Raw genomic sequence first — 95,284 nt, forward strand, 5'->3', positions numbered from 1 at the left:
AAGCCGTAAATAACCTTTGCGAGCCGTAACAGACCAAAGGCTATTATCAGGATTGTGGTTCCATTGCCAAACAAGCGGTAACGCAGGCTCCCCTCTTTTACGCGTAAACTCGTCAGGAGAAACCAAGCTGGGGATAAGGCCTTTAGATGCCGGCAAATCAAGCGTATCTGGCACTTTGCCATTTATGCCTATTACCGGCCATCCATCTTCCCATTTAACAGGCACTAAATAAGGCACGCGGCCGACAGCACCAAAGTCGCGAAAAAGGTATGAATACCAGGTACCGTCAGGCATGTCGATTAATCCGCCTTGTGCTACACCCTTATCCTGGAGGCCTACCCGCCCTTCGTAGGGGCCGGTAATTTTATCTGCACGATGTATCACTACGGTACGCATACCACCACGTGGCCAGGTAATATTGAACAGATAATATTTTCCGTTTACCTTGAATAATTGCGAACCTTCCGCAATCAGCCCTCCGTTATCGCCGGAAGGCAGGCTGGCATTCTCTATCAAGGTTTGGTCGAGGCCGCCGGGTTTAATGTCCGATGCATCCGGGTTTAACTCCACTATCCTCAATTTTCCAGCGCCGGTTATCATATATACTTTTCCATCATCATCAAAAAACAGGGAGTGGTCGTGCAGGTCGGGTTTAAACGAAACCGATTTCCAGGGCCCTTTTTCGATATCTTTTGTAGTATATACATGGGTTTTACCTGTAGTTTGGGCAAAAGTGGTCACATAGAAAGTACCTTGATGATAACGTAGGCTGCTGGCCCATGAGCCGCGGCCATAAGTACTTTTTCCGTTGGATAGCGTAAGCGCATCTACCGTTGAAAGCGTATCATAGGCGTAACCGATCAATTTCCAATTGACGAGGTCTTTCGATTTCATGATAGGCACGCCGGGGCTCATGTGCATGGTTGTGCTGCTCATATAATAGGTATCGCCCACACGGATCAAGCTGATATCGGGCACATCGGCATATATAATCGGGTTAACCGCTTTCTTTTGCCCCTCAACAAAAAAAGGGACAAAAAGCAAGGTCGCTGCGATACTAAGCCGGGCAAAAAAATGTCTCATACTAGTGGTAATTATTCCTTAAAACCTTTATCAACTACTTAACCGTATTAATTTGAAGCACACTTACAGAATACGGATCGAACGTTCTGGTGAACTTCTTGCTGAGCCCTTTTACAACCGATGTAACAGGAACTATTTTGTCCGGGTTATCAATCGTATTGGTATCCTCCGGTTTATCGCCTTTTATCACCACCAGCGTACCTTCCGCAGACAATTTAACCATCCCATTCAATTCAATATCTACCTGTTGCGGCTTGCCGGTAGCGTTTACCACCTTTAAAAATATCTTGCCTGTTTTTGTATCTTTTGTTGCTACATAAAACATGGCGGGTATAGGCTGTGGCATTTTATTAGCAGCGCTGTCTCTTTTAGTTGCAGGCCTGGTTTGGGTTGGTATGTTAATGCCCGTTAAAGGGACAACCTTGTTGCCTATATAATTGCTGAATAATTTCTGAACGTGATAAGATGGGGAACCAAAGCTTGTTAAAGCATTATAGCCAATCAGGTCCGAGTCCCATTGCCAGGCCTTTGGCGCGGTGGCAGTGGCTGTGTTTACATTTACGAACAGCGGTGCGTAGCACGACAGGATAACCAAGTCTGAATTACGTTCCATGCCCGTCATCCATGCGGCATCGCCAAGGGCTGCATTCAGGTTAGTAGTCGGCGCGCCTTCCCTTGTTGCCCATTCGCCAACAAATACTTTAAAGCCCTTACGGTCGTAATTATCATAATGGGCGGCATCCTCCTCCATTTCCCAGGCATTACGGTAATAGTGCTCATCAACAATCTCCGGTTTACGTATGGTTAATTTACCTAATGTGCCCAGGTAATCCCTGCCGCCGATTGTTGCGATACACTTTAAGGCAGGATATTTGGCTTTGATAGCATCATTAAACTGCGCGAAACGCCCATCGTAGCTTCCTGATCTGTCGAAGCCATCTTCGTTGCCAATTTCCACGTATCGTAATTTAAACGGAGCAGGGTGGCCATCGGCAGCGCGCTTTGCTCCCCAATAAGTATGGATGTCACCGGTAATATACTCAATTTCGTTTAAGGCATCCTCAATATATGGTTTCAATAAGGGGCCGGCATCTACATGGTCGCCATCGAGCGAGTAACCTGCAAATACAGCAAGCAAGGGTTCCATCTTTATATCTTCGCACCATTCTAAAAACTCAAGTAATCCCATACCGTCGGTTGCGCGGTACCCCCACGAGCCTTTATGACCGGGCCGGCTTTCCAGCGGCCCCAGCGTGGTCTTCCAGGGAAAAGCATCGGTCAGCTTTGGCCCTTCGAGGAAATTACCGCCCGGAAACCTCAGAAAAGCCGGTTTCATATCGGCCATCAATTTCATAATATCAATCCTGTTGCCGTTAGCACGGTTGTTATACGTTGGCGGAAACAAGGATACGAGGTTAAAATAATAAACGCCTTTCCTGTTGGTTGAGATTACAAAACGGGCATCTGCAGTAGGCTTTATATCAGATGCAGTGGTTAATTGCAATTCATATTTTTTCCAAAAATCACTTTTAACCAGGGTAATAACGCCCGAAGCGTACACGGTTTTGCCATCGCGGCTTTCTATAGTTACCGTTATTGGGCCGGCTGTATTGTTGTCGATAACAGGTGTGGTGGAGGTTGAGCCATTCTGGCGGCGTGGAGGCGCACTGCCCAGGCCTTTTATATAAAAAGAGGCTTTGTAAGTAGTATTAGGCTTTACGGGGATACCCCAATAACCCTCGTTGGCAATCCCCGCCCTGCCCCCATCGGTTTCAACAACCAGTTTTAAGCAGGTGGTAAGCGAACTATTGATGGCATGCCCCCGTTGATCCATGGCAACCTTATCCGGATCCGGCGCAACCAATTGAATTGACGGTTTACCGTCGCCCTCCTGCACAAGGCTCCATGCCTCAGGCGTATTCGGGTTATCTTTAAACACCCGGTTCCTGATCAATTCGCCGTATAAGCCTCCGTCGTAAGAATGGTTAATTTCTTCAGTCATTAGCCCATACAGCTGCTGGCTAACAGTTACCCCGGGTTTGGTTAAATCGAGCGTTAATTTAGGGTTTTGTGCTACCAAATTGGTGGTAACAAACAAAAATACGCACAAGCTTAAAATGGTGCATGGCTTCATCATAATTGGTTTTTTTGGTTTATTAAATGTGTTTTATACACTTAAATTGATTAGCAAACTTAACAGGATTTTTCAAATAAAAAACCGATTGTTAGAAATAATATAAAATATTGCTCATAAAACGATTATACGCTCAAAGCCTACGCAGTTATTTCTTACGCTCAGGACAATAAAGGGGGTTTTTTATATTCAAATCACGCTAATATATTCAGCTATACCGAACACATTGCACGATAAATTCAAAACGATTTAAGTGCTAAAACGAAAGATTCAGAACGTAGTTACCACGTATGTAACAAAACGATTACAAGCCGGAAACAGATTCAATAATTAATTGTTATTTATACAATTAATTATTGAAATTAAATCTCCGGTCGAGGTTCTTCAAAAATAAAAAGCCCTGCAGACGTGCAGGGCTTTGCCCCTGAGGCCGGGCAGAATTCGAAACATTTGATGAAGCAATTGAAAGTCTTAAGCTACTTTGAAGTAGTCTAAGCGGGTTTCGATTCTTCCATGGGCTTGCGAGAGCCCGTAAGCCTAAATTTGCAGACGTTAGCCTGTCTAAAAAACGGGCTCGCCTGTTACCATTGCCTAAAAATTCATCTTCCTAACATTTCCTTTATCATCGGTTATGGCAATTTCCCTTACGGCACTATCTACCGAAATAAACCTCGCAGATTGTGACAGGAAGGAATTTCCATTGTAAAACTCCTGGCGGGTGATGCGCCCGTTCTTATCTGTTATCACGGCGCTTTTATCCTGCGGCAAAACATTTATAAGCCTGTTTTTCTTGTTCAATTTAAACAACCGCAATGGCCCGGTATGTTCGCTTGCCGCCAGTAAATAGCTATCGTTGTTACCGCGAAGTTTTACAAGCGCCTTACCATCGCCCGGGAGGTAGATACCGCTCTGTAATATGCTTAGCGGACGAAAACCGCCCTTGCCGTCGCCTTTCAGGAACAATCCGTTCAAGGCATCCGATTGCCCGATAGAAACATCTGTTGAAAAATCATTTCCGTTAAGTACCAAATCGATATTCCCATCTCCGTCCAAATCATCGGCAACCATACCGTTCAATACTGATGCCTGTGCTTCTTCGGGCAAAGGGATTACCGTAAACTTTCCATTGCCGTCGTTCCTGAAATAGGATGACCGCAGTTCTGTTGCTTTAAGTCGCAAAGCTCCCTTCAACTGCTCGTCGGTAAACAATCCTTGCAATGTTGCTTCGGCATAGCTGTGATAATTGGTGAATTTGGTTCTTAGGCTAATCATTTGCTTAAAAGCATCATCGCGCACGTTTGCCGGGTACTCGCGCATAACGCCATCCTTCCCCGGAAGGTAAAGAGAAGTGAAGGCATCAAACCTATCGCGTTTATCAAAGTCTTTAGCGGTGATGTAAACGGGCTGCTCGGTGTTTGCCTGGTAAAGGCTGTTGAGGCCGCTATTGCCTACAATGTAATCCATCCGACCGGTATGCCTGAAATCGCCGGCCACGATGGAATTCCACCAGCCGGGAATGCCCGATACACCCGTTGTTGAAGTGGCGTTTATAAACTTACCGTTGCTATATTTCAAGAAAGTAAGCGGCATCCACTCGCCTGCCAGCAAAAGGTCGGTATTGCCATCGCCATCAAAATCTGTAAACATCGCATCGCAAACCAAACCAATATCCTTTAATGATGGCGCAACTTCTGCCGTAACGTCGGTAAATTTCACTTTACCGTTGCCGCTGTCATTCCTTAATATAAAGCTGCTCACGGGTTTAGGATATCGCCAGGGTTCTACACGGCCCGACACAAAAAGGTCCGGCTTGCCATCGTGGTTATAATCAAAAGCCCTTACGCAAAGCTTGCTGGTAAAATTCACAGGCAATGCATCCTGTTGCAACGTAAATTCGCCTTTCCCATTGTTGATATAGAACTTGTCCTGGTAATTGCCCGAATTTGGCTTTGCGGTATATCCGCCACGGGCAATATAAATATCCGGCGCGTTATCTCCGTTGGCATCAAATAAAAGCACGCCGCCATCCTGATAGAAGCCACCGTTCGGGCTATTGGTTGCTAATGGCCTTTGAATGAATTTTCCGTTTTTTTGCTGAAGCAGAATTTGTGCAGGTTCGGCAGAATTACCGCCGATAACGATATCATCGGTACCATCGCCGTTGAGGTCACCGGCTGCTAAAGCCGGGCTATAGCCGGATAGTTTATGCGGCAAAAGCTTTTGGATGTTGAAATCAACCTTGTCTGAATCTTTTTGCACATAGCTTATACCGCTTGCACTGGTTATATTGGTAAATATCGGCTTTGCTGCGTTAGGCTGCGCATTTGACTTTACCGCACCCCGGGCATCTTGAATGCTTACCGTTAAAGTTTGGTTTGCTTTAATTTTGGTGATGGTTTGTTTGGCACCATTAGGCCACAACACTACAGCAGAATCAATTACGGTTGTGTTGCCGAGCCCGAATTGCGCCATAGGTTCTACGCTGGATAAATACCCCCGGTATGGGTTGTTCTCATAAACCTGCGTAGCCCCTTTACCGTAGTAAATGCGCACCATCGTGCCAATGCCATTCAGGTTGTGCTCATCTCCTTTAAATTTTACGTTAAAAAAGTTCGCCGGGGAGTCATTCGAGGCTGTGTTTTGATATATAAAGGCTTCATCATTGATGTTATTGGTAATCAAATCCAGCTTCCCGTCGTTATTCAAATCGCAGTAAATGGCGCCATTTGAAAACGAAGGCGCGGTAAGCCCCCAATTGTTGCTTTCATCTGAAAACCGCAGGCCTTTGCCATTTTTGAAAGCATAATTATGGATTTTAACCTCGGGTATCTGTTTGAGGATTTCTTGCTTGGAGGCGCTGAGATAAGGCTGAGACCGGTACACCATAAAGTCGTGATCCGTTACATCCCTGGGATAGCCATTCGTTACGATAATATCTTTATAGCCATCGTTGTCGAAATCGGCTATCAAAGGTGTCCAGCTCCAATCTGTTTGGGCAATACCGCTCATAAAGCCAATCTCGCTGAACGCAGGGGCACCAACAGAATCCTGCTCACCAATCCTGGGCCCCTGGTTTAGCTGCAGCGTATTGCGGGCATATTGCAATTGGTAACCATAATGATTAAAATTTTGGATGGTTTGATAACTGTTTGGCATCATCATCATCTTCTTGCGGTAATTATCTGCCGGGTTCATGTCAAGCTCAAATACATCGGCCAGGCCATCGTTGTTAATGTCCTGGATATCCTGCCCCATAGCGTTAAACGACGTATGTTTAAAGTACTCCTTCGATTTGTCTGTAAAGGTGCCGTTGTGGTTGTTGATGTAAAGGATATTGCTCGAAAGGAAATCGTTGGTTACATAAATATCTTTCCATCCATCCAAATTTATATCCGCAATAGTAGCACCGTGCCCGTAGCCTTCTATGCTTATGCCTGCCGACTGAGAAACATCCGTGTACACTGCATGCTTAAGTGCCGCGTCCCAATCGTTCCTAAATAAGTGGCCCATGCTCCGGCCTGTGCCATCGCGGCTTACCGGCCTGAAACTATTGGGGTATTCTGAGGGTTCGGGCCTGTTCACCGTTAAGTACATGTCCAAATCGCCATCGTTATCATAATCAAAAAAACTTGCCATAGTTGAATGTAACTGCACATCCAGGCCATACGCTTTTGCTTCCTCCTTAAAAACAGGGATGCCGGCTTTATCAAGCCCCTGATTTACATACAGCAAATTTTGCCTTTTTTGCGGGTCGCCGGATAGCGAATTGCAAACATAGATATCTGCCAGCCCATCGTTATTAATATCAATCACCGCAACGCCCCTGCCCCAACGGCCGGCCCCGGCAACCCCTGCCGGAATGGTAACATCCTCGAACTCAAAATCTCCTTTGTTGAGATAAAGTTTATTGGAAACCATGTTTCCGGTGAAATACAAATCGGGCAAGCCATCGTTGTTAAAGTCGCCTACCCCAACTCCACCTCCGTTGTATATATAGGCGTTGTCTATCGGGTTGATAGAATCATTCTCGGTTATCAGATTATTGAAATGAATACCCGACTGTGAGGAGGGAACCAGCGTGAACATAGCCGCCTTTTTGCAGCCAACAAACACATAACAGCAAAGGAGGCAGAAGTAGATTTTTTTCATAAAAATGCGCTGATAACAAAAAAGCCGGAGGCCGTTTTGGCCCCCGGCTGTAATTTAATAAAACCAATTAATACCCCGGGTTCTGATGCCCGTTTATCTCCGGATTATTATCCAATTCTGCTGTAGGGATCGGTAATAACTCGTCTCTGTTTGCTTTGAAATACGATAATGGATCGGTAGTGAAATAACCTTTTTTCCTCCACCTTACTATATCAACGTTCCTAACCTGCTCATCGGCCATTTCAACCATTTTTTCGTGCATGATGGCTTTTGTTACCTCTGCCTTAGAAGTAACAGGGAACTGTACGGTTGGATAAAGCGGCATTGCAACGCTTGGCCTGGCCCTTATCTGGTTTAGGTAGGCTATGGCAGCAGCGGTGTTACCCAATTCGTTTTCGCACTCAGCAAGGTTTATCAATACTTCGGCATAACGTAAGATGCGCTGATTATTGCCACCCGGGTGGAACGATGCCGCAGGCAAACCCTCTTTGTAAATAATCATAAATTTGCGGAACCCTACTTTTTTGGTTACACCGTTCACCACAGACGTATTGTTATTTTGATCTGCTGCGGTTAACACGGATGCACCGTTGTTGTATGAATCGCCGGTTTCATAAAACGAAAACTTATACCTCGGATCTGTTTTAGCAGCACCGGTAGCAGTGTTTTCAAATTCATTCAAAAGCCTATCCGACGGGATTAAATTCCTCCAGGCAATTGGGTTGTATTCCTGGTTCCTTACAGTCGATTGTGCTTCGGTAGGGCTATCGCCGCCCCAGTTAAAGCCGTTGTCGCCCTTGTCTACATACACCATTTCAAATATCGATTCTGAGTTGAACTCTGTTTCTTCTTCGAAATTATCCAGGAAACGACTGGTTAAAGTATAACCATCGGCACCTGCAGTAGGTATTTTTAGCAGCGCAGCTTTCGCGCCGGCGTAGTCGCCATTTTGCATCAGCACCCGGCCAAGTAATGCATTGGCGGCGGCATTAGTAGCCCTGCCTTTATCAGTACCCGATTTGCCAGGCAACACAGCTGCAGCATCCTGCAAGTCTTTGATGATTAATGCGTACACATCCGCCTCAGAAGACCTCGGCACAAAGCCGGTTGGGCTTTTAACGGTAGTAGTATAGATTGGCACACCACCCCATTGGCTTACCAAATCGAAATAGGCCCAGGCACGCATGAATTTTGCTTCGCCAACCCTCCTATCCCTTATTGCCAAATCGTCTGTTACGCTCCCGGCGTTATCTAAAACAATATTCGCCCTGAAAACAACCTGGAACCAGCCGTTCCACACAGAGTTTAACACGCTGTTCGTAGGGTCGAAAGTGCCGGCTAACATTTGCGCTCTTGGCACCTCCAGCTGGCTTCCACCCGATGATACCTCATCGCTGCGAAGATCATGTATAAAGAACCACTCCCTGGATACCAGGTTAAGGCCCTGCGCAGCTTTGTACACTGCGTTTACGCCTTTAGTAAGTTCGCCCGCGTTTTTATAGTATTGATCGGTAGTTACCGCGTTAACGTTACTCGTATCGAGGTCGCTTTTTTTGCAGGAGTAAGTGGTAGCCATCACCAAAAGTATGGTAGATGCAGACCAGATATAAAATTTTTTATTTTTCATAATTTATAAAATTATTAGTGAATACTGATTAAAAAGTTGCCTGAATACCGAACTGGAATGATCTTGGCTGTGGGTATTGCCCATAATCTATCCCGTTAGTCAGTGTTCCGTTTTTAGACCCCACTTCCGGATCAAGGCCCGAATATTTGGTAAAGGTCAACAGGTTCTGCGATGACACGTACAACCGCAATCTGCTTAAGCTGTTGTTTGTTTTAGCTTTGAGCCAGCTTGATGGCACGTTGTAACCGATTATGGCATTCTTTAGGCGCAGGTACGACCCATCTTCAATCCAACGGGTAGATGGCCTTACGTTACCATTCGGATCGCCCTTGGCAGCTCTTGGGATATCGGTACTTGTATTTGTTGGCGTCCATGCGTTCAAAACATTTACGCCTGAGTTGAACAAACGTGGCATACCTTCAAGGATAATCCTTTCGGCATTGAATATTTTATTCCCCTGTACGCCCTGGAAAAAGATACTCAGGTCGAAGTTTTTGTAACTGGCCGAATAGTTTAAAGAGTAGGTGAATTTAGGAAGGTAGCTGCCGATAAAAGTACGGTCGCCATCGTTTATGATATGGTCGCCATTGATATCTTTAAATTTGATATCGCCGGGTTTGGCGCCTGGTTGCGTAGCATGCGCGGTTACTTCGCCAGCGTTTTGGAAGATACCTTCTACCACATAGCCATAGAATGATTGAATAGACTGACCAGCGATAGTATTGGTAATAGGGCCACCGCCACCAAAGTCTGCATCGCCACCGGCAGTAATAGATGCATTCGGGCTGTTAAGCTCAAGCACCTTATTCCTCACCAAACTAAATAAACCGGTAACATCCCATTTAAAGTCGCCTTGATTTTGATGATACCCAACGGTAAGCTCAAAACCTTTGTTTTCTAAAGATGCCACGTTTGCAACCGTTCCGGCACCGCCAAAACCAAAGCTTAATGGTGTTGGTACGTTGATGATCAAGCGGTCCATTTTCCTTTTATATAACTCAGCAGATACTGTTAGCTTGTTATTAAAAAGCCCCAGGTCTACACCGATGTTTGTTTGCTTGGTAGTTTCCCAGGCGAGCGAAAGATTGGTTAAGCCGTTGTAGAAAGAAGCGTTACCCAAATCAGAGAGCGAGCCGCCAAAAGGATAAGTTGCCTGGTTGCTTGATACAGGCTGCAGGTACGGATATGGGCCTAATGCGGTACCGTTTACGCCGGTAACGCCATAACCACCACGTAACTTCAATTCTGTTATAGCGGTAACATCTTTAAGGAAGCTTTCCCTATCAACTTTCCAGCCGGCAGAAACAGCGGGGAAATTTTGGTACTTGTGGCCTGGAGCCCAAACAGACAAACCATCACGACGTATCGAACCGGAAATGAAGTACTTACTGTCAAAATCGTAAGCAAGCCTGCCAACCATCGAAACGAGCAAGGTTTTATCGGTGGTGTAGTTTGTAAACAAATTGGTTGCGCCATTCAATGATTTAACCGCATTGGTTGACTGGTTACCACTTGAAGACTGGTTGGTGTTATTTGTACCCTGGCTTTCATATACAGCAACGCCTGACAAGTGATGCTTATCGAAAGTTTTATCGAAAGCAAGTTGTTGCGAATACAGTGTTGTTGTGCCCGCTCCCCGGTTTTTGTTAATCGTAGCGGTTGGAGAACTCAGTGTTCCGCCGTCATTATATATTGGGGTGTACTGTTCGTTAAGGTTTGTGCCGTAGTCCAGGCCGTATGTGGAAGTAAATTTCAACCAATCGGTGAATTTCAACGTCATGAACGCATTACCACGGATGTTGAAGCCGTTGTTATAGTTTTGATTGATCAGTGCCGCCTCAACCGGGTTGGTAGGGTCAGAACCGTCGAAACTATTTAACGGACCCTGGAAACCACCTGCGTTATTTGGATTATAAACCGGGATATATGGTAACATCCTGATCACATTGGTTAACGCGGTACGGTTTCCGGCTGGTATATCAAAGCGCTGATGCGTAACCGAAGCGTTGAATGTTTCTCCAAAGGTTAAAAATGAACGGATTTTATGGTCGGAGTTCATCCGGAAGTTTTTCCGGTTAAAATCTAATCCCTGTGCAATACCTTTTTGCGCAAAATAACCGGCAGATGTGTAAAAATGAGAGTTGTCATTACCACCGCTTATCGCAACAGAATGTTGCTGCAGCAATTGGTTGTTCCTGAAATACGCGTCTTGCCAATCGGTATTAGTTTGAGCAAACGTTTGAGAGGCGCCTGCATAAATCGGCTGATTGAAATTCGCCGGTTCCAATCTTGGCGGTACTGCCGATGGGGCATTCAGAGCGCGCTCATACTGAAGGTACTGGTCTGTATTTAACAGATCGAATCGTTTGGTTATGCTTTGCACGCCTACATACGAATCAAAATCTATTTGCACCTTTCCGCTGATACCCTTCTTAGTAGTCACGATAACTACACCGTTGGTAGCTCTCGAACCATAAATTGCTGCAGCACTCGCATCCTTCAATACTTCGAGCGACTGGATGTCTTTAGGGTCGATACCGCCAATACTACCAGGAAATCCGTCGACGATATAGAGTGGGTCTGAGCCGAAACTGATTGAGCTGTTACCGCGGATAGACACAATTGGCGCACTACCCGGCGAGCCATTATTGGTAACCGTAAGGCCAGCCACCCTGCCTTGTAAAGCCTGGTCGATACCTGCCACCGGAAGTTGTGCAAGGGTTTTTCCACTCACAGAAGATATGGCACCTGTTACGGCCGCACGTTTCTGCGTTCCGTAACCAACCACTACCACTTCGTTAAGCGATTTGGTATCGGCTTTTAACTGAACGTTAATTACGGTTTGCCCGTTTATTGCAACCTCTGCTGAAACATACCCGAGGAAACTAAAAACCAGGGTGCCGTTTCCGTCGGGAACTGTTATTTTGTAGTTTCCGTTAAAGTCGGCAGCGGCCGCAATGGATGTGCCTTTTACCATTACGGTAGCACCCGGTACGCCAACCCCGGCTTCATCGGTAACCTTACCTGTGATGGTAACCGCGCCGTAGGGGTTTACCACCCCACCGGCCAGTGTATTTTTGAAGTTAGCTGCTGATGCCGAAGCAAAAGCACCCTGTAGTGTAACAATACCAAACAATGTTATTAATAACGTTGCTCGTATGCAGTGATTAAGTAAAAATTTTCTTTTCATAATTTGGTTAAAATTTAAAATTGGATTTAGTGGAGAATGTTGGTTGTGCTTATTCATGCACTTCCGTTTCCGCGAATGATCTCCCCCGATCATTTCATTAATTCTAGTCAGTCCTTTTTTTCATTTTTCTAGGTGTTGTTTATGGTTAATTGGTTGAGATTGGTTTAGTATGCAATAGTAATAAGGTGGTAGTAGTTAAAGCTTGCTAAGCCAAATAACTACAGTTTACCTAACCTCGCCCGATGTCGATTTGAAGGCCAACATGAAATGCAATCGATTGCATTTTTATTGCCAAAAAAAACGGCAGCAAGTCCGGCTTTACGTTTTATTGATATTTGTTTAGTAATTGGTTAAATACTCTTTGCGGTGCTGTTGAACCTCGTTAGAGTAACAGTAAAATTACATCACGGTAAAAAAAACGGGTGCAATTTTTTGCCACATTTAAACAACGTTTGTTTAATTTTTGAGCAAAATGAACGTGATATGGCTATCGGAACACGCTGAAACCCAATGCTCCGTTTCCAGATACCGGCAATTTTCGCAATGTTGTAATGGAGCTTAAGTTTTGGGGTGCTGCTGGATCTTTTTTGCGCTTGCACGGCATCGGAGCGGCACTTTATACCAGGATTACCGCTACGCTAAAGCACACACGACGCTATAACTTGTCGGTAAATGCAGGAAAAACGCCATCGTTTGTTAGTTATTGAAGACCACGAAGAATGGCGCGATTACCTTGTTGGTTGTTTGCAGGATACTTATGAGGTAATTGAGGCAGCCGACGGGCAGGAAGGCTGGGAAAAAGTGCTTTCCGTCCGTCCGGATTTGATCATCACTGACGTTAAGCTTCCGCTGATAGACGGGATAAAATTAAGCGAGAAAATAAAGACTGATAAACGCACAAGGCACCTGCCCGTTATTTTATTAACCGCGCTAAGTAGCCACGATGACCAGTTAAGGGGCCTCAGTTCGGGTGCCAACGACTACCTCACTAAGCCTTTCAATTTCGATATATTGATTGTTAAGATAAAAAATCTGCTGGCCGTTCATAATCTGCTCAAACAAACCTATAGTAAGCGCTTTACCGTACTCCCTGCGGCGGTTGAGGTTAAAGCAACTCATGAGCTATTTATGAGCAGCGTAATGCGTTTTTTGGAGGAGAATATCGCCAGCGGTAACCTTAACGTAGCTAACTTGAGCGCCCACCTCGGCACCAGCCGCGTATCGCTTTATAACAGAGTACTTGAACTTACAGGGCAATCTCCTATAGAACTCATCACATCATTTAAGCTGGATAAGGCAGCAGGCGAGCTCACCAATACCAACAAAGCCCTGGCGCAGGTAGCGCGCGAAACAGGATTCGCCACCCCTCATTATTTTTCGAAGATCTTTAAAGATAAGTTCGGGCTTCTGCCTTCAGAATACCGACATGCACATCAATGTCGTTTACTTAGGAGTTGGCCCGGCGTATAGCCTCACCTAAATCCTCTCCAAAGGAGAGGACTTTAAGCCCCTCTCCTTTGGAGAGGGGGTTGCGGTGAGGCTACTAAGTAGCTTAAGTAAACGATATTGGCATGCGCATCAGAAATCATGAACATCAAATCCGGATATCAGCTATTTGTCTGCTTATACATCCTATAAGCCTGTAGCTGGCTTAATAAACAGCCTTATAGCCTAAAAGAGAAAGCATCTGCTCCCCGTAACGCCGGCCAATAATTCGGTATCCTTCCGCAGTGAAATGCAGCTTATCCGAATTTGCAGGGCAGCCGCTTGAAGAAATCACATACGAATGTGGTACCAAAGCAGGTAGCCCGGCAATAAACACATTCATACCCGCGCACTTGCCGCCCTGATCTGCATTAACCAATTCGCCTGCCAGCAAGGGTACCCGTTTACTTTTCAAATGCAGATCGTGTAGTAAATTGGTATATATCCCTTTAACTTTCTGCGTCCACAGGCTATCGTTCGGGTTCGACTCGCCCTGGTGCAACAAAACGCCTTTAATCACCCCATATTTCTGCGCCAGCTTCGCCATTTCTACTAAATGTGCATACGGGTTGCCACCGTATTCATTAATCATGTTCAGCATCCAGGGCGGCGCTTTGGCTACATAAGTCTGGTAACTGTCTTTTTCGAATAATTCTATCCTGCAGCCCGCCACAGAAACATTGATGATACCAATTCTTATTTTGGGGGGCAAATTAGCAACCAACGTCCTGCCGAAATAGTCCGCAGGCGTAAGGCCTGTATTGCAGCGCGCAAGAGGCGGCGCTGCAGGGTACCAATTACCTTTTGTTCGCCCTAAATTGGGGCAGTCAACCGTTTCAAACATCTGAAAACGCTGGTCAACAATGGTGTCCTGTGGCTCAATCCTTGCGTTACCTTCCATATTAGATTGCCCGAAGCACAAAAAGATATAAAAGTTCTTATCCTGAGAAAAACTCTCCGATGCAATAAAAAGGAATATACCCGTGACAAAAAACCGAAGTTTAGCTTTCATCTACCACCTGTTTATTTATTATCCGGGTAAACGTATTTAGCGAAGTTGGCTACATCAACGGGTTTAAAAATTGACTGTGAAAACATATACAAGCCATTTTTCCAAACCTTAAAATCGTGCACACCGGGCTCTATGTAATAAACATGCGGAACGCCCTTTTCCACCAGGTAATCGTGCGTGCGCTTGCTGAATGCAAGCAATCCATCGCTTGCGCCACAGGATATCCATAGCAGTTTAAGCTGCTTTTTTGCAACTTCGGGGTTTGGCACCAAATCTTCGGGTTTCTTTGTGTTCGGCGCAGCCGAGAAAGCACCCACCCAGGCAAATTTATCCAGGTTGCCTAAACCAAAATTCAGCGATTGCCCTCCGCCCATGGATAGGCCCGCTATGGCGCGGTGTTCCCTGTCGTTAATTACCGGGTATTTGCTTTCGATAAAAGGTATCAGGTCTGTAAGCAGGTCTTGCTCAAATGCCGCAAATGCGGCTACCTTATCGGGGGCCATTATATTGCCGGTCGCACGGTCGTCTTTCATTGCGCGGCCATTTGGCAATACCACTATCATAGGTGTTAGCTTGCCTTCTTTGTACAGGTTATCAAGGATAACTTGCGGAGTACCGCCGTTGAGCCATTCCTTCTCATCGCCTCCTATACCATGTAACAGGTACAGTACCGGGTATTTGACTTTTTTCGAGAAGCCCGGCGGCGTATAAACCAGGGCTTTGCGGGTACTGCCAACTGTTTTTGAATCATAGGTGATGGTGTCGATTTTCCCGTGAGGGATATCTGCCTGCGCAACATCGAAACCTGCCTGTGCCTGGTGGGCAATATCTTGCGCAAACACGCAAGTAGTAAACAGCAATGCTGCTATGGTGCAAAGCAACTGCTTAATTGGTAATGACTTCTTCATTTCGGTTTATAATTTTTGTGGTGGATGAATTTAGTTATGTTGTGGGGTTATCAACTGGTATTTCCCGCTCAGGTGCATCAGGCTAAAGAGATATAGCAGGCCATCGTAATACGGGTCGAAGTACCCATCGTCGTAAGGTTCCAGTTTGGCATTCCATAATGCGCGTACAAAATCGAGGCTCGCGGTATCCTTGCTCATAATAGATGCGGAAGCAGAAGTAGCTACCAGGCCGAGGGAGTGCCTCAGCTTTTCAACGCTGCCGGCCTTTAAAATAAAACCCGGGCGCGAACCGTCCAGGTTAAACTGGTCCTCAAAAGAATCGATGCCTTTGGAGCGCAGGAAATTTTGAAGACGTACGGCATACTGCTGTTGCCAGGCCTTGTCTTTACCGAACCATACGTAATCCATGGTGATGTTCATAGGTACCCGCCAGGAGTCGTACCTGAAGCCGGGCGGCATCCAGGGCGTTGGATGGGGTTTGCCGCTAAATTCTGTATAGTCGGAATTCAGCGCGGTTACCGAATCGCAGGCACGGTGGAGGAAAACGCGGGAAGTATCGGCACAATCCCTGTAAAATTGCTCATGCCCGTCTTTTGCGTACAAGGCCCATGCTTCATAAAAAGCAGGGAGATGGTACGATGGGTCGGTCCAGTTGTAATTACGGCCTTCCGGTACAAAGGTTATCTGTTTATGCTCGGTATTAATTAAGTTATAAATATTACCGGTACCATCCTTTTTCCACATAGCGTCCAATATGCGGCGTGCTTCGTGGTAATAGTCGATACCTGTATTATTCCCCCATTTGTTCGATGCGAATAAAAGGCTGGTGATGTAATACAATTCCCCGTCAGACGCGGAGCCTTCCGAATTACGTTTCATGGTACCTGTGTTTATACTCCAGGCAAAGTATGCCTCCCTTGGCCCATCCTGGTGCTGGAGGTACTTTTTAGACCATCGCCATATCCGGTCGAACACATCCTTCTTGTTCAACTGTACGGCTATCATCATTCCGTAGGAAAGGCCCTCTGTGCGGGCATCGTGGTTTTTAATATCGCTCACATAACCAAGCGTATCGCCCACTGTAAAAAAAACGCGGTTAGGGCCTTCAAATACGTCGTAATAAGCCTTGGCAACTTTCTTATCGATATCTGCCTGGCTGTAGCCCGCCTTGCGGAAAAGGTTGACATAAACGCCCTTTTTAACCGCAGCGCTATTTTTCTTATTTATCTGTTTTTTGTTTTGAGCGAAAACAGATGCAGGCATCAGCCCAATGAGTAACAATAAAACAATTACTTTCTTCATGTTATAGCTTCTATTTAGTTAGGAACCGGATACTTTTAACAAATGTTACCTTGGGCGTTCCGGCCGGGAATTTTATGAACAAATCATGTTGGCCGACGACCTTTCTTATGGCTTTGGTGAGTACGCTCCACTTACCCGGTGCCGTGGGTGTAAAGGGCACTTTTGCAAGCAGTGTGCCGCTTTGCAAATCATCCAGCCAAACCTCCAGGTAGCCTTTGGTCGCTGAATTGACTGTTAATGCAATTGCCGATGGAGATACTTCGCCCAGTTCTACGCCCGAAATCATGAACCATCCCCCAAGGGCAGATGTATTTGTGACGGCCTTACACCCTTGGATATCTGCTACTGACGCGCCGAAATAATTGCTATATCCCACGGCAGGCAGTGCAGACAATCCGTCTTTACAAATAAAGAAGTCGAAATCGGCTGGCTTTCCTTCGGCAAACAAGCCTACACTGGTGCCTACCCACGAATTATAATTGGGCTGCACCTTATCAAGGCCCTCAGCACTTATGGGCTGGCCAAGCTTAGTCCACTTTTTACCATCAGCACTGTAAAAGGCTGTTAGGAGATGCTGTTCGCGCTGCAGCTTTAACCATACTACATCCCCGGCCAAATTGGCAACGGAACGTGTTGCGCTATCTAAGCTGAACACGATTTTTTTTCCATTATCGTACCCGGAGTATAGCCGCGCGATAACTTTTTGATTGCCATTGGTTAAATACAGCCCTCCTTTGCTATTCGGCTCGAGCGCATTCAAAGAAACTTTTGTTACCGCAGTATAAAAGTGGTCGGTTTCCTTTTGCACCAAATGCGTGCGCACGGTATCCGGCGTAAGCCTTACCCAACCTTTTCTCGCGGTTAAAGAATACCTGCCGGATGCTTTTTTTGTTAAAAAATGCCACCAGGGCCCCAGTGTGTCCTTGTTGAAATAATCTGTCTTAACACTTCGCCACGGAATGCGTGATTTTGGCAAACTTGGGTTTACAATAGGTTGCGTTGTTGGTGCCATGCCCCAGGGGCGGTCACCTTCCCATAAAACCGGGAACAGCGATGTTTGGCGGCCCATGCCCGACCAATCATCTCCCTGGTATTTCTCGTAACTCTGCCCTATCGTCCACCAGGAGCCATCGGCAAGTTGAAATGGTGCCGCGATGTGGTTGGGCCGACGGAAGCCTGCTTTGGGATCGGTAACGGGCTTAAAAAACTCGCCGAGCCGTTCCCATTTGGTAGAATCTGCCGTTAACGCAGTGCCCCGCAATACATATTGCCCGCCCGATACGTCGCCGGCGGGAAAGTAGTAATAATAGCCATTACGTTTACTCATTACAGGGCCTTCTGCCCAGCTATATTGTAGCTTGGCGTTCACCCAGTCCATATTAATTACGGTATCGGCTAACTGGCCGTCTTTGCCGAGGGCTTGTATGCGGTTTACCTTCTGCCCGTCCTTTATCAGCATATAAGGCTTACCGTCATCGTCTACAAAAATTGAATTATCATAACCCAGATTACCTGTCTGGGGGTTAGATTTTACCTGAACCGGGGCCGACCAGGGGCTTGCCGGCGACGCGGCTTTACAAAACCATTGCCCCCCTGCGGAAAAATAAATCCAATAAGAGCCATAGAAATACGTAATAGCCCCCTGCCATATCCCGCCAGACGGCCGGTCGTTAACCCAGCCGGCCTTTGCTGCCGGCAAAACGCGCGCAATCACTTCCCAGTGCACCAAATCGGTAGAGTGATAAATAGGCAGGTACGGGTTAAAGTGAAATGTTGAGCCGCAATAATAAAAATCGTTGCCCACCTTAAGTAGCGTAGGATCAGGATGGTCTCCCGGCAAAACAGGATTGACATAGGTTTTAACCGATGAATAAAAAGATGAAGAATCTATAGCCGCGTTATGTTGCGCCAGCAATGCAGGGATGCCAATTATTTGCAAAATCATGCAGAAACAAACCGAGTACAGATACCTCATATCCAAAAGTTTAATATTAACAGTTAGGGCCAATAAAAAATTGCGCAAAACAGCACAGCCTGAACGCCGAATATTCTTTCAATCTATTACTGCATTATCAGAAATACTGCATAGCGCAAAAGCAGAACCGAGAAAATTACAAATAGCTGAACGGTTATAAATTAGCTTCGTAAGCCGGTTAAGATGACTTTGACCGCTTCAAAAGTATTTATACAGGGAAGGTTTGAATAACACTTTTTAACATGTTACTGCAAGAAATGTATAATCGACATTAAAATATAGAAATATCCGCCTGCCGTATTCCAAATAGCTTGATTAAATGACTAAACGCGCACAGTTGAAGCATCGGATAAAGCGTCTTCTTTAAATACCATTTTACGGTATTCTGAAGGGAGTACATCGAACTTGTTTTTAAACGACTTTGAAAAATAATGGGGCGTACCAAAACCCGCTTCATATGCAATTTGCGATACGGTCATGTCGCTCTTTAACAGTAAAAAAGCTGCCCGATCGAGCTTGTAGGACCTGATGAATTCCACAGGCGGCTGGCCGGTAAGTGCAAATATCTTATTGTAAAGCGCCCCTCTGCTCATGCCGAGATGTTCGCTTAGATCCACTATCGAGAACTTGGGGTTCGTAAGGTTTTTTTCGATATAGTTGATTGCATTACTCAGGAATTTCTCGCCGCTCGATTCTACTTCCACGCTCTCCGGAGTAACCTTAAGTTGTTTGCTATACGTATTTTTTAATATGCTATTTTGAGACAATAAGTTTTTGATCTTCAGGTTCAATATCTCGAAATTAAACGGCTTGGTAAGGTAATCGTTTGCGCCCGTTTCCAGCCCCAATAGCTGCTGCCTGTCGCCGGTAAGGGCAGTGAGCAAAATAACGGGGATTTGGCAGGTGCGCTTATCTGCCTTGATTTTACTGGTCAAGGTGATGCCATCCATATGGGGCATGCTTATATCACTTACAACCAGGTCCGGATGGAACGAAAGCACTTTCTCCCACCCTTCTTTGCCGTCTGCAGCTTCGTCTACCTTAAAGCTCCTTTTTAAATTATCTTTAATATAGCTTCGCAATTCGGCGTTATCTTCTATAATAAGTACCCGCAGCTTAGAGGTGGCATTGGCTTTAGTTTCTTCAATTGTTTCGTCGTCTTGCCCGTTAGCCATTGCCAATTCCTCCGCTGTGGCGACTGGCTCAGGCGCAGCGAGCTGATGATCAAACAATTTCAGATCAATCATTACTGTAAAAACAGTACCATTACCCGGTTTACTATCTACCAGTATCCTGCCGCCGTGCATTTCAGCGAATTCCTTAGCGATAGAAAGCCCTATACCGCTTCCTTGATTTAAGCTTCCCGACAGATTCTCCCCCTGGAAAAAACGGTTGAATATCTTAGTTAAATTCTCTTTTTCAATACCGATACCATTGTCAGTTACCTTTATCGCAAGGGAGGCTGTGGATTTCGCAACTTCTCGGGATATTTCCAATATTTCTACCCTTACTTTCCCTCCCGCTGGGGTAAACTTAAAGGCGTTTGAAAGCAAATTAAGTAGTATCCGTTCAATTTTATCTGCATCGAATTTTACAAACATAGGATGTTGTAATCCCTCGTAGTGAAGCTGTATGTCTTTTGATTCGGAAAGGTCATAAAACGAATCCACCACCTCTTTGATAAAGGACGATATCTCTCCATCGGCAAGATTCAGTTTCATTTCATGTTCTTCTATTTTCCTGAGATCCAGCATCTCATCCACCAGGTTGAGCAACCTGTGGCTATTGCGCTTAATAACGGCAAGCTGTTTGGTGGTTTGGCGATCATTATGATGGGCCAGCAATTTATCGGTTGGTGCGAGGATAAGCGAAATGGGTGTCCTGAATTCGTGGCTCAGATTGGTTACGAATTTTACTTTCATCATATCAACCCGGTGCATCTCCTCTGCCATTTTCCTTTCCTGCTCAACGGCCAATTTCATTTTTACCTTTTTAATGCCTAAATGCCTTATGAACAACAACGAGCCAAGGACAACTAAAAAATAGGTTATGTAAGCGTACCAGGTCATCCATACCGGGGCCAGTATGCTAACGTGTATGCTGGCCACTCCTTTGCTCCAAATACCATTGTTATTAGCGGCCTTCACCATAAAGGTGTACTCCCCCGGGTTTAAATTGGTGAAGTAGGCTGTAGTTGCCGGCCCAACGTAATTCCAATCGGTATTAAAGCCCACCAGTTTGTAAGCATAACTATTTTGCTCGGGGATGGTAAAATTAACGGCATTGTAACTTAAAGAGAAATCTTGCTTGTAACGGAGCGTGAGCTTGTTGGCAACGGAAATATCGGACGCTATAGGAGCATCCTTACCCGGCGTTACGACTTTATTATCAGCCTGCAGACCCGTTAAAAAAACGGGCGGCGGATTTCTATTGAATTTAACGTCTTTTGCGGGGTCGATATAGTTAAGGCCGCCACCGCCACCAAAAAACAACGAGCCATTTGAATGTTTTAAACCTGCCCCGTCAGAAAATGCGGCATTCTGCAACCCGTTATATTTTGAGTAATTGGTGATTTGCTTTAGGCCTGCGTTAAAATTTGATATCCCTTTATTGGTACTTACCCAGATATTGCCATGGCTATCTTCTAAAATTTTATGGATAACGCCGCTTGCGAGGCCATTAGCAGTGGAATATGACTTTAATTTACCGGTAGCTATGTTGTAGCAAAACAAGCCATCGCCGCTGGTACCTATCCACATATTGCCAAGGTGATCTTCTAATAAACTAAAAACCCTGTCAATAGCCATACCTGTATTGGCAAAGCTGAGTGATTTGAATTTTTGCGTTTTTGGGTTGAGTACCGCAATTCCGGTCCCAACCGAGCCGATCCAAATATTTCCCTCCCTGTCCTCTTCAATTGCCCTTATATATCCATTTAAAGGAAGGCTTTTTTGATCTAAGGACCCGAAAGTGCCCTCGTATTTGCTAAAGGTTCCGGTCGCGGGATCGTACTTGTTCAACCCGTTGCCGTTAGTACCCACCCACATTTGGCCTTTGCTATCGTATTTCAAACAAAATATTTCGTTACTGCTGATATCGCTGGCTCCGCTACCGGCCTTCAGTTGCTTGTAGCTGCCGTTATTGGTGTTATAAACAAACAGTCCGTTTTGGAAAGTACCGAGCCAAAGCTGCTCGTTACCATCGAGCGCCATACATAAAATTGGCAGGCCTGCCGAGTTTATTTTTTCTTTTGGCCTGATATCCACATGGCTGAACAATCGTGTTTTTGTATCAAAAACGTTAAGCCCGCCACCATCGGTTCCCACGTAAATTTTGTCTTGTTTGCCCTCTACAAGCGATGTTACCACCGGGTTGCTTAAGCTTTTGGCATCGTAGCCATTATTTTGTTTCAGATCGAATAAGGTAAGGCTCCTGTCGTATTTGTTCACGCCCCCCTCGTAGGTACCCAGCCAGTAAATACCACAAGGGTCCAGGTACAGGCAGCGGATAGATTTGCTGTTTATGCTAAACACCTCGCGGTCATCGTGCTTAAAGCGCTGAACTAAACCCGTGCGCATATCCATAATGTCCAGCCCGCCTTCTGTACCAATCCATAATTGGTTTGCATTTGCCGCGGCAATACTATATATCAGGTTGCCGCTTAAAGTCCTGTTGTCAGAAGGGCTGTAGTTGAAATTCTTACACGCTTTTAGGTCTGCTGAAAAACAGGTTACGCCCTTAAACGTGCCCACCCAAATCCTGCCGTCGGCAGATTGTGTCACCGTGTTGACCCTATCCGATCCGATACTGTTTACATTGTTTTTGTCGTGTGTAAAAGTTGTGAAACTTCCCGTAGCGGGGTTAAACAAGTGAAGCCCGGTTGACGTTCCTATCCACATTCTGTGCTGACGGTCTTCAAACAAACACATTATATTCTCCGGCGTCTGCTGGCCGCCGTGTCGTTCTGCGGGGAAAAACCTGCGGGTTGTTTTTGCCGCAGTATCCAATATAGTGATACCATCAATTTTGCCAAGCCATAACTTCCCGCTATAGTCGCCGCAAATTGTCCTGATGTATTGATTTGGATTGGTAACGCCGCCTTGCCTGCCCAGTCCCGGGTAGGAGGCAAACCGATCGTTCGCTTTGTCATAAAAATAAAGTCCGCCGCCTACGGTACCAACCCAGATCCTACCCTGCCGGTCTTTATACATAGAGGCAGCTTCGTTTGCCTGCACACTTGCCTGGCCTCCGTTATGAAAACCATAAACCTTTATGTCTTTGCCGTTATATCTGTCTACGCCTTCGGGTGTTGCAAACCACATGTACCCGTCATCATCTTTTAGTATTGCGTTTACGGTGTTTGATGATAGCCCATCGCGCGATGTTATTGCCGTAAATTTTATATCCTGAGCATGGGTACTCCCTGGGCAGGCAAATACAATAATCACTACAACACATAGCTGAAATAGCAGCAACGGGTTGGCCTTCCGGCTCGAAAACAGCTGAAAATAATGCATTTCTCTCTCAAATTTATCAGGCCTATGTATAAGCAGCAACATCAAAGTGCATGTGCAAGATGCCGTTTAAGCGTAACACAAAAAAGCTTTTGATGAAGCTGTTACCAAAACATCAATTAGGAAAACGAGTGGTTTATAATTGTTGAAATTACAATAATTTTATAAAAAATATAAATAAATCTCCGTAAGCCGAACCAGCAAAAAACAGTTCTAACTGGTGTGTAATTCATGCTATTTAACACAAGCATATACAAATGTACCTTACAATATACCTCTTGCATTAGGCACTACCTTATGTCGGCTGTTACGCTTTCGGCCGGTCATAAAGGGTCTGGCTAATTGCCTTCCGAATGCCCTGCACAAGCAACGATATCGCAAGTATTTCACAGGCTTAATGGCAGCATGCTAACTTTTCCGCACTCAAAATTTCACCCAGTCAATTTCAGCTGAATTGGCCCCCGTAAGTACAACAAACAAATCGCGCTTACCTGCAATTGCTTTCAACAGAGCTGATTTTATGGCCGTCCATTGGTTATTTTTAGTAATATTTATACGGGCAATCGGCTTTGCTTCCAGCTTATCCAGCCGTATTTCTATTACGCTTCCTACGGCAGACCTTGCCATGATGGATAGATTCTTCGATTTCTTATCAAAATGAACTGCGTTATAACGAACCCAGGCACCTTTTTGGCTTAAAACCGTTTTCCAGCCGTTGAACCGCTTTGCTGTATCAATAAAATCAACTGCGGCCCCCGTGCTGCTTATGTTAGAGTACCTGTCTATTTCTATCTTTTGTGTAGCAGAGGAAACCCCAATGCCCCGCAAAGTAGGGATCACTTTACGGATGGTTCCGTCTTCGTTAAAAAACAAGCTGTCGGCACGGATGGCCCTGGCCTTATCGAAATTGGGCGACAACTGGTTATCGTGGTAAAACAGGTACCATTGATCTTTAAACGAAACAATAGATTGATGATTTGTCCAACACCCGGAAGCCGACTCATCCATAATTACACCGGTGAATTTAAAAGGGCCCGTGGGGCTATCGCTTGTGGCGTATTCCAGGCGCTCTGTTTTATTCTCCACATGCGGATAGGTAAGGTAATAAATCCCCTTGCGTTCGAACAGGAAGGGCCCTTCCTTAAGCCCCTTATCCGGCAGATTGGCTATTATTTGCGGGGCGGAGTCCAGCTCAACCATGTTGTCTTTTAATTTAGCCACATATATATTACCCTGAGCCCAATACAAATAGGCCTGACCGCTTTTATCGATAAAAACATTCGGGTCGATGCCGTTCACACCTGCAATCGGATCGGGCAGCGGCGTAAACGGACCATAAGGCGTGTTTGACGTAGCTACGCCTATCTTAAAACCTCTGCTGTTTGCTTTTGCCGCCGGCGGGGCCGGAAAATAAAAGTAATATTTCCCGTTCCTGAATATACAATCCGGTGCCCACATGCTATAGGCCGTCGAATCTGCCCAGGGCACGGTTTTCTGGGAAAGGATTTTACCATGATCGGTCCAATCAACGAGGTTCGACGAGGAAAACACATGATAATCCTCCATGCAAAACCAAGCCAGGCGGCCGTGGCCGGGTGTAGCCAAAATATCATGCGATGGGTATATATATACTTTCCCTTCAAACACCCGTGCTGTAGGGTCGGCACTGTACTGATTTCTAATCAACGGGTTTTGCGCAGCAGCGTAACTGATCAAAACAGTTAATAAACTGAGCAGCAAACCGCTTTTCGTATAAAACTTCATCACTTATATTTTTATTGATCCTTGAATTTAATATACCCCTAATTGTTGCTCCGGCACGCCCTATTGAAACAATAAGGGTGCAAAATGATACAGGTTGTTGCGCCACACGGGCCAGATGTGGCCGCCGGGATATTCATAATAGGTATAGTTTATATTCAGCTCTTTAAATTTGGCGAGCATTAACTGGCAATTGTTATAGGCGATATCCTGCTTGCCGCCCATCGCTATCCAAAAAGCTTTTAGATTCTTATTAATCGTTGGCTGATTCTTTTTCATGAAGTCGTACTGCGCGCCGGCAATATCATTTTGCATGGGCAATATCCAGCCCGAACTGAATACGCCCAGGTAAGCGAACATGTCATTATTTTTGATGCCTGTGTATAAGGTGTTCAGGCCGCCCATAGAAAGGCCTGCAAGTGCCCTACTCCCAGGGTCAGTTTTTGTACGGTAGTTTTTTTCGATAAACGGGATAACCGATCCTTTTATCTCCTGCTCAACCGTAAGCAGGTAATCTTCAGAAAAACCGGAAGCACTGAAGTTAGCATCAGGCATTACCACCAACATGGGTTTTGCACGCTTATCGGCTATTAAATTATCCAATATCACATCTGTTTTACCCTGGTTTGCCCAGCCGCGTTCGTCCTCTCCGCCCCCATGCAGAATATAAAGTACAGGGAACTTTTCCTTTGTATTTGCATCGTAGCCAGGGGGCGTATAAATAAAGACCCGTCGCCAGGCCTTTGCCATTGCCGAGTAGTATTTGCGGATACGCATGTCGCCATGCGGCACGTCTCTGTCTTCATAGTAACCGCCTTGCGCAAAAGGAATTTCGATACCGCTGGCCATGCGCCCCATGCCATAAAAAGATTCACTCGCCGGGTCGGCAACGGCCACGCCATCAATTAACAAAGAATAATAATGAAAGCCTTCACTTATCGAGTCTGTGGTTGCAGTCCATACGCCGCTACTGTCTTTCTGCATATCGTACTTTTTGCCCAGATCCACTTGCAACTTCCAGGCATCTGGCGCTTTTACGCGGAATACCACCCGATGATCGGGCAATATCAAGGGGTACTTTGCCTGCCTGATATTTGTGCTTGCGGGTGTGCCGTTCTGCGCGCAGGCCGTATAGCCGGCCAAAACCAGTAAGCAAACGAAATAGAATATCTTCATGATTGTGGGTTTATGGTGTTGATGTAATTGTATGCGTGAAGTGGGTATTTGTGTTATTTATTTAATGTCTGCATCCATTTAAAAATGGGAGCTGTCCAGCTTTCGATGGGTTGGCCCAGTACAAACCCATGCCCTCCTTTAGGGAACAGGTGCAACTCTGCGGCGACTTTATGCAGCCTTAGTTTTTGGTAGAATACGATGCTATTATCAACGCTCACCAAATTATCGTCTCCTGCATGGGTGATATAAGTTGGTGGCGTATCATCAGCAACCTGCAATTCGTTCGAAAAGGCATCGACGGTTGCCCTGGATGGGGCTTTCCCCAGTAAATTGCGCCTGCTATCCAAATGGGTGAGGCTATCCTGCATGCTAATTACCGGGTAAACGAGGATCAGAAAATCCGGCCGGAGGCTTATATTTTCCGGATTTTTTATTAGCGCATGATGAAAATGCGTTGCCAGCGTGGCTGCTAAATGCCCGCCTGCCGAAAAACCCATTATCCCAATACGGTTAGGATCAATCCCCCATGTTTTCGCCCGCTGGCGTACAAATTTGATGGCTTGTTGGGCATCCTGAAGCGGGCCGATCGTTTTATCCACCATCACCGAATCATCGGGCAGCCGGTATTTGAGCACGAATGCCGTGGTACCGTTTTCGGCAAAAGCCCGCGCGGCCCTCACACCCTCCCCCTGATAAACCAATACTTTGTAACTCCCCCCGGGGCAAATAATAACAGCAGATCCGTTGGATTTCCCTTCTGCCGGCGAGAACATTTCAATTTCGGGTTTTGGCACGCTGTATATAAGGCCGGGGTTTAATTTCTGCGGCAATACCACCTGCCCATTCCTTGTGTTGGGGATGGTATCGGGGTAAATAGTCATTAAAGTTTGGGCTACAACCTTTATTGGTGCCATAGCGATGAGCAGGCACATCAATTTTGCCGACAGCAATCCTTTCAAATGATTTGATTTTGTAAAATACATGATGACTCTTTCATAACCCGGCAACCCTTTTAGCTGTAGCTTTAATGCCAGCTTAGCGGTTCGCCCCCTTACGGGCAATGGCCCGCCTTGTTTATTAGTAATTGGTTTACAGCGCTAAAATCCACAATGCATAAGCTTTCTGATAACAGTATTTGACACGTCTTTAACATAAATGTCAAGGCCTGCAAAATAGGCAACCAGCTTTAGCGCAGAATAATTAATTTAGTGGGATTAAATAACCTAAAGCCGGTTTTAACGGCGAAAATCATTTACAGTTTAAAACAACTGCCCTTAATCCTGACCCAATGCCCAAATTTATAATGACCAGTAACTATTTTAAATTAGCTACGGTATGTATTCTGCAATGCTGCAGCATTGCGGTTTTTGCACAACGCAAAAACATTTTATGGTACAACAAGCCCGCCGCCAACTGGAACGAAGCACTGCCAATTGGCAACGGGCACATCGGCGCAATGGTATTTGGCGATGCGCAGGTTGAACGCCTGCAGCTAAATGAATCGACAATTTGGGCCGGAGGCCCCAACAATAACATCGATTCGGCAGCAAGACCCTATATTGATGAAGTGCGCGCATTGCTGGCGCAAAAAAAATACGTGGAAGCCCAGTTGGTTGCGAATAAACAATTGGGCCCAAAAGGCAATAGTGGCATGCCTTACCAACTGGCGGGCAACTTGTATATCAATTTTCCGGGGCATCAAAATACAGTTGAATATAAAAGAGACCTTAACATCGAAAACGCTACCGCTTCGGTAACCTATGTTTATAATGGTGTAAAGTATAAGCGCGAATATTTCACGTCGTTTACCGATAACGTATTAATGGTTAGGCTTACTGCCGATAAACCTAAGATGATCACCTGCAACATTGCCTTTCAAAGTCCGCTAAGCACAAACAAAGAAGTTGTCAACGGCGACCTGATCCTCTCCGGCCTGAGCAGCGATCACGAAAATCAAAAAGGCAGGGTTAAGTTCAATGTCATCACCAGGGTAAAATTGGCCGCAGGCTCGCTTACTGCCGATACTTCGGGCATCAAGGTAATGCATGCGGATACTGCTATCATCTACCTATCAATCGCCACAAACTTTGTCAACTACCATGATATCAGCGCCAATCCGCTAAGTCGTGCGCGGGCAATCATCAATAAAGCTTACAAAAACAGCTATGCAACGTTACTTGCAAAGCACATTACTTTCTATCAAAAATATTATAACCGCGTTAAATTAAACTTGGGTACTACTGCGGCGGCGGAAGCGACAACTGATCTTCGAATAAAGAATTTCGCACAAGGAAACGACCCGCAACTAGCCGAGCTTTACTTTCAATTCGGGCGGTACCTGCTGATATCCTCCTCTCAACCCGGCTCACAACCTGCCAATCTGCAGGGTATTTGGAACGGCGATTTGAAAGGTGCCTGGGATAGTAAGTACACCATTAATATAAATACCGAAATGAACTACTGGCCGAGCGAGGTTACCCAATTACCGGAACTAAGCACGCCGCTGTTCAATATGATTAAAGATTTGGCTGTTACCGGCAAAGAAACTGCGCGGGTTATGTATGGCGCGCGTGGATGGTCTATGCACCACAATACCGATATATGGCGAATGACGGGGGTGGTCGACGGGGCATTTTGGGGGCTTTGGCCAACCGGAAATGCCTGGCTTTGCCAACACGTTTGGGAACACTATTTATATACCGGCGATAAGGATTTCCTTAAAAAATACTACCCGGTAATGAAGGATGCCGCTGTGTATTTTATCGACGTTTTGCAGGAAGACAAGGAGCACAACTGGCTGGTGGTATCGCCATCTGTTTCCCCGGAGCACGAATATATCAACGGTAAAACACAGGTATCGGTAACGGCAGGCGCAACTATGGATAACCAACTGGTTTATGGCTTGTTTACCCTGGTTGCAAACGCTGCTGCTGATTTAAAAGTTGACAAGGCTTTTCGCGATAGCGTATTAAGTTACCGGAAGAGGCTACCGCCAATGCAGGTTGGCCAGTATGGGCAATTGCAGGAATGGCTGGAAGATTTAGATTCACCTACCGATAATCACCGCCACGTATCGCACCTGTATGGGCTGTTCCCGGGCAGCCAGATTTCACCGTTCCGCAATCCTGCACTGTTTGCCGCGGCAAAAAATTCTATGCTGTATCGCGGCGACGTGTCCACGGGCTGGTCGATGGCCTGGAAAATTAACCTATGGGCACGGCTGCTCGATGGTAATCACGCTTACAAATTAATAACAGACCAAATTGCGCCTGTTACCGGCAGAGGTGGAGGCACCTACCCCAACCTGTTTGACGCACATCCACCCTTCCAGATTGATGGTAACTTCGGATGCACATCGGGCATAGCCGAAATGTTGCTGCAAAGCCATGATGGTTTTATTTACTTACTACCTGCTTTACCCGATGTATGGAAGAAAGGCAGTGTAAAAGGCCTGGTTGCCCGGGGCGGTTTTGTGGTGGATATGGACTGGGACCAAGGCAAACTAACGCGCCTGGTTGTTCATTCAAAAGTCGGTGGGAACTTACGCCTGCGGCTGAATCAACCGGCAACCGGCAGCCTGCTTAAAAAAGCGAGTGGCAAAAATTCAAATCCATTTTATAATATTACAACTATACCCGATCCTATAATCAAACCTTCGGGTAAAGACCTAAGCGTTAATTTGGCACCGAGCACACTTTACGATATTAAAACTGTAACAGGTAAAACCTACACGCTGATTGGGAAATGATCGGGCGATTTGCTGAACATTTGTATTTCCGGCTATTTTTAAAAATGGATAATTAACATGAAACTTTTAAACCTATTATCATCGGGCTTCTGGCCATAGCTTGTCTCCCGGGAGTCCTGTACAGCCAGAAGATTACGTTGCAGTCGCCAAATAAAAAAACTATTGGGCTGTTCAATCAGCAACACAGGCGAATGGTACCTGAAAGTGTTATATACCCAGGATGCAACAACAACAGAATCCATATCACGCATAGATTTAGGTCTCATCAGGCCCGATCAGGCGTTTTCCAAAGAGCTAACTTTGGTTAAAGCTAGCCGGTCACAGCGATGGTGACACGATTTTGACACCATTCACAAAATTACAAGTAGTTGATTTGCAATTATTTGAGAACGTTCACGGTGTTCACGCGCGCGCACGTGAACACCGTGAACATCGGCCAGGCACTTTGCAGGCTTTATAACACAACAAGAGGCTGTATTAAAATCAATTAACACAACCTCTTCCTTTTTTATACCTTATTCAGGAATCCTGAGAATGCCTATGAATTTGTTTGTTAAAAATCTACTACCGCGTAATAGGCTTTCTTGCGCTGCAAATGCTCGTCGAACAACAAAGGATAGGCTTTACGGATGGTGGGCCTGGTGCCGTCGCTGGCTGCGGCGCCCCCGGCAAGCCCGCCGTTCCTTGCATCGAGCCAGCTATGGCGGTCTGATACATTCCAGAAGGTTAAGTTGGTAATTACCTTCCGGTACGCCCTGAATATCCCGAAGATTTCTTTGTAGCGCTGTTCCTGCTGCCGGGCCAGGTCGGGCGTATAGCCCGAATCAACCGGCATGGTTGGCTGCGCACCGTTTACCATACTGGTATCACGTTTAAAGGGTTTTCGCACAGTAATGTCAAGCTCCGTAATCTGGATTTTTAATCCCAGGGATGCGTACCGTTCAATTGCCTTCCTTATCAGTTCTGGTGTGGGGTTATCCAGTTTCCAATGCCCCTGCAAACCTACTCCCGTTATGGGTATTTTTGCATCTATCAGGCTTTTCAGCAGCCGGTAAATCTTCTCCCGTTTGGGTTCTTCTTCGCTATTGTAGTCGTTATAGTAAAGCGCAACGGATGGGTCGGCTGCGTGGGCATATTCGAAAGCTTTGGGTATAAAATCTTCGCCGCATATCTTGTACCATAGCGAGTTACGCAAATAACTATCCGGCTTGTCGTCAATGGCCTCGTTTACCACATCCCAGGCATATATCCGGCCCTTGAAATGATTTACTACGGTTGTAATGTGGTCTTTTAAGCGCTGCAGCAACACCTCTTTGCTTACCTGTTTGCCCGTACTATCCTTAAACATCCATGCAGGTGCCTGCGCATGCCACAGCAAGTTGTGCCCCCTAACCTTTATGTTATGTTTTATGGCAAAATTCACAATAGAATCTGCATTACGCCAGTTGTAGGTATTTTCCCGGGGGTGAATTGGCCCCATCTTCATGTCGTTTTCTGCCGTAACGCTGTTAAATTCGCGGCTTATCAAATCTGCTTCGTCGCCCGATAGTGCCGCAATATTTACCGCTACTCCGATAGAAAAATATTTCTTGTAATAGTCTTTCAGCCCTTTCTCGTCGTTGTTATCCTGCTGCCGGCGAATTATTGCAGGGGCTTTGTGGTAAGGCTTATAAGACCAATTGATGCCTGCGACAAAACAAATTGCCAGGCAAATTACCAACGATACCTTTGTTGGCTTTGTACCGATTTTAGGATAGCTCATATATTTAATTAATGCTATTAAAACGACACCAATAAATACGGGTGTATTTATGACTAAGGTGGCCATTTTATCCTGAGCAGGATACAACATTTCGTTTTATATAGCCTCCAAATGTTCAGTCGCTATGTTCATAGCAGCTCCCGAGACACGGCCTATACCATTTTCCAATTACCCTTTTTTAACAGCTTCTTAGATCCGGGGCGGCTATACCCGAAGGTACACTAAAATAAAACGAGCTGCCGATACCTGCCTTACTTTCAAACCATCATCGCCGTAAACAGTTTCGGGCCCGGTAAGCTCCGCCCCTGTTACCAATACTTTCTTTTCTGCAGCCCGCTCTTTCAGCAGGATGACATTTTGTTCAATCACCTTTTGCACATCAAAACAAGTGGGATTAGCCTGGATGCCATCCATCTGGCTTTTTGCCCAATACAGCAGATTTTCGACCAAATGCGCGGTTATTGTAAGTGTACCAGATATTTTCTCAACCCAAAACTTACTTTCTTCTTCAGATAAATCATCGCCTTTTATCATATCCATCATATGGCTGATGGTATGGATCGGCCCCCGCAAATCGTGTCCTATAATTGAAAATAGCCTGTCTTTTACATGTACCAGTTCTTCCAGCTGCAGGTTTTGCGCCGATATGTCTTTATTTTGTGAGGCCAGTTGCTCGCTAAGCTTTCGTTTCTGTACATAATTTCTGAAGAGCACAAAAGCAAATATGAGTAATGAGATGGCCCCTGCGGTTAATAAATCACGCCGTATCCTTACCCGTTCCAGTTCTTTTTGCCCTATAACCTTATCTTTATTCAGCAAATCAATTTGTCGTTCCTTTTGCTCCAGTACATAGCCCGATTGTATATTCCGTATAACTTTTTCTTTTTCGTCAGTTTTCAGGCTGTCATTTAAGGCAATTTCAAGGTTGCGATAAAGCAGCGCTTTCTTATAACTGCCATTTTTTTGATTAGTTAAGTAAAGCACGTTGTAAGCCATTGAAATCAGTTCAACTATACCCGATTTTTTGCTTTCGGCCAGGCATTGTTGCGCGTAAAGCATACTTGCTTTATTGTTGCCCGTATAAAAGCTGGTAAGCGCCAGGCCGCCATGGCAATAAGCAACGCCTTCATCATCGCCGCTTTTTTGTGAAATAGCAAGCGATTTGTAAAAATAAACCTGTGCCAGCCGGTAATTCTTTTTGGCAACATAGTTTTCGCCAATGTTATACAATGCAACAGCCGTAATAAACGCGTTTTTTGTTCGTTCCGCGATGATCAGCGCCTGGTTATTATAAGCTATGGACGAGTCTGGCTGCCCTTTTTTCTTAAATATTTCGCCGAAGTTTATCAACAAGTTCATTGTACCCTGCTGTGTGGGGTCATTTTGTTTCAGGGCTATCCTGTAAGCTTGCCGGTTATAGTAAAGTGCTTTTTGATAATCAGCTATACTGATGTACATGCCACTGATATTACCATATTCATTGCCGCTCAACCCTTCCATCCCCAACTTTTCGCTGATGCGCAGGCACTCAAAATGACAAGCCAGGGCCTCGGGCCATTTCCCTTTGTAACCAAGGGCAACGCCTTTTACAAGGTATGCCAGTGCGATGCCTTTTTCGAAATGAATCTTTTGTGCAAGCACGAGCGATTTTTGCGCCATCAAAAGGGCACTGTCGGCATTTTTACCCCAATATTGCCTGGAAATAGAATAATAGATATTTACCCGGTCGGTATCGTGTTTGGCCGAATTGAGTTTTCCGGCAAGCACCTTTATTTGATCAGTCTGGGCCAGACAGTTGGGCACGCTCGCTATACTTAACACGCTACATATAATAACGCTACGCATATAAAAATACAGCTTATGCATAATACGTAAATTACCCATACAATAAAATTAATTGCACATGGCAATATAGAGTTAAGTGGGCATATTAATTAAAGTGCATATAAATAATATATAGTGTTTTCCTTTACAAAACTCCAAAAGAGTGTTTTGGCTAAAAAATGTATTGTTTCTGTTTTTTAAGCAGGTTGTGTTGATGAAATCACGAAAAAATAAGGGAGCGTATTTTACCCATAAAAGATGCGTTTTTAGGGGCTAAATAGGTGCCTGATAATTAGGCTTTGGAGAATATGGAATAACCCGATGGCTCCCGTATGCAAAAAAGAGGCCGTTCGTTACCGAACGGCCTCTTTATATTTCACATCGACAGTAAAATCATACTATCAACAAGGTTAATACCCGGGGTTTTGCGGCATTTTAGGCCCTTCTATAACCAAATCAATTTCGTTTTGCGGGATAGCCCTCAGCATAAACTCATCTTTTACGTACGGAGCGGCTTCGTTATTCCAGGCTTTCACCCTGGTGGTCAACGATCGGGTACGTACCAGATCGAGCCATCTCTGGCATTCTGCAAAGAACTCGCGGCTACGTTCGTCGAGTATAAAGTCGAGCGTAACATCACCGGGTTGAATAGTCATTGCTGCCACGGCGGCCAAATTCTGAGCCGACGTATTTGTTTTGCGATAAGCAGCCCGCTGCCTAACCACATTGATCAGGTTAGCTGCGTTGGTTAAATCGCCGAGTTTAAAAGCAGCCTCTGCGGCCAACAGATAAACATCAGAAAAACGCCAGATGACAACGGGCCTGGTTGAGGGGTCGTTGAAGTTGGCTGCGGCACGGCTTGGATCCATAAACTTCTTTACCGAAGGAAAGATGTTATTATTCCAGTATTTAGGTGGTATCACGATGCCTTTAAATGGCCTTGTTCCTACAAATTGCGGGGCACCCACTACATCGAAAGGCGGCATATAGATGCCGGTATCTAAGCCAGGTACCATGGTGTAAGAAATTCCGCGTTTATTATTTGCAGCGCCGGCTGTATTGGCTGTAGCTACGTTAGATATCCAAGCGGTATAGAAAGTGTTCTCGTAGCGGGAATCCACATCACGATTAACAAATGCCTGATCTAACACGTAGCGCTTGCCGGCATTGGCACCTGTTTTAACGGGGTCTGTGTTTGGCCTTGTCCTGGTGTATGGCCGGCCATATTGCACATCGCGTACCATTGCGCCTGCGCCGGTAGTAACCAAACCGCCCGAGGTGTTTTCATATGAATTTATACCACTTAAATTTGGGTAATTAAAATTGGTAAACCAGGGCAACAGATTGTACGGCCCCCCGCCTTGTGCCTGGCCAAGCGGGTAAATGCCGTACTTAGTGTCGATGTTATGATCGCTCACAAAAATGGTTTCCTTTCCGTTATCATTCGCAGGGTTAAACGCGTCGCCGTAATCTTGCCATAAATCCCAACCATAGGTTCCTTTATTGGTAATAAGGCCCGTAAGGAGCGTATATGCCTGCTGGAAATCTGGCTGGCTGTTGGTTAACCATCCTCTGGTAAGATATGCCTTTGCCAATAAAAACTGAGCAACCGGCTTGCATGCTGCCTTACCCGTAAAAGGCGCTGTTGGAACATTCGGCAAATCTGCTGCTGCGTCGGTCAAATCCTGTATAATTACCTTATAAACATCAGCAACAGGGGCCCTTGTATCTGCTTTTGTAGGCACCGTAATAAATTCGGTATGCAATGGCACATCGCCATATTTCTGCACTAATAAAAAATACCAAAATGCCCTTAAAAACTTAGCCTGGGCGAGATATTGCTTACGGGTTGCGGCATCCAAATCGATGCTCTGCCCATATTGCAATACGCCGTTCACAGTATTTATAGCCCGGTAAGCGTCACCAAAACCGGCACCACCTACGCTGGAATTTATGCCGTTATAGGTGTATAATTGTATGCCGCTTGCGCTACCGCCAGCCAAATGATCATCGGTACCGGCATCCATTTCGGCGGTAAAACCTTCGGTGCCATATGTAGCCTCGCGTATTGCTGCGTAGCCGCCGGCTATTCCGCCCAGCACGCCCGAAGGGGTGTTGAAAAAGGATGGAACTATGCTCGATTGCGGATGTTCCTCCAATATTTTCTTGCAGCCATTGCCTAAAAGTGCCGTAAAAATTAAAAAAGCACAAGCAAATTTTCTATTTGTTTTCATATCAGTATCTCTTTAATTTTAAAATTTAGCATTCACACCAATGGTAAACTGCCTGTAAGAAGGGTTGTTAAGGTTCACGCTTACAGCACGACCAGCTACAGCTGCGTTACCGCCGTTGTTATTTACCGAGCCGCCATATCCATTACCTTCCGGATCGAGCGCCAAATGATCTCTCACTATCGGCGAGTAAACGATGAACGGATTAGTTGCATTTGCGTAAACACGTAAATTGCTAAAACCTATTTTCTTGATCAACCCGGTTGGCAGCGTATATCCTAGATTGATACTACGGCATTTGATGAACGAACCATCATAATACCCCAGCGTTGAGCCAAACAATAAACGATCTGTGCTGGCATCAGGCGCAGGGAAATCATTGGTTGGGTTGGTAGTGGTCCAGTAATTGGTTTTGATTTGATTAACGCGGCCCTGGTTAAAGAAGGCGAAACCTGCAGCGCCGCCATCGGCGGTGAAATAGGGCAGCAATACCTTCATACCCATACGGGCATAAAAAATTGCAGAAAGGTCGAAGTTTTTGTAAGCAAAACGAGTAGTAAAGCCACCAACCCATTTTGGTTGGAAATTGCCTAAAACCTGGCGGTCATTGGCGTTAATTACGTTGTCGCCATTCACATCCTGTATCCTGATTTGACCCGGGAACTGAACAGGAGAAGTTTGTTTCGCCAGGGTCCCGTCGGTTTTGTCAGAAGTTTGCCATATACCTATCTTCTTCACGTCGTAAATAACGTTCAATGGCTGGCCCACAAACCACCCATTTCCCGGATCGCTCAACTGGCCCGGATTTGTTAATTGCGTAATTTTTTCTCTATTCATTGCAAAACTAAAGTCGGTGCTCCAGGTGAAGCCGCCTTTGGTTTGAACGTTTATAGTAGACAAGTTGATTTCTAAACCCTTACTTTCGGTTTTACCAAGGTTTTGGAAGGTACTGCCGGTACCGCTGCTTGGCGGCAGGCTAACTTGCAGGAGGATATCCTTGGTCTTCTGCTGATAAACATCAATATTGGCCGTTATACGGTTATTCAATATGGTGATATCTAAACCTATATCGGTTTGCGCTGTAGACTGCCAACTCAAATTAGGGTTTGGCAAACTGGTAACCGTATAGGCCAGTTGCCCCGAGCTGCCGAAATTATAAGCCGTTGAGGTTAAGCCTCCCAATGTGGCATATGCACCTACGTTACGATTGCCCGAGACACCGAAGCCCCCTCTCAGTTTTAAGTTATTGACAAAAGTGGCGTTCTTCATGAAGGCTTCGTTACTGATATTCCAACCCAGGCCAATAGCAGGGTAAGTAAACCACTGATGGCCAGGAGCCAGAGAAGATGCCCCGTCTCGCCTGCCTGTAATGGTTAAAAGGTAACGATCGTCGTAACTGTAAGCCAACCGCGCCATATACGATAAAAGCCCCTGCTCGCTAAAACTGCCGCCGCCGCTAATGGTTCCGCTTGCAAGGTTAAAGTTAGAGTTGCGTATATAATCTGTTGGCACACCAGTAGTGTTGAAATTGCTGTTCTTGTTATGATCTTTTGTTATCTCATAAAGTGCAGTAAAATCGATTCGATGTTTTTTAAACGCCTTATTGTAATAAAGCAAATTCTGGATATTGTAATTCCATTGCTCGTTATTGTTAAGGGCAGCGTTGTTTAGTGATGCGTTGCCGTTTATATAGGTTAAAGTGCCGTTGTAAGAGTTGCCATTTTCCTGTATAAAATTCAAACCAACATTTACCCGGTACCTAAGGCCCTCTAAAATATTCACTTCACCATAAAGGCTATTAAAAGTGGAGTAACGGCGGGTACGATCGTAAATTGAACTTGCCTTTGTAATAAGCGTATATGGGCTTACTGCAGCAGCATCAATACTTCCGATTTGAGGGAAAAGATTTACTGTACCGTCATCATTTTTGAGTGGGGCCAGCGGCGTAGTCCTAACCAAACCGCCAGGTACGCCACCGCCGCCCGGCAGTGCGGTAATACGGTAGGTATTTATACTGTTAAGCCCAATTTTAACGTGGCTGCTGATACGGTGATCTATTGTTGTGCGCACATCGGCACGATCAAAACGTTGATTAACGATGATACCATCCTGACGGTAGAAACCAGCCGCGATATTGAATTGGGTGGCATCGTTACCGCCCGAAACGGCTAATTGATGACTTTGAGTTGGCGCATTCCTGTAAATGAGTCCTTGCCAATCGGTGGACACCCCGGCGGTTAGTGCAGCCTGTTCGGCCGGTGTTATTGGGTATGCGCTGGTGCCCGGAGATGCCGTATTATAAGTCGCGGCATCAAGCTTCAACTGTGCGTAACCGGCACCATCATATACGTTATACTTCCCGAGCACGCTGGCTGTTGCGTAGTATGCATCGTAAGATATAACCGCTTTGCCGGCACGCCCTCTTTTGGTAGTAACCAGGATAACGCCGCCGGCACCACGCGAACCATAAATAGCAGTGGCTGATGCATCTTTCAATATATCTATGGATGCTATATCTTCCGGGGCAAAATCATTAATACTGCCGGGATAGGGTATCCCGTCTAAAACTACCAAAGGGCCGTCCTGACCATCGTTGTTGCCTGTAGTAATAGTTCGGTTACCACGGATACGGATTTGACCACCCGTTCCTGGTGTTGCGCCATTGCTTACTATATCAACGCCGGCTGTACGGCCTTTTAGTTGATCTATCAGGTTTGGTGCGGGTACTTCACTTAAGGTTTTTGCGGAAACCGATACCACCGCGCCGGTTACATCTTTCCTGCGTTGCGTGCCGTACCCAACCACGATAACTTCATTCAGGTTTTTGGAACTGGGTGTCAAGCGAACGGTGAGGCTAGTTTGAGTGCCTATTGCTATATCCTGATCTAAATACCCTATAAATTGTACGACCAGCGACTTCTCGTCATTAGACACTTCAATCGTAAATTTACCGTTTACGTCGGTAGAGGTAGTAACTTTTCCGGCTGGGGCCTTAATAGTCGCCCCGGGCAGTGGTTGATTATTTTCATCAAACACAATACCCGTTATTTTTTTGCTTTGTGCCAAAGCTGTGGCGCAAGTCAAAATACTGAAAAGCAGTAAGAGCGCCGCTTTGTTATAAATGTTTAGTATTGATTTTTTCATAATTTATTTACTAAGGATTTGATGATTAAAGCCGACAGATAGCATGGGAAGCAGACTTGCTAAGCATCGTTACCACCGTCATTTTCAAAATTCATTTTTGGGCTGCTTTAATCTTTCACATTAATATTGGTTAGTTACTTATCGAGGGCTTACATGTCCTTGACATTTTACCCTCTGCTTTTTATGTCGTGCTCATAGGCTCATAACTTAGGTTTGTTTATGCGTATAATTGGTTATCAGGTGTATAGTTAATGGAATCACCCTCTTTACAAATGCAATCGATTGCATTTGTGGACGTAAACAGAGAGGTTATAATTCTGTCAGAAAAAAATAATTGGTATTGGTTAAAAAATTGGTTGAAGCCCGGCGTTTTTCAACCTCGACTTTCTGCTAAGTTCTGTGGTTTCGGAGGATTGGTATATCACATATCGCAAAAATCATATTGCAAATGTGCAAAAGACGTGTTTATGCGAAGTTTGTTGGCTGGCGGAACAATATGTACCACTAATAAGGGTATAGTGGCGGGCCAAACTGTTTATTTGTGAAAGTGATTTGTGAAATAATGCTGTGAAATGCATTCCGTCGGTGGCCATGCAAATTCCACAACTGACATATGTAGTATAAAAATGGCGAAAACAGCTATTCGCGCATTTTATTAATCAGCAATTTTAATTGTTGAACATACAACCAGCCCTTGAGGCTCCTGCCTCTGTTTGGTTAGTCAATTGGTTAAGGGACAGCGCGAGGCTGTCCTTTTTTTATTTGGGCAGATCCGTACGGAATGGAGAAGCCGGTAAGCCCTCACGGTTGTACAAATTCGCACCCTCCGGATTATCTGACCAGGCATAACGTACATATAAGGGATGTTGGACAAGGGGCGACGATACGACAACCTTATCGCCCGCTATAGTAGCGCTAGCCCATACAAATTGCTTATCCTCCCCTGCTATTGCAAATTGAGAAAGCGGCTCTCCGTTGTTGGATACCAGGCCGGTTCCAATATCAGTGAAGGCAAGTGTGATTTTGTTATCATCAATAACAGCAGATTTAAAAGTGGGGCCGGATGCAACTATTTGCCGGTCGCCATATGCCAGCCTTTCTGCAGCGCGAGCTAGGCGTTCTCCAACGTCTTTCTTGTTTAGGGGATGAATATCATTCCACTCGCCGGCATCTATAGCAACTGCCAGTGCCGTGTTCGGCAAAGCAAGTGCCTTTAGCTGCGCTTCCCTTATCTCGGCCCAGGCACTTTCGGCCGGCGAATACTGCACTTCCCCAAAATTCGGCAACTGTACCATCAAAAAAGGCAAGGAGTCATCTTTCCAGGCACTACGCCAATTATTAATAAGTGCTGTTAAAAGTTCCCCGTAGTTTTTTGTCCCAACATTGGTTTCGCCCTGATACCAAAGGAAGCCTTTTACGGCATAGTTCACTGCCGGTGCTATCATGGCATTATACAGGCCGGTTGGCTCGTCCTGGGCCGAAAATGGCGCGCCACCTCTGCCTCCGTTCCTGCGCGGCTGATAGGCCAGGCCAACCTGGTAAAGCCAGTCGCCCCGCAAATCGATAACTGTAGTACCGTCTGTTAATTCATAGCGCTTATCGGGCACAAACCCGCCCTTTCCCATCGAATTGGTCACACGAACCGTAATTATATTTTTCCCGGCTTTTAACAAGCCTGCCGGTACCTCGTATCTGCGGGGTGGATACTGATAGGTGATTTTCCCCACCAATTGGCCGTTCACATAGGTTTCATCCGCATCAATTATGCGGCCAACGAAAAGCTTCGCTGCCTTACCCGCCATCTCAACAGGAACGTTTATTTCTTTCCTGAACCAAACGATGCCGTTCAGCCCCTTAACCCCCTGGTCGGCCCAATAGCCCGGCAGCCAGAACTTATGCCAGTTAGTGGGAATATAGCTCTGATCGTACCATTTAACGGCGCCGGAACTCCCCTTGTCCTCCCCCTGAATGGCCGGATCAAAGGGGATAGCCCGTTGTTTGGCCCGGGCTACGCCGGCCATAAACGAGGTATCCTTAAATTGTGCAAGCCGCTGGCCATAAGTGGCGATATCTTTTATGCCGCTTTCTCCTATCCATGCTTGTATAGGAGTACCGCCTACACTCGAATTAATGATGCCAATAGGTATATGGTACCGGCCATAAAGCTGCTTTGCAAAAAAATAGGCAACCGCACCTATTTCCAGTATGTTTTGCTTTGTAGTTGCCACCCAATGGCCGGGAGGGTAATCGCTGTGAATGTTTGCCACATCGGCGGTGGTAGCAACAAAAAAATACCTGATAAACGGATAATCAACATTAGCTATCTCTTCGGGATATTTCTCTTTCACACGCTCCATTTTTATGGTCATGTTAGATTGTCCCGAACAAAACCAAACGTCGCCTATAAGCACATCCTTTAACAAAATATGGTTGCTGCCATCTATCTGCATTTGATATGGCCCCCCTGCTTTCATTTTTGGAAGGGTTACGCTCCATTGGCCATCATCCCCTACAAGAGATTTGAACTTTTTTCCATTGAAAGCTATTTTTACCCGCTCACCGGGGCTTCCCCAGCCCCATATCTTAATATTGGTATTGCGCTGTAGTACCATGCCATCGCTAACGAGTTGCGGAAGCCTTAATGTTGCGTTGGCATACTGGCCGGTGTATAATATTACCACCATACCGATAAATACGGCAAAAAATGTTCTCATAAACCTATTGTATGTTTAGTAAACCGCATGGGTCGGAAATCAAAAACTAAAATTTAAAATCGAGTTTATATTGGCAATCGATTGTAAATTTAGCATCTATTTTGAAATCTCACATGATATTTTAGCAATAATTCATAAAGCCGTAAAATCTACTTTTATCGCTTCATCCTATACTTGCCGTTCGATAGCGCAAGCATTTATTCCGGATAACTCCATATCAAAAACAATCAAATACATTTCGAATTGATCATTTAAAACCAATTTCAGTATCCCCTCCTATCAAAGGGCCGGGTTTAAAACGCGATGGAGTATCAAGATTCAGATGGAAAACAAACGGCCACCAATAAATCATTCAATCGATTGTTATTTAAAATACTTTTATTGTATGTTTTCGTAAATAAATTGAGTGAGAATAATATATTTGTTATAACCAATTATCTTTTACTAACCCATTCTAAGATCGTACCTGTTGCAAAACAGATATCGTCGGGCAGGGCCAAACATATACTCATATACTATGATGTGGAATTTGATAAAACGCAACCTTGCGGTATGCCTGATTTTGATGAGTACCCCACTGATTGTTGTCGGCCAGAATAACCTGAACTTCACATCTATCACCGTGAAAGAAGGATTATCAGCAAACACCGTCACGGCTATTATTAAGGATCAGAATGGATTGATGTGGTTTGGCACAACTAATGGCTTAAGTAAATACGACGGTAATAATTTCACGGTTTACAGGCATCATCAGGGCGATAAAACCAGCCTCCCATCTAACGAGGTATTGTCGTTATTTGCCGATCATACCGGAAGGCTTTGGGTTGGTACCGCCTCCGGCGGACTTTGCTATTACGATACTAAATTCGACAGCTTTAAAACATATACCGGCGATGGCACCTGGAAAGAACTCCCTACCATATCTGCCAGAACGATATTGGAAGATCATAGCGGCAACCTGTGGGTTGGAACTTATGGCGATTTACGTATTATAAATCTCAAAACAGGCCACCCTACCCGTTTGCCGATTACCTATCCAAAAACAACCGAAGCAGGAAGCTTTGTTGCTATCTCCTTGTTTGAAGACAGTAACCAAAACATGTGGGTAGGTACCAATAATGGCGCCTATTTTTATAACCACACCACCCGCAAAATAAGCAGGTATGCACACAACACAGCAGATGCAACAAGCCTGAGTAATAATGTCATCAAATCGATAACGGAAGACGCGAAGGGGAACATTTGGCTGGGCACTTTTGATGGCCTTAACAAACAAGTATCTCCCGGGAAATTCACCGTATATAAATGTATTAAGGGGGCTACTAATTCGCTAAGCAACAATGCGGTGTTCGCCTTAACCGCAACCAAAGACGGTGACCTTTGGATAGGTACCGAGGACGGCGTAACGGTACTGAATTTATCAACCCGGGAGTTTAAGCAGCTGCGGCCGGATTCGCGCAATATGTTCAGCTTAAAAAGCAAATCTATCAGGAGTATATTTATAGATCCGGACGGCATTTACTGGATAGGCACTTTTGGTGGTGGTGTAAGTAAATATAACAAGCATTTGGCACTTTTCAACCTCAAGCAAAGCAACCCTTTCGACCCAAGAGGCCTGACAGCACCTTTCGTAACTGCTTTTGCCGAATATCAGCCCGGAAAAATCTTCGTAAGCACAGATGGTGGCGGACTGGAACTTTTTGACCGCGCCACCGGGCTGTTTACACCTTATAAGCTAACAAGCAGGCTCGACGGATCGGTAAAGCCGACAATTCTGTCACTCCATATGGACCGAAACGGGAAGCTATGGGCCGGCACTTACCATCATGGCGTTTTTTGTATCGATCCGCAAAGCGGAACATTTAAGCAATTTACCTCTAACGCCGGCCTTAAGGGGCTCAGTTCTAATGACGTCACTGCGATTATTGAAGACAAAAATGGCAGATTGTGGTTCGGCACTATTGGCCATGGGATCGACGTATATGATAAAACCACCAACGCGTTCTCTAATTTGAACCGACGGGCGAGTGCCGGTTTTCCTCACGATTTGCCGCTGAACGATTTTATACAGTCGTTAACCATGGCACCCAATGGTAATATATGGATAGGCTCTGCCGGTACAGGCATTGCCGTTTACAGCCCCGCCCATGGCAGCCTTACCCATTACACAAAAGCCAACAACGGATTAGCCGATGACGTAATCTCGGCTACCCTGATCGCTAAAGATGGCACCCTATGGGTAGGCACCAATGATGGCGTCAGCTTTTTCAACGCAAAAACCAACCGCTTCCATTCGTTTAAAGAGCCCGAAGGATTGACCAATGGCTTTATTAAAAGCATTGTTGAAGATAACGCAGGCATGCTTTGGTTCAGTACCGACAGGGGGATCGTCTCCTTCGATCGCGCCAAAAGTACCTTCAGGAATTTCACAGCGGAAAACGGCATTCAACAAGGTGCATTCTTAATTGGTTCCGCCATAAAAGCCAGTAGCGGCGAGTTGTTTTTTGGAGGAGAAGATGGCTTTAATTACTTCAATCCCGAAAAACTCCCACCATCGTCTGTGCCCGGCAAAGTGATATTCAGCGGGCTTAAGGTAAATAATCTACCCATAGCGCCTTCAGCAAACTCCCCTATCAACCAGCAGTTGAGTGATGCCAAAGAAATTATACTTAAATATGGCGAAAACTTCTCCATCAACTATGTAGCGGTCGACTATACCTCACCCAGGCAGAACCTTTATGCTTACAGGCTTTCGGGATTCGACAAAGGCTGGAACTATGTTAACAAAGCCCGGACTGCAAACTATACTAATCTCGACCCAGGGAACTATGTATTCCAGGTGATGTCGAGCAAGAACGAAAACGGTTGGAATAATACGCCAAGCCAAATAAATATAGTGGTATTGCCGCCATTTTGGCGTACTATATACGCATACCTGTTTTATCTGCTGGCTGCGACGGCAATTTTATTGCTAATCCGCAGGCAAGGTATCCGGAAATTGCGGAACGAGTTTGAAGTAGCGCAGGAAAAATCAAGGGCAAAGGAATTAATTGAACGGGAACGCCTCGAGGCGGAACGATTGCATGAACTCGATCGTGTTAAAATCAAAATACTCACCGACCTGAGCCACGAGTTCAGGACGCCCATTTCACTTATCCTGGCCCCGGTAGACAGATTAATGAACCGGGGATTTGAGGCGGAAGATTTTGGTCATTTAAAGATGATCAACCGGAATGCCAAACGGTTGCTTAACCTGGTTAACGAATTGCTGGATTTTCGTAAAATGGAGGAGCAGGAGCTACAACTGAATTTGGTGCCCGGCGATATTGTCAGCTTTATTGTAGAGTGTACCGAATCGTTTCGCGACATAGCCGAAAACAAGCATATAATGCTTAAAATAGATAGCAATCAAAAATCATGGGCTACGCAGCTCGATTGCGACAAAATGGAGCGCGTAATATTTAATCTGCTATCCAATGCGTTTAAGTTTACGCCCGGCGGAGGCTGCGTAACCATTGGCATAAACATTTCCGGCGTAGATACCACGCAGCCGGTATTGAATTTAACCGTTTCGGACACCGGCATCGGCATAGCTGAAAATGATACCACTAAAATATTCGATCGCTTTTATCAGTCGGTCCGAAAAGGTTCAATAATGAACCAGGGGTCGGGTATTGGCCTCGCTATCACAAAAGAATTTATAGAGCTGCACGGGGGCAATATCTGCGCCAAGAGCGCCGGCGGCAAAGGCAGCGACTTCATTATCACGCTACCCCTGCTACCGGCCCTTTCTGTGGCAGATGAACCGGAAACAAACTTACCGCAATCGTCCATCCTGGGCAGCGAAGCCCTTGAATTTTCGCATGCAGATAACGAGGCCGAACGAAGCACTAATATGGCGACCGTGCTGTTAGTGGAAGACAACGATGAATTCCGTTATTACCTTGCTCAGCACTTAAAGCAATATTTCCACATTTTAGAAGCGCCCGATGGCAAACAGGGCTGGCAAAAAGCATTGAGCCTTCACCCGGATCTGGTGGTAAGCGACGTTGGCATGCCCCATGTAAATGGCATTGAGCTGAGCCAGAAAATAAAATCAGATAAACGCACCTGCCATATACCGGTTATATTGCTTACCGCAATGGCAAAGGAGAAAGAACAATTGGACGGGCTACGCTCCGGGGCGAACGACTACCTCACCAAACCGTTCAACTTCCAAATTTTGTACACCAAAATTTGCAACCTGCTTATCATGAGCAGCAGCCTGAAAGAAACATACTCCAAACACATCCAATTCAAAGTCAATCAAATCGAATCAGAATCGGCCGATGTAAAGTTGATGAATAAAGTGATGGAATGTATTGAAAACGGCCTGAACGACCCGGAACTGTCTGTTGAGAAACTAAGCAAACATGTGGGCATGAGCAGGGGATCGTTGTACTATAAATTGCTGGAACTCTCAGGATGTACACCAGTAGAATATATCCGCCAGGTGAAATTAGAAAAGGCAGCGGCGCTGTTGGAAACGAGCGACTATAACGTAGCCCAGATAGCCTACATGACGGGTTTCGGAACGCCAAGCTATTTCTCCAGGACGTTTAAAAGCAAGTTCGGCATCCTTCCCTCAGAATACCAAACGAATAAAAGGGTGCAACGCCCTAAAACTTCATCTTCTTTTGCGATGAATGAATGAGGGATTTTGGCATACGCCGAAGTTGAGAGATTTGAGAAGTGAGATATGAGATTTGAGATTTGAGACAGGAAACCAGCGTCGAAGCTAATCTCATATCTCAAATCTCACGTCTCATATCTATATTACAAAAGCGCTTTCGCTTTCTTCACTACATTATCTACCGTAAAGCCGAAGTGTTTGTACAGGTCTTCTGCCGGGGCCGATTCGCCGAAGGTGGTCATGCACAGCGTGTCGCCTTCGTCGGTAGTGTATTTGTGCCAGCCCATTGGGGATGCCATTTCTACAGCTAAACGTTTGCGACTTGCTTTAGGCAATACCGATTCTTTGTAAGCTGCATCCTGCGCTTCGAATAACTCCCATGATGGCATGCTTACCACGCGGGTTGAGATGCCTTCTGCTTCCAGTTTGGCTTGCGCATCCATAATCAACGCTACTTCAGAACCGGTTGCCAACAGTATCAGGTCAATGCCTTTGCTGGCTTCTGATAATACGTATGCGCCTTTTTCTACACCTGATGCTTTGCCATACTTATCCTGATCCAGGATAGGTAATCCCTGGCGGGTGAATATCAATACAGTCGGGCCGCCTTTTTTCTCTATGGCTACCTTCCAGGCGAATGAACTTTCGTTGGCATCTGCAGGGCGGATAACGGTAACATTAGGGATAGCGCGCAATGTTGCCAAATGTTCTATTGGCTGGTGGGTAGTGCCATCCTCGCCAAGGCCGATACTATCGTGGGTGTAAACGAATATCGGACTGATCTTCATAATGGCTGCCAAACGTATCGGCGGGCGCATATAATCTGCAAATTGCAGGAAGGTAGCGCCGAATGGCAGCACGCCTTTTGTAAGCGACATACCGTTAAGGGCCGAACCCATGGCATGCTCGCGGATACCGAAGTGGAAGTTGCGGCCTGCGCGGTTCTCTGAGGTGAATGAATCGTATTCTTTCAGGTTAGTTTCGGTAGATGGGGCTAAATCTGCTGCGCCGCCAATTAAGTTTGGCAGGCCTGCAGCGATAGCATTCAGCACTTTGCCCGATGCCTGGCGGGTAGCCATCTTAGGGTCGGATGCTTTGAATACGGGCAGTTTATCGGCCCAGCCTGCAGGCAGCTCGCCAGATGCTGCGGTTTCGTATTCGGCGGCCAGTTCGGGGAATTTCGCTTTGTATTTAGCAAACAGTTCATTCCATTTGGCTTCGGTTTTTTCGCCCCTTGCGCCTTTGGCATGGTAGTATTCCAACACTTCGGCTGGAACATTGAATGATTTCTCCGGATCGAAACCGAAGAATTCTTTTACCAGCTTTATCTCATCGGCACCCAGTGGCGAACCGTGCGAGCCTGCAGTACCAGATTTATTAGGGCTACCGTAAGCGATCAGCGAACGTACGCGGATCAGCGATGGTTTTTGAGACTCGGATTTTGCGTTGATCAAAGCCAGCTCTAAAGCATGGGTATCGTTCACATCCGCAATTTCCTGTACATGCCAGCCGTAAGAGCGGAAGCGTGCGCTTACATCTTCGTTGAAGGCGATATCGGTGCTGCCTTCTATCGAGATGTGGTTATCATCATATAAATAGATCAGGTTGCCCAACTGTAGGTGACCAGCTAAAGAAGCAGCTTCTGAGGTTACGCCTTCCATCATATCGCCATCGCTTACGATAGCATAAACATTATAGTTGAAGAGGTCGAAACCCGGCTTGTTGTAACGGGCTGCTAAGTGTTTTTGCGCGATGGCAAAACCTACGCCGTTGGCGAAACCCTGGCCAAGTGGGCCGGTAGTAACATCTACGCCGGGTGCCAAACCATATTCGGGGTGACCGGCGGTTTTGCTGTTCATCTGGCGGAAAGCCTTGATGTCGTCTAAACTCAAATCGTAACCTGTTAAGTACAGGAAATTATATTGCAATATACAAGCATGGCCTGCAGAAAGGATAAACCTGTCGCGGTTGGCGAAATCGGGGTTCTTGGGGTTATAGTTTAAAAACTTGGTCCACAATACGTGGCCCATTGGTGCCAGTGCCATTGCGGTGCCGGGGTGGCCTGAGTTTGCTTTTTGTACGGCATCTGCAGAAAGTATCCTTACGGTATCTATTGCTAATGTCTCGAGTGCTTGATTTGGTTTTTCCATTATTGTATTAAAATTCATCTATTTTATAAAAGGGTCAATCAGTTTTATTGAACCGTCGGCCTCATGTTCAAGTGTGGTTACTTTTACGTTCCTTAAATGTGTCTTGCCGGATATTTCAGTATCGTGGTAAAAAATGTACCATTTGCCTTTAACTTCTATGATAGAGTGGTGCGTGGTCCATCCTTGTACAGGCTTCATAAATACACCTTTGTAGGTAAACGGCCCAACCGGGCTATCGCCAATGGCATAGCAAAGCAGGTGCGTGTCGCCGGTAGAATAGGTAAAGTAGTACTTGCCGTTATATTTATGCATCCACGATCCCTCAAAAAACCTCCGGTTGTGGTCTTTACCTAACAAAGGCTTGCCAAGGCTATCGAGGATAACGACATCTTTTACATCCCCATCAAACTCCGTCATATTCCCTTTAAGTTTGGCTACCCTGCAGCTTATTGCCGGTTTATCATCTTGCTGCAAATCGGTTTTAGAGCCATTGCTTTCGTATTTACCTGTGGCCCAGCGCTGCAGCTGCCCACCCCAAATACCGCCGAAATACATATATGAAGTACCATCTGTATCCGTAAAAACGGCAGGGTCTATACTGAAACTGCCGGCTATGGGCTCGGGCATTGCTTTAAATGGGCCTTGAGGTTGCTTTGAAGTAGCCACCCCGATTTTAAAGACATCCTGCTTGTCCTTCACCGGGAAATATAGGTAGTAAGTACCGTCTTTATACGCCGCATCCGGTGCCCAAAGCTGCCGGCCGGCCCATGGTATATCTTTAATATCTAATCCTACGCCTTCATCAGTAACCTTGCCGCCGATACTATCCATCGACAAGATGTGGTAATCTTTCATGGCGAAGTGATCGCCGTTATCGTTTTCTTTTATCCCTGCATCAATATCATGCGAAGGATAAATATAAATTTTCCCGTTAAACACGTGCGCAGACGGATCCGCAGTGTATATGCTACTAATAAGCGGTTCGGTAAGGAATTTCACTTTCGTAGTATCGGTAGCTGCGGTACTTGCTTTCTGCTCCGGTGAATGGCACGCTAAGAGCGAACATAAAACAATTGGCAGCATTAAAAACGGCTTTGCTTTGGTTGATAATTGGTTCATGACTTTATAATTTATAGCTTGGTTTAATTATTATTGATTTCCGCCGATACCGGGTGCGAGCAAAAACTTCCTGTCCCTATAAAAGTTCAAGGGTTTATCCGGCTTTGGGTATCCGGCTGGTATTGGCCTTTTGGAAAATGTTTGGAAGTATAACACGCAGGAATTGCGCCAGGAAGTAGCTTCATCGTATTGGATAGCTAACAACTGCTTAACCGATTCATAGCGTTCCTTATCTACATAGCCCCCCATTTTACCCCAGGTGAGCTCCATTTGCTTAACAGCATCTGCCCCCAGGTAATAACGATGCACCAATTCGTCCCACAAAGTAGCCCCCGAACGCATCTTATAGTCCCATTTTACATGATGGAACCATAACAGATATTCATCCGGACAAGTAGCCAGGTTTTCAAAAAGCTCCCTTACCTGCGGTTGATATTGTGCTACCGCGTTACTGCCTGTACTGCTGCGGTTGAAACCAATACCTGCCGAATCTGCCTTGTGGTAATAAGTAGCGTTCCAATCTGCACGCCCTGCGTTATCCACCCATGGCCCTGGGCCATAATGCGTGTTGACACCCATGATGTGGTGAAGTCCGAGCGGCGTCATATAGTTTACCGCTGTCTCCCTCGATTGCAGCATTATCGTTTTCATCGGCGAAATAAACGCCGGGTTATTCGTAAAAGTCATCCTCAACCAATCGGACGCTACATCGGCCGATGATAAATCCGGGTTCCAGGCAAGCCTGCCAAAGGCGTACCAGTTTGCCTGGGCAAAAGGATGCCCACACCAATTGATGTCTGAGCCTATATTAGCCACGCCTGCCATCCCGGTGATGAGTTTTGCATTATACTTTCCCCTAATTACCTTAGCCACTGTAGAGCCTTTCCCCATTGCATAGGTATCAGATTCCAAACATTCTTTAAACAGCGGCGCTTCGTAAACCAGGTTGGTAGAAAACCCCAGGTATTCTTGCGTCAACTGAAACTCCATCATCAGCGGGGTATTGGGCATAGCGCCAAATAAGGGGTGGAACGGCTCGCGGGGCTGAAAATCTATCGGTCCGTTCTTCACCTGTATAATTACATTTTTTTTGAACTGCCCGTCGAGCGGCTTAAACTCGTTATAAGCCTGTTTCGCCCGATCATCAGGCACATTGTTGTCATACACAAATGCACGCCACATTACAATCCCATTGTGGGGCAGCAATGCATCAGCAAGCATGTTAGCACCATCCGCATGGCTGCGCCCGTATGCTTGTGGGCCGGGCTGCCCTTCTGAATTAGCCTTCACCAGGAAGCCGCCAAAATCGGGGATGCTGCGGTATATTTCGTCCGCCTTATCTTTCCACCATTGAATTACCTGCGCATTGAGCGGATCGGCGGTTTTAAGCCCGCCTATATCAATCGGGCTGCTAAATTTAACCGACAAATACACTTTTATGCCATAGGGCCTGAAGGTGTTTGCCAGTGCTTTTACCTTTTCTAAGTATTCCGGTGTCAGCATCAGCGCGTTGGCGTTTACATTATTCACTACCGAGCCATTTATCCCAACCGAAGCGCTGGCCCGGGCGTAGTCGATATAGCGCTGGTCGATATAGCCTGGCAGCTTATGCCAGTTCCAAATAGATGCCCCTGCATAGCCGCGTTCTACGGTGCGGTTAAGGTTGTCCCAATGATCAAGCACCCGGTACATGATACGCGGGTACTCCAATATGTTTAAAGCATCAATGCTTTGCTGCGTTTGCAGCAATTTTAGAAAGCCAAAAACGCCGTGCAAAACCCCAACATCGGTTTGAGCCGTAATAACGATACACTTTTTACTGTTGATGATTACTGTTTTGATAAGATACCCTTCGCTGCCGGTTTTATCCAGTTCGCTCGCGGAACAAACGCTTTCGGGCAGTTTTAATGATGAGGCAATACCCACAAGCAACGCGGGATATTCTATTTTTTCACTAATTTGAGGCTTAAGAGCAAGGGTACCTTTTAGCCCGGTTAGCAGTTCCTCGCGAGCGGCGTTAAGCGAAGGTGTAGCGCCTGTAAATTTCACATGAGCCAGCTGAGCTTTATATTGAGCGGCCAGTTTTTTATCGGCCACGGCGTTATAGCTAAGCCAAAGTTTATATCCATCGTCTGCATAACCATTGCCGGCAATGTGCAAAATTGCGAATAATAGCACCAATCGCTTAATCAGCAGGTTCTTTGTCATCATTTAAATACTGGGTGCCCGCAGGCGTCTATACGCAGATAAAAAAATTAATGGAAATATTCTTTCCGATAGTCTATTCCGAATAATTGATTTAAAAAGAGCAATGATTGCTTTACGCCCATTTCCAGGCCCCGCAATTCTGCCAATCCCTTTAATCGCCCAATTATTGAATACCCTGGATAAGTGTTGTAATTAAAGTCGTCCAGTATTTTATGTCCATGATCCGGCCGCATGGGTATTTCAACATCATATCGTCCGGCCTCCTGGCGCCTGCCCTGTTCTGTTACCACTGCTTTCATCACCTCAAACATATCCGTACTGCCCCCCAAATGGTCAGCTTCGTAAAAACTTCCGTCTGCTTCGCGCTGCACATTCCGTAAATGCAGAAAATGTATGTGACTTCCTAAACGCTTTATAATGCCCGGAATATCATTATCCTCACGTGCACCAAGCGAGCCGGTGCAAAGGGTGATGCCATTATTGGCCGAAGGATACGCGTCAATTACGTCTTTCAGGTCTTTTTCAGTAGATACCACTCTCGGCAAGCCCAATATCGGGAACGGTGGATCGTCGGGATGGATACACATTTTTATGCCGTATTCTTCCGCATAAGGTATAATGGCGCGTAAAAAATAAGCCAGGTTCTCTTTCAGCTTCGTGGCATCAACATCGCTGAATCTTTTCAAGTGCTCCTTAAATTCCTCAATGGTAAACACCTCGTCGGTTCCGGGCAAACCCGCCAATATGGTATTCGTTAGCTGGCTTATCTCATTGCTTGTTAACTTGTCCAGGTAACGCTTTGCGGCCAGTTGCTGATCGGCATTGAATTCGGCATATGCTCCCTCCCGTTCCAGAATATAAAGGTCGAATGCTGCCAGCGCATCTGCTTCATACCTTAAAGCAGATGCGTTATTGGCCAACCGGTAATCGAGATGGGTGCGTGTCCAATCGAGCACCGGCATGAAGTTATAGCACACCGTATCAATGCCGGCATTACTGAGATTGGCCAGCGTTTGCCGATAGTTGTCAATATACCAATCGCGTCCGGATGCACCTGTTTTGATCGACTCGTGTATATTTACACTTTCAACAACGGTCCAATCAAAACCGGCTGTCTCAATAATGGTTTGGTGGGCACGTATTTCATCCATACCCCAAACCACGCCACAGGGAATGTGATGCAGGGCCGAAACAATGCCGGTTGCGCCAGTTTGCCTGATGGCCTGTAACGTTACCGGGTCATTAGGGCCGAACCAGCGGAATGTTTGTTTTAGATTTGGTATCATATCTTTCAAAATAAGGGGTGTATATAGCGCCGTTCAATTTTCAGCCGCGCGAAGCCGATGCATTATCAGGCCGCTTCATTACCAAAATATTGTATATAAGGCCACCAGTATGCCGCAAACCAGCATGGCACCAACCGCGAAAGCGTTCGATGTTTTGAACATTTTGGCATCTATCTCCAGGCCGTTGGTTTCTTTGCCTTTGGCTGCATCTATCAAACTGATGATAACCATACCTGCCACGCAAATGGCGAATACGAAGCCCATCCTGTCCAGGAATGGTATCTCGTACAGGCCGCTTTCAGCATTTTTATAAGAGAAGCCGCTTGCTGCAAGTGAGGTCAAATCGACCATCTTGGGCAGGAATTTGAACAATACCGAGAACGCGAAGCCGCCGATAGTGGCAAACAATGCCGCATTGGATGATGCTTTCTTCCAGAAGAAGCCCAGGATAAACATGGCGAAGATACCCGGCGATACGAAGCCGGTGTACTCCTGTATGAACTGGAAGCCGCCTTTTTTGTCGATGCCCAGGAAGGGCGATATCGCTACGCCCAGTATCATGGCTACCACTACGGTAATCTTGCCTACTACCACCAACTGATGGTCGGTAGCGTCCTTGCGGATCTTCTTCTTGTAAATATCCAACGTAAAGATGGTGGCGATGCTATTGGCCTTGCCGGCCAGCGAAGCTACTACTGCGGCCGTTAAAGCTGCGAAAGCCAAACCTTTTACGCCCGTAGGCAGCAGGTTCAACAATACCGGGTAGGCATTATCGTGGTTGGCGGTTATGCTGCCCGTCATATCTGCATTGAATACGTTCTCTTTATAAAGGATATAGGCCGCGATGCCTGGCAATACCACAATCAGCGGCATCAGCAGTTTCAGGAAAGCAGCGAACAGGATACCGCTACGTGCTGTATTGAGGTTAGCACCCAGGGCTCTTTGCGTAATGTACTGGTTACAGCCCCAGTAGTTGAGGTTCACTATCCACATACCACCTATCAGCACCGTCAAGCCGGGGAGGTCGCCATAGCTTTTGTTGTCTTTCTTCAATATCATCTGGAAGTGGTCGTTGGCGTGGCTGTACATATCCGACATGCCGTTCAGCAAGCCCGGGTGGCCATAGTACTCGCCTACTTTTGTAACGGCAATATAGGTGGTTACTAAACCGCCCAATATCAGGAAAAACACCTGGATAACGTCGGTATAGCCTATTACCTTCATGCCGCCCAGCGTAATGATGATGGCGAAAATGGCCAAACCGGCTATGCATAATTTGAAATCGATGCCGGAGATGCCGTTGATGGCGATTGCGCCGAGGTACAGTATCGAGGTTAGGTTAACGATTACGTACAGCAGCAGCCAGAACACTGCCATAATCATGGCAACAGTGCTGTTGTAACGCTGGTGCAGGAATTGCGGCATGGTGAATATCTTGTTCTTGAGATACACCGGTATAAAGAATACCGCTACGATGATCAGCGTAAGGGCAGCCATCCACTCATAGGTTGATATAGCCAGGCCCATGGTAAAGCCGTTGCCGCTCATGGCCACGAACTGCTCGGCAGAGATGTTCGATGCAATTAAGGATGCACCGATGGCCCACCAGGTGAGGGAGCCTTCCGCTAAAAAGTAATCTTTGGAGGTAGCGTCGGCATTATGCTTACGGCGGTATATCCAGTAACCGTAACAGGCTACAATAAGGAAATAGACTAAAAATACGATGTAATCGCCGGTCGAAAGAGACTTCATTTATTACTCAATTTAGTATTAGGTTTCAGCGGGCCTCGCTGTAAATTATAACGGTTAACCAGGCCCCGAAAAATCCTCGAATATTGCGGGTGCCGGGTACTGGCTTTATTTTAAAACGAAAATAGTTTAAATTTTATCAATTGCAATCGATTGCATGATTTATTTTTTATATTCTCCGGATGCTAAAGCCGCTATGGCCTAATACAGTCATGCATCGGGATATTTATCCGTCGGTGCAGTACTTCCTGGCAATTCAATAAACTTGCGGGTTCAGTTACTTGTACACATACAGCCTGTTATGTCTTTTGCAAGCCATGTCTATATTGTTCAAAGCGCAATCTGTTTAAGTTTGGGCACCATAAAATGCATGATGAGCCAGGCCAGGATATAGGCGCTACCGCAAACGCCGAACATGATGTAATAGGCGGTCTCTATCTGCCCGATTGCACGGTAATGGATAAACATTGATTTCTGCACGAACAACGATAGCAAAACGCTGCCCACCGAACCAAACATGCCACCTATCCCGGTAACCGAACCCACGGTGTCCTTTGGAAACATGTCTGACACCGTGGTGAAAATATTGGCGCTCCAGGCCTGATGCGCGGCTGCCGCCAGACCTATAATAAATACCGCCAGCCACATATTTACACTACCCAATACCTGGGCGAAAATTATGGGGACAACCGCCAGCGCATAAAAAAACATGGATACCTTGCGTGCCTTAAATACCGGCCAGTTCTTTTCTATCAATACTTTTGGCAGGTAGCCACCAAAAACGCTACCGAATGCGGAAAACGTGTACACCAGCGCCACCGGCAATGCCATTGCCGTGCCCGCTACTTTATACTGGCTTTGCAAAAAATCGGGTAACCAAAAAAGGTAAAACCACCAAATGGGGTCGGTAAGGAATTTACCGATAGAAAAAGCCCAGGTCTGCCTGAAGCTGAGCAATTTAAACCAGCTTACGCTAATCAAAGAGGATTGGCTTTCGGCTTGATTATCAGTGGAATTTATGAGTTTGAATTCAATTACTCCTAACCTTTTCTGCCTCGATGGTATCTCATAATAGATTATCCAGAGCACTATCCAAATAAAGCCGACAGCCCCTGTTATGATAAATGCCCATCGCCAGCCCCATACCAGGGCAATAAATGGCACGGTGAGCGGCGCGATGATGGCACCTATATTTGCACCCGAATTAAATATTCCTGTTGCCAGCGCCCGCTCTTTTTTAGGGAACCACTCGGCCACTGTTTTGATGGCGGCAGGGAAATTACCCGACTCGCTTAACCCCAAGGCAGCGCGCACTACGCCAAAACCAAACGTGCTGCTCACAAAGCCATGGCAAACCGCCGCAATGCTCCAGAACAGGGTTGAAAGCAAGTACCCCTTTTTGGTGCCCAAGTAGTCTATCATCCGCCCGGCAGCCAGTAAGCCAACGGAGTATGCAACCTTAAATGCAATCTCGATATTGGCATAATCGCCGTCGTCCCATTTAAACTCAGCGGTAAGGTCTGATTTAAGCAGGCTAATTACGGACCTATCGAGGTAATTAACGGTGGTTGCGAAAAACACCAGCGCACATACGGTCCATCGATAGTTTGTAGCTTTATTTTCAATCATTTTGGGGGAGTGTTTTTCTAATAAGATATAACGTATTTTAGCGTGATCGTTCTACTTCCTGGTGCTTCTAGACCCCACTATTCACCGCGAAACCGCCGTCGACATTAATCACTGTACCGGTAACAAATCTCGAGGCATCGCTTAAAAGCCATATCAATGCGCCTACCAATTCTTCAGGCACGCCAAAACGTTTGAAGGGCGTTTGGTTAATAACCAGGTTGCCACGGCTGGTAAAACCACCATCGGGCGTGGTAAGCAGCGTACGGTTTTGTTCGGTCAGGAAAAAACCCGGCGCTATGGCGTTCATGCGTACTTTGTCTCCGTAGCGGTTGGCTGTTTCCACTGCAAACCATTTGGTATAAGCGTCTACTGCCGTTTTGGCGAGCGTGTAGCCCAGCACCTTAGTTATAGCCCGCTGAGATGCCATACTGGAAATATTCACGATGCTGCCTGTTGCATTTTTGGCTATCTCCTTGCCAAAATACTGTGTTGGAAGCAAGGTACCCCATAAATTGAGCTCCATCACCTGGCGCAGGCCGTCCATATCCAGGTCGAAAACATCGGCTTCCGGCTGAACGATTCCCCCCGGCATATTGCCCCCGGCAGCGTTAACCAGGCCGTCAATTTTCCCAAATTCAGCCAGTACCTTATCCCTTGCGGCAATAATTTCGTCCTTTTTTAATACATCTGCCTGTATGGCCAGTGCGCGGCCACCCGCATCGATAATTTTTTTTGCGCGAAGCTGTGCTACTTCCATCTTACGACCTAAAATAACGGCCGTTCCTCCCGCACCGGCAATACCGTTTACAAAGGCTTCGCCCAGGATACCTGTGCCGCCGGTAACTACGATTACCTTATCTTTTAATGAAAACTGATCCATTTATGGTATTTTACTTATGAAGCGCTAATGATTTAATAGTTGTAAAGCCGGGCATGCTGGATACCATAATCATTTACAGCCACCCGTATATGCCGCCCTTGATGGTCCTGATCGCCGTTCATGCGCCGACCTTCTACCCATTTGCCGTTCCGGAAAACGCCCTCGTCTACACTGATAAAACCTGCCACCTTATTTGGTGCCATCGATTCGAAAGTGAGCACGATTCCGGTACCAGCAACATAGAACTCGCCGGGCGATGTCATGATCAGGATGCCGCCCGTTAGCGGCCATTGGTCTTTTTTCGCTTCCGGCGACCACCCCAAAGTGTATTCATGCTTAACGTGAACGATATATTCCCCCATCCTTACCGTAGTTTCGGATGAATCTTTGCTCAGCAGGAACCCTTTTACGCCACCTGCCGCGTTGTATTTGGTAATTAATGGCGTTAACTGACCCAGCAAATCGTAGGCTTTCGCTATAGGTTCGTTGCCTGGGTTAGTAGTTGATTCTATTGAAAACGGCGAGAACGAGAGGCAGTTGTAATTACCGAAAGCAAAAAAAGCCTTAGCATCAATGCCCTCTTCGAATTTTATTTCTGGGATAAATAAGGGGTTGCCCCTCCTGGTAAATAAATCGCACCAGTGCTTAAAGTCGGGATTATAAAAGTCTGGCGCCAGGATATCGATGGCAGGCGCAGCGGCTTTCCAAACATCTGTAACCTGCGGCAAAGGCCCCGCACTCGGATACTCGCCCGGTTTTTTGCCAGGTCGATTAAGCGCAGCGTTCACATACATCGGCAAATTATAAGCTGCCTTGCCAGCCATTGCAAGTTCGTTGGTAAAAACTGCGTAATGCCAGGCCATGAACAGCTCATCGGTAGCAAGGCTGCGCCCAAAAACATCCTCCCAGTTACCCTTTGTCTTAAATCCCCTGTCGCCCCATGCCTTTATTGTCTCGGGCAAAAGCACATTTTTATTGGCTTGCAGGTAGCTCAGCAGCGTGGTAGGAACGGGTGCTTCAAAGGCTGCATTTGCCGCTGCTTCGTAGCAACGGGCATCGGGCAGCATTCCTATCTCATTTTCTACCTGCACCATTATCACGGTGCTTGTTTTGCTATCAACTGCCTTAATATGGCTCATCAGCCCCGCGAAGGCCCGCTTGTCTGCCTCCAGGTTATTCCGGCTGAATGGGCTCAATATCTCCTCGGGCCTACCGTTTTTGTTCAAAATGCGGGGGAATCGTGCAGTATTGGTTTTAACCCACTCAGGCGCGTAGCAAGACATGCTGTTCTTCCAGGCACCAAACCACAAAATCACCAACTTCAGTTTATTGACCCGGGCATTATTTATCAATTCATCAACCAGCCGGAAATCAAACAAACCCTCTTTGGGCTCAGTCAGTTCCCAGTAAACAGGCGCGATAACGGTATTCAAATTCATGGCCTTTAACCGCGACCATAAGGGCTTCATATAAGCGCTGTTCGAGGTACTCGAATTGCCTAATTCTCCTCCCAATATCAGGAACGGTTTTCCATCCACAATCAATTGGGTGCTGGTTCCTTGTTTATGCAGGTGCGGCACCGAATTCGGCACTTGTTTACGTTGCGCGGCGGCTGCCACCCAGCAGAACAAACACATTAATAAAGTAAATATTCTCATTCGTTAAGGCCTGTAATGTTGATGCAATTAACGACCAGCGGCGTTATGGCCGATGAACTTATCGGCCCAGCCAATAAAGTACTTAATGTTTGGCCCATCGGTGTGTCCGCCGTCGTGCTGCCGCCAGGCAAGCTGCCCATCTAAAATACTTATGTTAACCGCCGGCATTTTCTCCGTTTTGTAATCGTTTGAAAATCCAAGGTCTTTAACGCCTAATAGTTTAAAGACCGCCCCAGACGCGATAGTTGCCATATAGCTGCCCTGATGGTCGAGCCAGTTGGCGTCGCCTTGCGATGGGATGCCATGGCTTATAAAAGTAAGCCTTGGTGCACACAGGGCTATCAACTCGTGCGAGTCTACGGGCAGGTCATTGGCTGTTCTACTCCCAAAACCGGCGTTGCTTGCTGCGTATTTTATAAAATTGCCCGCCATCCAATGGTATTCGCCACCAGCAAGATTTTCTACCGCTTCGCCAAAATTGCGACGATGGGGTTTGGTACCGCCTTCGCCGGATGAAGCGATGAGGCCCATGGCAAACCGCTGGTCGAAAGCCATGGTTACCAGCGCTGCCTTCCCGTAACGGGATACGCCTTCAATGCCAACATGCTTTATGTCTACCATTGGCTCGGTCGCCAGGTAGTCCAACGCCCTTGAGGCACCCCATGCCCAGGCGCGCAGCGCACCCCAGTCTTCTGGTTTGCGCGGCTGCCCCTTATTTGTGAGCCCTATAATTCCTTTTGTAAGGCCCGCGCCGTTATCTACCTGAATACTTGCCGGGTCGATAAGTACATAGCCCCAGCCATCGGCTATCAGTTGCTGGGCAGCAGGCAAATCACCTGCGGGCCTCGGTGCGAAGGGGTTAAAGCCGTAATTTTGTGCGGCAATCATATTGTAGGCAGGATACTTGTCAAAAATGGACTTCAAGTCGGGCCGGGCATTCAACAGCAAGTCTTTCAGGGCATCGTTGATTTTTTGCAACTCGTCCTTTGAAGGTTGCGCCGGTGCGGGAAGCGCGCTTGGAGCAAACATGATCAGCACAGGCACAGGCCCTTTTGCGTTGGCGGGCAGCACCAGGGTCATAGCAATATTGACATCGATGAGCGGGTAGGCCGAATTATCGGCATGGCCCACCAATTGTTTGGCAATAACAGGGGTAAAACCCATAAATTCGCGGTCGGTTATTTTAACCTCCCAGGTAATTTTAGGTACGTCTTTGGGTATGCGCCCGTAAACCTCTCGCTCAAAATCTTCAACTATCTCCGGACGGCGCAGTTTCCACCATTGCTCGGCAGTGGTTACTTTCTTCCCATTCTTCAAGGTTAATATCTCCGGGTAATCCGGATAGGGATTTGCAAGGGCTTCATCATAGTTGGCGTGGTTCGGCGCTTTCTCGTCGCCGCTTGGCCCGGGCCGTAAGGATATGATGTCCAATTGCTTCATCATATTGTCCTTATCCTGGTCGGCGGTAAAATTTACCAGCGGCGGATAGGCCGGCGCATTTTGAGCAGCCGTCCGCAGGGAAATAAAAAACAACAGGTACACAATCCTTTTCATTGAGTTATAAATTGGCTTCATTGGTAAGCGACTAAATAATAAGCCGACGGTTTATTGGTGTACAGTTATAGCTGGTAAATTTACTGCGGGTTAAATTTATACATCCTGTGCCTTTCACAATACCACATTTGTTCACAATCACACACCAAATGTATTCTTTGCAGTAAAGTAGCTACCAAAGCTCGCGGCAGCATCTTAACCTTGCTCAATTATGCAAACTTTCAGGCGGCCCCAGATAACTGGATTTAACTGCTCCGGCGGTTTGTATAACCAGCTTTTCTAAAACAATTGCGGGGCTATCCATCCAAAATTTAATAACGTGGGTACCGGCCTTGCTTACCCGGTGTTTGGTGGTGACTATATTGATACTGTTGCTCACGGCCTGGCTCCATAGCCGGGGGTTTTTATCGGCATCAAAGGATTGTACCTGCGGCTGCTCGTCGTCTATCGCTACCGCATATTTAAGGGATTTATCTGCTGTAAAATCGATGGTGGGTGCCAGGTAGGCGTTCAATTCTATCATTCCGGTATCGCGCAACGTTACGATGTATTCCAGGCAGGGTTTCGCATTATGGGTGCTTTTGCCGCTGCCCTTTTTCAAAGGTAATACCGTCATGGCAGAGCGGGTGCGCCCATAGTCGGGTATTTCTACCCATGCATAGCTACTACCTGGAATAGATTTCTGATAGTGCGCCGCCTCTATGGAGACATAAGCATCTGTCTGCAGGAATCCTTTGGGCAGCGGTAATGGTATCCTTTGCAGTTTCAAATTAACATCTACTCTGGTGCCATCAGATGCAGTGATGCTGATTACGGATTGATTTGTACCCGCCGGCACACTCTGCCAATCAATGTCGACCGATATGCGCGTTTGTTTATTTATGGCCCCCTTATAAGAACTCAGCCTGACGAATTTATCAGCAGTGATCGTATAATCGACAGGGCTAAGACCTTTGTTGAACAATTCGAAGAAGTGGCTTTGGTTTACACGATCATTAAATTCCGGCAGCGATGGAGTAACTGAACTACCCGCCCGCGGCCATGAATCAGCTAAACCTTCCATAGCAACGCCCATGCTGCCAATTTGGGGAACATCGATAAGGGAAGCTTTTGGCATTGCATTAACCGGCGGCTGTTGCCAATAGGTATAACCTATATGCGTTTGGTCCATCATGTGGCTCCATTTGCCACCCGCCAAACGATTGTTATAATAATCGGAAATTTGCGCATCGCGTTCAAAAAGCGCCTTTACTTCTGCCGCCATTTGATTGGTAGCCGAACGCCCTTGAGCAGCATACAGGTGATTTAGCGCAGTGGCGTAATACATGGCATTCAAATTTGCCGATGCCTCAACCGGATGCAGCACCAACTGGTAATAGGCATCTTTGAATTCCGGCGGCATCAGGCGATATAATGAATCCGCCTGGTTATTTAAACGCTTATAATCGTTAACCACATCCTCAAACTCGTTATAATTAACCAGGCTGTAGGTGTTCTCGTTCAATAACTCGGGTTTGCACCTGCCATTGTACTTACTGTAGGCAGAAAGGATGTCCGCTATTTCGCTGGCGTGCCGGCTGCCGAATTGGGCTGTGGCCCACTTGCGCGTATAGGAAAGCAAATCGCGGGGGCCGATTTTATCGGGGTTCCAGGCATAGTCCAGAAAAAAGGAAATCGGGAATTCCATGGGTTTCAAGTCGCCAACGTTAACTATCCACACGCGGTCAACCTTGTGCTGGTATGCAAGATGCATCTGCTCCCATACTTTTGTTATGGGGTTGGTATTGATCCATTTATAATTGCGCGGACCACCCACATAGTCGAAATGATAGTAAATACCATAGCCCCCCTCGCGCAGGGGGGCATCCAGTGCCGGCAATTTCCTGATGTTTCCCCAGTTGTCGTCGCATAATAACAACGTAACATCGTTTGGCACCTGCATTCCTTTGTCATAATAATCCTGCACTTCTTTATACAGGGCCCATACCTGCGGCGTTTTCCGCGCAGGTTTTTTGGTGACCGAGGCAATAATATCGCGCTGGTCGGCCACTATCTTTTCTAATAAGGCAATATTCGTTCCCTGCTGCATGGCCATGTCGCCATCGCCGCGCATGCCTACAGTTACGAGGGTTTCAGCATCGCCCATGTTTTCGATGCCCTTTCGCCAAAAGCTACGGAGTACTTCGCCGTTTTTTTCATAGTTCCATTCGCCGCTACCGTACCGCTTCCACTCTGTTTGTGCGCGATCCATAGGTTCATGGTGCGATGTACCCATTACAATACCGTAGTCGTCGGCAGTTTTGCGGTTAAGCGTATCGTCATCATTAAAAGCACTGCCCCACATGGCAGGCCAAAGGTAATTGCCCTTTAGCCGCAGTATCAGCTCAAACATTTTTGCATAAACCAGGTGGTTTATGCCGCCGAATTTTTGCTTTGCCCAGCCGGAAAAGGCTGGTGCTTCGTCGTTTATGAAAATACCTCGGTATTTAACGGCCGGCTCCCCGTTTGTGAATTTGCCGGCGGTAATGTAGAGGGCTGGATGGTGCACAACCGGTACATCTGCCCACCAGTACCAGGGGGATACCCCTATCTTTTCCGAAAGATCGTAAATACCATATATAGTACCCCGTTTATCGCTGCCTGCTATCACCAACGCCTTGTCGACTCCAGGCAGGGGCTTATCCACCACCTGCAAAACAAACGACTCCCATTTACCCAGAATGCCAGAAACGTTTAGTTTCTTCGATTTTATCAAACCATCTATTACCTGGCTTTTACCTATAGTACCAACGAGCACGATGTTCTTCCCACGGGGAGCGCCTGTGGAAGCTTCGGGTTTCGCGCTGGTGACGGCACTGATATCATTTTGCAGATCGGCGGCAGCACGAAGCACGCCAACGAAATCGGTTTTACTGGTAAAGATGGGGACTGAAAATCCATTAGCCGACAACTTGAAGGAACCCTTCGTTGCCGAATTGCGCACATAAGTACTGTCAGTTACGGCAGCAGCCGATGGCTTGTACCCCAGAATTAATATTGCTGCACAACAAATAACAAATTTGCCGACGGTTGGATAGATGTACTTCATAAATGGAGGATGCATTGGGTTTCGGCATGGTTTACCTGCGGCCCAATATCTTCACATTAGCCAACTATCGATGGCAGTTTTCGCCAAAAAGATGCAAGGAATGTTTTTTATTCACAAATAAGCGAGGTGATAACAACGATCATTCAGCTGTTGGTTGATTGTGATTAATGTAATTTCATTTTAATTATTAAATGTATTTTAGACACTTAATAAAAAGTTGATTTTATAAAACTTGCAATCGATTGTTTATATGACTTAAAATTCCTGGCTTCGGAAATAATTAAGCCTCCCTGGATGCAAAATAATCATCGATCAAAAAAAAGCTGCAACAGATAGATTTCAATGTAATATCTTCATTACAATCGATTTCTTATACTAAAAAACGGTAAATATTTTTAGCTTTTGGCCCGGATTACAAGGGTTATTCTGATGAATTAATCTTAAAAAGGAAACCAAATTCCGGCATTGCCGCCCCTCGCCACAAAAAACACTATTACTCAAAAAAAAAGCTAATAATTAATTGTTATTTATACAATTAATCGTTAAACTTGAGCATCGTGACCGAAACCAATGCGCTCACGAGGGTAATAAACCCAAACCACCATTTTATAAACTTAATTTATCAAACCATGAACTTGAAATGTTTAGCTATCATTTTAGCTGCCACATTAGCAACGGGTATTTGCAATGGGCAAACTAATCAACCAGCAGTACTGGACGATTTTAAACCATCTACCGTTAATCAGCCGGGACAGGAATACCCACAGGTAAACTCCCAGGGCTATGCCCGCTTCCGCATCATGGTTCCGCAGGCCGATAGTGTAAAGGTTAGCCTGGGCCTTGGCGGCCGGGGCGGCACAAGGCTTACCAAAGGGGCGGACGGATTTTTCACCGGCACCACCGAAGGGCCGATGGACCAGGGCTTCCATTACTATCACCTTACCATTGACGGCGGCGTTTTCAACGATCCGGGCGCATTAAATTTTTATGGCTCTACACGTTGGGAAAGCGGCATCGAGATCCCTGCGCACGACCAGGATTTTTACGCACTTAAGGATGTGCCCCACGGTAATGTGCAGCAGATACTTTTCCCGTCTAAAAGTACCGGCACCTCGCGCAGGGCATTTGTTTACACCCCGCCCGGTTACGGGAAAGATAAATCTAAACGATACCCCGTGCTTTACCTGCAACATGGCTGGGGCGAAGATGAAACCGCATGGAGCAACCAGGGGCATGCCAACTTGATTATGGACAACCTGATTGCCGAAGGAAAGACAAAACCCTTCATTATTGTAATGACCTACGGCATGACCAACGAAATCAAATTCGGGGGGATGAGGAATTTTAAAATAGACGCATTTCAAACGGTGTTGACTGATGAACTGATACCTTTTGTAGATGCAAACTTCCGCACGCTTGCCGATAAGGGACATCGTGCTATGGGCGGCTTATCAATGGGCGGGATGGAAACACATACTATTACGCTTAACAAACCCGAAGTTTTTGATTACTATGCCCTGCTTAGCGGCGGTGTTTACAAGCCTGAAGAGTTTACCGGCAAAGCAAAGCCTAAGCTAATATTCATTAGCTGCGGCAGCAAGGAAAACCCAACCGGCGTAAAAAAAGCAACTGATGCACTAAAGGGGGCCGGCTATAACGCCGTTTCCTTTGTTTCTGAAAACACCGCACATGAGTTTTTGACCTGGCGCCGAAGCCTACATGAACTTGCGCCGATGTTATTCAATCAATAACAGCAACGCTTTATACAAAAGCCTTTCGGTAAACCGCAATTAAATCACAAAAATAAAAACCGTGAAAAAAGTTCCATTCTTTTATAAAATAACCATCCTGCTGATCGCTGCCGCCCTGCGCGGCAGCATCGGTATGGCGCAATCGGATAAAGCTACGCTTATTGAAGATTTTAAACCCGCCACCAGCAACCAGCCGGGCAAACAATACCCCCAGGTAAACAGCCAGGCCAGGGTACGGGCAAGTATCTCCGCCCCGCAGGCAACAAAAGTACAGTTAGATCTGGGGGGCAAAAAGTACGACCTGGTTAAGGATGACAAGGGCGTTTGGACGGGCGAGTCGCTACCCCAGGATGAAGGTTTTCATTATTATCAGCTCAATATTGACGGTGCCTCTGTTCCGGATCCGGGCAGCCTTTACTATTACGGAGCCGGCCGCATGGGAAGCGGCATTGAAATACCGGCTAACGACCGCGATTTCTACGCACTAAAAGATGTTCAGCACGGCCTGGTGAGCGAAAATATTTACTTCTCTAAACTAACCAATGCATGGAGGCGCTGTTTTGTTTATACACCCGCCGGTTATAACGAAAGCACTAAAACCCGTTACCCGGTCTTGTACCTGCAACACGGAAGCTTTGAGGATGAAACCGGCTGGGCCGTACAGGGAAAAGCAAACCTGATACTCGATAACCTGATTGCCGATAAAAAAGCCGTGCCGATGATTGTTGTGATGGATAACGGATACGCAAATAAACCCGTAACAGGAACGGCTGATAACACCGCCCGCCCTGTTTCGATATTTGAAGACGTGGTGGTGAATGAAATTATCCCGATGATCGATACAAAATTCCGCACCGTTGCCAACCGGCAGCACAGGGCAATAGCCGGCCTATCGATGGGTGCCAACCAAACCATGCGCATCATCATGAACAACCTGGATAAATTCTCGGCCATCGGTGGGTTTAGCGGTACCCCAAATTATCCAAGCGCAGATGTACTCGACCCCAACACTTTCCTGGATGGCAAGTTTAAAGACGGTGCAGCTATCAACAAACAACTCAATGTACTTTGGCTGAGTTGGGGCAGTAAAGAGCCTAACCCCTTCCCGGGTTCTATCGGCGCGTTCCGCAATATGCTAGATAAACAAGGCATTAAGTATTCGCAGTATGAGTCGCCGGGAACAGCGCACGAATGGCAAACCTGGCGCCGCAGCCTTAAGGGTTATGCATCGCTGCTTTTCAAAAACTAATACTCAGCGTAATAAACCCGGGGATTCGCCTTGGCGCTTAACCTTTTAAATACTTAAAATGAAAAACAAGTTAATACAACTGCGATGCGCAGCTATTGGCGGCGGCTTTTTAACGTGGCTGATGCTATTGGGGGCACAAAATGGCCAGGCTCAAACCGTATCGACAAGTGAACGGCCAGCCTATTTAAATTTAAAAATCGGCAAAAAAAACAGCACAAAAAAGCAGTCCGGTGTATTCAGGTACACTAATCCCATTATCAGCGATACATCCTTAAGTATGCGCGATCATTGTATTTTAAAAGTGGGCAGCAAATGGTATTGTACAGGCACCTCGCTCCCGGTTTGGACGGGGCACACGCCTGGGGTAAGGTTGCTTGTATCTGACGATCTAATCCATTGGAAACAAGAGGCCTGGCTTATTGATGCCAGTAAATTGCCTGCCGATTGCCCGTATAACGGCCGGTTTTGGGCACCCGAAATCCATTTCATCAAAAACCAATACTGGCTAACGGTAAATAGTGGGAAAGTAACTGCCGACGACCCGAAGGGTATGAAGACGCATAGCGTTTGGCTTTTCAAAGCCAATAATATTAAAGGCCCCTACACCCTGGTAAACGGCCCGTTAACGCCACAGTACAACAATGATGCTACGTTATTTGAAGATGAAGACGGCCAAACCTATTTATATTGCAGCGGGAACGGCCTGTTCCAGGCCAAAATACATCTGCCTACAGGAAAACTTATTGGCGAAATTCAAAAGTTCCGCTCTGCAAAGGACCCCGAAAACCCCAAATGGATGTGGGGAGGCATAGAAGGCCCGTTTGTATTAAAGCGAGCTGGCATCTATTACATGTTCTTTTCTACCTGGACACGCGGTTACGAGGTTGGCCTTTTACGTGCTAAAACGCCGCTTGGCCCATGGGAATTAGCCTCGCCCGAACCTATATTCGGCACACGAAAAGCCAATTACCGTGGTGCTTCCGCACAGGTTGCAACACCGTTCGACGACACTTATGACCCCTATGCCGAAACCGGCCATAATGCTATTTTTGAAGGACCCGACGGCAAACTATGGAGCTCGTGCCATTATACGTTTTATAATGGCCGAACCTTCACACCGATCGACGAGAAGTATTCGCCAATGCCACAGTTAGGCATTGAGCCGGTATTTTTCAGGAACGGCATATTCACCATTGGTGGCCCCACCTGGACGGAACAGGTAGTCAAATACTAAATGGGTAAATAATCCTTGTTAACGGAACAGACATCAGATTATAGATTGCCATGTAATAAACCTAAAGCTCAACCGGATAAGCTCATAAAAATCTACGATTGAGCTTTTTTATATCCCTTTCGTTTTACTGTAAAGCAACAATAACCCTTTGGCATGATGTTGTTGTTTATCACTTCTCCCCTCTCGTTGCCATTACCCTCGACCAAAAAAAAACAACAATTTGTTTTAAGGAATGCTTAGTCAAAAGCCCCTGGTAAGCAATACAATCACTTGGCTTTCGTTAAGCAAAGCACTACTCTTCCATAAAAAAGCCCCGAAGCCAAGCGGCTCCGGGGCGTAGAGAGAACAGTAATAAGGGGTGAGATTATCGTTATTTATCCCAAAAAACAGGAGTGTCCAAATCGTCAGCGCCCATACTGGCTACTGCCGCTTGATAATTCTCGGCGTTGATACCTGCTTCGGTTTGTGGGTAGCTGTACCTGCGTACAAAGCTGCCTTTTATTTGCTTGCCTGGATAGGTATTTGGCGCCAGTGCAGGGAAACCGCTCCGCCTGAAATTGGCCCACGACTCGGCACCGTTACCGAAAGAGTTTATCCAGTACTGGGTATTGATGAGCTTCAGCGCATTGGCATCTGAGTAAACAATGGGCGCGCTGTTGAGGTAAGCGTCCTGAGTTGAAGCGCTGATAACCGCCGAGGCATCGTAGGTTGCAAACTGATCCATTGCTGCCTTTACACCTGCATTGTAAAAAGTGCTGGTTGTGCCCGAAATATAACCCCTGAAGACGGCTTCGGCCAGCAGCAACTGAGTTTGGGCATAAGTAACAAAAAACTGTGGTGCGGTTACTTTACCAAACACGCTGTAGTTTACCTGCGAATATTTGAAACCCGAGCCGCTACTGCCGCGAAAACCGGGCGCTGAAGGCAAGGTGCCGCTGTCATACCCTATCGGCAAGCCGAATTGATTAGCTGATGTGGTATCCGGAGCAAGGCTTAGCGCTTTTCCCGGGTCGGCATACATGGCAGAGATATACTTTAACCTGGGGTCGCCGGTTGATTTTAATTGGGTAACAAAAGGCTCGGCCAGGTAGTAGGTATTGGTCAATTGCTGAATTTGCTGGGTAACCGGGTTAGGGTAAGCAGTGTTATATTTCAGGTAACAGTTATCGGCATTAGATTGCATAACACCGCCGGCAAATGCAGCCTGCACTATGGTTTTAGCTTTGGCAGCATCGGTCTTGGAATAGCGCATACCAATACGCAGCAATAGCGAATAGCCCAGGCGTTTCCATTGCGGAATGTTACCGCCATAAAACACATCGCCTTTTACTATGTCTTTCGAGGGGTCCAGCGCTGCGGTCGCTGTGGTAAGCTCATTCACCAGGTCGGCATAAACTTCCTGCTGCTTATCGTATTTGGGCAAAAACACGGTATTGAGGTAGGCCTGGCCTGCCTGGCTGTATGGGACATCGCCATAAGTATCTACCAGCATCATATAGTTATACGCACGCCATATCCTCGCCTCGTTATATAGGTTAGACTTAGTTGCATCGCCTTTTGTGTTAGCCAAAACGCTCTCCAGCAGTTTGATGCTGTTTGGGTAAGCATTGTTCCACCGTATTACGGTGTACGTTTGGTTTAGCACGTTGAAGTTGAATGCCGAGGTAATACCACCGAAAGGATCGATGAATTGCTGAACAATGGTTGCCTCCGTTTCCATCAAAGAGGAAAAGGTTAATACTTCTGCGTTAGAAAACAGGAACGTGGGGTCGAGGCTTGTCGGGTTGTTCGGGTTGACGTTTAAGTCCCTGAACCCCTTATCGCAACTTACCACAGAACAGAGGCACGCAGCGGATAAAATGATCTTTATATAATTTTTCATAATGGTACGCTTTTAAAATTTAACGTTAAGATTGAATCCGTAGGTCCTTGTTGTAGGTACGGAGCTTTGCTCATAACCTGCCAGGACATCATTGCTCGATTGGATCGCTTCCGGATCGAGGTTATCAATATACTTTTTGATGATGAGCACGTTGTGGCATACTGCCGACACTACAAGACCTTTTATAAATTTAGCCTTCACCATTTTAGAAAAATCGTAGCTTAACGATACGTTTCTCAGCTTAATGAAATCTGATTTATAAATAAACGGGTCGAGGATGCCCTGCGAACGGTAGTTGGCATAAAAATCCTCGGCATTAACGGCTACGGTGTTTGCTGAACCATCAGCATTTACGCCATCGAATTTCACACCACCTTCCCTGCCTATCAGCGACGGTTTAGATAAGCCCTCTCTCAGGAAATTAAGGTTAGAACTTGAAACTACTTTTCCGCCGGCCTTATAATCAATGTGCGCCATCAGCGTAAATTTCTTATAGGTAAAGGTATTTACCCAGCCACCGGTTGCCCTAGGCAATGCGCTGCCGAAAAGCGCGGGCGACGTACTTGCTATGGGCTTACCACCCGAAAGAATGATCTTACCATTCGCGTCGCGGCGGTAGGTAGCGCCCTGTATCTGGTTAAGCGGCAGGCCCACCTGGTTAACAATAGCACCGAAAAATTCGCCTGTCCCCAGGGTAAATTGCTTTTGACCATTCGCCAAAGTAATAACTTTAGTAGTATTTAAAGCGGTATTAAAAGCGGAGCGCCAGGTGAAGTTTTCATTTTTCACAGGAATCAGTTCCAGTTGGAACTCCATACCACGGTTTTGCAGTTCGCCAATGTTGATAATGGTGGATGTATAACCTGATGAATTAGATAGGGATACCAGTAGCGGTTGATTTGTTGTTTTCTTATGGTACGCGGCAATATCCAAATTAACGCGGCTATTAAACATCCGTAGTTCCAAACCTATTTCCTTTTCTTTTACACTGTAAGGCATAATATTCTGATTTGGCGTGGTTGTATTATTGATGGTGCCTACCGGAATGCCGTTGAAGGTGTTTTGCGAAATAGAATAGGTTAATGAATTACTGTAAGGCGCCACGCCGGAAGCGCTACCTACATTGGCGTAAGTGGCCCTTAACTTACCGAATGACAACCACGACGGGAGCGTCTTAAACATTTCAGAGAATACAAAGCTACCGCTTACCGAAGGATAAAAGTAATGGTTATGATCCGGGCTTAACACCGAGAACCAATCATTACGGCCGGTTACATTTATAAACAAATAAGATTTATAACCAAACTCGGCAGTTCCATAAAGCGAATTTACGGTTGATTTGGAAAGTCCATAGTTTGAAGTGCTGGTTACACCATTACCCAATGTGTAAAAATCGCGAACGTAGAAATTTGTAGTACTTACGTTATACCCGCTTGATGACGAAGGGAAGGTGTTACCGCCCAAAGTTGCATCAAAAGAAAAATCGCCCCATTTGTGGCCACCCCCCAACAGGAAATCAGCGTTTAGCGCGCGGTAGGAGTTATCGTTGGAGTTGTAGCCACCGTTATACAAACCCGCAGCGGCAGCGGCATTGGCAAGGGTACCCGTAGGCACGTTTTGTTCGTAGAAGGAGGTGCTGTACTCCATGTTCACGCGGCCCTGCAGGTAAAGCCAGTCGAAAAACTGGTAACGCAATGTTGCAGTACCCAGCAGGTGATCGCGGGTTTGCCTGGTAAACTGCTTGGCCATTATCCAGTAAGGATTGGTAAGCGTGGTAAAACGTGAAGTTGGGGTTTCGTTGCCATTAGCATCAACTGCGGCATCCTTAAGCACATCCAGGCTAACCGAGTTGGAATAACGGTACATGTAGTTAGTAACCGAAGTAGCCTGAACACCGATAACCGGCGGGTTTTTGTTGAACTCGTGATCGTAATTCATGTAAACCTGCGCCGATAATTTAGGAGTGAAATTATAGTTGAGCCCCAGGTTGAATATCTTCTTCTTGTAATTGTTATTGGGCACAATACCCTGGGCATCCTGGTTAGAGTAAGCAAACCTGAAACTGCCTTTGTCGTTACCGCCGGAGAAAGCTAAAGTATTGGTCCAGGCGTTGGCAAGGCGGAAGAATTTGCCTATACGATTGTATTCGGGCGCGTACGGCCTTTGCACGCCATCAAACTGGTAGGTAGGCGCATTATCAAATTTCTCCCCAAAGCTCCATGCGCCTGAACTTTGCGCCTGGCCCTGCGTTTTGGGGCGTACGTTGTTCTCGCCCTGGCCGTATTCGTATTGAAAATTGGTAAAATCCAGCGCCTGGCTTTGGGTGAAGTTCGATGTATATTCAATACCTATGCCCTGGTTTTTGTTCCCGCTTTTGGTGGTGATGATGATGGCACCGTTGCTGGCACGCGAGCCGTAAAGCGCCGCAGCTGTAGCACCTTTCAATACGGTCATCGACTCGATATCATCCGGGTTTATCTGCTGCATGTTATCACCCAAATCTACCGACTGGGTGTAGCTATTGGTGCCTGAAGGGCTTTGCGATAGCGGCAGGCCATTCAACACGATCAGTGGCGCATTATCACTCCCGAACGAAGTTTGGCCGCGCAGCCTGATCTTGGTGCTACCGCCTGGCCCACTCGATGGTGGCGTAATATCAAGCCCAGCTACCTTACCTTCCAGCGCATTCACAAAGTTGGTGCTGCGGTTGGTGGTAATCTCGCCTACGCGCACATTCTCGGCAGCATAACCTAATTTCTTGGATTCGCGCTTGATACCCAGCGCGGTTACCACTATTTCATTAAGAGCGTTTGCTTTTGGCTCCAGGCTTACGTTTACTACGCTGCGGCCATTCAGTTGTTCTGTTTTGGGATTATAGCCAATGTAGCTAAACAATAACACGGCATTATCGCCAGATACCTGCAATTTGTAGTTACCGTTCACATCGGTCATTACGCCATTGCTGGTGCCTTTTTCGCTTACGCTTACACCTACAAGGGGTGCTCCTTTTTCGTCGAGCACTTTACCCGTAACGGTTTGGGCGCTTATCTCGCCATACATACGAGGATTACCGGTCTCCCTCGCTTTTACGTCCATTGTAAAAATGAGTGTCGAAAGAACACTTATTAAAACGGACAGCATCATACCGGATGCCTGAATCTTTTTTTTCATAATTTTTGGTTAGTTAAATTGGTATATCCTGTGTTTCAACCCCTTCACAAAATTGGCAATTGTGAAAACGGTGTTCCATGGCGGCCATTTGCTGCCTCTTTTTTGATTTTATAGTATTTTTCTCTTCATAATTTAGGTAGGGGTTTTATGATTTAAATTGTTTGCATTCATTTTATAACAGGCAGTTTAGTGATAATACGCCGACCAGGCCAATTACGGATACCAGGCTTTCCATAACCGTCCACGAGCGCAATGTTTCTTTTACCGTTAGGCCAAAATATTCTTTGCACAGCCAAAAAGCGGTATCGTTTACGTGCGAGCCAAACAAACTGCCTGCACCAATGGCCAGCACCAGTAAATTGGTATCAAGGCCGGCGTGCTGCGCAATTGGGAACAATACCCCTGCCGCCGTTACGCCGGCAACCGTTGCCGAACCCAGGCAAAGGCGCAGGCAGGCGGTTGCCAGCCAGGCAAGCAATAAGGGCGGCATCGCGCTTTTTACCAGCATTACCGCCAGCGCATTGCTCAACTGGCTATCAATAAATATTTGCTTTAGCGCCCCGGCACTCCCAATAATGAGCAATACCATCGCTATATCTTTTACGGCGCCTGCGTAGCCCTCCATAATTTTGGCCAGTGGCCTTCCCTTTTGCAAGCCGAGGGTATAGGTGCTTATGATTACCGTGAGTAGCATGGCAATAATTGGTTCGCCCAGCCATTGGGCTAAAGTTTTTACAATTGGTGCCGCCCCAAAAAGCACCGGCAGCAAATAGGCCAGGCAAATGAGGATCACAGGCAAAAGCGAAGACAAGATGCTATTGACGATACCGGGTAATTCATGATCGGGCAAAGCGACGGTGCGGTGGGCAAACTGCGACCCGTTTGGCCCGATTTTTTTTAATGTGTTGGCAAATATTGGCCCGGCTATAAGGATGGCAGGAATAGCAATGACCAACCCGTAGCCAAATGTTTTAACGATATCTGCATGAAAAACGCTGATGAGCGTCATGGGCGATGGATGCGGGGGCAAAAAGCCATGCATTACCGACAAGGCGGTGAGCATGGGCATACCTACATACAGCAAAGGCAAACGATAGCTGGAAGCCACTGAAAAAATTATAGGCACCAACAGTATAAACCCAACATTGTAATAAAGCGGGATACCCACTATAAAGCCGGTTAATGCCATGGCGTAGGTAACGTACTTAGCGCCAAACAAATCATGCATGAAATGAGCTATGCGCTGGGCGGCGCCGCTTTCGGCAACCAGTTTGCCCAGCATGGCACCTAATACGATGATGATGGCAACCGACCCCAGGGTATCGCCAAGCCCTTTATTTATCGAGGCGATAACAGTTGAGAACGGCATCCCGAATAAGCAGCCGGCCAGCAACGCCACGATAATAAAGGCAAGGAAAGCATTAACCTTTGCCCATGTTATCAGCGCTACCAGTAGCAGTATACAGAAGATTAGTACGAATATCATCATCGTTGGTCAGCTATCTTTATTAATGAGAATCGCGCGTCACAACCGAACCCGAGTTCCCTACCAGGAAATCAAGGTCGGCTCCTTTATCGGCTTGCTGTACGTGGCGCTGGTACATCGATACATACCCCCTATCGGTATGGTAGGCTGGCTTTTTCCATAATAGCCGGCGTTCTTCCAGCACGGCATCATCAACCAGCAGATCGATCCTTCGTGCGGGTACATCCAGGCTTATCATATCTCCGTTTTCTACCAGGGCCAGGTTGCCGCCAATGGCCGATTCGGGAGACACATGTAGAACGACAGTACCGTATGCCGTGCCGCTCATGCGCCCGTCGGATATCCTCACCATATCTGTTACGCCCTTATCCAGGAGTTTTTTTGGCAGCACCATGTTACCTACTTCGGGCATGCCGGGGTAGCCTACCGGACCCACGCTTTTCAATACCATTACGCAGGTTTCGTCGATATCCAGGTCCGGGTCGTCAACCCTGGCGTGATAATCTTCTATAGTTTCAAAAACTACGGCCCTGCCGGTGTGCTGCATTAGTGCAGGGGTGGCTGCAGAGGGTTTGATAACGGCGCCGTTAATGGCCAGGTTCCCTTTCAATACAGCTATGCCCGCCTCCGGAATGATAGGATCCGAGTAGTCTGCGATAACTTCTTTATTGTAACAGATACTATTGCTGGTGATGTTCTCTGCATGCGATTTACCGGTAACGGTTACCGTGCTCATATCCAATTCACTGCTAAGCTCCTTTAGAATTACGGGTAAGCCTCCTGCGTAAAAAAAGTCTTCCATCAGGTACTTGCCCGATGGCATCAGGTTAAGCAGCAAGGGGATTCTGCTGCCAAGCTTGTCGAAATCGTCGATGTTCAGTTCTACGCCAACCCGCCCTGCTATGGCTGTTAAATGAATAAGGAAATTGGTTGAACCGCCGATTGCGGCGTTTACTTTTATGGCGTTTTCGAAAGCAGACCTGGTCAGTATTTTTGATATGGTAAGATCTTCCTTCACCATTTCTACAATGCGCCTGCCCGATAATTGCGCCAGTACTTTTTTCCGCGAGTCTACAGCGGGGGTAGCCGCCGCGCCGGATAAACACATGCCCAGCGACTCCACCATACAGGCCATGGTAGATGCTGTCCCCATGGTCATGCAATGGCCCGCGCTGCGCGACATGCAGCTTTCTGCTGCCAGGTAATCATCGTTGGTTATTTTGCCGGTCTTCAGGTCGTCCGTCAGTTTCCAAACTGCCGTGCCCGATCCTATATCGGTTCCCCGGAATTTTCCGTTCAGCATAGGCCCGCCGGGTACTACGATGGTTGGCAGGCCAACGCTGGCCGCCCCCATCATGGTGGATGGCGTAGTTTTATCGCAACCCGTAAGCAAAACCACCCCGTCGATAGGGTTTCCGCGTATCGATTCTTCGGCATCCATACTGGCCAGGTTCCTGAAGAGCATGGCGGTTGGTTTAAGCAAAGTTTCGCCTAATGACATGATGGGGAATTCTACCGGGAAACCGCCCGCCTCATAGACACCGCGTTTAACAGATTCCGCCAAATCGCGTAAATGGGCGTTGCAAGGCGTTAGCTCCGACCAGGTGTTGCAGATACCGATAACCGGCCTCCCATCGAACAAGTCGGCAGGCATTCCCTGGTTTTTCATCCAGCTACGGTATAAAAAGCCCATTTTACCCGACTTACCAAACCAATCCGAACTTCTGAATTGTGACATTATATATTCGTTTTATAATTTATATGGAAGCATTGCTAAAATTGCCGTCGACAAGACGCCAAATTTCAAGCTCGTTAGTATCCTTTAATTCTTTTGGTAATAAAGCCTGCGGCATACCCTGGTAACAAACCGGCCTGGTAAAGCGGTAGATAGCCCCGGTGCCAACAGATGTACTGCGGGCATCGGTTGTAGCCGGGTAAGGGCCGCCATGCACCATAGGTGCTACTACCTCTACGCCGGTTGGATAACCATTGATAATAAGCCTCCCTACCTTGGTTTCGAGCACATCCAGCAAGTCTTTATATGCCGGTAATTCCTCATCTGTAGCGTGTACCGTAGCTGTCAGATGGCCCGACAGGTTCTTGGCAAAAGCGAGCATTTCTGCTTGCGACGACGCGGTGATTACGATTCCGGAAGGCCCGAACAATTCCTCCTCCAGGTGATTGTGTTGGTTATATGCTGTCAGGCTAGTTTTAAAAAGTACGGGCGCATGTTGCCGGGCATTATCCGTTTCCCGGCCTTCGGCCAATATTTGCAGCCCCTTAAGGCCCCGCCTGGCCGATACGCCCGAACGATAAGTCTCTTCTATAGCAGGTGTTAGCATAATGCCACCTGTGGCGGCATTTAAATTATCCGCTATGCCCTGATGAAACAGCCCATCTTCACTGCCCGATTCATGTATCAACAAACCGGGGTTCGTGCAAAACTGCCCCACGCCCAGCGTAAGTGCGCCTACATAACCGGCGGCAATCGCGTCCCTACGCTGCTGTAAAGCCTGCGGCAATACAAACACGGGGTTGGTGCTGCCCATTTCGGCAAAAACCGGTATAGGCTCGGGCCTGGCGGCGGCGGCATTGTATAATAAGCGCCCAACTCGGTAAGAACCCGTAAACCCAATCGCTTTAATTGCAGGGTGAACGGCAAGCGCGGCACCAACCTGCGGCCCATCGCCATGCAGCAAGGAAAAATAACCCATGGGCATATCACTGGCAGCACACGCGGCAAGTATAGCTTTACCCGCAATTTCGCAAGTAGCCGGATGGCCCGGGTGCGCTTTAAATACAACGGGGCAACCAGCGGCTATCGCGCTTACGGTATCGCCACCGGCGGCGGAAAAAGCAAGCGGAAAATTGCTGGCCCCAAATATGGCAACCGGTCCAATTGGCCGTTGCATAGACCGGATATCCGGCCTTGGTGCGGGCTTACGTTGCGCATCGCCGGTATCTATTTTGGCATCTACCCAATGGCCATCACGCAATAGCTTAGCAAATAATTTAGCCTGATTGATGGTGCGGGCCAGTTCACCTTCTATCCGAATGGTGGTTAGTGCGGTTTCCAGGCAGGCCATTTCAATAAGCTGCGGGCCGGCTTTCTCCAGTTCAAGTGCAATGGCTTCCAAAAAGAGGGCCTTTTCGATACCGGTTTTATTGCGGGTTATCGCGAAATCTCTTTGTGCGGTAGCAACAGCTATTTCGATATCTTGTGCCGAGGCATTGAAAAAACGCCATTCCAGATTTTCTCCCAACGCCCGGTTCACCGCGTAGAAATATTCGGTGCCCCAAGCGATGCTTTGGCCGTTTATCAATTGCTTTCCTTCCAGGTTCATCATCATTTATTCCCCTACCTGGTTTGTAAGCGTGCCTATATTGCCGATGGTGATGTTGATTACGTCGCCATAATTAAGCGTGAACGAATCGGGTGGTACGATGCCTGTACCGGTCATGAGGTATGCCCCCGCCGGGAACGACATTTCCATAAAAAGATATTTGGCAAGTTCCTGGTGCGTGCGTTTCATCCTGCTGATCAAAATCTCATCAGCAAACATCAGCTCGTCGCCCCTCAGTATTTCCAGTTGGATTTTGGTGTCGGGAGAAATTGGCGCTGCTGGTACATATAAGCAAGGCCCAACAGCTGCTGCGCCATCGTATGATTTTGCCTGCGGCAGGTATAGCGGGTTTTCGCCCTCAATATCCCTCGATGACATATCATTGCCGATCATGTATCCTTCGATAGTACCCGCACTGCAGATAAACAAAACCAGCTCCGGCTCGGGCACGTTCCATTTAGAATCCTTACGGATGCGTACGGTACCACCCGTTCCAACCGCGCGGTGTGCGGGCGATTTGAAGAATATTTCGGGGCGCTCGGCACTGTAAACCTTTGCGTAAAAATCACCGCCGCCTGCATCTTTAGATTCCTCCATGCGGGCATCCATGCTGCGCAAATAGGTTACGCCCGATGCCCATATTTCCTGATTGGCGATAGGCGCGCTCAGCTTTTCCAAATCGGATGATAGCGCCTCGTTAGCCGTGAGATTTGAGATATCCTTAAGCGCCGCGTTATGCAGCCCTTCCCGGTTTATGAAACCGTCCCAGGTCCACTCGGCAGAGCTGTAAAGCTGGCCCGAGTATTTGACGATAACTTTATCAGTAGTCTTAAAAATATGCATAGCTGTTTATATTATGCCGCTTACCTGCGGTATTAATTATGGTCAAAAAAAAATGCGTTCGTTCGGTTACAATTGGTTACAATACAAAGAATGGTAAAGCAAATCGCTTTATCTTCTAAAAAACCACAGCGATGATTTTTACACAAAAAAATCGCTGCTGCAAGCTCCGGGCCTTGAGTGTTCGAAACATGCGGTCATGTCCGCATCGCAAGTTAACTCACCCCGACGGCACTATCGTGCGTCGACCCTCTCTGCTTCGCAAAGAGGGTAAAAGCTTTTTCCTACACCCTCTTTCCGCTTGCGGAGAGAGGGTCGGGCAGCGATAGCGTACCCGGGGTGAGTCAATATTCGAGCGATAAGAAACGATTTCAAGGTTTCGAACACTCAAGGCTCCGTGTTATGAATTAACTTCCTTTAAATCAACACTTTCATTATTTAAGAGGATTGGTTTTTTATGCCAGTAGGAGGCTAATAAAGAGCCGGTGATATTCATCAACGTTGAAAATATAACCGGTGCCAGGCCAAGCGTACTTATTTTACCCATGCCTTTTGCCAGCCCTGCTGCCATGCCGCCATTTTGCATCCCAACTTCTATGGCTATGGTGCGGCAGTCCCGCTCTTCCATCCCCAATAATTTTGCCGACCAGAAGCCAAGCAAATAGCCGCCGATATTGTGCACCAACACCAGCACAGCCAATAATAAGCCCACCTTAAGCAGGCTATCGCGCCCGGCTGCCGTAATGATGATAATGATGCCAATGATACCTGCCATTGACACCAACGGCATTATTTTTTTGAGCCAGTTTGCACGCCCCTTGGCTACAGACGAAAAAAGCAAGCCCAGGGCTATGGGTATCATCACCATTTTAAAAATATCCGCAACCATTAGCCAGGGGTTTATTTTGATGAGCGGGCCGGCAAGTAAATTCATCAAAAAAGGGGTTACCACCGGCGAAAGCAACGTGGATATACTGGTAATGGTAACCGACAGGGCCAGGTTTGCCTTAGCCAGGTACGATACCACGTTAGATGCCATACCGTTGGGGCAGCAACCAATAAGTATGATGCCCGCCGCTACTTCGGGCGGCATGCCGGCAAACTTTACGCTCAATGTGGCTATGCTAAAGCCGAGTAAAGGCATGATGATAAAATGGCTCACCACGCCTATCAAGATGCCTTTAGGGGCCTTTAAAACGCCCAGGAAATCCTTGTAATGCATAGAGGTGCCCATGCCAAACATAATTAGCTGGATTAGCGGGATAATCAGCGTAGCGTATTTAAAACTGCCATAGCTTACAAATAGCGTGGGGTAATAAAGCGCCATTGCCGCCGCCCCAAAAATAACTACCGTGTAAGCAAAGCTTTTGGTTTTTGGAAATGCACGTGCGCTGATGGCCAGCAGCAAAAAAAACGCAAGCAAGTAGGGGCCCGCATAGGCCAGCCCCCTAAAAGCAATGGTTAATAAAAGCGTGACAAATGCAGCTATAGCCAAAGCGGCAGTTGCTTTGTAAAAAGCACTCATCCTCCAAACCATCAGGCAAAGAAAGGCACGCCCGGCACGGCGTATTTTTTAAGGCCCTCTTCGTTTATCTCCACGCCTACACCCGGCTTATCAGATAAAACCAGGAAGCCTTTTTCGATAAAGGGTTTATCGTAGGTTACGATCTCTTTCCATTTAGGTTCGGTGTCGCTCAGTGTCTGCCATTCCAGAATGTGAAAGTTGGGTACCGATGCGCAAACATGTGCCGTAGCCATAGCGCCCAGGAACGAACCCACCATATGCGGCGAAAACGGCACATAGTATAGGTTGGCCAGGTTGGCTATCCGCTGCCCCTCGCCTAAGCCACCACATTTCTGCAGATCGGGCATTACAATATCTATCCCGGCTTCCGATAGTAGCCTGGTATAGCCATACGCCAGGTAAAAATTCTCCCCGGCACAAATAGGCGTGGTTGTTTCCTGGGTTACGGTTTTATATACATCAATGTTATCTGCGGGTATAGGCTCTTCCAGCCACATCAGGTTTAGAGGTTCCATCATCTTGGCAACCCTTCGGCCGGTAGTTGCATCATAGCGGCCATGCATATCTACACAAATATCAATATGCGGCCCCACCTCCTTTCTTACCGCAGCAATGGCATTGTACATCCGTTCAAGCTCGGCGTTGCTGGCGGTCCAGTTATATCGGTCGAACTTATTCGGGTCGCGCCCATCGTCAATATCAAATTTTACAGCGGTGTATCCGCGGTCGATGGCGCCCCGGGCAGCTTTAGCATAATCCTCCGGGACAGGGTGCGTAGCGGTATATAATTCGGTATCACAATACACCCTGCATTTATCGCGGTATTTACCGCCCAACAGCTGGTAAACCGGTACACCCAAAGCCTTGCCGGTAAGATCCCAAAGCGCGGCCTCGATAGCGGTGAGTACAGCAACGAACATACCCGACTGTGCCCCGCCAAAAAAGTTTGCCTTACGTATTTCTTCGGCTATACGGTTAGGGTTTAGCGGGCTGCGTCCTTTCAGAAAAAATTCCAGTCGTTTAACCAGGTAATAGGTGCCTGCAATGGCATCAACCCCTTCCCCAGAGCCCCAAATGCCCTGATTGGTATATATTTTCACAAAAAGCCCGCCCCCTGCGTAGGCGCATTTCACCTCGGTTATTTTAAGGTCGGTTGGTGCCGATGCCTGCGATGTTCGCTCTTTGGCATCTATTAACCCCTGCCCAAATGTTTTGCTCAGCGGTGCTGCCAGCGCAGCCGCGCCGGCTATGGAAGCCTTCGTAAGAAAGCTGCGCCTGTTTTGATTGTTTGACATAATTTTTTATCGTTATAGGTAGATTGTTTTACCAGGTTCGGTTTTTCAGGATGTTTTGTATTTGCTCTTTAGGTACGGGCAACTCGTTGATATGCGCATTTAGCCAGGCCGAAAAATCCTTTTCGATATCGTCGCTCCAGCGGGCATCTATCTGCCCGGCGGTATATTTCCCTTCTTTTAACCGCAGGTGGCCAAACATATCTCTCAGCCTTACTATTTCAGAGGTGGTTACCACTTTTTCGGCCAGGTGCGGCGGTATAAATATTACTACGCCGTTTTCGCCGAGCACTACATCCCCGGGCATTACAGTAGCCTGTTTAATGCGGGTGGGCTGGTTGATGCCAATGATCATGGTATTGAGGTCGCCCGGCGGGTTATGATACGATGGATCGTAGCTTTCTACGAATGAGGTAAAACCGCCAATCTCTTTGAGTCCGCGGATATCCCTTACGGCACCATTGTAGACTATACCGTTGCCTGTTTTAGCGTATATGGCGTTACCCACGTTATCGCCAATGGTTGGCCCGTTCTTATGCGCACCAAATTGGTCTGCTACGTACACATCGCCTTTTACCAATAAATCTACCGGCCAGGTATTCTGGCCTTTTTTGCCTTGTGCTTTACCCCGGTCGTCTATTGCCTTCCACACATCGGGCCGTGCCGGCATAAATGTTGCCGTTACCGCGCGCCCTACCAAAACGCTATCGGGGTTTATTACTAACCAATTTTCGGTTATTTGGTAGGCGTAACCGGCATTCTTTAATACGGCCCAGGCTTCTTCTATGCTCACTTTTTTCATCCTTGCCAAAATAGCATCAGGCACTTTGGGGCGGCCATCGGCAAAGCGCTCGCCTTTCCACTCGGGTGTGAGGAATATCAGTTCATCTTTGGTGATTTGCTGCGCCGAAGCAGTTTGACAAAAGATACAGCAATACAATAATGCAGCACCTAAAATGCCGGGGAGTAAACGCCATTTTCTCATAATACAATTTGATGCGCATACTGATCAGCGGGGCGGCCCCGGGGCAACAGCAGCTTGATTTAATTTGGGACTGGTTATAATTGTTTACAAATAATGGCAATATAAAACCCGCAAAATACCATTAAAAAACAGCGATGGTTTTTATACAAATGTTGGTTTGATAATGCGTAAACTTGCTTTTTATGGGTGCCGGTTTATGGTTCCCAAATACCTGTTGCGGTACTGTGAGTACCGCAGCAGCATACCAATTATATATTCTGAATGAATCAATTGATACTTCAGCAAGGGGCATCTAAAGAACTCGTGCATTTTCCGCACATTCTGGAATTTGCCCACAAAAAGAATAATACTATACAACTTAACTCCTTTAACAGCAACGTTACAGACTGCATTTGCCTGTATTATATTTTGGAAGGGAAGCATACCTGGATAATTGATTCACAGGAACACACCTTATACCCGGGAGATTTTGCGATAGTATTGCCGGGCCAGCGCATTGGCGGGCAAAGCGGCATATTAAATATCGGTGCGCTTTTTTGGATAAAGGTAGTCGCCGAAGACCACGGCAAGCTTCTACTGGGTAAATGGAGCGGGCTGACTAAAAAAGAAAAAATATCTGTTAACCAAATTTTGCTGGTAAATAAAGAGCAGCACGTTTTGAAACTAAAAGAGGCGCATGTACTGATGCATAATTTGCAAGCCGAGCTGCAAAACGAAGAAGTAGGTTTTTACACCCGCGCAAACCAGTTACTGGATGAGCTTTTTGTTTTGATAAGCCGGCAGCTCATCAGGCAAAATAATTCGAGGCGAGATTTCCCGCAAACTTTCTTAAAATTAGAACAAGCCTTAAGGCAAGACCTGGCCCACCAATGGACGGTTGAAGAAATGGCCACGCTAATTGGTATGGGAACAACCGCGTTCACCGAAAAGGCGAAAAATTACTCCGGGTTTTCGCCGCTGAACTACTTAATCAACATCAGGATAGCCGAAGCCACCAAGCTTTTAAAAAGGAACGAGGTAAACATTACGGATATAGCGCTTAACACCGGCTTTTATTCGTCGCAGCATTTCTCCACAACGTTTAAGAAACTTACCGGTTACACACCAACCGAATTCAGGAAAAATAAAACAACAGATCAATAGCATACATTATGAACTGTATCATCATCATAGAAATGGGCACGGCCGCAGTAAAGGTTTTTGCCTTCGACCTTTCGGGCAATTTAATCAGTTCCTCTAAGGGGCATTACCCTACTTTTCATGAACAAAACGACCATAGCGAACAAGACCCGGAGCAGATGTTTATCACGATGTTATATATCTTAAAAAACCTGCTTATAGAGAAGATATACCCTAAAAAATATACGGTAAGCTGCATCTGCTTCGGTTCATCTATGCATAGCTTGCTGGCGGTAGATAAAGACGGCATCCCCCTGGGCAACGCCATTACCTGGGCCGATAACAGGGGCAAAAAAGAAGCGGCCGAATTAAAAGCGAGCGCACTTGGCGAAGAGATTTATAAAGCCACCGGTACGCCTATACACCCCATGTCGTCGTTAATAAAAATTGCCTGGATGAAGAATAACGATCCGGCAAAGTTCGGGTTGGCGAAAAAATTCATGCCGATGAAGAGCTATATCATACAGCAGCTTACGGGAGCATGTGTGATAGACTACAGTATAGCATCTGCGACGGGGCTGATGAATATCCACAAACTGACGTGGGATGAGGCGGCTCTGAATTTTGCAGGCATCACTCCCGAAGAGTTACCCGCTTTGCACCCTGTTTTCTACTCGGGCGTAACACTAAAAAAAGAATATCAAAGGGTTTTAAAATTGCTGCCTACAGTAAAAATCCTCATCGGATCGAGCGATGGCTGCCTGGCAACCCTGGGTGCAGGCGTTTGGGGCAATAACATGGCTACCATAACTATCGAAGATAGCGGTGCGTTCCGCATCATCGGCGACAAAATAATAGAGGACCCAAAACAGCAGATTTTCAACTACCTGCTCACCGAAAAGCACATCATTACCGGCGGGCCAACCAGTAATGGCGGCGTGATATTCAATTGGTTTACCAAACAATTCGGCGATTTTCAGAAAGCTTTTGATATCGATCAATCAATGGAAATGCTGATACAGGAAGCGGCAACAGTTGAAGTTGGCTCGGGCGGCTTACTCTTCCTCCCCTTCTTACATGGCGAACGTGCCCCTATCTGGAACCCCAATGCCCGTGGCTGCTATTTTGGGGTAAACATAAGGCACGAGCGCAAGCATTTCATCAGGGCTACCATTGAGGGCATACTATACGAAATGTACAGCATCGGCCGCACGCTGGAAAAGCATCGCCATATTGAAGGACTCTCCATAAATGGCAACTTCGCTTCGATACCGCTTTGCACCCAAATCATTGCAGATATATTTAATAAGCCCGTAAGCACGCTCAGTCATGGCGATAGCATCGGCAGGGGGGCCTTCCTGTTAAGCGCCACCGAGATGGGTATTTATCCTTCACTGGAAGAAGCCTCTAAAACAGTTGCCATGCAACAAACCTACTATCCTAAGCCCGAAAACCACCAGGTTTATGCCCAATACTTTAAAGTGTTCGAAAGCCTGATAACCAAGGTGGCAGATGAGTTTGATATCATCTCCGATCTGCAACAGCGTTACAGCTAATAGCAAGATGGAGGCTTTGAAGAGTAATAGCCCATCATAAAACACATTTCATAAGACGTTCCTCTGGAACGTTTTCTTTTTTTTCATCCCTTCGGGATGTTCTATGGGTAGAAAATCTTCCCATAAGACGTTCCTATGCAACGTTTTCTTTTTTTCATCCCTTCGGGATGTTTTATGGGTAGAAAATCGGACGAACATCCTTACGTTCCATAGGAACGTCTTATGCATTATCCGTCTGTCAAGTCATGGGCTATTACTCTTTGAAGCCCCTTGTGCGGAGCAAAGGACGGCTTGCCGGTAACCTTAGTTCAAGTAAACCTCTGCCTGCAAGGCGTTGTCTTTTGAATTTGGGCCTATTAATATTTTATATTTCCCGGGGCGCAAGGTTAACTTCCCGGCCTGTTCGTTCCATTTTTTAAGGCTGCTAAGCGGTATAGACACTGCAACATTTTTAGAAGCACCCGGGCTGAGGCTTATCCTGTTAAATTGCCTTAATTCTTTTAATGGCAACAATTCATTAACACCATTCGGATACTGTATATATACCTGCACAACCTCATCACCGGCTTTCGCTCCCTGGTTTTTAACATTAACCATTCCGGTTATTTTCCCCGCGCTAACTTTCATTTTTTGTTTTCCAAACCTATAGCCAAATTTGCTATAGCTAAGCCCGAAGCCAAAGGGGTAAGCTACCTCACCTTTAAAATACCGGTAGGTACGGCCGGCCATGGCGTAACTTTCAAATGGCGGCAAATCGCGGTCGCTTTTATAAAAGGTTACGGGCAACCTGCCGGACGGGTTGTAATCGCCAAAAAGCACATCGGCAATTGCGTCGCCCGCGGCCTGGCCGCCGTACCAGCCATTCACTATTGCCGGTATATGTTTATTTTCCCAATCCATGGCAATTGCGCTTCCGGTCATCAGCACAAGCACCACTGGTTTTCCGGTAGCATACAAGGCCTTCAAAGTTTCGGTTTGGATAGCCGGGAGCGCAATTGACGTACGATCGCCACCCGAGAAACCGGGCTGGCTAACAGGCATTTCTTCACCTTCCAGTTCGGGCGATATGCCGCCTACAAACACAATAACATCAGCGTCGCTAACCCGCGCAGCAATATCTTCGGGCTTGTTTTCTTTTACCCTGCCGGGTATCATTTTTATAGCAGCAATCCGGCCGGGGGCACTGCCCTGGTAAAATTCAAGTACAATTTGATATTGCTTCCCTGCCGTGTATTGCTGTACAAAATCAATAGTAGTTGAGCCGTGCAGCCTCCAGTCGGCGGCTTTCTCTACACCATCAACCAATAAGCGGTAGCCATCCCTCCCGGTAATTTTAAAACTGTATAGCCCCGTGCTATCCGGAACAAAAACCGTGGACCAACGGGCCGAAAACCCATTCGCTTTTATGCCGCCTGCCACGTCGCCATTTTCGGGCCAGCGGTGCGTTATGGTTTCCTCATAATTGGTAAATACCGGCTCGCCGCTCAATTCGGTATTTTTAAAATACGTTACCTTGAAACCCCGATGCCCATCGATTGAAAAAACGGCGGGATTGTTTATGGCAGAGGCTACACGGTTATCGGTATAGCTCGTTGCCCTTTCATAATAAACATCAGTGCCTGCACCAAACTTCGCCCTGATGGCCTTTAACGGTGTGGTAATTACCGAAGGGAACCCGTTATAGTTGCCCAAAACCGAAGTTTCATTATCAGCGTTGGGGCCAATAACCGCGATTTTTTTGTACGTTCTTTTTAAGGGAAGCAATTGCCCTTCATTTTTTAGTAACACGATAGACTGCCGGGCCATTTTAAGGGCAAGTTGCTGGTGCGGCTTTGCCTCTAATACTTCTTTACCTATCAGGTTATATTTACAATCCTTATCAAACAGCCCCAACCTAAAACGGATAGTGAATAACCGCCTTACCGAAACATTGATCTGCTCCTCATCTATCAGTTTATCTTTAACGGCCTGCACCAGGGCCTTATAAGCATCCGTGCCACATTCCAGATCGGTACCATGGAACACGGCATCTGCTGCGGCGCTCGCCGGCCCGGTATGGGTTTTATGATTTTTAAAGAAATCGTCGATGGCCCAGCAATCCGAAGTAACGTAGCCTTTGAACTTCCATTGGTTGCGCAGGATATCCGTCATCAGCAAATCGTTGCCGCAGCAGGGTTGCCCGCCCAGCGCGTTGTAGGCGCACATAACGCCTGCTACTTTAGCATTTACAATAAGCTCTTTAAAGGCGGGCAGATAGGTATCCCACAGGTCGTAATTGCTAACGGTAGTGTTAAATGTATGCCTTGATGGTTCGGGGCCGCTGTGTACCGCAAAATGCTTGGCACATGCAGCAGCGGTAAGATAATGCGGGTCGGTGCCCTGCAGGCCGTTTACAAAGCCTTTTCCAAGCTGACCGGTTAGGAATGGGTCCTCGCCATAAGTCTCCTGCCCCCGCCCCCATCTCGGGTCGCGGAAGATATTGATGTTAGGTGTCCAGTAAGTGAGGCCGTGGTAAATACCCGTACTGCCATTAGCAGCAGATAGATTGTAGATAGCGCGGCCTTCCTGCGCAATGTAAGTGCCCATCAGCTTAAAAGCGGCCGGGTCCCAGCCTGCAGCCATGCCAATGGCCTGCGGGTAAACGGTAACGTTATACTCTGTGCGGGCTACCCCGTGCAGGCTCTCGTTCCACCAATCGTATGCCGGGATGCCTAACCTGGTAATGGCAGGTGCTTTGTTGAGCATTTGCAATACCTTTTCTTCCAGCGTAAGCCTTTTTACCAGGTCGGCAGCCCTGGCTTCGGCGCTAAGCTTTGGGTTTTGGAAGGGCAGCGAATTGCTTTGTGCATTTAATTTATTGAGTGGGCTGCCGCAAATGCTACAAAGCAGTATCAATAAAAATGGCTTGCTCCATATCGTGTTTAAATATCTCATGGGTAATTATCAGCTTTAATAAAAAGCGGTTCTTTCGTGCCGAAAAACATGGCCGGCGAAACCCTTTTATAATTGGTGGCGGCAAGTTATTGGTTTTGCCAATGGGTAACTTCTAATAAAACCCCCTGTTGATTTTTACACAAATGGTTAATTTGGAGCACAGCGCTAAACATCAGCGACAATGATTTATGGGTTGCATTTTGATGCCTTTTCTACCGCAAAAACAGCTGGAATTTCCTGGAAATTTATAGCTAAAACAGGTGCGATTTATTGGAAAAAGCTGGAATTTTTTTTGGGCCAAACACTCGCAATTTTGGCAAAAACCGCCATTCCATGCAAATTTGGCACTTTTGATGTCTGCGCATAAAAAGCCACAAAAAGCAATAAAAACACCGAAAAAACTCCGAAAAACACAGATTTTTTACGATTTTTGGGCAAATTTACGCAAGTAGCAGAAGCGGCAAACCGGTAGGTAAGTGCCTCCCGGCCCGGCCTGATTTCACCGGTTTTTTCCAAACTTTCTATAAAATAAAACTGGACAAACCCCACTCACCAAAACGCGTGTTTTCCGGATTTTAGTGAGTCCTGAAATTCCACTTGGAATTATCGCTGTTCATATCAAATTTGGCTAGCGTGGGCGTGCTGTCTCCTGAAGATACTAAGGCCAGTTGCTCTTTGGAGTTTGGAACAGCCTTCGGCATAATCCTATACGTCCCATCCGTCAACTGATCTATACGCCATAATTGCTCAGGCGCACCGGTGAATGTTGGTACGGTTATGAGCTCAGCTTCTGCAGTTGCGGCTAAGGCACGGTTGGTACCGGCAATCACTATTTTATAATACGGGCCACCCAGGTATCCTCCGGCACCCACAACCGGCGAAATTGTCCATTTCTGATGTGGGCGAAACATATAATCTCCTATGGTAACCCCTATGTTGGTGGTCGGCCAGCCTGCAATTACATCTGCCAATTCCTGTGAAGGCACCGGTTTTATAGGTTCGTTATTATCACGATTGAATCGCATCCCGCCTGGCATCCTGGTAAAATCAACGGCCAATTGCAAGGCGTAACCCCTTCGCTCAGATTCTATTTCGTAAGTTCCGTCTTTGATGTTTTCGCCTCCAACAGGCCATCCATTTTTCCAAAGTAATGGGCGTATGCCCAATACACTACGGGCGCTCTGGTCCAAATCGGCCTCATAATGGCAAGACATCTTTTCAACGCCGTTACCTACCACGAAACGCCCGAAATGCCCCGGCCCAATCAGCCTGTCGCCGGCGGCAAGCACCAGTTTGCCGCCGCCTTTGAGCATATCTCTATCCACGTTATCCAGATACGGACCGGTTACCTTTCTGGACCGGCCAACAACAATATTGTAAGTTGAGTTTGGGCCATCGCAGCAAGTACCGTGTGTACCCAGCAGATAATACCATCCATCCCGGTATACCAAATCACTGGCTTCACAATCTATGGCTATGTTCAAGGCTTTGTTGCCTTTTACACGCATGCCCGTTTTGGGGTCGAGTTCTACCAGGCGGATATAGCCGAAATAGGTGCCATAGGATAACCATAACCGCCCGTCGGTGGGGTCGAGAAGGAGGCTGGGATCTATCGCATCATTGTCCTCTATACCATCGGATGAGGCAACCACTATAGCATCCGAATACTTAAAATCAGGCGATTTTGGATCGAGCGATTTATTCCACATGGTGAGTATTTTACCATTATGGCCGCCCGCCAGGCCTCCGCCAGTGGCGCCATAGGTGACAAGGTAGCGGTCCCCAATTTTCAATACATCGGGGGCGGCTCCTCGGCCGGGCCTTACTCCGCCCTCATTCCAGGTCCAACCGTCTTCGGATATCAACCCGCCCCCAAACGTGCCGAATGTGAAATACTTCCCATCGGATTCTGCGATTGTTGAGGGGTCGTGTATGAATGGTTTGCCAATTTGTGCCACCGCGGTAAGGGTTGACCATAATGCAAAAATGGCTATAGTACTGACTGCCTTTACTGTTAATTTCATCATAAACAATTGCTGTAGAAATTCGATGTTAAATGGAACGACCGATTAATTTATTGTAAACTTATAGTGACATCTTTTATGGGCTTTCCGTCTTCATTCAGCAGGCGAACACAAAAATCACTCAGTCCGGGCCCGTTAATCAATGCGCCCCTGATGATATTTTTCCCTTTATTAAGCGTCAATCGTGGCGATACGCAATCGTCCATTACCATGCGCCTGTCTCCATCAAGCACCACTGCTTCCTTCCCATTAAGCCACCATGCAGATCCTCCGTTTGACCCTACCGCTAACCTTACATTTTGTATTTCCCGCGGGCTGTTTACAATCGTTACGGCCCAGAACAACACGGCATAAGTCTGTTTTCTTAGTCCATAGGCAAAACGAAACAATTTCACATTGAAAGTCGGACTCTCCAGCGCGTGCCACAATATTTCCTGCTCGCCAACTTTTACTTTGTCTCCATCTTTCGGGATAACGGTAAACTGGTTTGGGAAATAATCGGTTTCGAATTCCTTTTTCAGGTAGTTATTCGTAAAAACAAGATTGCTTCTTATCGACTTATTGATAGGCTCTAAGAGTAACCAACGCTGGATAAACCCATCGGAAGTGGGGCTCTTTTTTAATGCCGTTGCCCGGGTAAAGAATGGCACAAGCGTTCGATGGGTATCGTTTTCGGTTATACTATCAATTCTGGGTCTGGGTGGAAAAGACTGTGCCTGAGACCTCAACCCGGCCAAAATTACAAAGCCAGCTGCTAGCAGTAATGCATTGCGTTTAATATTCATAGTAGATACATTAACTTAAATCTTTCTCCGATTTTGAAAAAATGGCATGCGAAAACCATTGAATCAAAACTATGCTAACAGAAAAGGACAGCATCACACTAATCGCCAATAAAAGCCAACTTTGGTTCACGATGTTGCTACAGAACAAGCTATGAAAGGTTCACCCATTCATTTATTAACGTATCTACTGTTGTGATTTAGCGCAGATAGCAACAAAAATCAATAAATATGCCGGATGGGTAGTGAACTAACCGACGCGTACCGCGAACCGATGCATGCAGATGAAACTTTTAGGACTTGCGCAAAAAGCAGGCGGGCATGGATAGTCCGGGCTAGGCCGGGAAGTAGTCTTGATATGGATAATTAAGGTTTAACGGCGGCGGTTGTATACATAGAAAAAGAGGCTGTATCATCAATCATGATCAGCCTCTTTTTCTTTAAATCCTACGGACAACTTAATGGAATGCGTTTCCTTACGATGCAATTCTCAGAGGCCCGATTTTACCGTTTATACAGCCTCAACACGGTGCTGCGGCCACGGGCGTAAAGATTGCTTAGGCCTAACGATCAGTATCCGGCAACTGCTTGATCTCGATGTCCCTGAAATCGACGGGTTGGCCCTCGCTTTGCAAGGCTATAAAACCACTGCTTAGCACGGTGCCATCCTTTTTGTATTTGGGGTCGTAGCCTTTTACTATCCCTCCGCCAATGGTGGGCCGGGAATACTGCAGCACGGTATCGCCGTTGATGATATGTGTGATTAATTTACTACCCTGAACAATCAACTCTCCCTTTACCCACTGCTCGCCATCGTAGGTTTTTGAGGTAGAATTGATACAATGATCGGGCGATACGCTCCCTTTATAAACAACATCAGTGCCGGGTGAACACATATTGCCGGTTGGCCTTGGTTTCCCATCCCCCAAACCGCCTAATAATTGCATTTCTATGGATATGGGCCAGTCCTGGTTCTTCAGCATTGTCCTGGGGTCCTGCGAATGAAACATTACGCCGCTGTTAAGCAGTGTGTAGTCTGGCGCGCCTTTTTGCTGCTTACCAACAAAACGATACTCAAACCTCAGTTTAAAGTGAGAAAAAGGTGTTTTGTAATACAGGTGCCCAAACTGATCGTCAAAATCGCCGTATTGGTCATAGCTAACCCTGATCATACCATCTTCTACCCTGAATGTATTGCCATAGTTTTCGCCAACCAGGTGATGGTTTATCTTCACAAACCAGTCGTTAATATCTTTGCCGTTAAATAGCTTCTTCCAGCTTTTGTCGGCATCGCCTGTGCCTGCCAGTTTTTTTGTATTGGAACAGGCTAACAGTAGCAAACAGGAAAGAATAAACATGCACGTCTTTTTTTTCATGGCTTTGTAGTTTTGTATAGCATTGTAAATTAATCCTTTTATCGCAAAAAAATTGATCATTAATTCCGATTTCTTTTATTGCCTACACAACCCGGTGCTCCAAAGCGCACGGAGCAGCCCGATCTGGCCTCCCGGAATGTCCACTTAGGGCGATCAATTAAACTAAATTTATTAACTAATATCCTGGATTGGGGGCTAAGTTTTTATTAAGATCATGCTCTCCTCCATTAATACCCTCTGATAGTACCGTATACTCCGTATGATTGATCTCTAATGTCATACAGTGGACGGAGTGAGTAAATTCTCCCCGCATCAGCTAAATGAAATAGATTGTTATCGGAGACTGACAGGTTTTTCAAGATCTCTTCCTTTGTTCCTTTTAAAATAACCTCAGATGCGGTTTCAAATGCCAGGAGATTGGGGCCGTAAAATATGGCCACTACTTTTGGATCATCAGGCATAGCCTTGATATAAAAATTGTAGTGGAAAATCAGTTTTACTTTTTCATTGTTCTTCCATTTACGATTTATACTGTAATAGGATGAAGGCGAAACATTTGCATCCTGCTTTTGGCCATTGATGTATATATCTACTTTTCCTGCCCAAGCGGGAATTAAAAAATTAAGATTAAAAACCACCTCTTTCTTTGCTGAAACAGTAAATTCTACCGTGGAGTCTGCGGGGAAATTGCCTTGTTGCTCCAATACTATACCTTTTTCAGTCCATGCAACTTTGGAGGGAATGTACAGGTTGACCCACAAATCAGAATGACCATGAAAATAAATTCCTGAATTTAATAAAGCAAATGCCTCGATGCTGGTGCCGTTGCAGCAGCGAAAATCATTCTCTTTTAAAAAAGCCTTAACTCTGGGAGAACCAAGCGGTAAATGATAAACATTAGCTCCTGTGTGGGAATTTTGGGTTGGCAACACTGCATTGTAAAATGTATTCATGTACTCGTTGGCATAGATCGGATCGGCTGTCCATGAAAAAAGCGTTGAAGTTAGTTTCTGCGTATTGTGTGATACACATGATTCTGCAATCTCATTTGTCATCGTATTGCTGAGATGGTCAGGTACCCCCCAGTGTTCTGCGGTGAGTGATGTGGGTGTGACAACATTAGGCCGCGGCCCGCTGCTTGATCCGTTTGCGTAGGCGTGATGCTTAATGAGCATATCCCAGAAATTCACTACAGCATCATGGTATAAATTTTCCTGCGTAATGGAATATCGCTGAGCAAATCCATTGACCAATACTAAATGCGTATTGGAGTGCAACCCATTCAAAATATCTTCGTTCTTTGACAGAGGAACGGCAAACCAATCACGGTCGAATATTTTCGCTAGTGCCAGGTGCTTAGGGTCTTTTGAAATTTTATAGAGTTTATATAAAACATCGCTCATTGCACCGGCTTCGTTTGCAGGATTCGCCCCTGGGGTGTAAAGTACCTTTTCAATGGTTTCCTTATCAAGCCTGGACATTCTGTTATTGACATAAGCCGCCATTTCTACGACCATCTCATATGCCTTTTTGTTTTTGGTACGTACAAAAACATCCAGCAGCCCCTGCATGATCTTGTGATAAGTGTAATACGGTGCCCATACACCACCATACTTTTTTTCCAATGTGTCAAATTCGCTTTCCGGAAATGCACTTAAGTAACCGTTGCCCAAAGCTTGCTGGCATTTGTATAATTCATCTACCATGTAACTAAGCCGCCTGCTTAATAATGTATCCTGATACTTTTCTACCAATAACGAAACGGCGGAAAGATAGTGGCCGGTGAAATGACCTCTCAATCCAACATCCGGGGCTTCCCAGCCTTCAAGAGGCTTGGCGTTGGAGGGCAGTTTTGCATTTACCCTAAAATTGTGCAATAACCTGTCGGGGTCAAGAGATTTAACATACCTTGTGTTCAAGTCTTCCCTTTGTTTTATCCATGACGGTTTTAATACAACCGAAGCATCAGGGAAGGGCTGCGCTTTCCCGATGGCATTATTGACCTCCTGGCCAAACGTTTTTAAATAACCAAAAATGCATAATGTTACAACCGCTAATAATCTAATTTTCGTCACGAATTTTTAATTTGTTTTATAGGATAAATCGGCACCAATGAGGTATCGCGTCCTCTAAGCATAATAACGGCAAGATATATTTTTCTTTTTTGGCTCTTGTTAATTTAACAGACTTTATTTTCCCTGGGAAATGGAATCTGTTATATGAAAATAGTCAAAGTAAGTCAATATTATTTATTGTTTTATTTATTCTACTGCCCCAATGGGGCATTCCCATTGAAAATTATTTCCGAGTTTATCAGTATTCCAGATAGCCTGCATATCCCGTTCACAGATTTTCCATAAACTTCACAGTGCTTCTGAAAGGGGTTTATTTAACCAGGATTTTTACTGTTTTTGAAATATTGCGCGATGAATTACCCAATTGGAGAATGTATTCACCGGATTCGGTATTCCAGCCTTTTTTTGTCACGTCGTAAAAGGCCAGGTCCTCCACCCTTACATCCAGTTCAACTGTTTTAGTTTCGCCCGGTTGCAGGAAAACTTTTTTAAAAGCCTTCAATTCTTTTTCTGGACGCAAAACCGAACTAACCGGATCGCTTACATACAATTGCACCACTTCGGCTCCGTAGCTGCTGCCTGTATTTTTAATGGTGAATTTTGCACGGATGGTCCCGTTTTTCCCGTAGCTTAATTTATCAGCCGAGAAGCGGCTTATGGAAAAATCAGTGTAGGAAAGCCCATAACCGAAGGGGTATTGCGGCTGGATTTTTTTTGTGTCGTACCAGCGGTATCCAACCAGTATGCCCTCTTTATATTCTGCCGTTGCGCCTTTACCCGGATAAGTATTTAAGGCTGCAGCAGGAGTGTCTCCTAACGATACAGGAAAGGTAAATGGCAATTTGCCGGACGGGTTCACCACGCCTTTTAACACATCGGCAAGTGCGTTTCCTGCTTCCGAGCCGTTGAACCAGGACCAAACAATTG

The 95,284-nt window shown here is 46.5% G+C and carries 52 protein-coding genes (1 of these 52 running past the window's edge); 8 read left to right on the forward strand and 44 right to left on the reverse strand.

Annotation, left to right across the window (positions count from 1 at the left end; translation table 11 throughout):
* The 5 genes from AC1DYT_RS20680 to AC1DYT_RS20700 all read right to left on the reverse strand — a co-directional run.
* Positions 1–1,083, reverse strand: partial view of a glycoside hydrolase family 43 protein gene (locus AC1DYT_RS20680; protein ID WP_477471417.1) — the 5' portion only. It extends 492 nt beyond the left edge of the window; only the first 1,083 of its 1,575 coding nucleotides appear in the window; its start codon is at positions 1,081–1,083; its stop codon lies off the left edge, out of view.
* Positions 1,084–1,117: 34 nt separating this feature from the next.
* Positions 1,118–3,220 (reverse strand): alpha-L-arabinofuranosidase C-terminal domain-containing protein, encoded by a 2,103-nt coding sequence (locus AC1DYT_RS20685; protein WP_477471418.1) that lies wholly within the window; start codon positions 3,218–3,220, stop codon positions 1,118–1,120.
* 588 nt (positions 3,221–3,808) lie between these two features.
* Entirely contained in the window at positions 3,809–7,366 is a 3,558-nt protein-coding gene (locus tag AC1DYT_RS20690; RefSeq protein WP_477471419.1) for a VCBS repeat-containing protein, read from the reverse strand.
* 67 nt (positions 7,367–7,433) lie between these two features.
* Positions 7,434–8,993, reverse strand: a complete 1,560-nt coding sequence (locus AC1DYT_RS20695) for a RagB/SusD family nutrient uptake outer membrane protein (RefSeq protein WP_477471420.1) — start codon at positions 8,991–8,993, stop codon at positions 7,434–7,436.
* Between the two features lie 28 nt (positions 8,994–9,021).
* Positions 9,022–12,183 (reverse strand): SusC/RagA family TonB-linked outer membrane protein, encoded by a 3,162-nt coding sequence (locus AC1DYT_RS20700; RefSeq protein WP_477471421.1) that lies wholly within the window; start codon positions 12,181–12,183, stop codon positions 9,022–9,024.
* Between the two features lie 672 nt (positions 12,184–12,855).
* Between AC1DYT_RS20700 and AC1DYT_RS20705 the strand changes: the two genes are divergently transcribed.
* On the forward strand, positions 12,856–13,653 hold the full coding sequence (locus tag AC1DYT_RS20705) for a response regulator (RefSeq protein WP_477471422.1): 798 nt from the start codon (positions 12,856–12,858) through the stop codon (positions 13,651–13,653).
* Between the two features lie 181 nt (positions 13,654–13,834).
* On the opposite strand, the gene AC1DYT_RS20710 is transcribed toward AC1DYT_RS20705, so the two are convergent.
* The 8 genes from AC1DYT_RS20710 to AC1DYT_RS20745 all read right to left on the reverse strand — a co-directional run bounded on the left by AC1DYT_RS20710 (position 13,835) and on the right by AC1DYT_RS20745 (position 27,275).
* Positions 13,835–14,680: a sialate O-acetylesterase gene (locus AC1DYT_RS20710; protein ID WP_477471423.1), complete on the reverse strand. Its 846-nt coding sequence runs from the start codon at positions 14,678–14,680 to the stop codon at positions 13,835–13,837.
* Between the two features lie 11 nt (positions 14,681–14,691).
* A complete protein-coding gene (locus AC1DYT_RS20715) occupies positions 14,692–15,588 on the reverse strand; it encodes an alpha/beta hydrolase (RefSeq protein ID WP_477471424.1) in 897 nt (298 codons plus the stop codon).
* A 30-nt stretch (positions 15,589–15,618) separates the two neighbouring features.
* Positions 15,619–16,890, reverse strand: a complete 1,272-nt coding sequence (locus AC1DYT_RS20720; protein ID WP_477471425.1) for a family 8 glycosyl hydrolase — start codon at positions 16,888–16,890, stop codon at positions 15,619–15,621.
* 10 nt (positions 16,891–16,900) lie between these two features.
* Positions 16,901–18,865 (reverse strand): family 43 glycosylhydrolase, encoded by a 1,965-nt coding sequence (locus AC1DYT_RS20725; protein ID WP_477471426.1) that lies wholly within the window; start codon positions 18,863–18,865, stop codon positions 16,901–16,903.
* A gap of 323 nt (positions 18,866–19,188) precedes the next feature.
* A complete protein-coding gene (locus AC1DYT_RS20730) occupies positions 19,189–23,382 on the reverse strand; it encodes a hybrid sensor histidine kinase/response regulator transcription factor (RefSeq protein WP_477471427.1) in 4,194 nt (1,397 codons plus the stop codon).
* Positions 23,383–23,802: 420 nt separating this feature from the next.
* Positions 23,803–25,143, reverse strand: a complete 1,341-nt coding sequence (locus AC1DYT_RS20735) for a family 43 glycosylhydrolase (RefSeq protein WP_477471428.1) — start codon at positions 25,141–25,143, stop codon at positions 23,803–23,805.
* 60 nt (positions 25,144–25,203) lie between these two features.
* Positions 25,204–26,316 carry an alpha/beta hydrolase-fold protein gene (locus AC1DYT_RS20740; protein ID WP_477471429.1) on the reverse strand — a complete coding sequence of 371 codons (1,113 nt, stop codon included), beginning with the start codon at positions 26,314–26,316 and terminating at the stop codon, positions 25,204–25,206.
* Between the two features lie 53 nt (positions 26,317–26,369).
* The gene (locus tag AC1DYT_RS20745; RefSeq protein WP_477471430.1) at positions 26,370–27,275 is read right to left on the reverse strand and encodes an alpha/beta hydrolase; all 906 of its coding nucleotides are present in this window, start codon (positions 27,273–27,275) and stop codon (positions 26,370–26,372) included.
* Positions 27,276–27,604: 329 nt separating this feature from the next.
* Between AC1DYT_RS20745 and AC1DYT_RS20750 the strand changes: the two genes are divergently transcribed.
* On the forward strand, positions 27,605–30,064 hold the full coding sequence (locus AC1DYT_RS20750) for a glycoside hydrolase family 95 protein (protein WP_477471431.1): 2,460 nt from the start codon (positions 27,605–27,607) through the stop codon (positions 30,062–30,064).
* Positions 30,065–30,617: 553 nt separating this feature from the next.
* Here AC1DYT_RS20750 and AC1DYT_RS20755 read toward each other — a convergent pair.
* From AC1DYT_RS20755 to AC1DYT_RS20775, 5 genes are all read right to left on the reverse strand, one after another.
* Positions 30,618–31,826: an endo-1,4-beta-xylanase gene (locus AC1DYT_RS20755; RefSeq protein ID WP_477471432.1), complete on the reverse strand. Its 1,209-nt coding sequence runs from the start codon at positions 31,824–31,826 to the stop codon at positions 30,618–30,620.
* Positions 31,827–32,030: 204 nt separating this feature from the next.
* Positions 32,031–33,647, reverse strand: a complete 1,617-nt coding sequence (locus AC1DYT_RS20760; protein ID WP_477471433.1) for a tetratricopeptide repeat-containing sensor histidine kinase — start codon at positions 33,645–33,647, stop codon at positions 32,031–32,033.
* Positions 33,648–34,060: 413 nt separating this feature from the next.
* Positions 34,061–35,884, reverse strand: coding sequence for a RagB/SusD family nutrient uptake outer membrane protein (locus AC1DYT_RS20765; RefSeq protein ID WP_477471434.1), 1,824 nt, complete (start codon positions 35,882–35,884; stop codon positions 34,061–34,063).
* Positions 35,885–35,902: 18 nt separating this feature from the next.
* Entirely contained in the window at positions 35,903–39,025 is a 3,123-nt protein-coding gene (locus AC1DYT_RS20770) for a SusC/RagA family TonB-linked outer membrane protein (RefSeq protein WP_477471435.1), read from the reverse strand.
* Positions 39,026–39,783: 758 nt separating this feature from the next.
* On the reverse strand, positions 39,784–41,739 hold the full coding sequence (locus AC1DYT_RS20775) for a sialate O-acetylesterase (protein WP_477471436.1): 1,956 nt from the start codon (positions 41,737–41,739) through the stop codon (positions 39,784–39,786).
* 517 nt (positions 41,740–42,256) lie between these two features.
* Between AC1DYT_RS20775 and AC1DYT_RS20780 the strand changes: the two genes are divergently transcribed.
* Positions 42,257–46,432, forward strand: a complete 4,176-nt coding sequence (locus AC1DYT_RS20780; protein ID WP_477471437.1) for a hybrid sensor histidine kinase/response regulator transcription factor — start codon at positions 42,257–42,259, stop codon at positions 46,430–46,432.
* A 122-nt stretch (positions 46,433–46,554) separates the two neighbouring features.
* Here the strand turns inward: AC1DYT_RS20780 and tkt are convergent, their stop codons facing one another.
* The 10 genes from tkt to AC1DYT_RS20830 all read right to left on the reverse strand — a co-directional run bounded on the left by tkt (position 46,555) and on the right by AC1DYT_RS20830 (position 63,732).
* The gene (tkt, locus tag AC1DYT_RS20785) at positions 46,555–48,561 is read right to left on the reverse strand and encodes a transketolase (protein ID WP_477471438.1); all 2,007 of its coding nucleotides are present in this window, start codon (positions 48,559–48,561) and stop codon (positions 46,555–46,557) included.
* A gap of 18 nt (positions 48,562–48,579) precedes the next feature.
* Positions 48,580–49,680, reverse strand: a complete 1,101-nt coding sequence (locus AC1DYT_RS20790) for a glycoside hydrolase family 43 protein (protein ID WP_477471439.1) — start codon at positions 49,678–49,680, stop codon at positions 48,580–48,582.
* Positions 49,681–49,710: 30 nt separating this feature from the next.
* Positions 49,711–51,891, reverse strand: a complete 2,181-nt coding sequence (locus AC1DYT_RS20795) for an alpha-glucuronidase family glycosyl hydrolase (protein WP_477471440.1) — start codon at positions 51,889–51,891, stop codon at positions 49,711–49,713.
* Between the two features lie 44 nt (positions 51,892–51,935).
* The gene (uxuA, locus tag AC1DYT_RS20800) at positions 51,936–53,174 is read right to left on the reverse strand and encodes a mannonate dehydratase (RefSeq protein WP_477471441.1); all 1,239 of its coding nucleotides are present in this window, start codon (positions 53,172–53,174) and stop codon (positions 51,936–51,938) included.
* A 78-nt stretch (positions 53,175–53,252) separates the two neighbouring features.
* Positions 53,253–54,926: a sodium/sugar symporter gene (locus AC1DYT_RS20805; RefSeq protein WP_477471442.1), complete on the reverse strand. Its 1,674-nt coding sequence runs from the start codon at positions 54,924–54,926 to the stop codon at positions 53,253–53,255.
* Between the two features lie 327 nt (positions 54,927–55,253).
* Positions 55,254–56,552 carry an MFS transporter gene (locus AC1DYT_RS20810; RefSeq protein WP_477471443.1) on the reverse strand — a complete coding sequence of 433 codons (1,299 nt, stop codon included), beginning with the start codon at positions 56,550–56,552 and terminating at the stop codon, positions 55,254–55,256.
* A 67-nt stretch (positions 56,553–56,619) separates the two neighbouring features.
* On the reverse strand, positions 56,620–57,432 hold the full coding sequence (locus tag AC1DYT_RS20815; protein ID WP_477471444.1) for an SDR family oxidoreductase: 813 nt from the start codon (positions 57,430–57,432) through the stop codon (positions 56,620–56,622).
* A 32-nt stretch (positions 57,433–57,464) separates the two neighbouring features.
* Positions 57,465–59,090, reverse strand: a complete 1,626-nt coding sequence (locus AC1DYT_RS20820) for a GH35 family beta-galactosidase (RefSeq protein ID WP_477471445.1) — start codon at positions 59,088–59,090, stop codon at positions 57,465–57,467.
* Positions 59,091–59,117: 27 nt separating this feature from the next.
* Positions 59,118–60,644 (reverse strand): glucuronyl esterase domain-containing protein, encoded by a 1,527-nt coding sequence (locus AC1DYT_RS20825; protein ID WP_477471446.1) that lies wholly within the window; start codon positions 60,642–60,644, stop codon positions 59,118–59,120.
* A 205-nt stretch (positions 60,645–60,849) separates the two neighbouring features.
* Entirely contained in the window at positions 60,850–63,732 is a 2,883-nt protein-coding gene (locus AC1DYT_RS20830) for a glycosyl hydrolase 115 family protein (protein WP_477471447.1), read from the reverse strand.
* Between the two features lie 629 nt (positions 63,733–64,361).
* Between AC1DYT_RS20830 and AC1DYT_RS20835 the strand changes: the two genes are divergently transcribed.
* The 3 genes from AC1DYT_RS20835 (at position 64,362) to AC1DYT_RS20845 (ending at position 67,966) form a co-directional block, all read left to right on the forward strand.
* Positions 64,362–65,483, forward strand: a complete 1,122-nt coding sequence (locus AC1DYT_RS20835; protein ID WP_477471448.1) for an alpha/beta hydrolase-fold protein — start codon at positions 64,362–64,364, stop codon at positions 65,481–65,483.
* A gap of 61 nt (positions 65,484–65,544) precedes the next feature.
* Complete coding sequence (locus tag AC1DYT_RS20840) at positions 65,545–66,732, forward strand: alpha/beta hydrolase-fold protein (protein WP_477471449.1); 1,188 nt, start codon at positions 65,545–65,547, stop codon at positions 66,730–66,732.
* Between the two features lie 58 nt (positions 66,733–66,790).
* On the forward strand, positions 66,791–67,966 hold the full coding sequence (locus AC1DYT_RS20845; RefSeq protein WP_477471450.1) for a glycoside hydrolase family 43 protein: 1,176 nt from the start codon (positions 66,791–66,793) through the stop codon (positions 67,964–67,966).
* 370 nt (positions 67,967–68,336) lie between these two features.
* On the opposite strand, the gene AC1DYT_RS20850 is transcribed toward AC1DYT_RS20845, so the two are convergent.
* From AC1DYT_RS20850 to AC1DYT_RS20890, 9 genes are all read right to left on the reverse strand, one after another.
* Positions 68,337–69,848 carry a SusD/RagB family nutrient-binding outer membrane lipoprotein gene (locus AC1DYT_RS20850; RefSeq protein ID WP_477471451.1) on the reverse strand — a complete coding sequence of 504 codons (1,512 nt, stop codon included), beginning with the start codon at positions 69,846–69,848 and terminating at the stop codon, positions 68,337–68,339.
* A 12-nt stretch (positions 69,849–69,860) separates the two neighbouring features.
* Complete coding sequence (locus tag AC1DYT_RS20855) at positions 69,861–73,019, reverse strand: SusC/RagA family TonB-linked outer membrane protein (protein ID WP_477471452.1); 3,159 nt, start codon at positions 73,017–73,019, stop codon at positions 69,861–69,863.
* A 172-nt stretch (positions 73,020–73,191) separates the two neighbouring features.
* Positions 73,192–74,508 carry a gluconate:H+ symporter gene (locus tag AC1DYT_RS20860; RefSeq protein ID WP_477471453.1) on the reverse strand — a complete coding sequence of 439 codons (1,317 nt, stop codon included), beginning with the start codon at positions 74,506–74,508 and terminating at the stop codon, positions 73,192–73,194.
* A gap of 19 nt (positions 74,509–74,527) precedes the next feature.
* A complete protein-coding gene (locus AC1DYT_RS20865) occupies positions 74,528–76,243 on the reverse strand; it encodes an IlvD/Edd family dehydratase (RefSeq protein ID WP_477471454.1) in 1,716 nt (571 codons plus the stop codon).
* 19 nt (positions 76,244–76,262) lie between these two features.
* Positions 76,263–77,855, reverse strand: a complete 1,593-nt coding sequence (locus tag AC1DYT_RS20870; RefSeq protein WP_477471455.1) for an aldehyde dehydrogenase (NADP(+)) — start codon at positions 77,853–77,855, stop codon at positions 76,263–76,265.
* Positions 77,856–78,692, reverse strand: a complete 837-nt coding sequence (locus AC1DYT_RS20875) for a fumarylacetoacetate hydrolase family protein (protein WP_477471456.1) — start codon at positions 78,690–78,692, stop codon at positions 77,856–77,858.
* Between the two features lie 397 nt (positions 78,693–79,089).
* A complete protein-coding gene (locus AC1DYT_RS20880) occupies positions 79,090–80,214 on the reverse strand; it encodes a bile acid:sodium symporter family protein (protein WP_477471457.1) in 1,125 nt (374 codons plus the stop codon).
* Between the two features lie 11 nt (positions 80,215–80,225).
* Positions 80,226–81,509: a mandelate racemase/muconate lactonizing enzyme family protein gene (locus AC1DYT_RS20885; protein WP_477471458.1), complete on the reverse strand. Its 1,284-nt coding sequence runs from the start codon at positions 81,507–81,509 to the stop codon at positions 80,226–80,228.
* 28 nt (positions 81,510–81,537) lie between these two features.
* Entirely contained in the window at positions 81,538–82,491 is a 954-nt protein-coding gene (locus AC1DYT_RS20890) for an RraA family protein (RefSeq protein ID WP_477471459.1), read from the reverse strand.
* Positions 82,492–82,752: 261 nt separating this feature from the next.
* On the opposite strand from AC1DYT_RS20890, the gene AC1DYT_RS20895 reads away from it, so the two are divergent.
* Both AC1DYT_RS20895 and AC1DYT_RS20900 read left to right on the forward strand, forming a co-directional pair.
* Positions 82,753–83,634, forward strand: coding sequence for a helix-turn-helix transcriptional regulator (locus AC1DYT_RS20895; protein WP_477471460.1), 882 nt, complete (start codon positions 82,753–82,755; stop codon positions 83,632–83,634).
* A gap of 8 nt (positions 83,635–83,642) precedes the next feature.
* Positions 83,643–85,166, forward strand: coding sequence for a gluconokinase (locus AC1DYT_RS20900; RefSeq protein ID WP_477471461.1), 1,524 nt, complete (start codon positions 83,643–83,645; stop codon positions 85,164–85,166).
* A gap of 303 nt (positions 85,167–85,469) precedes the next feature.
* Here AC1DYT_RS20900 and AC1DYT_RS20905 read toward each other — a convergent pair whose 3' ends face one another.
* The 7 genes from AC1DYT_RS20905 to AC1DYT_RS20935 all read right to left on the reverse strand — a co-directional run.
* Positions 85,470–88,100, reverse strand: coding sequence for a glycoside hydrolase family 3 C-terminal domain-containing protein (locus AC1DYT_RS20905; RefSeq protein ID WP_477471462.1), 2,631 nt, complete (start codon positions 88,098–88,100; stop codon positions 85,470–85,472).
* Between the two features lie 267 nt (positions 88,101–88,367).
* Positions 88,368–88,616, reverse strand: coding sequence for a hypothetical protein (locus AC1DYT_RS20910; protein WP_477471463.1), 249 nt, complete (start codon positions 88,614–88,616; stop codon positions 88,368–88,370).
* 59 nt (positions 88,617–88,675) lie between these two features.
* Positions 88,676–90,127: a family 43 glycosylhydrolase gene (locus AC1DYT_RS20915; protein WP_477471464.1), complete on the reverse strand. Its 1,452-nt coding sequence runs from the start codon at positions 90,125–90,127 to the stop codon at positions 88,676–88,678.
* A 47-nt stretch (positions 90,128–90,174) separates the two neighbouring features.
* Positions 90,175–90,909, reverse strand: coding sequence for a hypothetical protein (locus AC1DYT_RS20920; protein ID WP_477471465.1), 735 nt, complete (start codon positions 90,907–90,909; stop codon positions 90,175–90,177).
* A 560-nt stretch (positions 90,910–91,469) separates the two neighbouring features.
* Positions 91,470–92,282: a 3-keto-disaccharide hydrolase gene (locus tag AC1DYT_RS20925; RefSeq protein ID WP_477471466.1), complete on the reverse strand. Its 813-nt coding sequence runs from the start codon at positions 92,280–92,282 to the stop codon at positions 91,470–91,472.
* Positions 92,283–92,509: 227 nt separating this feature from the next.
* The gene (locus AC1DYT_RS20930; protein ID WP_477471467.1) at positions 92,510–94,357 is read right to left on the reverse strand and encodes a beta-L-arabinofuranosidase domain-containing protein; all 1,848 of its coding nucleotides are present in this window, start codon (positions 94,355–94,357) and stop codon (positions 92,510–92,512) included.
* Positions 94,358–94,667: 310 nt separating this feature from the next.
* Positions 94,668–95,284: fibronectin type III-like domain-contianing protein (locus AC1DYT_RS20935; protein ID WP_477471468.1), on the reverse strand; the 617-nt coding region annotated here is incomplete at its 5' end.

This window comes from Mucilaginibacter sp. P1_D10, from assembly GCF_056406215.1.

Bases quoted from the DNA above. Each gene is read 5' to 3' on its own strand.
- AC1DYT_RS20685 (WP_477471418.1), bottom strand. From the start codon at position 3,220: ATGATGAAGCCATGCACCATTTTAAGCTTGTGCGTATTTTTGTTTGTT.
- AC1DYT_RS20690 (WP_477471419.1), bottom strand. From the start codon at position 7,366: ATGAAAAAAATCTACTTCTGCCTCCTTTGCTGTTATGTGTTTGTTGGC.
- AC1DYT_RS20695 (WP_477471420.1), bottom strand. From the start codon at position 8,993: ATGAAAAATAAAAAATTTTATATCTGGTCTGCATCTACCATACTTTTG.
- AC1DYT_RS20700 (WP_477471421.1), bottom strand. From the start codon at position 12,183: ATGAAAAGAAAATTTTTACTTAATCACTGCATACGAGCAACGTTATTA.
- AC1DYT_RS20705 (WP_477471422.1), top strand. From the start codon at position 12,856: ATGCAGGAAAAACGCCATCGTTTGTTAGTTATTGAAGACCACGAAGAA.
- AC1DYT_RS20710 (WP_477471423.1), bottom strand. From the start codon at position 14,680: ATGAAAGCTAAACTTCGGTTTTTTGTCACGGGTATATTCCTTTTTATT.
- AC1DYT_RS20715 (WP_477471424.1), bottom strand. From the start codon at position 15,588: ATGAAGAAGTCATTACCAATTAAGCAGTTGCTTTGCACCATAGCAGCA.
- AC1DYT_RS20720 (WP_477471425.1), bottom strand. From the start codon at position 16,890: ATGAAGAAAGTAATTGTTTTATTGTTACTCATTGGGCTGATGCCTGCA.
- AC1DYT_RS20725 (WP_477471426.1), bottom strand. From the start codon at position 18,865: ATGAGGTATCTGTACTCGGTTTGTTTCTGCATGATTTTGCAAATAATT.
- AC1DYT_RS20730 (WP_477471427.1), bottom strand. From the start codon at position 23,382: ATGCATTATTTTCAGCTGTTTTCGAGCCGGAAGGCCAACCCGTTGCTG.
- AC1DYT_RS20735 (WP_477471428.1), bottom strand. From the start codon at position 25,143: ATGAAGTTTTATACGAAAAGCGGTTTGCTGCTCAGTTTATTAACTGTT.
- AC1DYT_RS20740 (WP_477471429.1), bottom strand. From the start codon at position 26,316: ATGAAGATATTCTATTTCGTTTGCTTACTGGTTTTGGCCGGCTATACG.
- AC1DYT_RS20750 (WP_477471431.1), top strand. From the start codon at position 27,605: ATGCCCAAATTTATAATGACCAGTAACTATTTTAAATTAGCTACGGTA.
- AC1DYT_RS20755 (WP_477471432.1), bottom strand. From the start codon at position 31,826: ATGAGCTATCCTAAAATCGGTACAAAGCCAACAAAGGTATCGTTGGTA.
- AC1DYT_RS20765 (WP_477471434.1), bottom strand. From the start codon at position 35,884: ATGAAAACAAATAGAAAATTTGCTTGTGCTTTTTTAATTTTTACGGCA.
- AC1DYT_RS20770 (WP_477471435.1), bottom strand. From the start codon at position 39,025: ATGAAAAAATCAATACTAAACATTTATAACAAAGCGGCGCTCTTACTG.
- AC1DYT_RS20775 (WP_477471436.1), bottom strand. From the start codon at position 41,739: ATGAGAACATTTTTTGCCGTATTTATCGGTATGGTGGTAATATTATAC.
- AC1DYT_RS20780 (WP_477471437.1), top strand. From the start codon at position 42,257: ATGATGTGGAATTTGATAAAACGCAACCTTGCGGTATGCCTGATTTTG.
- tkt (WP_477471438.1), bottom strand. From the start codon at position 48,561: ATGGAAAAACCAAATCAAGCACTCGAGACATTAGCAATAGATACCGTA.
- AC1DYT_RS20790 (WP_477471439.1), bottom strand. From the start codon at position 49,680: ATGAACCAATTATCAACCAAAGCAAAGCCGTTTTTAATGCTGCCAATT.
- AC1DYT_RS20795 (WP_477471440.1), bottom strand. From the start codon at position 51,891: ATGATGACAAAGAACCTGCTGATTAAGCGATTGGTGCTATTATTCGCA.
- uxuA (WP_477471441.1), bottom strand. From the start codon at position 53,174: ATGATACCAAATCTAAAACAAACATTCCGCTGGTTCGGCCCTAATGAC.
- AC1DYT_RS20805 (WP_477471442.1), bottom strand. From the start codon at position 54,926: ATGAAGTCTCTTTCGACCGGCGATTACATCGTATTTTTAGTCTATTTC.
- AC1DYT_RS20810 (WP_477471443.1), bottom strand. From the start codon at position 56,552: ATGATTGAAAATAAAGCTACAAACTATCGATGGACCGTATGTGCGCTG.
- AC1DYT_RS20815 (WP_477471444.1), bottom strand. From the start codon at position 57,432: ATGGATCAGTTTTCATTAAAAGATAAGGTAATCGTAGTTACCGGCGGC.
- AC1DYT_RS20820 (WP_477471445.1), bottom strand. From the start codon at position 59,090: ATGAGAATATTTACTTTATTAATGTGTTTGTTCTGCTGGGTGGCAGCC.
- AC1DYT_RS20825 (WP_477471446.1), bottom strand. From the start codon at position 60,644: ATGAAAAGGATTGTGTACCTGTTGTTTTTTATTTCCCTGCGGACGGCT.
- AC1DYT_RS20830 (WP_477471447.1), bottom strand. From the start codon at position 63,732: ATGAAGTACATCTATCCAACCGTCGGCAAATTTGTTATTTGTTGTGCA.
- AC1DYT_RS20835 (WP_477471448.1), top strand. From the start codon at position 64,362: ATGAACTTGAAATGTTTAGCTATCATTTTAGCTGCCACATTAGCAACG.
- AC1DYT_RS20845 (WP_477471450.1), top strand. From the start codon at position 66,791: ATGAAAAACAAGTTAATACAACTGCGATGCGCAGCTATTGGCGGCGGC.
- AC1DYT_RS20850 (WP_477471451.1), bottom strand. From the start codon at position 69,848: ATGAAAAATTATATAAAGATCATTTTATCCGCTGCGTGCCTCTGTTCT.
- AC1DYT_RS20855 (WP_477471452.1), bottom strand. From the start codon at position 73,019: ATGAAAAAAAAGATTCAGGCATCCGGTATGATGCTGTCCGTTTTAATA.
- AC1DYT_RS20860 (WP_477471453.1), bottom strand. From the start codon at position 74,508: ATGATGATATTCGTACTAATCTTCTGTATACTGCTACTGGTAGCGCTG.
- AC1DYT_RS20865 (WP_477471454.1), bottom strand. From the start codon at position 76,243: ATGTCACAATTCAGAAGTTCGGATTGGTTTGGTAAGTCGGGTAAAATG.
- AC1DYT_RS20870 (WP_477471455.1), bottom strand. From the start codon at position 77,855: ATGATGATGAACCTGGAAGGAAAGCAATTGATAAACGGCCAAAGCATC.
- AC1DYT_RS20875 (WP_477471456.1), bottom strand. From the start codon at position 78,692: ATGCATATTTTTAAGACTACTGATAAAGTTATCGTCAAATACTCGGGC.
- AC1DYT_RS20880 (WP_477471457.1), bottom strand. From the start codon at position 80,214: ATGAGTGCTTTTTACAAAGCAACTGCCGCTTTGGCTATAGCTGCATTT.
- AC1DYT_RS20885 (WP_477471458.1), bottom strand. From the start codon at position 81,509: ATGTCAAACAATCAAAACAGGCGCAGCTTTCTTACGAAGGCTTCCATA.
- AC1DYT_RS20890 (WP_477471459.1), bottom strand. From the start codon at position 82,491: ATGAGAAAATGGCGTTTACTCCCCGGCATTTTAGGTGCTGCATTATTG.
- AC1DYT_RS20895 (WP_477471460.1), top strand. From the start codon at position 82,753: ATGAATCAATTGATACTTCAGCAAGGGGCATCTAAAGAACTCGTGCAT.
- AC1DYT_RS20900 (WP_477471461.1), top strand. From the start codon at position 83,643: ATGAACTGTATCATCATCATAGAAATGGGCACGGCCGCAGTAAAGGTT.
- AC1DYT_RS20905 (WP_477471462.1), bottom strand. From the start codon at position 88,100: ATGAGATATTTAAACACGATATGGAGCAAGCCATTTTTATTGATACTG.
- AC1DYT_RS20915 (WP_477471464.1), bottom strand. From the start codon at position 90,127: ATGATGAAATTAACAGTAAAGGCAGTCAGTACTATAGCCATTTTTGCA.
- AC1DYT_RS20920 (WP_477471465.1), bottom strand. From the start codon at position 90,909: ATGAATATTAAACGCAATGCATTACTGCTAGCAGCTGGCTTTGTAATT.
- AC1DYT_RS20925 (WP_477471466.1), bottom strand. From the start codon at position 92,282: ATGAAAAAAAAGACGTGCATGTTTATTCTTTCCTGTTTGCTACTGTTA.